Origin of the sequence: Pantoea sp. CFSAN033090 (assembly GCF_001264395.1) — a bacterium.
Taxonomy (GTDB): Bacteria; Pseudomonadota; Gammaproteobacteria; order Enterobacterales; family Enterobacteriaceae; genus Pantoea; species Pantoea agglomerans.
Map to the genome: position 1 here is coordinate 1 of NZ_LGYX01000030.1, position 115,343 is coordinate 115,343.

The window sequence follows — 115,343 nt, forward strand, 5'->3', positions numbered from 1 at the left end:
CACGACGTCAAAGCCGAAGGTACCGCGTGAGCGGCGCGAGGACGGCCCGGCAGCAGCAGAGGTGCTCAGGCCCGTACTGCGGCTCGCTCGCCCGGAAAATCAGAATGCAATATTGGCGCTGATACCGCCGATAAACGCATCTTTCACTTCACTGACTGCGCCAGGGGCAACCACATACTGCAGGTTAGGACGCAGTGACATCCAGTTAGTTACTTTAGCGTTGTAGTAAACCTCATAGTTGTACTCTGAACCTTCCTGAATCGGCAGATAGGTCGGGCTGTCAAAGCGGCTCTCGCCATTAGCCTGATTCTGCTGACGCAGTGAGCGGGTATAGTCGCTGTTCACATGAATACGTGACGCGCCCACGCCGATCTCATCCTGAGGACGGGCATCAAACGGTCCTGTCCAGGTAAACGCAATAGACTGATAGTTGTCGGTCTTTGAGGTCTTGTGATCGTTCATCACCGCCTGCACCCGCACGCCCAGACCGCGATTCACATCGCCATCCTGCGCGGTCAGCTGTTGCTGTAACAGCAGATAGCCGCCATAGGAATGGGCCTGATCCTGATAGCCGCCGTTTCGCCAGCTGCCATAAACATCGCCATCCACCGACGAATAGTAATAGCCGATGCGGTAGTTACCCGGTAATTTCTCCGGCCCGAAGGTCGGTTTCCAGCCCAGTTCGACCGGCACCAGATTTCCTTCTGAATTGCTGGTATCCAGACGGAAACCATCACCGCGATCGTAGTTAGCGCGGTTCTGGTTATAGAAACCGACCTGGAAGAAAACGTCCGGCGTGATATTGAATTTCACCCGGCCGCCCCACTGCGACACCGGCCAGTTGAACCAGCGATCGCCGCGCCAGTTACCCGCCTGCCCGCTGCCCAGCGCCAGGTTCTGGAACAGATTGCCATCGAAGTTATCGAAGTCTTCCCCCACCGTCACCCGCCCGGCTTTCACATCGACCACATCGTTAAACAATCCTTTGCGCAACCAGAACTGGGTCAGACGCCAGGTCTGGCCGCGACCGTAAACTTCCTGCACCGAGGAGAGCATACCGGTGCGTTGATCCGCGACCTGTTCAGAAAGATTCTGTCCGTTACGACTGGTCACGGTCATCTGGAACTCGGCATCCTGCCAGTCCAGCAGCTTCTGCAGATCGAAATTAGTGCCGAACGACCACTGATCGCTGTAGCGCATGGTGGTGTTGGTATCTGCCCCGCCGCCTAAATTCGCGGCGCTTTCCATGGTGTAGTTAACGTCAAACTTAATGCCGTCGTCCTGCAGCTGCGTTCGGTACCCGCCCCAGTCACCAAACATCCATTCGGAGTCCGGACTCAGGGCGTCAGCGGCCATTGCCTGCGCGGAAAACATGGCCAGGATCAGGGTGCCGGTTGCCACACGGCGCAGCGGGAAACGCTGCTCTGCTTTTTTGTTTTTCATCTTGCTTATTCTTATGTAAGTTACGGAAAATGACGCGCAGAGGATAGTGCTGGATAATCTCTGTTTTTTGTAAATACGTGCGCATAATTACCCGTAACATCCGTTTATTAACGCATTTGTGATCGGGATCGCTGATTGGTTATTCTCTGGGCGGGATGCCAATTTTTTGACAGGTGCAGCGTAAAAAGGGGCGCTATCGCCCCTTGTGTTTACTGGCTTGCCTGATTCAGTTGTTCAATCTGCGCCGGGGTCAGCGTCAGCTGCATCGCGCCAGTCAGATCGTCGAGCTGTTTCAGCGAGGTAGCACTGACAATCGGTGCGGTGATACCGGGACGGGCGATCAGCCAGGCCAGCGCCACCTGCGTCGGCGTCACCTGATGCGCTTCGCTGATAGCATCCAGTGCGTCGAGGATCCGCAAACCGCGCGGATTAAGGTATTTATCTACTACACCCTGACCGCGCGCGCTTTTACCCGCATCCGCCGCCTCGCGGTATTTGCCACTGAGAAAGCCGCTGGCGAGTGAATAGTAGTTAATAACGCCCAGACCCTGCGCCATCACCACCGGCTCCAGCTCCGACTCATAGGGCTGGCGGTCATAAAGGTTATATTCAGGTTGCAGGGTTTCATAGCGTGCAAGCCCCTGCGTTTCACTGATCTGCAATGCCTCCTGCAGCCGCGCCGCGCTGTAATTGGAGGCACCAATCGCCCGCACTTTGCCCTCTCTGATCAGGCTGTCAAAGGCGCTCAGCGTTTCCGCCAGCGGCGTATCCTGATCGTCGCGGTGCGCCTGGTAGAGATCGATATAGTCGGTCTGCAACCGGCGCAGGGAATCTTCGACTGCCTGACGGATATATTGCGGTTTGAGTCCGGTTTTCTCCGGCGACAATTCCATGCCAACCTTGGTTGCCAGCACGATCTGGTCGCGTTTGCCGCTTTTTTTCAGCCATTCACCCATAATGGTTTCCGATTCACCGCCTTTATTGCCCGGTGCCCAGCGGGAATAGACGTCGGCGGTATCGATAAACCACAGGCCTCGATCAACCAGCGCATCCAGCAGAGAAAAGGAGGTGGTTTGATCCACTGTCCAGCCAAACACGTTGCCGCCAAACGTCAGCAACGGCACCGCGATACCACTGTCACCCAACTGCCGGGTTTGATTCTGACTCATTTCCTGCTCCTTATTTGCCTGAAAAAACCGTCTGTCTTTCAGCATAGCAAAGTGATTTCACGGCTTTATGACGATTGTGATGCGATTAATGAAAGAACAGGCATAATTACCCCGCCCTGACAGATATCCTTATTTCCTTCAACTTCTGCCCGTCAGAGGCGGCTACACTCTGTCGTTTGCAGGCTACCCATTTGATGCCTGCGCCTGGGACTACGTCACTGCTGGAGAGCACCAACAATCATGAGCACCCGACATCCTGTTATGAAGAAAACCCTTATCGTGCTGGCCCTGATCGCCGTGGCCGCTGGCGGCTATTATGCCTGGCAGCGCCATGCCCAGCCGCAGAGCAGCAGTCAGAGTGACGCACCTGCGCCACGTGGCGGCAAAGGCGGCGGTGACGGTGCCCGTCGTCCCCTCGCGCCAGTTCAGGCCGCTACGGCCACCAGCCAGAGCGTGCCGCACTATCTGAGTGGACTGGGTACGGTGACCGCGGCTAACACGGCCACGGTGCGCAGCCGGGTCAATGGCGATCTGCTGGCAATCCACTTCACTGAAGGCCAGCAGGTGAAAGCGGGCGAGCTACTGGCAGAAGTCGACCCGCGGCCTTATCAGGTGGCGTTAACGCAGGCGCAGGGCCAATTGGCGAAAGATCAGGCGACGCTGGCTAACGCCCGTCGTGACCTGGCGCGCTTCGAGAAGCTGGCAAAAACCTCGCTGGTTTCGCAACAGGAGCTGGATACCCAGCGCTCACTGGTCAGTGAAACGCTCGGCACGCTGAAAGCGGATGAGGGAAGCGTCGCCAGTGCGCAGCTCAATCTTACCTACAGCCGGATCACCGCGCCGATTGCCGGCCGGGTCGGGCTGAAACAGGTTGACGTCGGCAACTACGTCACCAGCGGCGACACCACCGGTATCGTGGTGATCACCCAGACGCACCCGATTGATGTGGTTTTTACCCTGGCTGAGAACAGCATCAGTTCCATACTCAAGGCGCAGAAGAGCGGTGAGTCGCTGCTGGTGGAAGCCTGGGATCGCAGTAATCAGAATCTGATCGCCAATGGCAAACTGCTGAGCCTCGATAACCAGATTGATGTCACCACCGGTACCATCAAAATCAAAGCGCGTTTTGATAATCAGGACGACACGCTGTTCCCCAATCAGTTCGTGAATGTGCGGCTGAAGGTCAACACCCTGCAGGATGCGATTGTTATCCCACCTGCCGCGCTGCAGATGGGCAACGAAGGCAACTTTGTCTGGGTGGTTAACAGCGACAACAAGGTCAGCAAGAAAAGCGTGATTGCCGGCTTGCAGGATAGCGAGAAAGTGGTGGTCAGCGCCGGTCTGGAGGCGGGCGAACGCGTCGTGACCGATGGGCTGGATCGCCTGACGGAAGGCGCAAAAGTCGAGGTGGTCGCGCCGCAGAGCAACGCACCGCGCGCTACCCGCGCCACCCTGCCGTCAAAAGGAGAGCGTGAGTAATGCAGGTCATGCCTCCCGATCACAGTGGCGGACCGTCACGCCAGTTTATCCTGCGGCCGGTCGCCACCACGCTGTTGATGATTGCGATCCTGCTGGCCGGGGTGCTGGGCTACCGCTTCCTGCCGGTCTCGGCGCTGCCGGAAGTCGACTATCCGACGATCCAGGTCGTCACGCTCTATCCGGGTGCCAGCCCGGATGTGGTCACCTCCTCCATCACCGCGCCGCTTGAGCGCCAGTTTGGTCAGATGTCTGGCCTGAAACAGATGGCGTCGCAAAGCTCCGGCGGTGCCTCGGTGGTGACGCTGCAGTTCCAGCTGACGCTGCCGCTGGATGTGGCAGAGCAGGAGGTGCAGGCTGCCATTAACTCCGCCACTAACCTGCTGCCCAACGACCTGCCTAATCCGCCGGTCTACAGCAAAGTGAATCCTGCCGATCCACCGATCATGACGCTTGCCGTCACCACGCGCAGCATGCCGCTGACGCAGGTGCAGGACATGGTGGAAACGCGGGTAGCGCAGAAAATCTCTCAGGTCAGCGGCGTCGGACTGGTGACGCTATCGGGCGGTCAGCGTCCGGCGGTGCGGGTGAAAATGAATGCGCAGGCGCTGGCTGCGCTGGGTCTGACCAGCGAAACGGTGCGGACCGCCATCAGCAATGCCAACGTAAATTCGGCCAAAGGCAGCCTGGATGGTCCGACCCGCTCAGTTACCCTGTCAGCCAATGACCAGATGAAATCAGCGGAGGATTATCGCCAGCTGATTATCAGCTACAAAAACGGCGCACCGGTGCGTCTTGGCGACGTGGCGACCATAGAACAGGGAGCAGAAAACAGCTGGCTCGGCTCCTGGGCCAACCGCGATGCGGCGATTGTGCTCAACGTTCAGCGTCAGCCTGGTGCCAATATCATCGCCACAGCAGATAATATCCGTGCCATGTTGCCCGCCCTGACCGCAGCTCTGCCGAAGTCGGTGGAAGTTAAACTGCTCACCGACCGCACCACCAATATTCGTGCTTCGGTCAACGACACGCAGTATGAGCTGATGCTGGCGATGGCGCTGGTGGTGATGATCATCTATCTGTTTCTGCGCAACGTGCCCGCCACGCTGATCCCGGCGGTTGCGGTGCCTCTGTCGCTGATCGGCACCTTCGCGGCGATGTACTTCCTCGGCTTTTCAATTAACAACCTGACGCTGATGGCGCTGACCATCGCCACCGGCTTTGTGGTCGATGATGCCATCGTGGTGATTGAGAACATCTCACGCTATATCGAGAAAGGGGAAAAGCCGCTGACCGCCGCGCTGAAAGGTGCCGGCGAGATCGGCTTTACCATCATCTCCCTCACCTTCTCGCTGATTGCGGTCCTGATCCCGCTGCTGTTTATGGGCGACGTAATCGGCCGTCTGTTCCGCGAATTTGCCGTGACGCTGGCGGTGGCGATTCTGATTTCAGCGGTGGTCTCACTGACCCTGACGCCGATGATGTGCGCCAGGATGCTGAGCGCGGAGTCGCTGCGCAAACAGAACCGCTTTTCGCGGGCCAGCGAAGCGATGTTTGATCGTATCGTGGCCGCCTATGGCCGCGGCCTGAAACGGGTACTTAATCATCCCTGGCTCACGCTGTCGGTGGCGCTTGGCACCCTGGTGCTGACGCTGGTGCTGTGGATGATCATCCCGAAAGGCTTTTTCCCGCAGCAGGACAACAGTATTATTCAGGGCACGCTGCAGGCACCGCAGTCGGTCTCCTATGCCAGCATGGCGCAGCGCACCCGCGATGTCGCCTCCATCATTATGAAAGATCCGGCAGTGGAGAGCATGACTTCGTTTGTCGGCGTGGATGGCACCAATGCCTCGCTGAACAGCGCGCGTCTGCAGATCAACCTCAAACAGCTGGATCAACGCGACGACCGCATTCCTGCCATTCAGCAGCGCCTGCAACAGCAGGTCAGTGAGGTACCGGGCGTGCAGCTGTGGCTGCAGGCGGTGCAGGATCTCACCATCGATACCCAGGCGAGCCGCACGCCCTATCAGTTCACGCTGCAATCGGGTTCACTGTCTTCGCTCAGCACCTGGGTTCCGGCGCTGCTGACCCGGCTCAGCACCCTGCCACAGCTGCGCGATGTCAGCAGTGACTGGCAGGATCAGGGGCTGGAAGCCTATGTCAAAGTGGACCGCGACAGCGCCAGCCGCCTCGGCATCAGCATGGCGGATGTCGATAACGCGCTGTACAACGCCTTTGGTCAGCGGCTCATCTCCACCATTTATACCCAGGCGAACCAGTATCGGGTGGTGCTGGAGCAGGACAATAGTGCCACTCCAGGCATGGAGAGCCTGGAGGCGATTCGCCTTAACAGCAGCGACGGCGGCAGCGTACCACTGAGCGCCATTGCCCGCATTGAACAGCGCAACACGCCGCTCAGCATTAATCATCTCGACCAGTTCCCGTCGGCGACCTTCTCCTTCAACGTGGCTGACGGCTATTCGCTGGAAGATGCGGTGAAAGCGGTGTCGCAGGCTGAAGCCGAGCTTGGCATGCCCGCAGAGCTGATGACGCAGTTCCAGGGCAGCACGCTGGCCTTTGAAGCGGCGCTGAGCAGCACCGTCTGGCTGATTGTGGCGGCCATTGTGGCGATGTACATCGTGCTGGGCGTGCTTTATGAGAGCTTTATCCACCCCATCACGATTCTCTCAACGCTGCCCACGGCGGGTGTCGGCGCGCTGCTGGCGCTGATGCTCAGCGGCAATGAGCTGGATATCGTGGCGATAATCGGCATCATCCTGCTGATCGGCATCGTGAAAAAGAACGCCATCATGATGATCGACTTTGCGCTGGCGGCCGAACGTGAACAGGGTATGAAGCCTGTTGATGCCATCTATCAGGCCTGCCTGCTGCGCTTCCGCCCGATTCTGATGACCACGCTGGCCGCCCTGCTCGGCGCGCTGCCGCTGATGCTCAGCACCGGCGTCGGTGCCGAACTGCGTCATCCGCTGGGGATTGCCATGGTCGGCGGGCTGATTCTGAGCCAGGTGCTGACCCTGTTTACCACCCCGGTGATCTACCTGCTGTTTGATCGACTGGCGCACGCCACCCGCCGCCGCTTTGCCCGCACGGAGGCCGCAGAGTGAAGTTCTTTGCCCTGTTCATCAACCGGCCCGTCGCCACTACCCTGCTGACGCTGGCCATCGCACTGGCGGGGATGCTGGGTTTCCGGCTGCTGCCGGTGGCGCCGCTGCCGCAGGTTGATTTTCCGGTGATCGTTATCTCGGCTTCGCTGCCGGGTGCCGCACCGGAGATCATGGCGTCGTCGGTGGCCACGCCGCTGGAGCGCTCGCTGGGACGCATCGCGGGCGTCAGTGAAATGACCTCCACCAGTTCGCTGGGCAGCACCCGCATCATTCTGGTGTTTGATTTTGATCGCGACATCAACGGAGCCGCGCGCGATGTTCAGGCCGCGATTAACGCGGCGCAAAGCCTGCTGCCTACCGGGATGCCGTCGCGCCCGACCTATCGCAAAGTGAACCCTTCAGATGCGCCGATTATGATCATGACGCTGACCTCGGATACCTATAATCCGGGTCAGCTCTACGATTACGCCTCGACCCAGCTGGCGCAGAAACTGTCACAGATTGAGGGCGTGGGCGACGTCACCGTGGGTGGCAGCTCGCTGCCTGCGGTCCGCGTGGCCCTGAATCCACAGGCGCTGTTTAATCAGGGCGTCTCGCTGGATGCGGTGCGCACCGCCATTTCCAACGCCAATCAGCGACGGCCGCAGGGCGCACTGGATGATTCGCAGCAGCGCTGGCAGTTGCGTACCAATGATGCGCTGCAGACCGCCAGTGAGTATCAGCCGCTGATAGTGCATTACAACAACGGCGCGGCGGTCAGGCTGTCGGATGTGGCGACAGTCGAAGATTCAGTGCAGGACGTACGCAACGCCGGGATGTCGCGCGGTAAACCGGCGGTGCTGCTGCTGATCCGCAAAACGCCTGAAGCCAACGTCATCGATACGGTGGACCGCATCCGCGCCGAAATGCCGCTGCTGCATGAGGTGATCCCGGCCGCCATCGATCTGCAGATCGCTCAGGATCGCTCACCTACCATTCGCGCCTCGCTGCATGAGGTGGAGCAGTCGCTGGTGATCGCCGTGGCGCTGGTGATTCTGGTGGTGTTTGTTTTCCTGCGTTCGGGCCGCGCCACGCTGATCCCCGCCGTCGCAGTGCCGGTTTCGCTGATCGGCACCTTTGCCGCGATGTATCTGTGTGGCTTCAGCCTCAACAATCTGTCGCTGATGGCGCTGACCATCGCCACCGGCTTTGTGGTGGATGATGCGATTGTAGTGCTGGAGAACATTGCCCGACACGTAGAAGCGGGCATGAAGCCGCTGGCCGCCGCGCTGAAAGGGGTGCGTGAAGTCGGCTTTACCGTGTTGTCGATGAGCCTGTCACTGATTGCCGTGTTCCTGCCGCTGCTGATGATCGGCGGACTGATTGGCCGCTTCTTCTCAGAATTTGCCATTACGCTGTCGGTGGCTATCGTCATCTCGCTGTTTATCTCGGTCACCCTGACGCCGGTGATGTGCGCCTATCTGCTGAAGCCGCACGCGCCGCGCAGTCAGCCGCGTCAGCGCGGCGCGGGCCGGCTGCTGATGGCGGTCCAGCAGGGCTATGGCCGCTCGCTTAGCGTGGTACTGAACCATGCGCGCTGGGTGATGGTGCTGTTTTTCGCCACCATCGTCCTGACCGGCTGGCTGTTTGTTCATATTCCGAAAACCTTTATGCCGGAGCAGGATACCGGACGACTTTCCGGTTTTATCTCTGCCGACCAGAGCATCTCGTTTCAGGCGATGCGCAGTAAACTGCAGGATTTTATGGAGATTGTCGGGGCCGATCCGGCGGTAGAGAGCGTGGTGGGCTTCACCGGCGGGATGCGTACCAACAGCGGCTCTATGTTTATCTCGCTGAAGCCGCTGTCGGAGCGGAAAGAGAGTGCAGTGGAGATTATCGCCCGCCTGCGCAATAAGCTGGCGAAAGAACCCGGGGCGAGTCTCTATCTGAATGCGGTGCAGGATCTGCGCGTCGGCGGTCGGGAATCGAATGCCGGTTATCAATATTCCCTGCTGTCGGACGACCTCAACGCCCTGCGTGAGTGGGAGCCAAAAATCCGTCAGGCGTTCTCTGCCCTGCCGCAGCTGGCGGATGTGAACTCCGATCAGCAGGATAAAGGCAGCGAGATGGCGCTGACCTATGACCGGGAAAGCATGGCGCGGCTTGGCATCGATGTCTCTCAGGCCAATGCCCTGCTGAATAACGCCTTTGGTCAGCGTCAGATCTCCACCATTTATCAGCCGCTTAACCAGTACAAAGTGGTAATGGAGGTCGATCCGCGCTACACCCAGGATATCAGCGCCCTGTCGCAGATGTTCGTGATAAATAGCGAAGGTAAAGCGATTCCGCTGTCGTGGTTCGCCCACTGGCAGCCCGCGAATGCGCCGCTCTCGGTCAACCATGAAGGGCTGTCTGCCGCCTCGACCATCTCATTTAACCTGCCGGAAGGGGTGTCGCTGTCGCAGGCGTCGGAGGCAATTGAACGCACCATGACCGCGATTGGCGTGCCCTCCAGCGTGCGCGGCAGCTTTGCCGGTACGGCGCAGGTGTTTCAGCAGTCGCAAAGTAATCAGCTCTGGCTGATGCTGGCGGCGATTGCGGCAGTCTATATCGTGCTGGGGATCCTCTATGAGAGCTATGTCCATCCGCTGACGATCCTCTCTACCCTGCCCTCGGCGGGTGTCGGTGCACTGCTGGCGCTGGAGCTGTTCGATACGCCCTTCAGCCTGATTGCGCTGATCGGTATTCTGCTGCTGATCGGTATCGTGAAAAAGAACGCCATCATGATGGTCGATTTTGCGCTGGAGGCAGAGCGCAACGGCCAGCTCAGCGCGCGCGAGGCGATTTTCCAGGCGTGCCTGTTGCGCTTCCGGCCGATTATGATGACGACGCTGGCGGCGCTGTTTGGCGCGCTGCCGCTGGTGCTGACCAGCGGCGACGGCGCAGAGCTGCGTCAGCCGCTGGGGATTACCATTGCCGGCGGGCTGGTGATGAGCCAGTTGCTGACGCTCTACACCACGCCGGTGGTCTATTTAATGATGGATAAATTGCGCCGTAAAAAACGCCCGCTGGCCGCCGCGCAGCAGCCGTAACAGGTATGGCGGCAGCAGGCATCGGACGTGACGCCTTTATCGGGGGGGATCGATGAGTACGCAAAGCACTAACGTCCGCTGGCAACTGTGGATTGTTGCCATCGGCTTCTTTATGCAGACGCTGGATACCACCATCGTGAATACCGCGATCCCATCGATGGCGCACGATCTGGGTGTCAGCCCGCTGCACATGCACTCGGTCATCGTCTATTACGTGCTGACGGTCGCCGTCATGCTGCCGGTCAGCGGCTGGCTGGCCGATCGTTTTGGCGTGCGCAACATTTTCTTCTGCGCGATTGTACTGTTCAGCCTGGGATCACTGCTGTGCGCCCTCTCCGGCACCCTCGATCAGCTGGTGCTGTCGCGGGTGGTTCAGGGGATTGGCGGGGCCATGATGGTGCCGGTGGGTCGTCTGACGGTGATGAAAATCGTGCCGCGCGAGCAGTATATGTCCGCCATGACGTTTGTCACTCTGCCCGGCCAGATTGGCCCGCTGCTGGGTCCGGCGCTGGGCGGTGTGCTGGTGGAGTACGCCAGCTGGCACTGGATCTTTCTGATCAATATCCCGGTCGGCATTGCAGGCGCTATCGCCACCCTGATGCTGATGCCCAACTACAGCATGCAGACGCGGCGCTTTGATTTCGGCGGTTTTATCCTGCTGGCCGCCGGAATGGCAACCCTGACGCTGGCGCTGGATGGTCAGCGCAGCAGTGGCGGCTCTCCGCTGCTGCTGGGTGCCATGATCCTCATTGGTATGTTCTCTCTGCTGTTCTACCTGATGCATGCGCGCAGCAATGATAATGCGCTGTTCAGCCTGAAGCTGTTTGATAATCGCATCTACTCCATCGGCCTGCTTGGCAGTTTTACCGGCCGCATCGGCAGCGGCATGCTGCCCTTTATGACGCCTATCTTTCTGCAGCTCGGCATGGGTTACAGTCCGTTTCACGCCGGTCTGATGATGATTCCGATGGTGCTGGGAAATATGGGGATGAAACGCATTGTGGTGCGCATCGTCAATCTTTATGGCTACCGCAACGTGCTGGTGATGTCGACTGTGGCGCTGGCGCTGGTGGTCCTGCTGTTCCCGCTGGTGGCAATTCTGGGCTGGGTCTGGCTGCTGCCGCTGGTGCTGTTTCTGCAGGGCATGGTCAACGCCATTCGGTTCTCCTCAATGAATACCCTGACGCTGAAGGAGCTGCCCGATGAGCTGGCGTCCAGCGGCAACAGCCTGCTGTCGATGATAATGCAGCTTTCGATGAGTATCGGCGTTACCGTGGCCGGGCTGCTGCTGGGGGCATTTGCTCAGGAGAGCGCAGCGAACAGCACGGCGGAACATCAGATGTTTATTTATACCTACCTTTGCATGTCGCTGATTATCATCCTGCCCGCGCTGGTGTTCTGGCGCGTGCCGCCACAGGTGAGTACCAACGTTGATTTGCGACGCCGGAGAAATAAATGAGAGATAACCTGCGCCTGGGCATCGGGGCCAAACTGTTTATGGCGATTTTCGCCACCTGCATGCTGGTGCTGATTACCATGCACTGGGGGGTTCGCCTCAGTTTCGAGCATGGCTTTGTCGACTACATTAAGCGCGGCAACGAGCAGCGGTTAAATCTGCTCAGTGATGCCCTGGCCGATCAGTATGAGCAGCACGGCAACTGGGATTTTTTGCGCCACAACGACCGGCTGGTGTTCACCATGCTGCGTTCGCTGGAGCAGAATCCCGACAGTAACAGTCAGCTGCCGCCGCACGGCTGGCGCACCCAGTTCTGGATCCTCGATCAGCAATATAAAGTGCTGGCCGGGCCAAAATCGCCGGTGCCGCCCGAAGGCACGCGACGCAATATCACCACCAGCAATAATAAAGTGGTCGGCTGGGTCATCGGCTCGCCGCCGGAGCGGCTGACGCGCAGCACCGACATTAACTTTGATCAGCAGCAGCGGCGCACCAGCTGGATTATCGTCGGGCTGTCCACGCTGCTGGCGGCGCTGGCAACCTGGCTGATGGCGCGCGGTCTGCTGGCTCCGGTCAAACGACTGGTTGACGGCACCCATCATCTGGCGGCCGGTAATTTTGCCACCCGCGTTGAGGTCAGCAGCCGGGATGAGCTGGGCCAGCTGGCCAGGGACTTTAACCTCCTTGCCAGCTCGCTGGAGAAAAATGAGAGCATGCGCCGCGCCTTTATGGCCGATATCTCCCATGAATTACGCACACCACTGGCGATCCTGCGCGGTGAACTGGAAGCGATGCAGGATGGCGTGCGCAAACTGACGCCGGAAGCGATCGCCTCGCTACAAAGCGAAGTGGTGGTGCTGACCAAGCTGGTCGACGATCTGCATCAGCTGTCGCTGTCCGATGAGGGCGCCCTTGCCTACCGCAAACAGGCAACCGATCTGGTGCAGCTGCTGGAAGTGACGGCAGGCAGCTTTGCCGAACGCTATCGTGCACACGGGCTGACGCTGAAACTCAATCTGCCCGATAACGCCCCCTTCTTTGGCGATCCCGACCGCCTGATGCAGTTGTTCACTAATCTGCTGGAGAACAGCCTGCGCTACACCGACAGCGGGGGCCGGGTTGAAGTGACGCTGAACTATGAGGCACCCAACTGGCGCATCGAGTTTGATGACAGCGCACCGGGCGTGGATGGGGAACATCAGGCCCAGATTTTTGAGCGCTTCTTCCGCACCGAAGGCTCGCGCAATCGCGCCAGCGGTGGCTCGGGCCTGGGCCTGGCCATCTGTAAAAATATCGCTGACGCGCATGGCGGCGATATTCATGCGGCGCACTCTGATTTAGGTGGACTGAAAATCGCGCTACACTTGCGCTATGTTCCCCTTGTGTAGACGCTTATGAGCCTGGAAAACCACGACCCGCTGATTCTGGTGGTCGAAGATGAGCCGAAACTGGCGCAGCTGATGATCGATTATCTGCATGCCTCGAACTACCGTACCCATCACATCGCCGACGGTAACGCGGTGCTGGAGTATGTGCGCCAGACGCCACCCGACCTGATGCTGCTGGATTTGATGCTGCCAGGCACCGACGGTTTAACGCTGTGCCGTGAAATCCGTCGTCATTCCGAACTGCCGATTATTATGGTCACCGCCCGCACCGAGGAGATCGATCGGCTGCTGGGGCTGGAGCTGGGCGCGGATGACTACATCTGTAAACCCTTCAGCCCGCGTGAAGTAGTGGCGCGAGTTAAAACGATTCTGCGCCGGGTAAAACGGTCGGCGGAAGAGCCGCAAAGCGCCTCGTTACTTCGCGTCGATGAGAGCCGCTTCTTCGCCAGCTGGCGCGACAAGCCGCTGGATCTCACGCCGGCGGAGTTCCGTCTGCTGAAAACGCTGTCGCTGGAGCCGGGCAAGGTCTTTTCACGCGAACAGCTGCTTAACCATCTCTATGATGACTACCGCGTGGTCACGGACCGCACCATCGACAGCCATATCAAGAACCTGCGGCGCAAGCTGGAGACTCTCGACAGCGAGCAACCTTTTATCCGCGCCGTCTACGGCATGGGCTATCGCTGGGAAGCCGATGCCTGTCATTTGATCTAGTTTGATCCCGATCAATTTACTTCCCTTTTCTCACTGCCTACAATTCCGCACCTTTTGCAGGGCTTAACTGCCCTGCACCTGCCGCCTGAGGCGACATGCTGACCTGACATCAGTGAGAAAATCATGAAACCCGAACTGCTTTCCCCCGCTGGCACCCTGAAGAACATGCGTTACGCGTTTGCTTATGGTGCCGATGCCGTCTATGCCGGCCAGCCGCGCTACAGCCTGCGGGTGCGCAACAACGAATTCACCCACGAAAACCTCGCACTGGGCATCAGTGAAGCGCACGCGCTGGGTAAAAAATTCTACGTGGTGGTGAACATTGCGCCGCACAACGCCAAGCTGAAAACCTTTATTCGTGACTTAGCGCCGGTAGTGGCGATGCAGCCCGACGCGCTGATCATGTCCGATCCCGGCCTGATCATGCTGGTGCGCGACGCTTTCCCGACGATGCCGGTTCATCTGTCGGTGCAGGCCAATGCGGTCAACTGGGCCACGGTAAAATTCTGGCAGCAGATGGGGCTGAGCCGGGTGATTCTGTCACGTGAGCTGTCGCTGGAGGAGATCGCCGAGATCCGCCAGCAGGTCCCGGAGATGGAGCTGGAAGTCTTTGTCCATGGCGCGCTCTGCATGGCCTACTCCGGTCGCTGCCTGCTCTCCGGCTATATGAACAAACGCGACCCGAATCAGGGAACCTGCACCAACGCCTGCCGCTGGGAGTATAAAGTGGCGGAGGGTCAGCAGGATGAGGTGGGGAATATCGTTGGTATCCACACGCCTGTCGCCGTACAGGATGTGACGCCAACGCTGGGCGTTGGTCAGCCCACCGACAAGGTGTTTCTGCTGGAAGAGAAGATGAAGCCCGGCGAGGTGATGAGCGCGTTCGAAGATGAGCACGGCACCTACATCATGAACTCGCGGGATCTTCGCGCGGTCGCGCACGTGGAGCGGCTCAGCGAGATGGGCGTTCATTCGCTGAAGATCGAGGGACGCACCAAGTCCTACTACTACTGCGCCCGCACCGCTCAGGTTTATCGCCGGGCGATTGATGATGCCGCTGCCGGTAAGCCGTTTGATCCCTCACTGCTGTTAACCCTGGAAGGCCTGGCACATCGTGGCTATACCGAAGGTTTCCTGCGCCGCCACACTCACGACAGCTACCAGAATTATCAGCAGGGCTTTTCGGTGTCCGACCGCCAGCAGTTTGTCGGCGAATTCACCGGCGAACGCCGGAGCGAATGGGCTGAAGTGGCGGTGAAGAATAAGTTTATGCTGCACGACAGCGTTGAGATCATGACGCCTCAGGGGAACCTGAATTGCCAGCTGGACGCGCTGCAGAATGCGCGCGGCGAACCCACTGAAGTTGCCCCGGGCGATGGCCATCGCGTCTGGCTGCGGGTGCCAGAGGAGGTGGATCTGCGTTTTGCACTGCTGCTGCGCAACTTCGATCACGGTGAAGATACCCGGGACCCTCATAATCGTTTACCAACGGAAACATTTTGAGGAAATCAGAACAGGATCACAGACCCCTGCGCGGCGCTGCTTTATAGTCCCGCCTGCTGCTAACGAGTAACAATAAACGGCAGATTTACCAGGAACCACCTCATTTACCCGCCCGGCTCCCCCGTGCGGGTTTTCTTTTTTCTCTCTTTCGCCAATAATTTACTGCTGGCAGCTGTGTTATAAATCCCTTCTTACTCTGTAGATCTTCAAGGAACGCAAAATGGATAATAAACCGCTTACGCTGCTCATCCTGAACGGGAAAGGCGCGGGTAATGATGATCTGCGCGAAGCTATCTCGACCCTGCGTGAAGAAGGCTTCGACATTGCGGTGCGTGTCACATTTGAAAAAGGTGACGGCGATCGGTACGTCAAAGAGGCCATTGCGCTGCAGGCCGCGACCGTGGTGGCCGGTGGTGGCGATGGCACCATCAATGAAATTGCGACAGCGCTGGCTTCTTCTGAAGCGGATCATCGCCCGGTGCTGGGCATCCTGCCGCTGGGTACCGCCAACGATTTTGCCACCAGCGTCGGCATCCCGGAAGAGATGGAACCGGCACTGCGACTGGCGATTCAGGGCAAAGCCAGTGCCATCGATCTGGCCAGGGTAAACCAGAGCCACTACTTCATCAATATGGCGACCGGCGGGTTTGGCACCCGTATCACGACTGAAACCCCGGAAAAGCTGAAGTCGGCGCTGGGTGGCGTCTCCTACTTTATTCACGGCCTGATGCGCATGGATACGCTGAAACCGGATACCTGCGAGATCAGCGGCCCCGATTTCGCCTGGCAGGGTGATGCGCTGGTGATCGGTATCGGTAATGGTCGTCAGGCAGGCGGCGGTCAGCGGTTATGCCCTTCTGCCCTGATCAACGATGGCCGACTTGACGTCAGTGTTGTCACCGCGCAGGAGTTGCTGCCTACCCTGCTGCACTCGCTGACCGGCGACGATGACAATCCCGGCATCGTCACCACGCAACTGGAGTCACTGACGATCCGTTCGCCGCATGAGATGACCTTTAACCTCGATGGCGAGCCGCTTTCCGGGCGCGAATTCGTGATTGAGGTGATGGCGGGCGCGCTGAGCTGCCGCCTGCCGCCGCAGTGCGCGCTGCTTGCCTGAACCGACATCAGGGGCGAAAGCCCCTTTTTCTTCTGCTCCCATTAGCGCCCATTTTCTCCGTAACATCCCTCCTGCTGCCTCGCTTTATTACGCCTTAACGGGCGTTTTCAGGCAATGTAAACACTCTGTGATTCCGTTCACAACTCTGCCACCCCAACTTGTATGGTAGTATTAAAGAGCGTACTTTTTCATCATTGAACGCTGACTTAAGGCAACCAGGATGAAAATTGTTAAGGCAGAAGTATTTGTAACCTGCGCAGGCAGAAACTTTGTCACCGTAAAGATCACCACCGATCAGGGTCTGACCGGCATTGGCGACGCAACGCTGAATGGCCGTGAATTACCGGTCGCCTCCTACCTGAAAGATCACGTCTGCCCGCAGCTGATTGGCCGCGATGCGCATCAGATCGAAGACATCTGGCAATATTTCTACAAGGGCGCTTACTGGCGTCGTGGCCCGGTCACCATGTCCGCTATCTCGGCCGTCGATATGGCACTGTGGGATATCAAAGGCAAAGCCGCCAATATGCCGGTTTATCAGCTGCTGGGTGGCGCATCACGCACCGGCGTGATGGTCTATTGCCACACCACCGGCCACTCCATTGATGAAGTGATGGATGACTACGCGAAGCACAAAGAGCTGGGTTTCAAAGCGATTCGCGCGCAGTGCGGCGTTCCGGGCATGAAAACCACTTACGGCATGGCGAAAGGCAAAGGTCTGGCCTATGAGCCTGCAACCAAAGGTAACTGGCCCGAAGAGCAGCTCTGGTCAACCGAGAAATACCTCGATTTCACCCCGAAACTGTTCGCCGCCATCCGTGACAAGTTTGGTTTCGACGAGCACTTGCTGCATGACATGCACCATCGCCTGACGCCGATTGAAGCGGCGCGTTTTGGCAAGAGCGTGGAAGATTATCGCCTGTTCTGGATGGAAGATCCGACGCCTGCTGAGAATCAGGAGTGCTTCCGCCTGATCCGCCAGCATACCGTTACACCGATTGCCGTGGGTGAAGTGTTCAACAGCATCTGGGATTGTAAGCAGCTGATTGAAGAACAGCTGATCGACTACATCCGCACCACCATTACGCATGCGGGCGGCATTACCGGTATGCGGCGTATCGCTGATTTTGCCTCGCTCTATCAGGTGCGCACCGGCTCGCACGGTCCTTCTGATCTCTCCCCTGTCTGCATGGCGGCTGCACTGCACTTTGACCTCTGGGTGCCGAACTTCGGTGTGCAGGAGTACATGGGCTTCTCCGAACAGATGATGGAGCTGTTTGATGCTAACTGGACCTTTGACCAGGGCTACATGCATCCAGGCGACAAACCCGGTCTCGGCATTGAATTCAACGAGAAACTGGCGTCGAAATATCCCTATGAACCTGCCTATCTCCCGGTCGCCCGTCTTGAAGATGGCACCCTGTGGAACTGGTAAGGAGAAGCTGATGAAAAGCGTTGTTATTGAACAGCCAGGTGAACTGGTGGTGGCTGAACGTCCGCTGCCACAACCTGCGGCGGGCGAAGTCCGGGTCAAAGTGGCTTATGCCAGTATCTGCGGCTCTGATGTGCATATCTGGCACGGGCATAACCCGTTCGCGAAATATCCACGGGTAATTGGTCACGAATTTTTCGGCGTGATTGACGCGGTGGGCGACTGTGTTGATCCGGCCCGGCTGGGCGACCGCGTGGCGGTAGATCCGGTGGTGAGCTGCGGCAGCTGCTATCCCTGCTCGGTGGGCCGTCCCAATGTTTGTACCACACTGCAGGTGATTGGCGTGCACCGTGATGGCGGCTTCAGCGAGTTTGCGCTGGCTCCGGCAAAAAATGCCTTTTCCCTGCCGGACAGCATCCCCGATCGGCTCGCCAGTCTGGTTGAGCCTTTCACTATCGCCGCCAATATCACCGCGTTTCTCAAACCGCAGCCAGACGATGTGGCGCTGATTTACGGTGCCGGTCCGATGGGGCTCACTGCGATTCAGGTGCTGAAGGGCGTCTATAAGGTTAAAAAGGTGATGGTGGTGGATCGCCTGCCGGAAAGGCTGGCACTTGCAGAGCAGAGCGGTGCGGATCAACTGTTCGATAACAGCGAAATCCCGCTGGCGGCACAGCTTGAGGGCGTGCAGCCTACGCTGATTATCGACGCGGCCTGCCATCCCACCATTCTGGCTGAAGCAGCTGCCCTCGCCTCACCGGCCGCGCGCATTGGCCTGCTGGGTTTCTCCGGCGAGCCGTGCAGCATTACTCAGCAGAGCCTGACCAGCAAGGAGCTGTCGCTGTTTACCTCACGTCTTAACAGCAATCGTTTCCCCCAGGTGATCGAATGGATGGAAAAAGGGTTAATCCAGCCAGAGAAACTGGTCACGCACTACTTCCCGCTGCAGGAGATTGAGCGTGCGATGACCCTGTTTGAAAAAGATCCGCGCACCTGCTGCAAAGTCATACTTCAGATGGGTTAATTATCCGCTGAACACCAGGTCTCCTCAGCCGGTGCGTACCCGCCGGCATGACTATAAAGATAAAACAGATCACGGAGTTTGTATGTTCAAGAATCTGCGCTGGACCCTCGTTTTGCTGCTGTTCCTGGTTTACATGATTAACTACCTCGATCGTGTCGCCCTGTCGCTGACGGTGCCGCTGGTGGAAAAAGATCTGGCGATCAATGCTGAGCAGTTTGGCATGATCTTCGGCAGCTTTTTCTTTGGCTATGCCCTGTTTAACTTCCTTGGCGGCCTTGCCACTGACCGCTATGGCCCTAAAATCGTGCTGGCCGTGGCGGTAGGTGCCTGGTCCATTTTCTGCGGCATGACCGCACTGGCCACCGGCTTCTGGTCACTGCTGATCCTGCGTGTGCTGTTCGGCATGGCTGAAGGCCCGATCTGCTCCTCGGCCAACAAAGCGATTAACGGCTGGTTCCCGAAAAAACAGGCCGCGACGGCCATGGGCTTACTGAGTGCCGGATCACCTTTAGGTGGTGCGGTCGCTGGCCCGATCATTGGTTATCTGGCGCTCGCCTATGGCTGGCGTCCGGCGTTCGTGATTGTCTGCTGCATCGGTCTGGTGTGGATGGCGTTCTGGCTCTTCTTCGCCGCTGACAATCCGGCGAAGAGCAAGCGCGTCAGCGAAGAGGAACGTCTGCTGATTGATCGCCTGAAAGCAACGAACCCTAATGATGAGGTTGATCTGTCAGAAACGTCACATCCGTTTGGCTACTACCTGCGCCAGCCGATTATCCTGGTCACCGCTTTTGCCTTCTTCTGCTACAACTACATTCTGTTCTTCTTCCTGAGCTGGTTCCCGGCCTACCTGGTGCAGGCGCACGGCCTGGATATCAAATCAATGAGCATCACCACCATGATCCCGTGGATCGTCGGTTTCGTTGGCCTGGCGCTGGGTGGCTGGATCTCCGATAAGATCTTTAACATCACCGGCAAGCTGTTGTTGTCCCGCAAAATTGTGCTGGTGGTCTCACTGCTGGCCGCCGCAATTTGTGTGGCGCTGGCGGGTACGATAAAAGATGTGGTGCCTGCGGTAATTATGATGTCGGTGTCGATTTTCTTTCTCTATATCACCGGCGCAATCTACTGGGCGATTATTCAGGATGTGGTGCACAAGAGCCGTATCGGCAGCATCAGCGGCTTTATCCATCTGGTGGGTAGCCTCTCCGGCATCATCGGGCCCATCGTCACCGGGTTTATTGTTCATCACACCGGTAAATTCGATAGCGCCTTTATCCTGGCGGGCTGTGTTGCCGCGCTGGGTGCCTTCCTGGTGTTATTTGTGATTCGCAGTCCGAAAACTCAGGATAAACCGGTTTCGGTCTGAGTGTTGTTTCGCTAACAGATGTATGATTTCGGGGCGCTTTGCGCCCCGTTTGCCATAAGGATGGACTATGTTACAGATTGATCGCCTGCCCGCTGAGGTCAAGCGCCCCGCTTACGACCGCAGCCAGTTAAAAACCCGTATGGTACATATCGGTTTTGGTGCATTTCACCGCGCCCATCAGGCGCTCTGCAGCGATAAGCTGGCTGAACAGGGCAGCGACTGGGGTTATTGTGAAGTGAACCTCAACAGCGGCGCGTTGATTGAGGCCCTGCGAGAGCAGCAGCTGCTTTATACCCTCACCGAGATGGCCGATGATTCATTGCATACCCGGGTGATTGGCGTCATTACTCAGGCACTGCACGGCAAAAGTGACGGTATTGAGGCGGTGATCAATGCCATGAGCCAGCCTGAGGTGGCGATTATCTCCATGACCGTCACCGAGAAAGGCTATTGCCACCAGCCTGCCAGTGGAAATTTAAATCCCGATCACCCTGACATCGTGCATGACCTGCAGAATCCGCATTCGCCGCGTTCGCTGCCCGGTCTGATTCTGGCCGCGATTCGCCGCCGACGGGATCAGGGCTTACCCGCCTTTAGCGTGATGTCCTGTGACAACATGCCGGAAAATGGTCACGTGACACGCAACGTTGTTGTGCAACTGGCACAGCATCAGGATCCGGCACTGGCAGACTATATTCAGCAACACATTACCTTCCCCTCCACCATGGTCGATCGTATCGTTCCGGCCATGACCGATGCAGCGTTTGCGGCACTAGGCGCGCGTCTGGGTTCCGACGACCCGGTTGCGGTTGAAGCGGAGCCCTTCTTTCAGTGGGTGATTGAAGATAACTTCGTCAATGGCCGTCCGGCGTGGGAAAAAGCGGGCGCAGAACTGGTCAGTGACGTTCTGCCCTATGAAGAGATGAAACTGCGCATGCTGAATGGCAGCCACTCTTTTCTGGCCTATCTCGGCTTTCTGGCCGGTTATGAGTACATCAGTGACTGCGTGGCCGATCCCCATTTCCGCGCCGCCGCCCGTTCACTGATGATTGATGAGCAGGCGCCGACGCTGCGTACCCAGGGCGTGGATCTCAACGCCTACGCCGATTCGCTGATCGCCCGTTACGAAAACCGTGCCATTAAACATCGCACATATCAAATCGCCACTGACGGATCGCAAAAATTGCCACAACGCATGCTCGACAGTCTGCGCTGGCACCTGCAGCGCGGCAGCCGCTGCGACCTGCTGCTGCTGGGCGTGGCGGGCTGGATGCGCTATGTCGGCGGCATCGATGAACAGGGTCAACCGATTGAGATCCGCGATCCGCTGAAAGCCACGCTGTCAGAGACGGTTGCCGGTAGCGAAGAAGGCGAAGCGCGTGTCCGTGCGCTATTGGGTCTGCGCGACATCTTTGGCGAAGATTTAGCGCAGAACGCCGATCTGGTGGCCCGACTGACGACGTATTACCAGCAACTGACGACTCAGGGCGCGCGGGCGACGGTGCAACAGTGTATGAGTCAGGCATAACAGCCTGGTGACAAAGCGCTGGCGCAGATGCAGCGCGCTGATTAGACTGACACTTTCCCATCGCGCTGGCCCCTGCCAGCCGTAATATGGATATTGCTGCATGTCGATCGCCTATACCATTACTACCAGCGAACCGGTAAATCAGCAGATTTACCGGTATCTGCGCAAAGATATCGTCACCTGCGCAATTCAGCCGGGCTCGCTGCTCTCGGAAAAAGAGGTGTCCGCGCGCTTCAAAGTTTCACGCCAGCCGGTGCGTGAAGCGTTCATCAAGCTGGCCGAAGCCGGACTGGTACAGGTATTGCCGCAGCGTGGCACTTTCGTGCGCAAAATCTCCGCTAAGCGGGTGGCGGATGGCCGTTTTATCAGGGAGGCAGTCGAGGTGTCGGTGGTTCGCCGTGCGGCACTGGAGATTGATGATCCGGCCCTGATGGCGCTGGAGCATAACCTGCAGCTGCAGCGCATGGCCGCTGAACGGCATGACAGCCAGGCTTTTCTCACTCTGGACGATGAGTTTCATCGCCTGATTGCTGAAAGCATTGACTGTAAGCTGGCCTGGGAAACGGTGGAGAACATCAAAGCGGCCATGGACCGGGTGCGGTTTCTGACGCTGAGTGAAGTCTCTCCACCGGACAAGCTGATTGAGCAGCATGAAGAGATTTTTGCGGCGCTGAAGCGTCATGACGCCGATGCAGCCGAAGCGGCAATGCGTCGTCATCTGCAGGAGATGATCTTCTCTATCACCCCGATTGCCGAGCGTAACAGCGCCTGGTTTGAAGCACCCTGAACCTGAAACCGCCCGCACCACCTGATTACCAGGTCGATGCGGGCCTTCGTCGTTACCACCATTGATGAAAATGGTGAACCGGCCCGATGCCCTTCCCGACCTCCAGCGAATCTGCCTGCAGCAGCGCCTGCTGTAACCAGTTTTTGGCTTCCCCAATCGTCTCTGCCCAGTCAGCATGACGTGGTCGCAACGCGGCTAAGGCTGCCGACAGCGTACAGCCGGTGCCGTGCGTATGACGGGTATTCACGCGCGGCGTACTGAATCGCTGCTCTGCTGAGTGCGTGATCAGCCAGTCCGGGCTCTCCGCCGCAGCAAGGTGACCGCCCTTCATCAGCACGGCCTGACAGCCCAGTGCCAGCAATGCCCGTCCCTGCTCGCGCATCTCCTCTTCATCTGCCGCAATGGCGCAGTCCAGCAACGCCGCCGCTTCCGGCAGATTAGGCGTGATCAGCGAGACCTGTGGCAATAACAGCTCCCGTACACTGGCTACGGCGTCTGGCGAGAGCAGCGCATCACCACTTTTCGCGACCATGACCGTGTCCAGCACAACAAACGGGATTGCCGCATTGCTCAGCCGGGCCGCAACCTGCTCCACGATAGCCGTTTCTGACAGCATGCCAATTTTTGCGCTGTCGATGCGCACATCACTAAGCACCGAATCGAGCTGGGCGGCCACAAATTCAGGCGTAATGCGGTAAACCGACTGCACGCCGCAGGTGTTCTGTGCCACCAGTGCGGTGATGACGCTGGTGGCATAGGCTCCCAGAGCGGAGAAGGTCTTGAGATCGGCCTGAATCCCTGCGCCGCCGCTGGGATCGGTACCCGCAATCGTCAAAGCGTTAATACGCTTCATGATTACCCTCCAGCGTCCAGAGTGCATCAATAAACGCCGTGGCAAAGCTGCCGGGTCCGGCAGCCTGCGCCGCCGCCTTTTCACCCGCCAGCGCCATCACCTGACAGGCGGCCGCGACATTCATCAGCCGATCGCCATGCAGAGAGCTGAAACCCGCCACCACTGCCGAGAGGGCGCAGCCGGTCCCGACTACCCGTGTCATTAAGGGGCTTCCTCCGTGAACAGCAAGGAGTCGCTGACCATCGGTGGCGTAGTCCACTTCACCGGTGACGACCACCAGCGTGCTCCAGGTTTCCGCGAGCTTCTGGGCCGCATCGAGTGCTGCATCCGCCTGATGCAGCGTGTCGACACCGCGCCCGCCGCTGGCCTGTTGTGCCAGCGCCAGAATCTCTGACGCATTCCCCCGAATCACCGCCGGTTGCTGGCTTAACAACTGCTGGCAGAAGTCACTGCGCAGCGTCAGCGCGCCGACGGCAACCGGATCGAGTGTCCAGGGCGTGCCCGCCTGATTAGCCGCGGTGACGGCAGCCTGCATCGCCTGCTGGCGCTCGCGGGTTAAGGTGCCCACGTTAATCAGCAGTGCATCGGCCATGCTACTGAACTGGGCGGCCTCAGCGGCATCGATCACCATCGCCGGTGAGGCATGGAGTGCCAGCAACACGTTGGCGGTGAAGTTCTGGACCACGTCATTGGTCATACAGTGCACCAGCGGTGACTGGCGGCGGAAAGCGTGCAGAATGGGCGCGAAGTGCGCGGCAGAAAGGTGTTGAGATTGATGTGTCATCGTAGCTCCCAACCGGCGAACAAGAAGGCGAATGCGGTCAGGCATCAGACTTCCCTACGCTGGCATTATCCAGTTCAGGTCAGCGGGTTTTTCTCAGCCCTTTCCGTGTGGAAAGCGGCACCCCGAGTCGTATTACGGCTTGCAGCATAGGCAAGCCGCGCAGCGAAAGCAAGCGACTCCCGCCTGGGAAATAATCAGAGCTGAAACAATTCACATGATCCCGATCAACGCCTGAGGGTGCAAAAAAAGGCTTAATGCTGCGGGTTAACGAGATACCTCTTTATAGGTAGCCCCGCTTATTACCCGGATAGGTAATATTTCCCGCAGTGACTCTGGTTATCCCATAATAATTAACCTGCTTGCAGCATCATCGTAAAAAACACTTTATTTCATGGGGTTAGAAAACTCCTGAAGCGGAACTTCATACTATTCAGGATGTATGATGCGATTTTTAGCGCTTATTCCACACCGCCATCGATGGCAGGATATTAATATTGAACGCAGGGGTGCCGTGGCACCCAATGGCAGACAGTACCTCTCCACCTATATCTCCGCCCGTTGCACAGGCTGTGGCGAAATTATTCACCGGGTCTATTATCGCGACATCAGCGATCGGCAGGCGCGCCGCTGGTTAGGTTAGCGTCCCGGCAACGGTCATTCCGGACACAGTTCAGGTTAACAGTTAGTTAGCAATTTGTTAGTCTGGTAACTAATCATCGTCTGACCAGACTCTCTCTATGCCACTGCTGTTTGAAAGCTTAAGCCATCAAATTTACCTGTCAGCCCCGCTGTTTATCCTGATCCTGCTGGGGTACTGCCTGACGCGCCTCGGGAAATGGCCCGCCAGCATCAGCGAAGGGATGAACCGCTTTGTGTTTAACGTTGCCCTGCCCTGCATGCTGTTTCGGGTGATGAGCACCTTCTCGCAAAGTCCGCCGGTGGATGCGCGCCTGTTGCTGGCCTTTTTCGGCAGTTGCCTGCTGGTGTTTATCGTGGGACGACTGCTGGCAACAAGGCTGTTTAATCTGGATGGCGTAGCGGCGTCGGTTTTTGCGCTGGGCGGCATCTTTTCCAATAACGTCATGCTGGGGATCCCGGTGGCCACGGTGCTGCTGGGGCCAGAAGCCCTGCCCCCGGTGGCGCTGGTGCTGGTGTTTAACAGCCTGATCCTCTGGACCTTACTGACCGTTTCGGTCGAGTGGGCAAAACAGGGCAGCTTCTCGCTGGAAGGACTCTGGCGCACCCTGCTCGGCGTGCTGAAGAATCCGCTGATCATCGGTATTCTCAGCGGTACAGCCTGGAGCTTTCTGCAACGTCCCTTGCCGCTGCTGGCCGCTGAACCGCTAAAGATGCTGGCCTCACTGGCTGCACCTCTGTCGCTGGTGACGCTGGGCATGAGCCTGGCGCACTATCGGGTGCGGGATGGCTTAAAAGAGAGCTATACCATCTGCCTGCTGAAACTGGTGCTGCAACCGATGACGGTATGGGCTATCGCATGGCTGACCGATCTGCCGCCGCTGGAGAGTAAAGTGGTGGTGCTGCTGGGATCGATGGCAGTCGGGGTTAACGTCTATCTGATGTCGCAGAAGTTCAATGTCATTACCGGCCCGGCGGCGGCGAGCATGCTCTTTTCTACCGTGTTTGCGGCGGTGACAACGCCAATCTGGATGATGCTGATGACGCTGGCGGGCTATTAACAGCCTAAAAAAAAGCCCCTCAGCACGCGTGCTGAGGGGCTATTGTCTGGCTAACTAAATATTACTCAGCCGATTTGGTACGAATCAGATAGTCAAAAGCGCTCAGTGAGGCTTTAGCACCTTCGCCGCTGGCGATGATGATCTGCTTGTACGGTACGGTGGTGCAGTCGCCCGCGGCGAACACGCCTTTCAGGCTGGTTTCGCATTTACCATCGATGATGATTTCACCCATTTTGTTACGCTCAACCGCGCCTTCCAGCCATGGGGTATTCGGCAACAGACCAATCTGAACGAAGATACCGGAGAGCGGCAGCTCATGAGTGGTCTGCGTCGTGCGATCGATATAGTGCAGGCCGGTGACTTTGGTACCGTCGCCTTTCACTTCGGTGGTTTGCGCGTTCAGGATCACATCCACGTTCTTCAGGCTGCGCAGCTTATCCTGCAGCACCTGATCAGCGCGCATCTCACCGGCAAACTCCAGCAGCGTAACGTGTTCAACGATACCGGCCAGATCGATGGCCGCTTCCACGCCGGAGTTACCGCCGCCGATCACCGCCGTGCGTTTGCCTTTAAACAGCGGGCCATCGCAGTGTGGGCAGTAGGTCACGCCTTTGGTGCGATACTCTTCTTCACCCGGCACACCCATGTTACGCCAGCGTGCGCCGGTCGCCAGGATGATGCTGCGTGATTTCAATACTGCGCCGGAGGCGGTTTCGATGGCGTGCATTCCGCCCTCTTTCGCTGCCGGGATCAGTTTGATGGCGCTCTGGCTTTCAATGACGTCCACGTTGTAATCATCCACGTGTGCGCGCAGTGAACCGGCCAGTTTTGCCCCTTCGGTTTTCGGTACGGAGATATAGTTTTCGATATCGACCGTGTCCAGCACCTGGCCGCCAAAACGCTCACCCAGCAGGCCGGTACGGATACCTTTACGTGCTGAGTAGATGGCTGCCGCTGCGCCCGCCGGGCCGCTGCCGATAATCAGGACTTCATAGGCGTCACGCTTGTTCAGCTCTTCCGCCGCACGTTTGTCGGCATTGGTATCCACTTTGCTGACGATTTCCGCCAGGCTCATGCGACCCTGACCAAACTCTTTACCATTGAGGTAAACCGCTGGCACGCCCATCACGTTACGTTCCTGAATCTCGTTCTGGAACAGGCCACCGTCGATAGCGGTGTGGCTGATGCGCGGGTTAATCACCGCCATCAGGTTCAGCGCCTGTACGACGTCAGGGCAGTTATGGCATGAGAGTGAATAGTAGGTTTCGAAATGGAAGTCGCTGTCCAGCGCGGCAATCTGATCCAGCAGGCTTTGTGCTTCTTTCGACGGATGCCCACCGGTCTGTAACAGTGCCAGCACCAGTGAGGTAAATTCGTGACCCAGAGGTGAACCGGCAAAACGCGGGCCACTGTTCGAACCTGGGTTGGTGATCAGAAATGAGGGCTTACGCACCTGACGATCGTTCTCTTCGCGGAAGCTGACTTTGTCAGACAAACCGGCGATATCAACCAACAGTTCACGGATCTCGGTTGATTTTGCACCTTCGTCCAGCGTGGCAATCAACTCAACAGGTTTGGTTAATTTCTCAAGGTAAGCCTTGAGCTGGGTTTTCAGATTTGTGTCGAGCATAGTGATATCCTGGTCAAAAAATCGGGTGCCGCAGCACCCGATTGGAGAATGGTCGAAAGGCCGAAGCGGAATTAGATTTTGCCAACCAGGTCCAGAGACGGAGCCAGTGTTGCATCACCTTCTTTCCATTTAGCCGGGCACACTTCACCTGGGTGAGAAGCCACGTACTGAGCCGCTTTCACTTTGCGCAGCAGGTCAGAGGCGTCACGGCCAATGCCTTCAGCAGTGATTTCGATTGCCTGGATAACGCCTTCCGGGTCAACGATAAAGGTACCACGGTCAGCCAGACCTTCGTCTTCGCGCATGATTTCGAAGTTACGGGTCAGCGCGCCAGTCGGGTCACCGATCATCGTGTATTGGATTTTCGCGATGGTGTCAGAAGAACCGTGCCAGGCTTTGTGGGTAAAGTGGGTATCGGTAGAAACGGAGTAGATATCTACGCCCAGTTTCTGGAACTCTTCGTAGTGATCAGCCACGTCGCCCAGCTCGGTCGGGCAGACGAAGGTGAAGTCAGCTGGATAGAAGAAGAACACACTCCATTTACCTTCAACGTCTTTCTCGGTTACGTCGATGAATTCGCCGTTTTTGAATGCTGCGTTTTTGAACGGCTTGATTTTGGTATTGATAATAGACATCTGGTGGCCTCCGTTAAAATATGTGATGCAGGTTACATAATTTCCGGGCCAACATCTAATATGCAGTCGTTATCAATTTGATTAACGAAAGCTATCAAACGCTAAGAGCCTGATGCTCTCTGGCCCGGCAGGCAGTGTACAGCGATTTACGTGACATTTAACCCGCTTTATCTTTTCCGCCCCTCTCCGCAAATCGCTGCTAGTTTTGTTAGACCGGATTAAAAGGGAGCTGACTTGTGGAGATTCGTCCGTTTACTGAAGCCGATCGTCCTTTTCTGCGTACGCTGTTTCTGGCGGCGCGTCGGCATAACTGGCGCTGGCTGGACGGCAGCGAGTGGCAGCTGGAAGATTTTGATGGGGTAATCCTGGGTGAAACCGTGCTGGTCGCGGAAGCTGACGGACAGCGGGTGGGATTTGCCGGCCTGCTGGAGAACGATAATTTCCTGCACAGCCTCTATGTCGATCCTGACTGGCAGGGGCGCGGCGTGGGCAGCGCTTTGCTTAAGGCGGCAGAGGCGCGCTTTACCTCAACCGGTGCGCTGAAGTGCCTGCAGAAGAATAAAGCGGCGCAGGCCTTTTACCTGAAACATGGCTGGAAGATGATTTCACAGGGCGAAGGCGAACATGGCGGCTACGTGTTAATGCACTACCCGCTGGCCTCGCAATATGCCAGCGGGTCGGGTCGGGCTTAAAGCGCGCGGAACGCGATATCGCCGGGGATGACTTCGCCCTGCCAGTAAAGCTGGGCAGCAACGCGTCCGGCCAGCTGGCGATAAAGCGCAGTAAACTCGCTATCGGGCCGGCGAATCACCGTCGGCTGACCTTCATCGAGATCTTCGCGCAGGTCAATGTGCAGCGGCAGCTGGGCCAGCAGTTGCGTCTGGTAATCCTCTACCAGTTTTTGTGCGCCGCCGGTGCCGAAAATCGGCTCATGGAAGCCACACTGACTGCAGACATGCAGGCTCATGTTTTCCACCACACCAAGTACCGGCACATTGACCTTTTCAAACATCACCAGCCCTTTGCGGGCATCAATCAGGGCGATATCCTGCGGCGTGGTCACCACCAGCGCGCCGGTGACCGGCACGTTCTGCGCCAGTGTCAGCTGAATGTCACCGGTACCGGGTGGCATATCCAGCACCAGATAATCCAGCTCAGGCCACAGCGTCTCGTTCAGCAGCTGCATCAGCGCTTTGCTGGCCATCGGCCCGCGCCACACCATGGCATTGTCGTCCGTGACCAGATAACCAATAGAGTTGGTTGCCAGCCCGTGCGCCATGATCGGCGCCATGTGGGTGCCATCCGGCGAGGTAGGCCGTTGATCCTGGGTGCCAAGCATGTTCGGCACTGACGGGCCATAAATGTCGGCGTCAAGAATGCCGACCCGCGCCCCCTCTGCTGCCAGCGCCAGCGCCATGTTCACGGCGGTGCTGGATTTACCCACGCCGCCTTTGCCAGAGCTGACTGCAATAATATTTTTCACACCGTTGACGCCCGGCTGGTTTTTCACCCGTTTCAGGGTGGCAATGTCATGGCTGAGTCGCCAGTCGATGGCACCTGCACCGGTCTGACGCAGCAGTTCGGCGCTGACCTGCTCTTTCAGGACGTCGAACCCGCTGGCCCAGGCAAACGGCATCAGCAGCTCCACATGCAGCGTACCGTCAAGCTGTGCCACGTGATGTAACGCCTTAAGGGCGGTGAGATTCTGCTTAAGGGTCGGATGCTCAAAGCTTCTCAATACGCCAGCCACGATGGCGCGCAGGCCTTCTGGCGTCTGCGGTTCCCGGGATTGTGCTGTCATCCCCTACTCCTTATTTCTGCTGTGCTTACGCTGTGTTTCAGCGATGTATTGTCAATGATATCAGATGCTCGTGGATCTGCGGTGACTGCAGGGGGTGAATCCCTTGTGTTTACGCAGGAGAAGCCTTCAGTTACCATCTAAGCCCGTTTTTTCAATCAACAGAAAGCTACGCAAACTATGACTCAAGTCGCTAAAAAAATTCTGGTAACGTGCGCACTGCCTTACGCGAACGGATCAATCCATCTCGGCCATATGCTCGAGCATATCCAGGCCGACATTTGGGTGCGTTATCAGCGAATGCGTGGCAATCAGGTTTATTTCATCTGCGCCGATGATGCGCACGGTACGCCTATCATGCTGAAAGCTCAGCAGTTAGGGATTGCACCGGAGCAGATGATTGCAGAAATGAAAAGCGAGCATGAAGCCGACTTTGCCGGTTTCAACGTCAGCTATGACAACTATCACTCGACCCACGGCGACGAAAACCGTGAGCTTTCTGCGCTGATTTATGGCCGTCTGAAAGAGAACGGTTTCATTAAAAACCGCACCATCTCCCAGCTTTACGATCCGGAAAAAGGGATGTTCCTGCCGGACCGTTTTGTAAAAGGCACCTGCCCGAAATGTAAATCTGCCGATCAGTATGGCGATAACTGCGAAGTGTGTGGCGCGACCTACAGCCCGACCGAGCTGATCGAGCCAAAATCGGTGGTCTCTGGCGCGACGCCGGTTCTGCGCGACTCTGAACACTTCTTCTTTGATCTGCCATCCTTCAGCGCCATGCTGCAGGCCTGGACCCGCTCGGGTGCGCTGCAGGATCAGGTGGCGAACAAAATGCAGGAGTGGTTCGAATCGGGCCTGCAGCAGTGGGACATCTCCCGCGACGCGCCCTACTTCGGCTTTGAAATTCCTGACGCGCCAGGCAAATATTTTTATGTCTGGCTGGATGCGCCTATCGGCTACATGGGCTCGTTCAAGAACCTGTGCGACAAGCGCGGCGACATCGACTTCGACGAATTCTGGCGTAAAGACTCCACTACCGAGCTCTATCACTTCATCGGTAAAGATATCGTCTATTTCCACAGCCTGTTCTGGCCAGCGATGCTGGAAGGCAGCAACTTCCGCAAGCCGAACAACCTGTTTGTGCACGGCTATGTCACCGTCAACGGTGCCAAGATGTCGAAGTCGCGCGGCACCTTTATTAAAGCCAGCACCTGGCTGCAGCATCTGGATGCGGACAGCCTGCGTTACTACTACGCGGCGAAACTCTCTTCACGTATCGACGATATCGATCTGAATCTGGAAGATTTCGTCCAGCGCGTAAACGCCGACATCGTCAACAAAGTAGTTAACCTGGCGTCACGTAACGCGGGCTTTATCACTAAACGCTTTGACGGCAAACTGGCGGCTGAGCTGGCCGATCCGGCGCTCTATCAGACCTTTGTGGACGCGTCAGAGAAGATTGGTGAAGCCTGGGCCGGTCGTGAATACAGCCGTGCTATCCGTGAGATCATGGCGCTGGCCGACCTGGCGAACCGTTATGTCGATGAGCAGGCTCCGTGGGTGGTGGCGAAGCAGGAAGGCCGTGATGCCGATCTGCAGGCGATCTGCTCAATGGGCATTAACCTGTTCCGCATTCTGATGACCTGGCTGAAGCCGGTGCTGCCGTCACTGAGCGCCCGTGCAGAAGGCTTCCTGAACTGCGAACTGAGCTGGGATGCTATCGCGCAACCGCTGCTGGACCACCAGGTTGCGCCATTCAAAGCGCTCTACAGCCGCATTGAGATGGCAAAGGTTGAAGGACTGATTGAGGCCTCGAAAGAGGATGCCGCTGCCGCCAGTGCACCGGCCGCTAGCGGCCCGCTGGCAGATTCGCCGGTAGGTGACACCATCACCATCGACGATTTCGCCAAAGTTGATATGCGCGTGGCGCTGATTGAGCAGGCGGAACTGGTTGAGGGTTCGGACAAGCTGCTGCGCCTGCAGCTCGACCTTGGCGGTGAAAAGCGTCAGATCTTCTCGGGTATCCGCGCCGCCTATCCCGATCCCTCTGTGCTGGTCGGTAAAATGACCATTATCGTGGCCAACCTCGCGCCGCGTAAAATGCGTTTTGGGATCTCTGAAGGCATGGTGCTGTCAGCGGGTCCTGGCGGCAAAGATCTGTTTGTGCTGTCCGTCGACAGCGGTGCTGTACCGGGAATGCCCGTTAAGTAACACTCTGCATTCTGCGGCTTTAACCGCTTAGCGCAGTGCCGTTCTCAAACCCTTCGTGCCTCATCACGGGCGCGAAGGGTTATCACTCCTCGCTCTGAATGTGCACCGCTTCCATTCCACTCCCGCCCCTGAAAAACTGTATCTGCTGCGGCCACACCGCTGCATAAATGTGATCGCTAGCACGCTAAGCGGTTAATGCGTATGATGAAGCTCAGTGAAAACAGGAGCCTGCCATGCTCACCGTGCTGTCTGTCTGCGGGCGCTATCTTCGCGCCTTTATCATCATTTATCTCTGCTTATACGCCGGAATCGGCATCGCCTCGCTGCTGCCCATCAAACTGCCTGGCAGCATCCTTGGGATGTTAATTCTGTTTGCCCTGCTCGCCTCGCAGATCCTGCCTGTCAGTTGGGTTAAACCGGGCTGCCATCTGCTGATTCGCTATATGGCGCTGCTGTTTGTGCCGATCAGCGTCGGGGTAATGAGCTACACCGATATTCTGACCGCGCAGTTTGGCCCTATCGTGATCTCCTGCGTCGTCAGCACCTTCCTGGTTCTCTCTATTGTCGGCGTAAGCGCCCACCAGCTTCATAGTCGCCGTCCGGCCGGGGAGTCAGGCGATGAGTGAAATATGGTGGTCACTGCCACTGACGCTGGCGGCATTTTTTCTGGCGCGCAAACTGGCGATACGGCTGAAAATCTCGCTGCTTAATCCGCTGCTGGTGGCGATGGCGATTATTATCCCGATTCTGCTGTTGTTGCAGCTGCCCTATTCGCGCTATTTCGCGGGCAGTCAGATTCTTAATCAGCTGCTGCAACCGGCTGTTGTCGCGCTGGCACTGCCGCTGTATGAGCAGATGCACCAGATCCGAGCCCGCTGGAAATCGATTATTGGCGTCTGCTTTATCGGCAGTGTGACCGCCATGACCTCTGGCACCGCTATTGCTCTGTGGATGGGTGCCACGCCTGAAATCGCCGCTACCATCGTTCCTAAATCCGTTACCACGCCCATTGCGATGGCCGTCTCCGGTTCGCTGCACGGCATTCCCGCCATCAGCGCCATCTGCGTGCTGATAGCCGGGGTACTGGGTGCGGTGTTCGGACATACCGTACTGAATCTGCTTGGCGTGAAATCTAAGGCAGCGCGCGGGCTGGCGATAGGTAACGCGTCGCACGCCCTCGGCACAGCACGCGCCGCTGAACTCGACTATCAGGAAGGGGCATTCAGCTCACTGGCGCTGGTGATCTGCGGCATCATCACCTCACTCCTGGCGCCGTTTATTTTTCCGCTGCTGCTGCACTGGTTTGGCTGAAAGTTTGCGAGAGATCTCGCAAAGTTGAAACATGCAACACAGGTTACATTGTCAGAGCGATGTGGATCACATATAAACCGGTGACTGGCACATCGCCCTGCTGAATCTAATGAGGCTCACATGCAATCCCGTTTCCTCTCTGCCTTTGAGGCATTGCCGTCAACGCTGCAAACCGCACTCGCTCCGCTGCTGGACGATCCTGGCTTTCAGGCGGTGCTGAGCGCCGACCAGGTCGCCTCACTGCAGCAACAGACACAGATGGATGCCGATGCCCTGGCGCTGGCGCTGCTGCCCCTGGCGGCGGCCTGTGCCGTTGCTACCGTGTCGCATTTTAACGTCGGGGCTATCGCCCGTGGCGTCAGCGGCAACTGGTACTTCGGGGCCAACATGGAATTTACCGGTACGCCGTTGCAGCAGACGGTTCACGCCGAGCAGAGCGCCATTACCCATGCGTGGCTGCGTGGCGAAAGCCAGCTTGAGACGATCACCGTTAACTACACGCCGTGCGGTCACTGCCGTCAGTTTATGAACGAGCTGAACAGCGGCACGAACATTCGCATCAGCCTGCCACAACGCGCGATCAGCACCCTGGCCGATTATCTGCCGGATGCCTTTGGACCGCGCGATCTGGACATCACGACCTTCCTGATGGACAGCGTGGATCACGGCTATGTAGCCGAAGGCGATGAACTGGTGCAGGCCGCAGTTGCCGCTGCCAATGCCAGCCACGCGCCTTACAGCCAGTCACACGCCGGTGTTGCGCTGCTGACCGCAACCGGCACGATTGTCACCGGGCGCTATGCGGAAAATGCCGCCTTTAACCCGAGTTTCCCGCCCCTTCAGGCGGCGCTGGTCCTGCTGAACATGCAGGGTGGCGATGTTCGTCAGATAAAAAAAGCGGTATTAGCCGAAGTAGAAAATGCCACGCTAAGCCAGTTCGCCGCCACACAGGCGACGCTTGAGACATTTGGTTGCGGTGAGCTGCTGCAGGTGACGCTGTACAAAGCATAACCCGCTGTCAGAGAGACCACAGTTTTGTGAGCTTTTATGAACAAACGCTGTACTTCTGCGGGAAATTTCATAGGATCTGGCGCCAGAATTCACGTCATTACAAATTACTCTGAATAATTCAGGTTGCAGGATGGCAGCACGGTCGTGAATGTTTCTGCAGCGGTTACCCTGCCGCTGCCAGGCCTGCAGTCTGAGCTATAACGGGTAAGAAAACTGGCGCTACCTTTCCGGCGTGACGCCAGACAACACTGCAACCGGAGCATTACCGCATGGAACTCGACTACGAAAGTAAACGCCCGCTGTATATCCCTTATGCTGGCCCGATTTTGCTGGAATTTCCCCTGCTGAACAAAGGCAGCGCCTTTAGTATCGAAGAACGTAACGAATTCAACCTCAACGGTCTGCTGCCAGAAGCAGTGGAATCGATTGAAGAGCAGGCGCAGCGTGCCTGGCGTCAGTTCCAGGACTTCAAAAACAATAACGATAAGCATGTCTACCTGCGTAACATCCAGGACACCAACGAAACGCTGTTCTACCGCCTGCTGGATAACCATCTCGAAGAGATGATGCCCATCATCTACACCCCGACCGTCGGCGCAGCCTGTGAACACTTCTCTGAAATCTACCGTCGTGCGCGTGGCGTGTTCATCTCCTACCCTAACCGCGACCATATCGAAGATATGCTGCAAAACGCCACCAAGCAGAATGTGAAGGTGATTGTGGTGACTGATGGCGAGCGTATTCTGGGCCTCGGCGATCAGGGCATCGGTGGTATGGGTATCCCGATTGGTAAGCTTTCACTCTACACCGCCTGTGGCGGCATCAGTCCGGCTTACACCCTGCCGGTGGTGCTGGATGTTGGTACCAACAACCAGCAGTTGCTGAACGATCCGCTCTATATGGGCTGGCGTCATCCGCGCATCACTGGCGAAGAGTATGATGCGTTCGTGAACGATTTTATTCAGGCCGTTAAACGCCGCTGGCCGAAAGTGCTGTTGCAGTTTGAAGATTTCGCCCAGAAGAATGCCATGCCGCTGCTGAACCGCTATCGCGATGAAGTCTGCTGCTTTAATGATGATATTCAGGGCACTGCCGCCGTGACCGTGGGTACGCTGATTGCCGCCAGCCGCGCCGCCGGCAGCCGCCTGTGCGAGCAGAAAGTGGTGTTCCTGGGCGCCGGTTCCGCGGGTTGTGGTATCGCTGAACAGATCATCGCACAGATGAAATCCGAAGGTCTCAGTGACGAGGAAGCGCGTGGCCGGGTAATGATGGTGGATCGCTTTGGTCTGCTCACTGACAAGCTGCCTAACCTGCTCGATTTCCAGAGCAAGCTGGTGCAGAAGAGCGAAAATCTGCAGCAGTGGGATGTTACCAATGATTCCATCTCGCTGCTGGACGTGGTGCGCAATGCCAGGCCCGATATTCTGATTGGTGTCTCTGGCCAGCCGGGCCTGTTCACCGAAGAGATCATCCGCGAGATGCACAAGCACTGTAAGCGCCCTATTGTGATGCCACTGTCGAACCCGACATCACGTGTGGAAGCGACGCCAGCCGATATCATCGCCTGGACTGACGGTGCCGCGCTGGTCGCAACCGGCAGTCCGTTCTCGCCGGTGAGCTGGAACGGTAAAACCTATCCGATTGCGCAGTGCAACAACTCCTACATCTTCCCGGGCATTGGTCTGGGTGTGATTGCTTCGGGTGCCAGCCGCGTTACTGATACCATGCTGATGACCGCCAGCCGCGCGCTCGCTGACTGCTCTCCGCTGGTGAATGAAGGTGAAGGCCCGGTGCTGCCTGAGATTAAAGATATCCAGGGTGTATCGAAAATTATTGCGATGGAAGTGGGTAAAGCTGCTCAGCTGGCGGGTGTCGCCGTGGTGACCTCTGAAGATGTGTTGTCACAGGCTATCGCCAACAACTTCTGGCTGCCGCAGTACCGTCATTATCGTCGTACCTCGATTTAATCTTCAGACTGCCGGATTGCATCCGATCCGGCAGTGTTCAAAAAGAGCACAGCCAGCCGGCAGTAACTTGCTTCACAGTGACAGCTCAAGTAGCCTTGTCCCATCTCACTATTCTGACATCGAGTCTCCAGGCGCATGCTGAAACGCGTTTTCATTGGTCTGCTTTTCATCATTTTACTGATGATGGCAACGGCGCTCGGCCTTGATCGCTGGATCAGCTGGAAAACTGCGCCCTTTATCTACGAAAATGTCGCCTCTTTGCCACATCGTCAGGTCGGTGTGGTACTGGGTACGGCGAAATATTATCGCACCGGCGTCATCAATCAGTATTACCTCTATCGTATGCAGGGCGCGCTGAATGCCTACAACAGCGGCAAGGTCAATTATCTGCTGCTAAGCGGTGATAACGCGCTGCAAAGCTATAACGAGCCGATGACGATGCGCCGCGATCTCATCAAAGCCGGTGTCGATCCGGCCGATATCGTGCTGGACTATGCCGGTTTCCGCACACTGGATTCGATTGTGCGCACCCGCAAAGTGTTTGATACCAACGACTTCATTATTATCACGCAGCGTTTCCATTGTGAGCGTGCGCTGTTTATCGCCTTACAGCTGGGTATTCAGGCGCAGTGTTATGCGGTGCCCTCACCGAAGAACATGCTTAGCGTGCGCTTCCGTGAGGTAGGTGCCCGGCTGGGCGCGCTGGTGGACCTCTTCCTGCTTAAGCGCGAACCGCGCTTCCTGGGCCCACTGGTGCCGATCCCCGCCGTGCGCGATGTCCCTGAAGATGCGCAGAGTTACCCGGCAGTGACGCCGGAGCAGCTGCTGGAGCTGGAACAGAAGCTGCGGAAATAGCTCACGCGCTGCGGCTTATTTATGCTGGTTACTGCTGTGCCGAAGTCTGGCAGTAACGTGCAGGGCTCAGGGAGCTGACGGTAATATGCTGGCTCAGGGAGCATACGCGTTCCGCAAAGACGCAAGACCTCTATACCTGGCGGGCTCAGCTTGGGCGATTACGCACCTCATCCCTGAGGTGCGCCCGTAAACGGGCCAACGCGCTGCGTTGTTCAAAAACGCTCCCGGCGTTTTGTCCATAGCCTGCGATGCTTTACTACGGGCATATGCTCCCATCGTTTTAGCTTTTGTCGCCGTCTGATGGTGAAGACCGGTCTGCTGAGAAGTTGAAGCGGGCTACATATGAAAGCAATAAATCAGCTCAACGCGCAGGGAACAGGGAACAGGGTCAGAGGAGGAAAGCGTCCCACGCCAGGGATGGCGTGGGCCGAGCGTGTCATGGATGACGGCTGTTGCGACTTTCCGATCTGACCGTGTTCCCTACGCATACTCGATCTCACAGCAACGACCCCAGCACTCTCCGCTATAAAAAGCGTTCTGCGGAGGAATGACACAGGCAGATCATTTACTGGCCTTAGCGTCTTTCCGATCTGACCGTGTTCCCTTCGCATACTCGATCTCACAGCAACACCCACCACTTCCACATAATAAAAAAGCGACCCGAAGGTCGCTTTGTGAGCACTGAAGAAGACTTACTTCTTACGTGAATATTTCAGGGAATCCAGCGCCACGGCGAAGATAATGATGCCGCCTTTAATAATGTACTGCCAGTAAGGGTTGACGCCGATATAGGTCAGACCGTAGTTAATAACGGTGAAGATCAACACACCGGTCACTACGCCCGCCACGCTACCCACACCACCGGCGAAGGAGACACCGCCGACCACACAGGCCGCAATCGCATCCAGCTCATACATAAAGCCAAGGTTGTTGGTGGCCGAACCGATACGCCCCGCTTCCAGCATCCCGCCGAAGGCGTAGAACACACCTGACAGGGCATAAATCATGATCAGGTTCAGGTTGACGTTAACGCCTGAGACTTTCGCCGCTTCCGGGTTACCGCCGATAGCAAAAATGTTCTTGCCGAAGCGGGTTTTGTTCCACAGCACCCAGACGAAAATAATGGCAATCACGGCGTAGAAGGTGATGAACGAAAGCTTGAAATCACCAAAGCGTAAGAAGCCTTGGGTAAATTTCGAGAACCCTGTATCAAAACCGGCAATCGGTGATGCGCCAACAAAGTCGTAATAGAGTGAATTGATACCGTAAACGATGATCATGGTGCCCAGCGTGGTGATAAATGGCGTTACCTTGAGGTAAGCAATAATCACACCGTTGACCAGACCAATCACGCCGCCGATGATGCACACGGTCAGAATAACCAGTGGAATCGGCACCGTATCCAGCGTCGGGAAGACCTTGTTCGCGTTATCCATCGCCTGCAGCAGCGTCGCGGCAACCACCGCCGCCAGACCGACCTGACGTCCGGCTGACAGGTCAGTACCCTGCGTCACAATCAGACCCGCCACACCCAGTGCAATAATAATGCGCACCGAAGATTGGGTCAGAATATTACTCAGGTTCATTAAACTTAAAAATGAGGGGTCCTGGAAAATAATAATAGCCAGCAATACCAGCAGCACGACATAAATGCCGCCCTCTTTAAACCAGGTTAGCGCATTCTTTTTTGTAGTCGCTTTCATGTTAACAGCCCTTGCTTCATTAAAGGTGTAATGACGCTAAACGCAATATTTCGTTCTGCGTGGTCGTTTTGGTATCAACTATGCCTGCTACCAGACCATTACTCATTACCAGAATACGATCGGTAATGCCTAACAGCTCCGGCATTTCGGATGAGATAATAATGATGCCCTTTTCTCTTTTCGCCAGCTCCGCAATTAACTGGTAAATTTCGAATTTTGCACCAACATCAATACCGCGAGTGGGTTCATCAAGCATCAGGATTTCAGGCTGGGTCAATAACCAGCGGCCAATAATCACTTTTTGCTGGTTACCGCCCGAAAGCGAACCAATCTGAGTATGGTGGCCTGGCGTTTTTACACGCATAGAATCGATCACCCACTGGGTATCACTCTTCATGCGTTTATTATCCAGCAGTCCCATACTGTTTTTATATTTTTTGATATTGGAAATAAGCGAGTTAAAACCAATGTCGAGGAAAGCATAAATACCGGTTGAGCGACGCTCTTCAGTCACCAGCGCAAAACCGTGGTTAATGGCTTCATTGGCGCTGTGATTATTAATCGGTTTGCCATGCAGTTTAATGGTGCCGCCCGATTTTTCGCGAATGCCAAACAGCGTTTCGACGATATCGGTACGTTTGGCGCCCACCAGCCCGGCAATGCCGAGTATCTCCCCTTTACGCAAATCAAATGAGATGTCGCGAATCGATGGCTGACGCAGTGACGTCAGATGACGCACCTCAAGAATCGTCTCTCCTGGCACGTTGGTACGGTCAGGGAAACGCTGGTTCAGTGAACGGCCAACCATCATGGAGATGATCTTATCCATATCCAGCCCTTCCAGCGGCTGAGAGGTTATCCACTGACCATCACGCAGGATAGTGATCTCATCACACAGCTGGAAAATCTCTTCCATTTTGTGCGAAATATAAACAATGCCACAGCCGCGATCTTTCAGCTTACGAATAATCGTGAACAGGTGATTAACCTCTTTCTCGGTTAACGAGGAGGTCGGTTCATCCATAATCACAATTTTCGCGTCGTAGGAAAACGCTTTAGCAATTTCAATCATCTGCATCTGCGATACAGAAAGATTGGCAACTTTATCGCGCGGATCGATATCAATATCCAGCTCGTCAAAAATCGCTTTGGTATCCCGGTACATTTTATCCTGATCGACAAAGAAGCCTTTGCGCGGATAACGCCCAAGCCACATATTGTCCATCACGGTACGCTGCAGGACCAGGTTTAATTCCTGATGCACCATCGACACGCCATTTTCCAGCGCCTCTTTGGAACTTTTATAGTCGATCTCTTTACCCTGAAACAGGATACTGCCGGTATCTTTTTTATAAATACCAAACAGGCATTTTAATAAGGTAGATTTCCCGGCACCGTTCTCGCCCATTAATGCATGAACAGAGTGAGGCCGCACTTTTAAATTCACATTATCTAACGCTTTAACGCCGGGAAATGATTTTGAGACATCCGTCATTTCCAGCAGATATTCTCGCTGCGCGGTCGTATTATCACTGGCCATATTTTACCTGGCTAAAAAACGGTGGTGACATAAAAAAGGCGCGACAGCGGTCGCGCCCGTAATCGATCTTATTTCACGAACTGAGACAGATTTTCTTTATCAACCGGCACGTAAGGAACGCGGACGATCTTATCAATCATCTTGAAGTTTGTTCCGTCGGTGGCGGCTTTGCCGTTAGCCAGATTGTTGGCAATATCCAGCGTTGCTTTCGCCTGGTTTTCCGCATCGTTCAGCACGGTACCGGCCAGCGCACCGGATTTCACCAGCGCCAGCGCTTCTGGCAGTGCATCGACGCCGAAGACCGGGATTGAGGTCATGTTGTGCGCTTTCAGCGCTTCAACCGCACCCATCGCCATCGCATCGTTGTTGGCAATCACGACTTCGATTTTTTTGGCATTCGGGCCTGACAGCCACGCATCCATCTTATCTTTGGCCTGCGCGGTATCCCACATTGCAGTATCCATCGCTAACTGCTGGGTTTTCAGACCATCTTTGTTCAGGGTATCGATCACATATTTGGTACGGGCTTCTGCATCAGGATGGCCCGGCTCGCCTTTCAGCAGTACGAACTGAATCTGACCATCTTTGTTCAGATCCCACGCGGGTGTCGCTTTCCAGTGCTTCTCAATCAGCTGCCCCTGAATGATGCCTGACTCTTTAGAGTCGGTACCGACATAGTAAGCTTTGTCATAACCGGCCAGCACTTTGGCGTTAGGTTCTTTGTTGAAGAAGACCACCGGCACGTCGTTGGCACGCGCTTTGTCTACTACAACCGCAGCCGCAGCCGGGTCAACCAGGTTAATCGCCAGCGCTTTCACGCCTTTTGCCATCAGCACGTCAATCTGATCGTTCTGTTTGGACTGGTCATTCTGTGAATCATTCATCAGCAACTGCACGCCACCGATCGCTTTCGCTTCTTTCTCGATGTCTTTGCGCACCATTGACATGAAGTTGTCATCATATTTGTAAATAGTCACGCCGATACGGGTGTCAGCTGCGTGAGCGGTTGCACCAAACATCATGCTGGCAACCAGTGCTGTAAGCGTGAAAACCTTCTTATTCATGGTATCTCCGGTTTTATTATGCAGGGTCTTTTTAGCGCTACCGCGCCATACAGGCGGGAGAGCAATCGGTAAAACAGATCGGCGCGTCGGTTAACGTAATGAGAATGTTAAGCCATTGAACACCGTCTAAAACCTGACTTCCCTGTGACAGAATGCTTCCATGAAGAGGGTATAAACCCTTTAACCGGCTACTGAGACCACAACTGATGCCGTTACACTGGCGTTACATAATGTTTCAGTCCGGTAAGACGCTGCCATCATAGTGAGAGCAATGTTAATTAACTGTGAATGTAATCACAGATTGAAAACGGTTACATGGCTGAATCGCCTGAATTAGTGACGGACTCCACATTTTGCCGCTGCGCCACCGAATGACGCCGCACCAGCGTTGGCATAAAGATGTGCGTTGCCGTGTCATCCAGCAGTCCGGCTGCGCCCTGCAGCGCCAGTTCAGTGGCGATTTTTGCCATAGATACAATGGGATAGCGCACAGTAGTTAACTGTGGGTCGGTGTAACGGGAAATGGGGATGTCATCAAAGCCAATGACAGAAAAATGCTGTGGCACCTGGATGCCGTTGTCTTTCAGCGCAGTGAGTGCACCAGCCGCCATGCCGTCGTTATAGGCAAACACCGCACTGAGGTTGAGATTGCGTCCCAGCAGCTCCACCATCGCCGCTTCGCCGCCCTGCATATCGGGCTCTGCGCTGGCTATCCAGCTCTCCTGCGGCCGGATGCCCTGCTCTGCCATCGCCTGAATCCACCCTTCACGGCGCTGCGCCACATCTTCGATGGGATGGCTGGAACAGAGATAGCCAATGCGGCTATGCCCCTGCTGTAGCAGGGTTCGTGAAGCCATCAATGCACCCGTGACGTTATCCAGACTGACACTGCGGTGTTCAAATCCGGGCACGATGCGGTTAATCACCACCATGCCCGGAACGTGGCGCATAAAATCCGCCAGCTCAGCGTCAGGCAGTGTTTTCGCGTGTACCACCAGGGCGCTGCAACGCTGACGAATCAGCACTTCAATGGCATGACGCTCTTTCTCTTCCTGATGCCAGGAGTTGCTGATTAACACATGTTTGTGCACGCGCTGCGCCACGGTATCCACCGCTTTAACCAGTGCACCGAAGAAGGGATCCGAAACATCCATCACTACCACGCCAATGGTGTCACTGACCTGCGTCGCCAGCGCCTGCGCATTGGCGTTGGGGCGATAGCCCAGCGCTTCCACCGCCTGTAACACGGCGTCGCGGGTGTCAGAGGTGACGGCGCTGCTCTGATTGAGGACGCGCGACACGGTCGCTACCGACACGCCAGCCTGACGGGCAACATCACGAATTGTTATCATGCAGCAGTTCCACAAAGGAAAAATAAGGCATCACGCCGGGTTGAACACCGGCGCTATTTTGTCAGGGGCAGGAGGCGTACAGCGTGAATTGCGTCACATCAATGAAAACGGTTACATACAATTCTGTAACCTTTGTGATGGCGGTCATTATCTGGCGTTGTCAGTGATGCGCGATTTACCGGCTGAGATCAGCGTGAGCCGCCGCCACAGCCACTCGAGCGGACCCTGTGCGAAGAAATGTAACCAGATGAGTGAAAAGAGGATATTGATAAGCCAGACCGCAGGCACCATCAGCACCAGCTCCAGCCGGGTGAAGTGCATATAGAAGCCGAAGCGATAGAATAGCGTGGTGCAGATCAGCGACTGCAGCAGATAGTTGGTCAGCGCCATGCGGCCCACGCACTGAATGGCATAGCTGATGCGCCAGCGCGCTATCTGTGGCCAGTAAGCCAGACAGAGCGCGGCATAGCCCAGGCTAATCAGCGGGCTGGCGAGATCGCGCGGGGTTTGCAGATAAAAACCGGTCCAGCGAAATTCCCAATGTAACAACCATTGCGCTGCCACACCGGCCACCGCAATCAACAACCCCATCGTCAACAGCAGCGCCGCCGCCTGACGGTAATGTTGCGCTGGAAATTCGCCGAGCAGCCAGCCACTGCGTAGCAGTGCGCCACCGATCATCATCAGGCCCGCCAGCTGCCAGCCATACTGTGCTGCCAGCGCCATCAGTCCTGACGAGAGATGATCCAGCCGGTTCTGTATCGCTTCCCATCCGCCGGTCAGTTTCCAGTACTGTTCATATTGCAGATCGGCAGCACCTGGCAGCCAGGATCGGGTCGGTTCAGGATCGGAGATTGACCCAAACACCAGCAGAACGCCACAGCCCACCAGATAGAGCAGAATGCCGGTATTCATCAGGCTGCGGGTGGAAGGGACATCGCGCACCACCCGCCAGACCACCAGCCCGATAATGCCGTAGTCCAGCAGGATATCGCCCTCCCAGAGAAAGACGCCGTGCAGAAAACCGATCAGCACCAGCAGTGAGAGTCGGGCAGTCAGCCAGCGACTGCCGCGTGGCAGCTGCATTTGCAGACCTGCGCCAAACAGCAGCGCAAACAGGGTGAGGAATTTGAGCTGGGCAAAGGCGTCAGAGATCGCCCATGTCCAGACATCGGACAGGCTGACGCTGCCCTGCCAGGCCGGATTAAGGTAGGCGGCAGAAGGCAGGCCAAAGCCGACAATATTGAGCAGCAGAATGCCGAGAATGGCACATCCACGAATGAAATCCAGCGCGTGATAGCGTTGCATGCGGCACCTGCACCATTGAGGCGGGCAACGTTATGCGCCCGCCGTAGACTCAACTATGGCGCACCGCGCGCAAAAATTCCTGGCGGGTATTCTGGCTGGACTTGAACAGGCCGCCCAGAGAGGTCGTCGTGGTGGCGCTGGTGGCATCTTTTACGCCACGCGCTTTCACGCAGTAATGCACCGCATCAATAGAAACAGCCACATTGTTGGTGCCCAGCAGCGTCTGCAGTGCGACCAGAACCTGCTGCGTCAGACGCTCCTGCACCTGCGGGCGCTGGGCGAAGAACTGCACGATACGGTTGATTTTCGACAGGCCAATCACCTTTTCTTTGGGAATGTAGGCGACGGTCGCTTTGCCATCGATGATCACAAAGTGGTGTTCACAGGTGCTGGTCAGCGTGATATCACGCACGGTCACCATCTCATCAACCTTCATTTTATTCTCAATGACGGTGATTTTCGGGAAGTTGGCGTAGTCGAGACCGGAAAAGACTTCATCCACATACATTTTGGCGATGCGATGCGGCGTTTCCATCAGGCTGTCATCTTCAAGATCCAGATTCAGCAGCTGCATAATCTCGGTCATGTGCCCGGCAATCAGACTTTTACGTGTGTTGTCATCTATATCGCGCGTCGGTGCACGTAACGGCGTTTCCAGTCCACGCGCCAGCAGCGCTTCGTGAACCAGGGCAGCTTCCTGACTTAGGGTGCTCATCTTACTCTTCTCCGGCTGGTGTTGCGCCCGCCAGCTTTTGCCAGCGGGCCCTGTAATCAGGCGCGTATTGTGAAACTTTCTTTGCGGGGAATCCAGCAATCAATCAGATTGGTGATGAAAGCTTTTCACCCGGTTCGCCGCCAGACCAGCAGGCCGGCCCAGACCAGGCTAACCCCTGCAACCCACAGGGCAGGCTCCAGCCGATGTAACAGGGCTGTGGAGAGAAAAGAGAGCAGCGGGCCGACCAGCTGCCCGATAGCATAGCCGGTGGTCAGCAGGCCAGCCATGTAGCGCAGATGATTGGGTGCCAGTTCACGGGCGCAGAGCAGCGACAGCTGCACCACGCTGAGGAAACCGCCCCCCACCAGCAGCGCACCGGCCAGCAGACCGCTAAAGCCTGGCAGCAGCGCCGCGGCAAATACGCCCAGCGCCTGCGCCCACAGCACCAGAGCCAGGCGGACGTGGCTGTGCCCCCAGCGCCGGGTCAGGATCCCCAGCAGGATGCCGATCATCGCCGCGCCGCCAAAAATCGGCCAGACAAACTGCGCGAAGATGCCGTCAGGAAACCGCGTGGCGGCCATCTGCGACAAAAAGGTGGCGGGCAGAATGTAGCCAAAGCCCGCCAGACTGTAACTCAGTACCAGCCGTTTAAGGTTGCGATCCAGCACCAGCGGCTCGGGTGCCTGATCCGGGCGATGCAGTTCGCCCCGACGCGGCAGATTACGGGTAATCAGCGCAATCAGCAGCAGCGCCAGCGCACCATAAGCGGCCCAGGCCAGACCGGCAGAAACCTGCAATGTGTGCAGCGCTACCCCCAGCAGACCGCTGACAAAAATGCCGCAGCCTGGCCCGGCAAAAACGGCCGCTGACAGCCCTGCCCGGCCATGACGATGCAGCTGTTCATTGCTCCAGGCCGCCACCAGCACCATCGCCCAGCCGCTGGCCCAGCCAATCAGAAAGCGGATTGCGCCGTGCAGCCACGGTCCGCTGGCGAATGCTGACAGCAGGGTCAGGATCACCGCGCCCCATACGCCCGCCTGCAATCGCAGCTCAACCCGCCGGTGCGCGCGCATGGCATCAAATGAGCCACACAGATAGCCAAGATAGTTAAGTGCCGCGACCAGGCTGGCACTGGTGAGTGTCAGTTGGTGTGCCTGAATCATCAGCGGCACCTGGGGCGTAAAGGCAAACCGGCCAATGCCCATCGCGACAAATAAGGTTAAAAACGCGCTGAGCGCGACGCGTAACGCCATTGCTGAACTCCTGTTGCTCTGCCCTGAGATCTCTTCTGACTTGCTAACAGCATGCAGGATGATTAAACTCACGGAAAGTGAATAATTTTAACCAACTTGCTTACAGGAAGAGAAGATATGGATTTAGTTCAGCTGCGTATGTTCTGTTCCGTCGCCGAAACGGGTTCACTGGCGCGCGCAGCAGAACAGCTGCATCGCGTCCCCTCTAATCTCACCACGCGGCTGCGCCAGCTGGAAGAAGAATTAGGTGTGGATCTCTTTATTCGTGAGAAACAGCGCATTCGCCTGTCACCAATGGGCCATAATTTTCTGAATTATGCGCAGCGTATCCTGGCATTAAGTGAAGAAGCGATGAGCATGACCCGCACCGGTGAACCGGCGGGCAACTTTGCGCTGGGCTCAATGGAGAGCACCGCGGCGACGCGTCTGCCCGGCCTGCTCGCCGCCTATCACCAGCGCTTCCCCAAAGTGGCGCTGTCGCTGATTACCGGCACCTCGGGCGAAATCATCGATCGGGTGCGTGAAGGCACCCTGGCGGCCGCGCTGGTGGATGGCCCGGTGTCCCATGACGATCTCAATGGCTGCATCGCCTTTCGCGAAGAGATGATACTGATCACCGGCCTCGATCATGCACCAATCGCCACCGCGCGCGACGTGCAGGACGATACCCTGTTTGCCTTTCGCAACAGCTGCTCTTACCGGGTGAAGCTGGAGAGCTGGTATCGGGACAGCCAGACCGCGCCCAACAGTGTGATGGAGATTCAGTCCTATCACGCCATGCTGGCCTGCGTGGCAGGCGGTGCGGGCGTAGCGATGATCCCGGCCTCGGTGCTGAAGCAGATGGCGGATCGGTCACGGGTGCAGGCGCATACGTTACCTCCCGCTTATCGCGACACCGCCACCTGGCTGATGTGGCGACGCGACGCCTTTACGCCGAATGTTGAAGCACTGAAGTACCTGATTATTGAACAATTTGACGATCGTCCGCTCAACGATGAGCTGATTTACCCATTACAGGCGGCGGAATAAGCGTTCCACGCTATGTTTAAGAGCCTGACCCACCAGGCTTTGAATCATCACGACCACCCGGCGCCACTGCGCGTCACAATCTGACTGGAAGAGGGATTGCATGAATATGATCAAAACCCGTGCCGCTGTTGCCTGGGCTGCTGGCGAACCGCTGAAAATCGAAGAAGTTGATTTAATGCCACCGCAGAAAGGTGAAGTACTGGTGCGTATCGTTGCGACCGGCGTCTGTCATACCGACGCCTACACCCTGTCCGGCACCGACCCGGAAGGCGTTTTCCCGGCGATTCTTGGCCATGAAGGCGGCGGCATCGTCGAAGCCGTGGGCGAAGGCGTGACCAGCGTTGAAGTGGGTGACCACGTCATTCCACTCTACACGCCGGAGTGTGGCAAATGTAAATATTGTCTTTCAGGCAAAACTAACCTCTGCCAGGCGATCCGCACCACGCAGGGTAAAGGCCTGATGCCGGATGGCACCACCCGTTTCTTTAAAGATGGCAAACCCATTTTCCACTATATGGGCACCTCAACCTTCTCTGAGTACACGGTAATTCCGGAGATCTCGCTGGCGAAAATCAGTAAAGAAGCGCCGCTGGAAGAGGTTTGTCTGCTGGGCTGTGGCGTGACCACTGGCATGGGCGCGGTGATGAACACCGCCAAGGTGAAAGAAGGCGACACCGTGGCGATTTTCGGTCTCGGCGGCATTGGCCTCTCTGCGGTCATCGGCGCGAAGATGGCGAAAGCGGGCCGCATCATTGCCATCGACCTTAACACCAGCAAATTCGATCTGGCACGCAAACTGGGTGCCACCGATCTGATCAACCCGAAAGATTACGACAAGCCGATTCAGGATGTGATTGTCGAGCTGACCGACGGCGGCGTGGATTTCTCATTTGAATGTATCGGCAATGTCAACGTGATGCGTTCCGCGCTGGAGTGCTGCCACAAAGGCTGGGGCGAGTCCGTGATTATCGGCGTCGCCGGTGCCGGTGAAGAGATCTCCACTCGTCCGTTCCAGCTGGTCACCGGTCGCGTCTGGCGCGGTTCCGCGTTTGGCGGCGTCAAAGGCCGTTCGCAGCTGCCTGGCATTGTGCAGGATTACCTCGACGGTAAATTTGCGCTGAACGACTTCATCACCCACACCATGCCGCTGGAAGAGATCAACGACGCCTTTGATTTGATGCACGAAGGAAAATCGATTCGCTCGGTCGTGCACTTTAACAAGTAATCAGGAGGCGTTATGGCATCCACTCTGGAGCTACTGGAAGAACACCGTATTTTTGGCGGCTGGCAACAGCGCTGGCGTCATCAGTCTTTGCTGCTGAACTGCCCGATGACCTTCAGCATCTATCTGCCTGGGCCGCACGGTGATGCGCCGCCGCCGGTGGTCTGGTTTCTGGCCGGACTGACCTGCAACGATGAGAACTTCACCAGCAAAGCCGGTGCACAACGGGTTGCAGCGGAACTGGGTCTGGTGCTGATTATGCCGGATACCAGCCCGCGCGGCGAAGGGGTTGCGAATGATGAAGGATACGATCTGGGTCAGGGCGCGGGATTTTATCTCAATGCCACCCAACAGCCCTGGGCCAGCCATTTCCGCATGTTCGATTATCTGAGCAGCGAGTTACCCGCCCTGATTGCGGATAACTTCAAGGTCAGTGAACGTCAGTCGATTATGGGTCACTCCATGGGCGGACACGGTGCGCTGATGCTGGCGCTGCGTCTGGGTAACCGCTTTGCCTCGGCTTCCGCCTTTGCACCGATTGTGAATCCGATGCAGGTACCCTGGGGCCAGAAAGCGTTTCAGGCCTATCTGGGCGACGATCGTGCAACGTGGCGGGAATATGACAGCTGCCAGCTGATGGCGGAGGTGTCGCATCGGCTGCCAATACTGATCGATCAGGGCGACAGCGATCAGTTCCTGGCCGATCAGCTGCAACCGGAGCGCTTAGAAGACGTCGCGAATGAGGTGGGTTTCCCGCTGACGCTGCGCATTCAGCCAGGTTATGACCATAGCTACTTCTTTATAGCCAGCTTTGTGGAAGATCATCTGCGCTTCCATGCGCAGCATCTGCTGGCGTAAACAATCAGGGCCGCAATCGCGGCCCTGAACTTTTAGCTGGCTAACGCTCTGTCACAGAGCCAGCATACTGCCAGCCTGCCCTGTAAAAATTCCTTTCTCAGAACAGTGATGCTCAGCGCCCTACCGGACGCCTCCTCAATATCAGACCAGTGCCGGGCCGGTCAGCCCGTCGATCATCACCTGCGGGATACCACGCGAGCAGTGTTCGATACGACCATCGACGCCATACACCTTTGCCAGAGTGGCAGGCGTGATCACCTTATCCGGCTGCCCTTCCGCCACCAGCGCGCCCTGCTTCAGCATCAGCGCATGTTGCGCATGACGCAGTGCAATATTGATGTCATGCACCACTACCACCGTCACGATGTTACGCTGAGCGGTTTCGCGCCGCACCAGATCCATCACGTGAAACTGGTAGTTGAGATCCAGCGCGCTCAGCGGTTCATCCAGCAGCAGCAGCTTAGGGCGACGGATCAGTGACTGCGCCAGCCCGACCAGCTGTTTCTGTCCGCCGGAGAGCTGATCGAGATATCGCATCGCCAGATGGGCAATGCCCAGCTGTTCCAGCAGATGCATGATTTCCGCTTCGCTGCTGGCGCTGTGCAGACCACCGGAGGCACGCTGCGCCACGATGATCGACTCCAGCACATGCAGATGTACGCCCGCAGGCAGCGACTGCGGCAGATAAACCACGTTCTTCGCACGCCGGGCAAACGGCTGGGTCATGAGATCCTCACCGTTGAGCCACATCTCGCCCTGGCCTTTATTCAGACCGGCCAGTGCACGCAGCAGCGTCGATTTACCACAGCCATTCGGCCCCAGCAGCACGGTGATCTCGCCGCGCGGCAGCGGCGCGATATTAAGATTATCAATGACTTTATTTTTTGGGTACCCGGCACTGAAGCCACGTAACGTCAGACCCTGTTCCATCATACCGTCCCCCGATGACGCAGAATAATACTCAGGAAGAACGGCACGCCAATCAGTGAGGTGACAATGCCAACCGGGATGATTACACCAGGGAGCAGGTTTTTCGAGGCGACCGACGCCAGCGACAGCACCAGCGCGCCGACCAGCGCACTGGCGGGCAGATAGAAACGGTGATCTTCACCAAACATCATGCGGGCGATATGGGGAGCGACCAGCCCAATGAAACCGATCGGGCCGACAAACGCGACCGCCAGGGCAGAGAGGATACTGATGCGCAGTAACGTAGTCAGGCGCAGACGACGCACATCAATGCCAAAGCTTACCGCGCGGTCTTCGCCCAGACGCAGCGCCGTCAGCTTCCAGCTGCTCATCATTGAAAACGGTACCAGAATGGCCAGCGCCACGCTCAGCACGCCCAGCTTTTCCCAGGAGGCGCGCGCCAGGCTGCCCATGGTCCAGAACACCAGGCCCTGCAGGGTATCTTCGCTGGCGATGAACTGCATCATGGATACCAGAGCGTTAAAGGTGAAGACCAGCGCGATACCGAACAGCACCACGCCCGCCGAAGAGACCTGAGTCCAGCGGGTCACGGCATCCAGCATCAGCGCGGCAAACAGAGCAAAGACAAAGGCGTTGGCAGAAATTAACCACTGATCGGGAATGCCGGGAATACCCACGCCGAGGATGATGGCCAGCGCGGCACCAAACGCCGCCGCCGATGAGACACCGAGGGTAAACGGACTGGCCAGCGGGTTATTCAGGATGGTCTGCATTTCTGCGCCCGCCAGCCCCAGCGACAGGCCCACTACCAGCGCCATCAGCGCATAGGGCAGACGAATGTCCCAGACAATGACGCGCGTGCCGGCATCGACGCTCTCGGGGCTGAGCAGCGTATTCCACAGCGTTTCAAGTGAGAGTCCCGCCGGACCCAGCGTGAAGTCGAGGATCAGCGAGGCGAGTATCGCCAGCAACAGCACGCCAATCCAGATTAAGCGGCGGCGCAGCACCTGATGATAGTTTTGCATGGTGTGGTGAAGCGTCTCTTCCCCCGCCAGCAGCGAAGTTTCGGTAGTCATGTTTGAACCCTGTGTGGCTATCACGTCAGAAAACGCAGCCACAATAGTGCAGGTGATAATAATTATCAATTCGAGAACATAAGCGAGACGTGAAAAAACAGTAAAAAACGGTGTTGCAGGCGGGAGAATGGCTCAGGGAGCCTGCGCCTTTCGCAAAGACGCAGAACCCGCCATCCCTGGCGGGTTTTGTGCGGGCGATGACGCAGAGTTAATCTTTGTGAACCGGAAACTCCATTTCGCTGTACTTAACGAAACGGCTGCCGCGCGTCAGCTTGTAGCCGAACCAGATAATCAGGAACAGCGGAATGCCGATATAGGTTGCCGCCACGCCATACCAGTCGATGCTGTCGTTAAGGAATGCCTGGTAGTTCTGACCCAGCGTGATGATCAGGCAGAGCACAAAGGCGAAAATCGGACCCAGCGGGAAGAAGCCGGAACGGTAAGGCAGATCGTTCAGGTCACGTCCCTGGGCCACATAGCCCCGACGGAAGCGATAGTGACTGATGGCAATACCCAGCCAGGCAATAAACCCGGTCATGCCTGAGGTATTCAGCAGCCACAGATAGACTTCCTGATTACCAAATTTTGAGGTCAGGAAGCACAGTCCGGCCACCACGGTGGTGGCCCACAGGGCATTACGCGGCACGCCGCCCTTTGAGAGTTTCGCGAAAATCCGTGGCGCTTTACCTTCGCTGGCCAGGTTATAAAGCATACGCGTTGACGCATACATCCCGGAGTTACCCGCTGACAGCACAGCCGTCAGGATCACCGCATTCATGACGGCGGCGGCAGAGAGCAGACCGGCGTTCTGGAACACCAGGGTGAACGGGCTGACGCTGATATCGTCGATATCATTGTGCAGCAACTGCGGATCGGTGTATGGCAGGATCAGGCTGATAATCAGGATAGCGAACACATAGAACAGCAGAATACGCCAGAAAATCTGCCGCACAGCGCGCGGAATATTTTTCGCCGGATCTTCAGATTCGCCCGCCGCGATACCGATCAGTTCGGTGCCCTGGAAGGAGAATCCCACAATCATCGCCACCCCAATCATCGCCGCAAAGCCGCCCGCAAACGGCGCGTCGCCCACCTGCCAGTTCTGCCAGCCCGCATGTTCAGCACCGCGCATAATGCCGGTGATCATCAGCACGCCAACGATGATAAAGATAATCACGGTGGCCACTTTAATCAGCGAGAACCAGTATTCCGCCTCGCCAAAGCCTTTGACCGAAATGTAGTTGAGCAGGAACATCAGCCCCAGGAACAGCGCGCTCCAGATCCAGCCAGGCGTGTCGGGGAACCAGTAGTTCATCACCAGCTGGGACGCTACCAGGTCAACCGCGATGGTCACCGCCCAGTTGTACCAGTAGTTCCAGCCGAGTGCGAAACCAAAGCCCTCTTCGACATATTTCGCGCCGTAGGTGGCGAAGGAACCCGATACCGGCATGAACGCAGCCAGTTCGCCGAGGCTGGTCATCAGGAAGTAGACCATCAGGCCGATGAGGATATAGGAGAGCAGTGCTCCGCCCGGGCCAGCCTGAGCGATGGTGGCACCGGAGGCGACAAACAGGCCGGTACCAATGGAGCCGCCGATGGCGATCATCGTCAGGTGACGGGCTTTTAACGCACGTCGTAATGCAGGTTGTTGTGTTGTATTTGAGTCATTATGCATGTGTTAACGCTACGCTGGGTAAAAATGAGGCGCGATTGTAGCAGCCAGATCGCCTCTGTATAGCGAATGCCAACCTGTTATTAGTTAACTTCATGATCGCGCCGGAATTATTAGTAATTACTCGCGACAATAGGAAAAAAACCGCGTCAGTGCTTTGGAAATATGCTTCTGCCGGTGATGGATGCGATAGAGCGTGCGGATGAGACGCGGCAGCGGAATCGTCAGTTCAACCAGCGTGCCCGCCTCCAGCAGATCGGCAATCACCCGGCGCGAAAGACAGCTGATGCCCATGCCGTGCCGCACCGCATGTTTAATCGCCTCGGAATTGCCCAGCTCCATGCCCAGCTGAAAACTCGGCAGATGCGACAGCAGCAGATAATCGACAATTTCACGGGTGCCGGAGCCGCGTTCGCGCAGGATCCACGGGGCGTCAGCCAGGGTTTGCAGCGTCACCGGCTGTTGCAGAATCGCCGCATCTGGCGCGGCAAACACCACCAGCTCATCTTCGAGCCAGGGTTCACTGACCAGCTCGGTCATATGGCACGGCCCTTCAATCAATCCGACATCGACGCGGAAATCGGAAACCGCCTGAATCACATCCTGGCTGTTGCCTACACTCAGCTCCAGCGGCAGGCGGGGAAAATCGCGACGATAAGCGGCCATCATGCCTGGCAGCAGATAGTTACCGATGGTGCTGCTGGCAAAGATGCGGATCGCACCGTTATCCTCTTTAAACAGCTGCTCGATTTCGCCCGCCTGCTCCAGCAGCCCTACTGCACGGGGATAGAGCAGCCGTCCATGCTCATTCAGCACCAGCCGTTTGCCAACCCGGTCAAACAGTTGCACGCCGAGCTGACTCTCCAGATCGGCCAGCGCTGCACTCACTGCGGACTGCGACAGCGCCAGCAGTTGCGAAGCCTGAGTGGTGGAACCGCTCTTAAGCACTTCGGTAAAAACTTCAATTTGTCGCAGCGTAATGTGCATCGTTGCCTCTTAACTCAGTGACTGCCTGACCAGGTAAATGATTAATGCCAGCCAGATCAGCCCTATTGCCACCAGCCAGCCTGCAATTTTTTTGCCGCGCGAACGTTGAGACTGTGCCCGCTCGCTGCTGCTGATGCGCACCTCTCGCGGCAGTAAACGCAGCAGGACCATGACGCCCGTCGGAATAATCACCGCGTCATCCAGCAGACCGACAAAGGGGATGACATCAGGAATGAGATCGATCGGGCTGATGCCATAGGCGACCAGCCCCAGCATCCCCAGCTTGTTCCACCAGGGTGTGCGGGGATCGCGGAAGGCAAACCCCAGCACAAACACATCTCTTTTGATCAGCGTCGCCCAGCGGCGCAGACGCGAAACTATCATGATTACTGCCTTATCGTTTATTCTGGTTAATTATAAATATATTATCAATTTCACTTTTAAGCCAGTTGCCATCATGATCGGGTCTCAACCAGGAGGAGTGACCATCATGACTGAACTGAGCATCGCTAAACCGCATCATCCCGTTCCGCTCTGGATCCCGGGTCTGCTGCTGACCGCCGTGATTGCCGGGGCAGCCAGCTGGCTGGCGCAGCAACCGATGATTGCTGCCCTGGGGCTGGGTTCACTGACTCTGGCGATTATGCTGGGCATCCTGGTCGGTAACAGCATCTATTCGCCACTGGCGTCACGCTGCGATAACGGCGTGCTGCTGGCTAAGCAGAAACTGCTGCGGCTGGGGATCATCCTGTTTGGCTTTCGCATTACTTTACAACAAATTGCTGACGTCGGTTTCAGCGGCATTCTGATTGATGCGCTGACCCTGACCAGTACCTTCCTGATAACCTGCCTGCTGGGCATGCGGCTGCTGAAGCTGGATCGCGATACCGTCTGGCTGATTGGCGCGGGCAGCAGTATCTGCGGTGCTGCGGCGGTACTGGCGACCGAGCCGGTGGTGAAAGCCGCGCCGTCGAAGGTTGCGGTGGCTATCGCGACCGTGGTGCTGTTCGGCACGCTGGCGATCTTTATCTATCCACTGCTGTGGCCGCTGGCGCATGAACTGTTCCCGGATCTCAGTGCATCGCAGTTCGGGGTTTTTACCGGCTCAACCATCCATGAAGTGGCGCAGGTGGTGGCCGCCGGACACAGCATCAGCCCGGAAGCTGAGAACAGCGCGGTCATTGCCAAAATGCTGCGGGTAATGATGCTGGCTCCCTTTCTGCTCTGCCTGAGCGCCGTGATACGCGGCAAACGTCAAGGGAGCAACGCACGCCAGGCGGTGACGTTTCCCTGGTTCGCCCTGCTGTTTATTGCCGTCGCACTGTTTAACTCGCTGCAGCTGCTGCCTGCCGCGGTGGTGACCACGCTGAATCAGCTGGCGGGTCTGCTGCTGGCGATGGCGATGGCGGCGCTGGGATTGACCACCCGTTTTGGGGCATTGCGTGAGGCAGGCGTTAAACCGCTGCTGCTGGGTGCGATGGTGTTTGTCTGGTTAATCGCGGGCGGCGGTGCAATCAATCTGCTGGTGCAACATTTCATGGGCTAGCGGCATCGGGTATCATGCCGTTTCATCCGTGCACAGCCCCAGGAGAAAGGCATGAAATATATTGGCGCACACGTGAGTGCGGCAGGTGGCGTGGATCAGGCAGTGATCCGCGCCCATGAAATAGAAGCCACCGCCTTCGCGCTCTTTACTAAAAATCAACGTCAGTGGAAGGCAGCCCCGCTCTCGACTGAGGTGATTGATGCTTTTCGCGCCGCCTGCGAGACGTACAAATTCGGTCCGCAGCAAATCCTGCCGCACGACAGTTTCCTGATAAACCTGGGTCATCCGGTTGAAGAGGCGCTGGAGAAATCCCGCGCCGCTTTTATTGATGAGCTGCGACGTGCCGACCAGCTCGGCCTGACTTTGCTGAACTTCCATCCGGGCAGCCATCTGCATCAGATTGATGAGGAGGCCTGTCTGAAGCGGATTGCGGAGTCGATCAACATCGCTCTCGACCAGAGTCAGAACGTCACCGCCGTCATTGAGAATACCGCCGGTCAGGGCAGTAATCTGGGTTTCCGCTTCGAGCATCTCGCCACCATTATTGAGCATGTTGAAGATAAGTCGCGTGTCGGCGTCTGTATTGATACCTGCCATGCGTTTGCTGGTGGCTATGATCTGCGTACCGAAGCGGATTGCGAAGCGACCTTCGCCGAGTTTGAGCGCATTGTCGGCTTTAACTATCTGCGCGGCATGCACCTTAACGATGCCAAAAGCGCCTTCGACAGTCGCGTTGACCGCCATCACAGCCTGGGTGAAGGCAATATCGGCAAAACAGCGTTTAGCTGGCTGATGAAAGATCCGCGATTTGATGGCATCCCGTTGATTCTGGAGACCATCAATCCCGATATCTGGAAAGATGAAATTGCCTGGCTGAAAGCCGAACAGCAGGGATAGTAAAAGGGAGCCAGCTGGCTTAATGCTGGTCAGTTAAGATTAGATTTGTAAAGGCTGTCACGGTCAAACGTGGCCGCTTTTTTGTCAGTGCGAGCGAGCCGCAGTGCGGGCCAGAGCACCTCTGCTGCTGCCGGGCCGTCCTCGCGCCGCTCACGCGGTACCTTCGGTTTTGACGTCGTGCCGACGAACCGTTCGGGGATCGGCCCTCCCTGGCCGGCCCCGAACTGTCCACGCTTCCCGGCGTGGACTTCTGGCCCGCCGTCACGCCTCAGCGCTGCGGATAGCCCTTTCAGCAGCAGAGGCGCTCAGGCCTTCACTCTCGTGCCCTTTTTAACAATACGCACCAGAAGCTTCAGAGCAGGCCGGTGGCGATCAGGAGCAGGCAATCCGCAGCGCTGAACAGAATGAGTCTGCCAGGAGAGCCCGCAGGACGCGGGCGAAAGGCGGGGCGGCACAGGATGTGCCATCCCCGGCGGTCCGTCAGGCAGGCGAATGAAGTGAAGGAACCGCGCAGCGGCGCGAGGACCGCCAGCCCCTGAGCGGCACCAGACTGCGTTATCACCTGTCGCTTAACTGGCTGGCATGCTCCCTTTTCGTTTAGAGAGAACGCTGGCTCAGGGAGCATACGCCTTCCGTAAAGACGCAAAAAAACGCCATCCCTGGCAGGCGCAGCGCGGGCGATTACGCACCTCATCCCTGAGGTGCGCCCGCAGCCGGGCCAACGCGTTGCGTTGTTCAAAAACGCTCCCGGCTTTTTGTCCATGGCCCGCGATGCTTTACTCCAGGCGTATGCTCCCGTCGCTTTAACTTCGGGAACCGTCTGTAAAAGCAAACAGGGAGCCATCCGGCTCCCTGTTATTTTCACTTCAGCAGATTATGCACTTCAGCAAATCAGGCTTTCGCCAGCTGCTCTTCCGGACGTTTCAGTACCGCATAGCTCAGACCCGCAATCGCGGTGCCGATGATAATCGCCATCAGATAGCCGATAACCGGGGTAATCGCGCCAGGGATCAGCAGTACGAACAGTCCACCGTGCGGAGCCATCAGTTTTGCGCCAATTGCCATGGAGATCGCGCCGGTGGTTGCACCGCCAACGATACAGCAAGGCAGAACGCGCATCGGGTCACGGGCGGCAAACGGAATCGCACCTTCAGAGATAAAACAGAGACCCAGAACCAGTGCAGCTTTACCGCCTTCCTGCTGACCTTTATTGAATTTACGACGGGCAACCAGCGTCGCCAGCCCCATCGCCAGCGGTGGCACCATACCGGCTGCCATAATGGCTGCCATTGGCGCATAGGTCTGCGAACTCAGTAAGCCGACGCCAAACGCGTAAGCCACTTTGTTTACCGGACCGCCCATATCGGTACACATCATGCCGCCCAGAATGGCACCCAGCAGGACCGCATTCGCCGTACCCATGTTGGCAAGCCAGTGCGTCAGGCCGTTCATGATGCCAGCAACCGGTTTACCCACTACGTAGATCATCAGCAGACCGGTGATCAGACTGGCGAACAGGGGAATAATCAGTATCGGTTTCAGCGCTTCCATACTCTGCGGCAGTTTAACTTTGCCGCTGATCAGCTTCGCCGCATAACCGGCAATAAAGCCCGCGATAATTCCGCCTAAGAAACCTGCGTTAATACTGGTGGCGATCATACCGCCAATCAGACCCGGCGTAAGACCCGGACGATCAGCGATGGAGAAGGCGATAAAGCCCGCCAGCACCGGCACCATCAGGGCAAAGGCGCTGCCACCACCAATTTGCATCAGCGCCGCAGCCAGCGTGCCCTGCTCTTTAAACGCCGTGATACCAAAGGCAAACGACAGCGCGATGCTCAGACCACCTGCGACCACCATCGGCAGCATGTAAGAAACACCGGTCAGCAGGTGACGATAAGCCCCTGCTCCGCCTTTCTTCTCTTCTTCACTGCTATTGTTCTGTCCGCCAGCCGCCGCTTTATACGGCTTCGCTTCTGCTACCGCTTTATCCAGCTCCTGCGCGGTTTTCTTCAGCGCCAGACCGGTTGAGGTACGGTACATCGGCTTACCGGCAAATTTCGCCAGGTCGACTTCGATATCAGCTGCGACGATCACCAGATCGGCGGCAGCGACTTCTTCCGGAGTGATCGCATTACCGGCACCCACTGAACCACGGGTTTCAACTTTCACCCACCAGCCGCGACGGGTCGCTTCAGCCTGAATGGCCTCGGCAGCCATAAAGGTATGCGCCACGCCGGTCGGACAGGCGGTCACCGCGACGACGCGTTTCTGCGCGCCAGCCTGAGCCGGTGCAGCAGGTGCGCCTGCTGCAGGTGTTGCTACCGCAGCCGGTGCCTGCCAGGTTTTCGCTTCTGCTTTCGCGCGGTTCAGGAAGGTTTCTGGCTCACGTACTGCCAGCTGGATATCGCCCAGCCAGACCGCTTTGCCGTTCAGCGCCGCATCGTCCGGCACGTTTTTGCCCAGCACAATCGCCAGCTCAGCGTCGGCAGGATTATCAGTCAGGGTCAGGCCCGCCGCAGCGGCGGCAGCCGCCAGACGCTGTTGTGCCATATATGCGGAAGCCAGTCCCAGTGTAGGGTCTTTAATCAGCAGCGTTTTCATTATCGCTCTCCTGCTGTCAGTTAACGGGTTGTAAGTCGACGCGCGCCATCATTGCGGCCAACTGAGTACGATCGGAAACGCCAACATTGCTCTGGCTGACGGCCATCGCCGCCACGGCAGTCGCAAGACGCAGCGTGTGTTCGCTGGATTCGCGCATCAGCAGGCCATAAATCAGGCCACCAACCATTGAGTCGCCTGCACCCACGGTGCTGACCACTTCGCACACCGGCGGTTTAGCGATCCATTCGCCAGAAGCGTTGACCCACAGAGCGCCTTCTGCGCCCAGCGAAATCACCACATGGGCGATACCCTGCTCGCGCAGTTCGTGCGCAGCGCCAATCACATCCTGCAGGGTTGGCAGTTTGCGACCGGCCCAGATTTCCAGCTCACGGCGGTTAGGTTTAACCAGCCACGGTGCCGCCTTCAGTCCTGCCACCAGCGCCTCGCGGCTGCTGTCAAAGATGATGCATGGGCAGTGGGTGCGAAGTTCGGTCATCCAGCGGGTAAAGGCATCGTGGTCGACGCCCTCAGGCAGGCTACCGCTGACGCAGACCATATCGAACTGGCCCAGCCAGGTCAGAGAATCGGTAGTAAAACGATCCCAGTCCTGCGCCGTCACCTGAAAACCGGAGAAATTCAGATCGGTGACGTCACCGGTCTGTTCAGTGAGTTTAACGTTGATACGGGTACGGCCAGGCACGACATGGAAACGGTTGGCTATGCCCAGCTCACTGAACAACTGCTGGAAACCGTCCTGATTCTCTTTCCCCATGAAGCCACCGACGGTGACATCGATACCCAGATCCTTAAGTACTTTGGCTACGTTGATGCCCTTGCCCGCAGCATGCAGCCCGGTGGTTTTCACCAGGTTAACTTCGCCACGTTCAATTTCAGGGGTATATCCCACCAGGTCATACGCCGGATTCAGCGTAATGGTGGCGACGCGTCTGCTCATGATGCCCCCTCACCCAGACCACTGGTGATCGCTTCTTCAATCGCGTTCAGTGCCTGCTGTGCATCTTCACCGCTGGCGGTGAAGCGCAGGCGATGACCTTTCTTCACGCCCAGCGCAACCACTTTCATCAGGCTGCGGCCATTAGCGGGTTTGCCGCTGCCGTCGAGATTGGTCACGGTGATGTCGCTGTTGAACTGCTTGATCACGCTGACCAGCGCCGTGCCCGGACGGGCATGCAGGCCGTGTTCGTTGCGAATGGTAAATTCAGCCGTCAGCACGTCAGCCTGCTCATCGACTTCGCTGGTGAGCAGTGCGTAAACGCTTGCAGCATCCGCTTTCAACAGACGATCCGCTTTGCCCTGCTGCAGCAAGGCGCTGAGGTAACCCAGCATTTCCAGCGGACGTTCATCGGTCGCCGAAACGCTGATTAACATCGCAGCCGATTCGCCCTGATGGTCGAAGGCATGTTCAGCGCGGCTGATAGCCACGCCGCTCCGCAGGTTGCCGAGGCTGCTGTCGCTGAGCCAGATGCCCTGACCCAGATTCAGCGGAGGCGTTGAAACCACGTCTGCGACGTAGCTGGCATCCACTACACCAGCGGACTGCAGCCGACCGGCGTTCATCGCCTGTAAGGTGATCAGATCGCTGGCAGCCACGTTGAGCGTGATTAATGAGGTGTCGAAGCTGAATTCAGCGGCTTGTTTCTCGCCCATCAGCAACGCACGAAGATCTTCAGCAGAGGCGGTTTTTAGCTGTTCTGCAATGGTGTCATCGCTCAGCACATGGGTCAGCTGACGCAGCAGCGCCAGATGTTCATCCGACTTAGCGGCAATCCCGATGGCAACATAGGCTGTCTGATCGTCACCCCAGGCAATGCCCTGCGGAAACTGGAATACCTGAACACCGGTTTTCAGCACCAGATCGCGGGTATCGGTGGTGCCATGAGGGATTGCGATGCCGTTGCCAAGAAAGGTTGAGGTCTGCTGTTCGCGCGCCAGCATCCCGTTGACGTACCCTTCAGTCACATTGCCCGCCGCGGTTAACGCGGCAGCAACCTGACGAATGGCCTCTTCTTTGTTCTGGGCGCTGGCTCCGATATGGATGGCCTGCAATTCGAGCTGGAACATAATTCTCCTCGCTTGCTGAGATTGAATCGTTTCAGCTAGTGGGAAAGTTTTTACGCCATGCTGAGGAAAACAGATGGCGCAGTCACCGCTGAAACGTTTCAGGGATTGTGGTACAGCCGCTTTCACCAGGCAAGAAAATGCGCAAACGGCGTAGCAGATTTTTGACGTTACGCACATTTCGGGCAGGTTTAAGGGATTAGCGGGCGAACAGGCTGACGCTGCTGCTGTAAGGTGAGAATGGGTGGACCGAAAAACTTCAGCAGCGTCAGCGCCTCAGGGCGCGGTATCCGCTTCGGTTTACAGCAGATACGTTTGCAATTGGTGGATGCATTCTGCGCACGTTTTGATGCTGTGCTTTCATGGGATCGCGCAGCGGTAGATGCAACCACTGAAATTAAAGCGGCGCTGGCTGCTGCCGGAACGCCCATTGGTCCCAACGACACCGCGATTGCCGGGCATGCCATTGCGGCCAGGGCTATTCTGGTGACCAATAACACACGCGAGTTTGAACGGGTACCCGGATTGCAGCTGGAAGAGTGGGTCAGCTAACCGCTGACGCTGGATTGAATCTAAGCAGTGGGAGGGTTCTCAGGCACGTGTGCTGGCTTCAAGCTCAATCAGGTAGGTCATGGCTGAGGTACGGTCTGTAAGACACATATCAACTGAAGGTTGCAGACTTCCACATACTTTCGGCCTTAAATCTGAACCGAAAATCATGCACAAATTTTCATCCGATAACTGAATGCATCGGACATTCGCGGGTTTACCCTGCGGCATTCCGGGGATGGGGCTGGAGATTGACGGCGCGATGCAGCAGGCTCCACAATCAATACGACACTGCATTAACACCTCTTACGCGACCTTCAGGATACAACAGACAGTAACAGAACCTCAGAGGGAGCGACACCACACCCTTCAGCTCTTAACTTCCTGCTTAAATCGTTCACTGTCACCCATGCCAGAAATCGGTGAAGATATAGATGACGCTGTGCAACAGGCACCGCCCTGGCTACGGCATTGCATGCTGTGCTCCGGCAGAGAAAGTCGCGGCGACAATAGCAGTCCGGGGCGGCAATTGCCATGAAAGCCGCGGCCTGAGACAAAATTTCACGCCGGTGATATTGCCAGTTTTCATCGGCGCGAGTAACGTTGCGCGCACTTCACTCTCAAGATAGCGAGAACAGCAATGCCAAAAGCCAATGAAATCAAAAAAGGGATGGCCGTCACGCACAACGGTAAACTGCTGCTGGTTAAAGATATTGATGTCCAGAGCCCTAGCGCACGCGGTGCCGCCACCCTGTATAAAATGCGCTTTACCGATGTTCGCACCGGTTTAAAAGTGGAAGAGCGCTTTAAAGGCGACGAGATTATTGATGCAATTTCGCTCAGCCGTCGCAGCGTGACCTTCTCTTATATAGATGGTGACGAATATATTTTTATGGATGATGAGGATTACACCCCCTACTCCTTTAAACAGGAGCAGATTGAAGAAGAGCTGCTGTTTATCCCTGAAGGCGGTATCCCTGGCATTCACGTGCTGACGATGGAAGGTCAGGTGCTGGCGCTGGAACTGCCACAAACCGTGGATATGGAGATTGTTGATACCTCACCAGGCATTAAAGGTGCTTCCGCCAGCGCCCGCACCAAACCCGCCGGTATGAGTACAGGCCTTTCGATCCAGGTACCGGAATACCTCAGCAACGGTGACCGCATCCGCATCCACATTGCTGAACGCCGCTATATGGGCCGTGCAGACTAAATCAGAAGCCTGCTGCCGATCGTGATAGTGTTATATTATTACATTATCACGTTATTCCCCGGCAGGAGTCACTCCCATGACACGCGTTAATCTGATTACCGGTTTTTTGGGCAGCGGCAAAACCACGCTGCTCTGCCATCTGCTGGCTGCCAGGCCGTCCGGGGAAAACTGGGCGGTGCTGGTTAATGAATTTGGCGAGATCGGGATCGACGGCACCCTGCTGGCCGATCGCGGTGCCACGCTGAAAGAGATCCCCGGCGGCTGCCTGTGCTGTGTGAATGGCCTGCCGATGCAGGTCGGGCTGAATATGCTGCTGAAGAGCAAACCCGATCGGCTGCTGATCGAGCCAACCGGCCTGGGCCATCCTCGTCAGGTGCTGGAGATGTTGAGTGCGCCCGTCTATCAGTCGTGGCTGCAACTGAATGCCACACTAACGCTGCTGGATGCGCGTCAGCTGGCCAATCCTCGTATCGTTGCCAATGAAAACTTCCGCGATCAGCTGGCTGCCGCCGACCTTATTATCGCTAATAAGCGCGACTGCTGGGATCAGGCGGATCGTCAGCGCCTGGCTGACTGGCAGCAGCAGATGCAGCCTGCGCGCCCTCTGATAGAGACAGAATTTGGTCAGATCCCCCTTTCTCTGCTGGATACCCCCCGGCAGCCGCGCGAACTTCCCGTGCCACAGCACCATCATTCGTCGGGTCCCACCAGCGGTCTGGCGGCGTTGCGACTGAATGGCGAGGCGCGCTGGCGTCGGGCGCTGAACCACGGCCAGGGCTATAGCGCCTGCGGCTGGCTGTTTGATGGTGATACGCTGTTCGACAGCGGCACGCTGCTGGAATGGGTTCGGCAGGCGCCGGTAGATCGCGTTAAAGGAGTGATGCGCACGACAGAAGGCGCTCTGCGTATCAATCGCCAGGCAAATGAGCTGCAGAGTGAAACACTCCCCTCACCGCCATCCGATAGCCGCATTGAGATCATTCATTCTCAACAGGCTGACTGGAATCGTCTACAATCGGCATTGTTGAAGTGCCGTTTACGCTGACAGAGGTATTGTCGGCGGTTATTTTTAATAATAATGAGTTTAACTATGCGCGTAACTCGCCTTATTACTATCCTGCTGCTTAATGCACTGGGCGTGGTGCTATTTCTGTCATGGTATCTGCCCCCGGAACATGGCTTCTGGTTCGGCGTCGATAAATCTATTTTCTTTGGCTTCAATAGCCAGATGGTGACCCATCCGCTGTTCGCGCTGATCGTCGCTATCACGAATTACCGTGGTTTTGATGCGGTGTCATTGCTGGCGATGGGTCTGCTTTACCTGTCGATCTGGCGGCGCGAAACGCCACAGGCGCAGCGCCGGATGCTGGCAATCGGCATCACCATGCTGCTGACCGCCGTCGTTCTCAATCAGCTGGGCCATTTATTGCCGGTTAAACACTCCAGTCCGACACTGTTCTTCGAAAACGTGCATCGCGTCAGTGAACTGACCGGTATTCCCGCTAAAGATGCTTCAAAAGATAGCTTCCCCGGCGACCACGGTATGATGCTGATCATTTTCGCCTGCTTTATCTGGCGTTATTTTGGTTTCAGCCGCTTTTTAATTGCCACGGCTATTGTGGTGATATTTTCACTGCCACGCATCATGGCCGGTGCGCACTGGTTTACCGATGTTGCCGTCGGTACAATGTCGGTGGTATTAGTGGGTCTGAGCTGGTGGCTATTAACGCCAGCCAGTGACGTATTGGTTAACTGGTTTTATCGCAAATTGCCGGGTAAATATAAGCCCGTGACGTAAATGTTAAGCGCGGACGATTTAAACCCCTGGTTTGAACCGCCCGCGCTTATAAAAAACACCTCATCACTATTAGCCTGCTAATTAAATTCACGAAAAGAAAAGGTTATGACCCTGCTGGCAGGTCAAATAGTCGCCAATATCCTCTGTCAATAAAGAAAACTCTAAAAATAGCGGCTATGCCCCGAATTAGCCCCCCTTTAACTCCCTGTTCTCACCATCATTTGACCACAATTGTAGCTAAAGTAGTCAGTGTGTTACGGTTTGATTTCACATCAAAAAAACCTATATGAAATTGATTAAAAGCACTCGCCACGGCGTCTGTAATCAGTTAACCTCAGTCGCAGTGAGGCAAAAGCGGCAGAAAATTCGGATTTTTTACCGTTAAAATGTGTCCATTAACACATTTTAGTAATTAAGGATTTGTCTTAGTCTGTTTCGCTTATTAATCTCCCTGTTTTGTCATCTGGCTGGCGACAATCTTGTCGTAAGGAAATCGAAGGAAAACCCGAATAATGGTCAAGTCTCAACCAATACTGAGATATATCTTGCGGATCGTGCCCGCAGTGGCGCTGGCAACACTCCTCTCAGCTTGTAGCAGTACCCATAGCAGTCAAAACGCGAATAACGAGAATCATGAAGTTAACAACCACAATGGTTTTTTACTTCAGGCGTCTCAGGATGAGTTTGAAGAAATGGTGCGTAATGTCGACGTTAAGTCGCGCATCATGGAACAATACGCCGTCTGGAAAGGTGTGCGCTATCGCCTCGGTGGCGATACTAAACGCGGGATCGATTGTTCCGCCTTTGTACAACGCACCTTCCGCGATCAGTTTGGCTTAGAATTACCGCGTTCTACCTCTCAGCAGCAGGACACCGGTAAAGAGATTACCCGCAGTAAACTGCGTCCCGGCGATCTGGTGATGTTCCGTGCAGGCTCTACGGGCCGTCACGTTGGCATCTATCTTGGCAACGATAACTTCGTTCATGCCTCGACCAGCAGTGGCGTGATGATCTCCAGTCTGAATGATGATTACTGGAAAAAGCGCTACCGTGAAGGACGCCGTGTATTAAGTCGTAACCCGACCTGATAACCACTTTCGATCTTCTCTCAGCCAGAGAACATGAAACGCTGCTTATGCAGCGTTTTTTTTCGCCTTTAATCATTTTTACCAGCAGTTATATAAGATAAAAGCATTCTGATTCAGATTAATAGCAAGACATTTCCCGCCGTCTCGTTATATTCTCGGTCGCTTAAACCGAAGCCGTCGTGCGCAATAACATAATAATAATTTGATTAGGGGAAGCTCCTCATGCCACTGTCGGGGGCGCTACGGCGCCATGCCACCTATCCTCGCCGTATCGCATGGAGTAGTGCGATGGCTGGCGGCCTATTCTTTCTGTTATTTGCTGCACTCTCGCTTCACCAGACCTGGCAGAAGCGCGAACGACAGCATCAGCAACTGCTGGAGAACAGCCGCACGGCATTGCAGCAAACGCTCTCCAGCCTGATTAACAGTACTCTCAGTCCCCTGATTCCGTTTACCCACACTGCCTGCAATACCATCAATCGTGAACTCACCTCACGCGCCGCCTTTGCCGGAAATCTTCGTGCCATCCTGCTGGTTAAAGAAGGTAATGCCTTTTGCTCCTCGGCCACCGGCAGTTTTAATCTGCCGCTCAATGTGATTGCGCCCCTGAGTGATATTTCGCGTGATATCGATCTGCAGCTGATGCCGGGCACGCCGTTGCAGCCCAATAAACCGGCGCTGGCGTTGTGGATCAAAAATCCCGGCAGCGTGCAGTCAGGCGTTTTCGCGACGCTGAATATTACACTGGCACCCTATCAGCTGCTGGCGTCCGGGCATCCGGAAATTACCGGTATAGCACTGGTGGCACAACGCAGCGCCTTAACCAGCTGGCAATCCGTCGTCATGCAGAATAAAAACCTGCCGACGCCGCTGCACCGGCAGGCGCTGACAGGCTATCCGCTGCAGTTTGTGTTGTACGGTTCCACTCTGGCGTTCAGCGATTATCAGAATATCCTGCTGAGCGGCCTGCTACTGTCGCTGCTGGTTTCAGGCGCTTGCTGGCTGCTGTTGTCGGTTTATCAGCGCCCTGGTAAAGAGCTGATTCGGGGCATGAAGCGCGGTGAATTTCACGTCGAATATCAGCCGCTGGTCACCTCCCATGATGGTCAGCCGTATGGGATGGAAGCGTTACTGCGCTGGACCCACCCGACGAAAGGCCCGATTCCGCCCGATGTGTTTATTCACTATGCCGAGGCGCAGAACCTGATTATTCCCCTGACCCGACATCTGTTTCAGCTGGTTTCCCGTGATGCCCACCTGCTGTGTCATACCATTCCCCGTCATGCCTGCCTCAGCCTCAACATTTCGCCCCTGCATCTGGCTGACAGCGGTTTCCGTCAGGATGTGCTGCGCTGGCTTGATACTATGCCTGCGGACCACTTTACTTACGTGTTTGAGATCACCGAGCGAGCCATGGTGCGCGACGAAAACGTTGGAGAACTGTTTGACTGGCTGCATCAGCAGCAGATCCATATCGCCATTGATGATTTCGGTACCGGTCACAGCGCGCTGATCTATCTGGAACGTTATGACTTTGATTATCTGAAAATCGATCGCGGCTTTGTTCAGAGCATCGGTACGGATAGCCTGACCTCGCCGGTACTCGATACCGTGCTGCAGCTGGCGAAGAAGCTGAACCTGAAAAGTGTGGCCGAAGGGGTAGAAACCGGCGAGCAGGCTGCCTGGCTGATTAACCGCGGTGTGACCCATCTGCAGGGTTACATCTTTAGCCGTCCGCTGCGACCGGAAACGCTGATAGACTATTTCCGGCGTCATAACGCCTGACACTACCTGGCCCGAATCGCGCCAGACATCTGACAGGAGAGTGCATGCTGTTTCGTTCCGGACTTCTGCTGCTGTGCAGCCTGCTCAGCGCCCCGCTGCTGGCGGCCTCTGTCCAGCAAAGCTACGCGTTCACCCAGGCCGGTGAAGCGAAATATCCGCCCGGCTTCAGCCATTACGACTACGCCGATCCCCGCGCACCCAAAGGCGGCAGCATCACCATGGCGGTAGTGGGCACTTACGACAACTTCAACCGCTACGCTTCTCGCGGTAATCCGGGCATTAACACCGGCACGCTTTATGATGGGCTTTACACCAGCTCAGACGATGAACCTGGCAGTTATTATCCGCTGATTGCCGAGTCAGCGCGCTACGCCAGCGATTTTACATGGATTGAGATCCGCCTTAATCCCCGCGCCCGTTTTCAGAATGGCACACCCATCACCGCCCGCGACGTGGCGTTCACCTATCAGAAATTCATGGCCGAGGGCGTGCCTCAATTTCGCGTCGCCTACCGTGGCGTGACCGTTAAAGCGCTGAACGATCTCACTGTACGCATCGAGGCACAGAAGCCGGATAAAGATCTGCTGCTTGGCTTACTGACGCTGCCGGTTATCGCAGAGTCGTTCTGGCGCGATAAGAAGTTTAATGAGCCGTTAAGCGAGCCACCCTTGTCGAGCGGACCCTATCGCATCACCCGCTGGAAGCTGGGACAGTTTATTGAGTTCAGCCGGGTAAAAGATTACTGGGCCGCTGATCTGCCGGTCAATCGCGGACGCTTTAATTTTGATCGAATGCGCTATGACTACTATCTGGATGACAATGTGGCATTTGAAGCCTTCAAGGCGGGTGCTTACGATCTGCGTGAAGAGACATCGGCAAAGAAATGGGCTACCCAGTATCGCGGCCGCAATTTTGACGATGGCAGCATCGTTAAAGAGACCACGCCTAACGATGCCGCTATCGATACCCGCTGGCTGGCATTCAACAATGAAAAACCGCTGTTCCGGGATCGCCGCGTGCGTCAGGCGCTGTCACTGATGTTCGATTTCGAGTGGATGAACAAAGCGCTCTATTACGGTGCCTGGCAGCGCGCCAGCAGCTATTTCCAGAACACGGCGTATGCGGCCAGCGGCGTGCCGGATGCACAGCAGCAGGCCCTGCTTGAACCCTGGCGCGCGCAACTGCCACCTGAGCTGTTCAGCCAGCCTTATCAGCCACACAAAACCGACGGCAGCGGCTATGACCGCGCCAGCCTGTTAAAAGCGTCTGACCTGCTGAAACAGGCGGGCTGGCAGATAAAAAATCGCCGTCTGGTCAATGATAAAACCGGTCAGCCGTTTACCATTGAACTCCTGCTGCGCGGTGGCACCAATACCGACTGGGCGTTACCATTCCAGCACAATCTTTCCCGGCTTGGCATTACGCTGAACCTGCGGCAGATCGACAACTCACAGTATCTGCGGCGCTGGCGCGAAGGCGACTATGACATGATTGCCACGGTCTATGGGGCGATGCCGATCCCGACCTCCAGTCTGCAGATCCTGTGGCAGTCTGACTTTATCGCCTCGTCGTGGAATACCGCCCGGGTCAAAGAGCCTGTAGTCGATCATTTCGTGAAACAGATTGTGGCGCATCAGGGTGATCCCGCCGCGCTGCGGCCGCTGGCCCAAGCGCTGGACCGGGTGCTGCTGTGGAATGCGTATATGATCCCGATGTGGTACAACGCAGAGCAGCGGCTGGCGTACTGGGATAAGTTTTCTCACCCTGCCCGCAAGCCAGCCTACAGCGTCGGACTGGAAAACTGGTGGTACGACACAAACAAAGCCGGACGCCTGCCGGCCAGCAAACGCTAAGGAGATCACCGTTGGCCGCTTACTTTCTGCGCAGATTGCTGCTGATCATCCCGACGTTATGGGCGATCATCACGCTTAATTTTTTTATCGTGCAAATCGCGCCCGGCGGACCGGTCGATCAGGCGCTGGCTAACATTCAGTTTGGTCAGACAACCGGTCTGCCCGGCAGTGGCGCAGACAGCGCCGGTTCACGCGCCAGCGTCAGTCATCTCAATCCTGCCGATAATCAGTATCGTGGCGCACGCGGGCTGGATCCCGAAGTGATTGCTGAGATTAAACAGCGTTATGGTTTCGATAAACCTCTCTGGCAGCGTTACGGCGAGATGCTGTGGAATTACCTGCGTCTGGATTTTGGCGACAGCCTGTTTCGCAGTGCCTCGGTGATCGGGCTGATCAAAGAGAGCCTGCCGGTTTCGATCAGTCTGGGATTATGGAGCACACTGATTATCTACCTTGTGTCGATCCCGCTGGGGATCCGCAAAGCGGTGCGCAATGGCAGCGCTTTCGATGTCTGGAGCAGCGCTTTTATTATCATTGGCTACTCCATCCCGGCTTTTCTGTTCGGCATCATGTTAATCGTGCTATTTGCCGGTGGCAGCTATCTGGACTGGTTTCCGCTGCGCGGGCTCACCTCTGCGCAGCACGACACACTGCCCTGGTATGGCAAAGTGCTGGACTACTTCTGGCATATCGCCCTGCCGGTGCTGGCGACGGTGATCGGCGGCTTCGCCACGCTGACCATGCTGACGAAAAACGCGTTTCTGGATGAGATCCGCAAGCTCTATGTGGTGACTGCGCGCGCCAAAGGGGTGCCGGAGCGCCGTATTCTCTATCACCATGTGTTTCGCAATGCGATGCTGCTGGTGATCGCCAGCTTCCCCGCCACCTTCATCAGCATGTTCTTTACCAGTTCAGTGCTGATCGAGGTCATGTTCTCGCTCAACGGGCTTGGACTACTCGGCTATGATGCGACTCTGCAACGCGACTATCCGGTGATGTTTGGCACGCTCTATATTTTTACGCTGATAGGTTTGCTGATGAATATTCTCAGTGATCTCACCTATACGCTGGTCGATCCGCGCATCGATTTCGGGAGCCGCTCATGAGGCTCTCTCCGCTGAATCAACAGCGCTGGCAGCGCTTTCGTCATAACCGGCGCGGCTACTGGTCGCTGTGGATCTTTCTGATCATCTTTCTGCTGTCGATGGGTGCCGAACTGATTGCCAATGACAAGCCACTGCTGGTGCATTACCAGCAGCGCTGGACATTACCGCTGCTGTTTGACTACAGCGAGACCGACTATGGCGGCGCACTGGCGACAGCGGCGGATTATCAGGATCCCTGGCTGCGGCAGCGCATTGAGCAGAATGGCTGGGCAATATGGGCACCGATTCGTTTCAGCGACAGCACCATCAATTTTGCTACCGAGGTGCCCTTCCCCTCTCCGCCCTCTGCGCAGAACTGGCTCGGCACGGATGCCAACGGCGGCGACGTGATGGCACGCCTGCTCTATGGCACGCGCATTTCTCTGCTGTTCGGACTGATGCTGACGCTCTTCTCCAGTGTCATCGGAATTGTGGTCGGCGCGCTGCAGGGCTATTTCGGCGGCAGGATTGACCTGATTGGGCAGCGGCTGATTGAAGTCTGGTCCGGCATGCCTGCGCTGTTTCTGCTGATTCTCCTCTCCAGCGTGATCCAGCCGGGTTTCTGGTGGCTGCTGCTGGTCACCGTGGCTTTCGGCTGGATGAGCCTGGTCAGCGTGGTCCGGGCCGAGTTTCTGCGTACCCGAAACTTTGATTACATCCGTGCGGCGCAGGCGCTGGGGGTCAGCGACAGCCGGATTATGCTGCGCCACATGCTGCCAAACGCCATGGTCGCCACCCTGACCTTTCTGCCATTTATTCTGTGCGGATCGATTACCACGCTGACCTCACTCGACTTTCTCGGCTTTGGCCTGCCGCTGGGTTCGCCCTCGCTGGGCGAGTTACTGCTGCAGGGCAAAAATAACCTGCAGGCACCCTGGTTAGGCCTGGCGGGCTTTTTCACCCTGGCGATCCTGCTTTCGCTGCTGATTTTTATTGGCGAAGCGGTACGCGACGCTTTTGATCCGGGCAAAGGAGCCTGAATGAACACGCCATTGCTTGCCATCAATCATCTCTCAGTCGCCTTTCGTCAGGGCGAGACGCTTCGCCAGGTGGTGAATGACGTTTCACTGCGCATCGACGCGGGCGAAACGCTGGCGCTGGTGGGCGAGTCGGGTTCCGGCAAGAGCGTTACGGCACTGTCGGTGATGCGACTGCTGCATGAGGCTGCGGTGGCTTATCCCAGCGGGGAGATTCTGTTTAACGGTGAAGATCTGCTGCGCGCGCGCGAGCAGCGCCTGCGCGGGATTCGCGGCAACCAGATCGCGATGATTTTTCAGGAGCCGATGGTATCGCTTAATCCGCTGCACACCGTGGAGAAGCAGCTGTATGAAGTGCTGTCGCTGCATCGCGGCCTGCGTCGTCCGGCGGCACGCGGTGAAATTCTCAGCGTGCTTGATCGGGTCGGGATACGGCAGCCCGCCACCCGGCTCAATGATTTCCCCCACCAGCTCTCGGGTGGGGAACGTCAGCGGGTGATGATCGCCATGGCGCTGCTGACCGAGCCTCAGCTGCTGATTGCCGATGAGCCAACCACCGCGCTGGATGTGACGGTGCAGGCGCAAATCCTGACGCTGCTTCGTGAACTGCAGCATGAGCTGAATATGGGCATGCTGTTTATCACCCATAACCTGAATATCGTGCGTCAGCTGGCGGATAACGTCAGCGTGATGCGCAATGGTCACATCGTCGAACAGAACCGCTGCCAGACCCTGCTGAATCAGCCGCAACACCCTTACAGCCAGCAGTTGCTGGCCGCCGAACCGGAAGGAAAAGCGCTGCCGCTGCCCACAGACGCGCCGGTCATTCTTCGGGTCGATAATCTTCAGGTCAGCTTTCCGCTGCGGCGCGGGCTGTTCCGCCGGCAGAGTGGTGAGAAACAGGTGCTCTCCGGGCTGAGCTTCAGCCTGCGGCGCGGCGAAAGTCTGGGGCTGGTCGGCGAGTCCGGATCAGGTAAAAGCACTACAGGGCTGGCACTGCTGCGGCTGATTGCCTCGCGCGGCGAAGTCTGGTTTGACGGCCAGCCGCTGCATCAGCTGTCACGTCGTCAGTTATTGCCGCTGCGTCAGCGCATTCAGGTGGTGTTTCAGGATCCTAACTCTTCACTGAATCCGCGTATGACAGTGCAGCAGATCATTGCGGAAGGGCTTGCGGTACATCAGCCCGAACTTAGCCATGCGCAACAGGAGCAGCGGGTCATCGCGGTGATGGCGGAGGTGGGGCTTGAAGCGGAAAGTCGCCATCGTTATCCGGCCGAATTTTCGGGCGGTCAGCGACAGCGTATTGCCATTGCGCGTGCACTGATTCTGGAACCGGAGTTGCTGGTGCTGGATGAACCGACCTCATCGCTGGATCGCACGGTGCAGAAGCAGATTCTGACGCTGTTACGCCGCTTACAGCAGCAGCGGCAGCTCAGCTATCTGTTTATCAGTCACGATCTGGATGTGGTGCGCGCCCTTTGCCATCAGCTTATTGTGCTGCGTCAGGGAGAAGTGGTGGAACAGGGAGAGTGTGAAAGGTTGTTTGCTTCACCCGCGGCCGGGTATACCCGCGAGCTGCTGCAGTCGGCGCAACTCAACCTGCAATAAAGGTTTCGGCAATCGCTACGCCCTGATTTTTCAGGCAGCAGTTGGTGGCGCTTTCGTCACGACGCTGAATGAACAGGCAGGGCTGTCCTTCGCACTCGGCCACTTTACAATCGACCTGAATATCCGCCAGAACCTCTTTTAGCTGCTGAAGGATCTCCCACGCCGGAATGCCGTCATGGCTGATCAATCGCAGCGCAACGAAATCCTGCTCGTCCAGCGTGGTGTCATCGGATTCGATAGCACTGTGGTGATCGCTGGCCCAGCGAAAATGCTGTGGCAGACGATGCACAATCGAAAGTTGCAGCATAGTTTACTCTCCCCGGATGAGTTTATGTCGCAACACAAAGCAGCCCAGCTGGAAGCGGCCTGATAACCGCTGAGTCCGGACAGGGTTTAATGGCCCGTCCGTGTGGATTGCAGAAGCGCATTTTTTGCGACTCACATCGCACTTCAGCCTATATGTACCGCGTTCACACGCCGTTAACAATCATTTTAGCTGCATTGTGATTACTTTTTTAACTAAATATTTTCACAATATCGAAACAAAGTCAGGAGGCGTGCAAGTCGGCACGTCATTGCAGAGGGAAATCACTGCGCCCGATTACCGGGACGCAGTGCGGGGACGTGAAGCGTAGAAAAAGAGCAGCAGAGAGATTGTCGCGCACAGTGCAATCGTGCCGACCATTGGCCAGGCGCTGTTGAAACTCACCAGCGACAGCAGTGCGCCAACAAATGCCCCGACGCCAAAACGCAGGGTGCCCGCCAGCGACGATGCCGTACCCGCCATATGTGGAAACTCATCCAGAATCACCGCCATCGCATTCGATGAGACCATCGATACGCAACCGATAAACATCGCGATCCCCATCACCAGCGGCAAAAAGCCGAGGCTGAAGGCGCTGACCAGCAGCAGCCAGATCCCCATACAGAACTGTATCAGCAGTCCCATCCGGAACATCGCCACCGGGCCAAAGCGGCGCACGGCGCGGCTGTTAATCAGCGTCAGGACAAACAGAAACACCACATTGAGGCCAAAGTAGTAGCCAAAGTTTTGCGGTGAAACGTGATTCAGTTCGATGTAAACAAAGGGACCGGCATTGAGAAAGGTAAACAGCCCGGCAAAGGAGAAACCGCTCGACAGCATGTAACTGAACGCGCGCTTGTGGCGAAACAGCGTTACGAAATTGCCGAGCGTAGTACGCAGATGAAAGCGCTGTCGCTGCTCCGGCTTCAGGGTTTCACGGATCTGCGTGGTCACCAGCACGGTCGTCACTAACGCCGCGCCCGCCAGCGCCCAGAAGATGGCGTGCCAGCTCCAGAGCACCAGCAGCCAGCCGCCGATGATCGGCGCCAGCAGCGGCGCAATGGTGGTAATCAGCATCACAAAGGACATCATGCGGGAGAAGTCCTCTTTCGAGTAACTGTCACGCATTAACGCATTGATCACCACACTGGCTGCGGCAGCCGACAGCCCATGCAGAAAGCGCATCGTAATCAGCTGATCGATGGTTTGCGACAGCGCACAGGCCGCGGCGGCGCAGGCAAAGATCAGGGTGCCGAGCGCAATCACCGGCTTACGCCCATAGCTGTCTGCCAGCGGCCCATAGATCAGCTGCCCAATCGCGAAGCCAAGAATGTAGAGGTTGAGCGACATCTGCACGCTACCGGCTGAAACGCCGAACTCACGTGCAATCTGCGGCATGGCGGGCAGATACATGTCGATCGACAACGGCATCAGCATGGCTAACAGACCGAGGATGACCACCAGTCCTGTTGGCGAATTCTTTTCCTTACGCACACCCTCTCCTGCCCTTATGGTCGTGATGCGGGCCGCCGGGCCCGTCCGGTTATTTTGTCTGCAGCTCTTTCGGCAGACCGATGCTGGCGATCTCTTCTTCTGTCAGCGCACGATATTCGCCCGGTTCCAGATCGGCGTCCAGTACGATGTCACCGATGCGCTCGCGATGCAGCTCAAGAACCCGATTGCCTACTGCCGCAAACATCCGTTTTACCTGATGATAACGGCCTTCGCTCAGTGTCAGCCGGACGTCTGTCGGGGTGATCACCTCCAGCTGTGCCGGTTTAGTCAGGCTTTTCTCATTGTGCAACTGCACGCCCGCCGTAAACTGCGCGGCGGTATCGTCACTGACCGGTGATTCCAGGGTCACACGGTAGGTTTTCTCGCAGTGATGACGTGGCGAGGTAATACGGTGTGACCACTGGCCATCATCTGTCAGCAGCACCAGTCCGGTGGTGTCGATATCAAGACGCCCCGCCGCGTGCAGTTTGAATGACATCGGTTCTTCAATGAAATAGATGATGGTGGGATGATCGGGATCGTCGGTTGAGCAGACGTAACCCTGCGGTTTGTTCAGCATAAAGTAGCGTGGACCGGTCTGCATCTGCAGTACGTTGCCGTCATAGACGACTTCGTGGTCGGGCAGCAGTTTAAACGCGGTATCGCGTACGATTTCCCCGTTAACGGTGACACGCTGGCCACGGATCTCGCGATGGGCGATGGCGCGGCTGATTTCCAGTTGCTGAGAGATGAATTTGTCGAGTCGCATGAATTCGTTTTGCCTGTTACTGCGGAGGGAATCTGAAACGGCCTGGTTAACCGTTGAAAATGTGCGGGAAGTATAACGTGATCCGCGCCAGCCTGACAGCGCGTTTACCGCACTTTCATGGCATAATTACCCCCAGTTTTGCAAAAGTGAGCATCATGTCTTTTACCTTACGCCCCTATCAACAGGATGCGGTGAATGCCACCGTGGCGCATTTCCGTCGTCATCAACAGCCTGCAGTCATTGTGCTGCCGACCGGTGCCGGAAAGAGCCTGGTCATTGCCGAGCTGGCACGGCTGGCGCGTGGCCGGGTGCTGGTGCTGGCGCACGTCAAAGAGCTGGTAGCGCAGAACCACAGTAAATATCAGGCTTACGGGCTGGAGGCGGATATCTTTGCCGCCGGACTTCAGCGTAAAGAGAGCCAGCGCAAAGTGGTGTTTGGCAGCGTGCAGTCAGTGGCGCGTAACCTCGACCAGTTCGACAGCGCCTTTTCACTGGTGATTGTCGATGAGTGCCACCGTATCGGTGATGATAAAGAGAGTCAGTATCAGCAGATCTTCAATCATCTGCGTCAGCATAATCCGCAACTGCGCTTACTGGGCCTGACCGCCACCCCTTTCCGGCTGGGTAAAGGCTGGATTTATCAGTTCCACTATCACGGCATGGTGCGTGGCGACGAAAAATCGCTGTTTCGCGACTGTATCTATGAACTGCCGCTGCGCTACATGATCAAACATCAGTTTCTGGTGCCGCCGGAGCGACTGGATATGCCGGTGGTGCAGTATGACTTCAGCCGCCTGACGGCACAAAGCAGCGGCTTGTTCAGCGAAGCCGATCTTAATCGTGAACTGAAACAGCAGCAGCGCGTGACGCCCCATATTATCCGTCAGATCGTGGAGTTCGCTGAAGATCGGCTGGGGGTGATGATTTTTGCCTCAACGGTGGAGCATGCGCATGAAATTTTGCGGCTGCTGCCCGCTAACAGCGCGCTGGTGTCAGCCGAAACGCCTGCCAGAGAGCGCGATGCTCTGATTCTGGCCTTTAAGGCGCAGCAGCTGAAATTCCTGGTTAACGTGGCGGTGCTGACCACCGGGTTTGATGCCCCGCACGTTGATCTGATTGCGATTCTGCGCCCGACCGAGTCGGTCAGCCTCTATCAGCAAATTGTCGGACGCGGCCTGCGACTCTCGCCCGGCAAAACCGACTGTCTGATTCTCGATTATGCCGGTAATCCGCACGATCTCTTTACGCCCGAGGTCGGCGCGCCCAAAGGAGCCAGCGACAATCAGCCGGTACAGGTTTTTTGTCCCGCCTGCGGTTTCGCCAACACCTTCTGGGGCAAGGCGACCGAAGATGGCATGGTTATCGAACATTTTGGCCGACGCTGTCAGGGCGTGCTGGAAGATGATGAGGGCGAGCGCGAACAGTGTGACTTCCGCTTCCGCTTTAAAAGCTGCCCCGACTGCGGCGCAGAGAATGATATTGCCGCACGGCGCTGTCACCAGTGCGACAAAATTCTGGTCGATCCTGACGATATGCTCAAAGCGGCGCTGAAGCTTAAAGATGCGCTGGTGCTGCGCTGTGGCGGCATGACGCTGGAACAGGGCCGTGATGCCAAAGGTGAATGGCTCAAGGCGACCTATTATGACGAGGAGGGCACCAGCGTCAGCGAACGGTTTCGTCTGCAGACACCGGCCCAGCGCAAAGCGTTTGAACAGCTCTTTATGCGCCCGCATCAGCGCGCGCCCGGCGTGCCGCTGGGCTGGCAGAGCGCCGCTGACGTGCTGGCGCTGCAGCCGCTGCTGCGTCATCCCGACTTTGTGGTGGCGCGGGCCAAAGGTCAGTTCTGGCAGATCCGCGAAAAAATGTTCGATTATCAGGGTCGCTATCGCCGTGCCAATGAGCTGCGCTAATGAGCGCTATCGGGTCCGGCTAACCGGATGCCGAGCCCGGCTGGCGGGTATATCGTTTGCTACCACCCGGCATAACGGCTATACTGCCGCCCGCTTTTGCATGTGCATCAGCGGTATTGAATAACCAGCCTGTTACTGGGTCGCCTGTAGCAGGAATTAAATAAAGAGATATATTAATGCTCACTATCAATGCAGTAGAACGTAAAGAGCAGGGTAAGGGTGCGAGCCGCCGCCTGCGTACAGCAAACCGTTTCCCGGCCATCATCTACGGTGGTTCTGAAGCGGCTGTTGCCATCGACCTGGATCACGACTCCGTAATGAACCTGCAATCTAAGCCAGGTTTCTACGACGAAGTGCTGACCCTGTCAGTTGACGGTAAAGAAACTAAAGTGAAAGTTCAGGCTGTTCAGCGTCACCCGTTCAAGCCAAAACTGTTCCACATCGACTTCGTTCGCGCTTAATCGCGAACTTCGTTGAAAGCAGAAGGGCCGGTTGCGAAACCGGCCCTTTTCTTTTGGCGCTGCCCGGTGAAATGATCGCCGCGTGCAGGGAATGAAAGCCGGGCTAAGCCCGGCTTTTTTATTTGCTGCTGGTACGGCGCTGCAGCTGATCGCGCAGATTGGGTGGTGTGCCCTTAATCGTCAGGGTGTCCGTTGCCGGATCCCAGAAAATGCGTTCGCCCAGCAACATCGCATCGAAGTTCAGGGTCAGGCCCCCGCCGCTTCCGGCAAACTTCGTCAGCTGGCGCAGAGTACTGCGATCCGCCGGGAAGCTCTCTTCCAGTTCATACCCCTGCTCCTGGGTAAAGGCCTGGAACGTTTTTTCACCCAGTGGTGGCAGTTCGCTCGACAACTCTTCCAGCGCAATCTCCTCGCCCGCCTGCAGCTGCTCGTTGCAGTAGCTGTAGACCTGCTGGCGATAGTTCTGCCGCTCCTGCTTATCCAGTTCCGATTCGTTGCAGTAGTCATCTACCGCCTGCAACAGACCGCGGTTCTGCGCCTTGGTGTCTAATCCCACTTCGGCACCCAGGAAATCCATAAAGAAGTCAGCCACTTTACGTCCGACGCGGCCACGCAGGAAAGTCAGATAACGGGTCGATTCCGGGTTAGTTTCCCACTCGGTTAAATCGATGCGTGCCACGATATCGGCATGATTGATGTCAAGATAGTGGGTGCTGCTGATATCCATCTGCTCGTTGACGCGCATGCTGGACTGGCTGTTCAGCACCGCAATCAGCAGGTATTCCACCGCCAGATAGCGGTAGTGAATAAACAACACCACGCCGCCTTCAGCGAAGGGGTATTTTGCAAGCTCATCGCGCAGACGACCGGTCGCGGCACGGCTAAAAGCGAGAAAATCATCGTTGCCCTTACGACAATTACGCAGCGCTTCTGCCAGTTCACTCTCTGCATTGAACAGGCCATAGGCTTTGCTTTTTGCGCTATAAACCCGGTGTAACTCCTCCACCATCGCGTTGACCGTGTTGGTGGCAGGCAGCAGCGAATCGCGCAGCGCCAGTTCAAGCTGGTTTTCATCGCGTTTGATTAACTGATGCAGGGCAATCTGGTCGATATCCAGACTCATGGTAGACTCTCCTTTTAGCACAGGCGCGTATTCAAACACCGCCAGCATCGGCTTTCAACTCCATGCGTATAGCGAACACGCTGCTTTCGATAAAATTGCGGTAAAAAGTGCGCTGTTCCGGTAATATATCGCCTTTTGAAATGAGCTTAGACGACGATATGGCACAATCATCCCGTTACAGTGACGAACGCGTGGAACAACTCCTCGCGGAAATGGCCCAAATCCTGCACAAGGACAAGGCCCCCACCGATCTCTCCCTGATGGTTCTGGGAAATATGGTGACCAACTTAATTAACAGCGATGTCGCTCCGGCGCAACGTCGTTCACTGGCACGATCTTTCGCCGATGCCCTTCAGGCGTCTGTGCGTGACGATAACGCCCATTAATTGGCTGATTTGACTTCATAATATGGTAACCAACCGGCAGCGCTACCGCGAAAAAGTTTCCCAGATGATCAGTTGGGGTCACTGGTTTGCTCTGTTTAACATCTTATTCGCGCTGATTTTAGGCAGTCGCTACCTGTTGGTCGCCGACTGGCCTTCTTCGCTGGCGGGGCGCATCTACGCCTATACCAGCTGGGTTGGCCACTTCAGTTTTGTTGTTTTTGCCGCCTATCTGCTGATTATCTTCCCGCTGACTTTTGTGGTGATGTCGCAACGGCTGATGCGGGTGTTGTCCGCGGTAGTCGCTACCGCCGGGCTGACGCTGGTGATGGTCGACAGTGCGGTGTTCAGCCGCTTCCACCTGCACCTGAATCCGGTGGTGTGGGAGCTGGTCATTAACCCTGATCAGAGCGAGATGGCGCGCGACTGGCAGCTGATGTTTATCAGCGTGCCGCTGATTTTCCTGGTTGAGATGCTGTTTGCGACCTGGAGCTGGCAAAAGCTTCGCAGCCTGAATCGCCGTTCGTTTGGTAAGCCTGTCGCCGCCCTGTTTATCAGCGCCTTCTTTGCCAGCCACCTGATGTATATCTGGGCCGATGCGAATTTCTATCGCCCGATTACCATGCAGCGTGCCAACCTGCCGCTCTCCTACCCGATGACTGCCCGCCGCTTCCTTGAGCGTCATGGTCTGCTGGATGCCCAGGAGTATCAGCGTCGGCTGATTCAGCAGGGCGACCCGGAAGCAGTGGCGGTGGAATATCCGCTGAGCGAGATTACTTTCCGTGATGCCGGCACACGCAACAACCTGCTGGTTCTGACGGTCGATGGTCTGAACAACGCCACGCTGGCCAAAGCGCTGCCGGAGCTTAATCAGTTCGCCAGCGAGAACGTGCGTTTTACCCAGCACTACAGCGCGGGTGATACGCCGGAGAAAGGGTTGTTTGGCCTGTTCTATGGGATCTCATCCAGCTACATGAACGGTATTCTGGCATCCCGAACGCCGTCGGCGCTGCTGGGCGCGCTTAGCACCCAGGGTTACCAGTTTGGCCTCTTCTCCTCGGAAGGCTTTAATCCGCCGCTCTACCGACAGGCGTTGCTGACTGATTATTCACTGCCTGCAACGACCAGCCAGCCCAACGCCAGTACTGTGGCGCAATGGCAGAACTGGCTGGAGAAACAGAACGGTTCACAGGCGCCGTGGTTTTCATGGATTGCCCTGAACGGCCCGGACGTCACCGGCGACAGTGCAAAAGCGCGTCAGCGCAGCTATCTGCGCCAGGCTCCTGCCGTTGATGAGCAGATCCACGCGGTGCTCAGCAGCCTGCAGGCGCGTGATTTACTGAAGAACACGGTGGTGGTGATTACGGCGCAGCGTGGACTGGCACTGGATGGCAATCCTGACAGCGCCGGAAACCGCCAGACGCTGCAGGTGCCGTTAGTGATTCACTGGCCTGATACGCCCGCGCAGACCGTTGATCGCCTTTCTGATCATCAGGATGTGATGTCGACGCTGATGCAGCGACTGCTGCATGTGCGGACCAATCCGGTGAACTACTCTCAGGGTGAAGATCTGTTTGCTGCGCGCCGTCGCCATGACTGGGTCGTCAGCAGCGAAGAGAATAAGCTGGTGATTACCACGCCGCAGGTGACGCTGGTACTCAACAATAACGGCAGCTATCGCGCTTATGATGCGCAGGGCAACGCCCTGAAAGATCACAAGCCAGAACTGGCGCTGCTGTTGCAGGTATTAACTGAAGAGAAGCGGTTTATCGCTAACTGATTAATAATCAGGCAAATAGCCGGCAGGTATCTTGCATTAATGGTGATAACCAGTAGACTAATCCTCCAGTGTTCGGCACGTAGCGCAGCCTGGTAGCGCACGGTCATGGGGTGTCCGGGGTCGGAGGTTCAAATCCTCTCGTGCCGACCAAATTCCCTGAATAGCAGCCTTAAAGGCTAATGCTGGTCAGTTAAGATTAGATTTGTAAAGGCTGTCACGGTCAAACGTGGCAGCTTTTTTGCTGGGCGTGCGGGCCTGAGCACCGCTGCTGCTGCCCTTTTTAACAATACACACTGAAGTTTCAGAGCAGGCCGGCACCAGACTGCGTGATCACCTGTCGCTTAACTGACTGGCATTAGGCTTATCAGCCCCCTCTTAATTGATCTCTTTTCAGATAACCGACAAACTGCCCTTGCTTCATCAGCGCCACTTTACCGCTCTTATAGATGATCACATTAAACAACCCTTGCTGATAGGTTGTCGCTTTCTCTGTGACTTCATCCGGGGCTGCTGGTTTCCCATCAACAGTGACAATCCCTGAGCTGTCTCTTTTAACAGTGACACCGTACCCTTTCCACTGCGATACCTTTCCCAATTGTTCAGTATGGCTATTTCCAGAAACTGCAAAAGAGACATTAACCATCGATAGAGAGATAGCCATAACCAAAAAAAATAACTTCATCGCTTACTCATTAGTGGAAATGTGAATGACCGCCGAAACCCTCAGAACTGCTGTTATCATGGCCGTAACCATGTCCGCCGAAAGCGTGTGAGTGTGCATTGTCACTACCTCTTCCATCATGCCCGGATAGAGAGGCATGGCCTGATTTATCCTCCGTACCACCTTTAATAGTTGTACGCCGGAAAGCGGCAACGTGTGGCACCGCAACCTGAATAGATGGGTCAATAGCAGCGATAGCACCAGCAGTAGTAGTTGTGGTAACTCCATCCACAGTTACATTAACCGGCGTTGAAAATTTCAAGCTACTTACAGATACGTTTATTTTATTGGTATTGTCCACGCTTACAGCATTGATTGATTCAGTAGGTAAGGACGCCTGTAACTGTGTGACGTAAGCACGGTAAGAGGCACCGGTAATCTGAGGTTGTTTAGATGATACGGCTTGCGGGGTTAGCTGTTGCTTAACCGCAGGAACGCTGTAAGTAGGCGTTAATTGTTTTGTTGATGCAATTTGTGGCGTCAGTTGAGCTTTAACAGTCGGAACGCTATAGGAAGGCGTTAACTGTGCTGTAGGAGCAGTCACACTGTAAGATGGAGTACGCTGAATAGTTGGCACTCTTTGAGGTGTCTGAATTGTTGGTGTTGTTTGTGGCGTCTTCTGAGGCGTAGCCATAGGTGCAGATTGAATAGCCGCATGTGGAACAGCCATTTTATTCAATCCCTTTTCTGCTTTAGGCGATACACCCGCATGAACATCATCAGGCGAAGTAAATCCACCGTTCGCACTCTGACCAGCATAGTTACCCGCAAAAGCAGACACTGAAGAAACAGCGCTCACGAATAAAGCTATCATCCGGAATTTCATTATTTTTAGTCTCTGTAAAGAAAGTTAAAGTTCTTTTGTGATAAAAATTAACGGGCGAACTTTAAACTTAATCTGAGAGACAATTTTTGATTAAAATTAATAAAACACCAGAAACAAAAAAGCTTCTTTATAGTGACCACGGCTCTCATTTGACAATGCATGTCACTACTATCGCTGGCCTGGAGCTTGATTTTTAGCCTTACCGGCTTTCCACTCATGGAGCCAGACCTTAAGCCATACAGCACCCTTTCAGTACTCACTCTCTGTGATATTCAGAGGGTGCAATAAATATTTTTGGCCAGGATTCGACTTGCTCCACCAGGCATTCACACATCACGACTGATCTGCTCCCTGTCATCAAACCTTAACGTTCCTCGCACCTTCCACAATCCGTTCTATACTTAACTGCGTGTGGGTAACAAGAGGAGAGTTCATGACATATATTGAAAAAGACTATCCAACAGAAGCACCCGAGTCAGGCGATAAGCAACCTTCCCCGCCAGACCAGAAGTAACCCACGGGGCCGCGTCTGACGCGGCCTTTCTATCTCAGCTTACCTCTCCGTTTAACATTCAGAATAGTCCCGTGTGGTAGTTAACATTCCTCTTACAATCAGCAGGTTAACAGTTGCATTATAATCTGATCTGCTTCACAAAATCGGCTACCGGCTGCGCTTATTCATCAAACTGAAACAAAAATGTCACATAAAATGCCTACCCTGAAATCCCCAGAAATTGACGGATAATTTTTATGGCGATCAAAGCGAAAAGCCTGAAAGATGCAGAAGCGTTGCTGCATTCAGGCATTAGCAAAGTGGAACTGGCGTATGACATTGGCAGCGACGATTTCTTTCGTCTGGCAAGCCACTGGTGCGACCGAGGTGCACGCATCAGCAGGGGTCACCACCATTTCGTTGTTTCTCTGAAGAGTTTTGCCATTCCTCCCAACGACTGATTCCGGCGGGCTGCTTGCCCTGATCCATCGCGCCTGATTTAATGCCTTTTTGGTTTTGATGATGGTCCCGCATGCGCTATCCCGACCTGCCGCTGCCGCCTGTTGCAGGCGGCTTTATCCTTTCCCGGCACCTTAACCGCAGCGATCCTTTGCTGGCGGTGAGTCACTTCGATCCGCAAAAGTATCATGACGGGCTGGCTGTCGAATGGGATATTCCGCTGCCCGCCCGACTGCAGCAGGCTGTCAGTAAACGGCGTGCTGAATACCTCGCCAGCCGTCTGCTGGTCCGGTCAGTGATGGCAGAACTGGGTATTGCTGATTTCATTCTGACCAATGCAGCCGATCGATCCCCCTGCTGGCCCGCTGGCATTCAGGCGTCACTGTCGCACAGTGCAGGCATCGTTGTGGTAGCGGCAACCCGTCAGCCCTGCGCTGTTGGGGTGGATGTCGAGCAGTTCATGTCGGAGACGACGGCGCATGAAACGGCTGAGTTGCTGATGAACGAGCAGGAACAACACCTGTTACGGACGCTGCCCGTCTCTTTTCGCGCTGCCGCTACCCTGCTCTTCTCCCTCAAAGAGAGCGTTTATAAAGCCATCTGGCCGCAACTGCTTCAGCCGATGGACTTTCCGGATGCGGAACTGGTGTCGGTAGATTTCGCGCAGCAGCGGGCGACGTTGCGACTGACTCAGCACTTTAGCGGGTGTTTTGCGATGGGAACGTTACTGGAGGCAAGCTTTGTGTGGCGGGATACTCAGGTAATCACGCTAATCACACATCGGCTTTAAAAAAACCGGCTAAACAATACGCGTTAAAACTTTGCGGTTTAGCCGGGGGTAACACAGACGAAAGAAAAGGTTCAGAATGGCAGAAACCGGAGTTTCTGCTGATCGCTAACGTAGCCTGGTTCAGGCGAAGCATGCCACTACGCTTTTTTGCTAAGCTTTGCCAGCTGCCGTTAAAGCCCGGTGTCGGTGCGTTTTACCGAGTCGAGCGTGGCAAGATCGCGCTCATTACCGGTCAGCTCCGTCAACTTGCCTTCACGCATCTCCAGCAGCCGATCGGCATGAATGAAGTAGTGATCGTCATGGCTGATAGCAAACACCGTTTTACCCGCCTGCTGTAGCCACGGCAGCAGCTCGCGATAGAAGATACGTCGGAAGTGAGGGTCCTGATCCGCCGCCCACTCATCCAGTAGCAGCACATCGCGCTCTTCTGCCACCGCCAGCAGCAGTGCCAGTCGCTTACTCTGTCCTTTAGAAAGCTGCAGATTCAGCACTTTGTTGCCTTCAATCTTCAGCTTATCCTGCATCTTCAGTCTCTCCAGCCAGAGCTGAACCAGCGCCGGATTGGCCGCAATCCCCTCCCGCCCCATTAACCGGTCAAACAGGTGTAAGTCGGTAAAGACCGCCGAGAACTGACTGCGCCACACATCAAGCTCATCCGCCGTTATCGGCTTGCCATCCAGCAGCAGCGTGCCGGACTGAGGCTGATAAAGACCAGTCAGCAGCATCGCCAGCGTCGATTTCCCGCTGCCGTTGCCGCCAATCAGAAAGACCAGTTCGCCCCGGCGCAGCGTCAGGTTAACCGGCCCGACCTGGAAGCCGTTATCACCATAGTGAAAAGAGACGTCGCGCAACTCCAGCGTTTGCCAGTCTGAGGACGTGGAGGCGGAGTGGAATCCTGACTGATAAGGAGCGAGGTCAAAGGCATTGAGCTTACGGAATGCGACCTGGGCACTGAGCAACGTCGGTAACGCGCCCACCGCGGAGAGCAGCGGTGTGCGTAAAAACAGCAGCGTCAGGGAAAAGGTAGCGGCGACGGCGGTATTGGCCCAGCCCAGGCTGTTGGCCATAAAAAAGACCATGCCGATAGCGCCTAACGTCATGATATTTGACCAGTTGACCGCACTGAGATGATAAGTATCGGCGCGGACAATGTGGTGTCGCCAGGCGCGGGCATCTTCCTGATAAACCGTGTCGTAAACCTGCTGAGCGCGTGAGCGGTTAAGCTGTAGCTCTTTGCGCCCTTCAATCACCGTCTGATAATCACGATAGAGGTTATCTTCGATTTCCCGCAGCTTTGCCATGTGCTGGTAAACCCGCGAGACCAGCAGCCAGCCGCCAACCAGCGTGACACCCAGCCAGACACTGGTTACCAGCAGCATTTTAGGCGACAGCCACGCAAGATAGATCGCCGAGCCAAGCGTAATAATCACACCCTGAAAGAGCTCCGGCAGGCGCACAAAGGCCAGAGTAATGGCCCGCACGTCGCTGGTCAGGCCCGCCAGCAGCTGCGCACTGCCGAGTTGCTCGATGCGTTCAATGCGGGTATCGAGGATACGCTTGATAAATTCGCCGCGCAGTCGCCAGACAAACTGATGGCCAAGCATGGTCAGCGCCAGCTGCGAGGCCAGCGTCACCGCCATCAGCACCACCAGCTGCAACAGAAACTGCGGCAGTACCGCGAATGAGGTGTTGATGGCGACAATCATTTCGCGATTGATAAAGGCGATCATGCCGATACCCAGCACGGCGCTTAACAATGTGAGCGCAATTACCCCGATAAAAGGCCAGCGGAACTGGCGAAAAACAACGCTTAGCAACGTCATGCAGGCAATCCAGCAGTCAAAAAACAGCCTGCAGTGTAATGGGATGCAAAATGATAGCAATAGTTATTCGTACCACGCCGTAACCGGCATGGTGGGTCAGAAAGCGCGTCGAAACGTCAGGTTATAACGCCAGGCACCCACCAGCGGATGAACGCCTGGCTTAAGTGGCAGGATGCCGTGGTAACGCAGGCGCGACGGCCCGCCCCACACCACAATGTCGCCATGCTCCAGCAGCACACGCTGGGTACTATCACCCCGTTCGAAACCGCCAAACTGAAAGACCGCCGGTAAACCCAGCGACACCGAAACGATAGGCTGACGCAGATCTTTCTCATCTTTATCCTGATGCAGCGTCAGCTTCGCGCCCGGCTCATAGCGATTAAGCAGGCAGGCATCCGGATTAAAGCCAGGGAACCCCGCCTCAGACGCCGCCTGCTGCGCCAGAGTACGAAACAGCGGCGGCATAGCCGGCCATTTACGCCCGTTCAGGTTGTCCTGCTGCTGATACTGGTAGCCGCGAGAATCCACCGACCAGCCGAAATCGCCACAGTTGGTCATCGCCACCGACATGCGATGGCCACCGGGCGTAATGCGATGGGCAAACGGATTCTGCTCCGCAATTGCCATTATTTGCTGATAAAGCGCCTCTGCATCCTCACGTGCGCGACGCCGCAGGATCACCGCGCCCTCAGCCAGCGTCTCCTGCCAGGGTTGTTCTTCACTAAACAGATCTAACATCAGGGTTCTCCGGATTCAGCGGGGATCAGGAAAGCAGCGAACTGCGGCGACATCCAGCTGACAAATTTATCGCCCTGCTTGCTGATCAGATAGACCGCCAGATGCTGTTCGATCGCCAGCGCCTGGGCTTTTTCCGTGCCAAGTACCATCAGTCCGGTATCCCAGCCATCGGCTTCCAGCGCCGTGGTGGCGATCACCGTGGCGGAAACCAGTTTATGCTCAATTGGCCGTCCGGTAACGGGATCGATAACATGAGAAATGCGTTTGCCGTCCAGTTCATAATAGTTGCGATAGCTGCCGGAGGTACTGATGCCGTGTCCCTGCAGATTAACGCGCGCCTGAACCGCATTCTCACGATCGGTCGGTTTCTGAATCGCCACCCGCCACGGCTGCTGCTGCGCATTAAGGCCACGGCTCAGCACGGCGCCGCCCACAGACACCAGATAGTTATTGATGCCGAGCTGCTCCATCAGTCGCGCCAGATGATCGGTGGCGAAGCCCTCGCCCACCGTCGAGAGATCGACATAGAGACCTGGCAGATCTTTCTGCAGCCACTGTCCGTCTGCGCCCTGCACCACCCGCAGATGCTGCAATCCGGTCTGCGCCCGGGCGGCGGCGATTTGTGCCGCATCCGGCGTATGGCCGGGCTGCTTCGTCGGGCCAAAGCCCCATAAGTTGACCAGTGGCCCGATGGTAATATCCATCGCCCCGCCGGTTTTACGGCCAATCCGCAGTGAGGTCGTGACAATATCTGCCATGTTTTCACTCACCGGCTGCGGTGACAGGTCACGGCTTTGGTTAAAGCGCGATAAGGCGGAGTCTGGCTTCCAGGTAGAGAGTTCCGCATCGTCCGCATCCAGCTGCTGCTGAATCCGCTGTTGCAGTTCCGCTCTGCGCTCACTCGCCACACCGGCCAGGCTTACCCGCCAGACGGTTCCCATGGTTTTTCCTTCCAGCACCAGCGCGGATGTGGTCGCTGGCTTATCACAGGCCGTTAACATCAATGCTAACATCGCTATAAACAGCAGATTAATCTGAGAACGCATCTTTCCTCACTTGTAACACTTTATTCAGCTCTGCTACAAAGCATAAACTTCGGGTAAAGACGCTTAAAGAGAGTTGAATATTTCTCTGAAACCTATCAGTATTCACCGGTCATCTACCCTGTATCCGCCTTTTATCAGGCGACTAACGTTAATCAAAGTAAGGAGCGGCAGATGATCTATCTGATTCTCGTCATTGCCCTGGGGCTGTTTATCTTCAGTAGCTATAAAGTCTTGCATCAGCGTCGTCATCGTCACATGACACCCTCACGCCCGCGCCAATAACAGGCTTAACTGCACCTGATTGGGGCAAGATCGCCCTGACGCGCGCGGCAAGTGTACCAAAGTGCGCGCGAGGTCTGTGGCTATGAGAGCGGTAAAGCTGGCATGAATTCTGCACTGTTGAAACAGTGTTTATCTCTGAGAGGTGCAGAATGAAAAATTCACAGAAGTGGCAGTCAGCATGGCATCACTGGCTGAGCTTTTCAGCCTTCACCCTGGCAGGCGTGGCATTTGAAGGCGCGCGATTCGGCAGCGTGGTGTCGTCAGTGACAACCGCGCCGGAAGCCACCAAGTGGCGAAAGGCTGAAGCGCTCAGCCCGAAAGGTGACGCAGGAGCGCAGCGGTAACTGCGCTCCCGTACAACTCAGAACTGGTAAACCAGACCCAGTGCCACCACGTCGTCGGTATTGATACCGGCTGCGTCGGTGAAAGCGTTGTCGTCCAGCAGGTTGATCTGGTAATCAACATAGGTGGACATGTTTTTGTTGAAGTAGTAGGTCGCGCCAACGTCGATATATTTTTTCAGATTCTGTTTACCCCAGTTCTGAACATCGGTGCCGCGTGAGGTGACGTACGCCAGGGATGGACGCAGGCCAAAGTCAAACTGATACTGCGCAACCAGTTCCCAGTTGTCCGCTTTATCCGCATAGCCATAAGCTGAAGAGTCGTTGGTGCTGTCGCCGAAGCGGGTCGCATTGTACGAGCGTGAGTACATAGCCGCCAGATAGACGTTGTTCGCGTCATATTTCAGACCGCCAGTATAGACTTCCGCTTTATCGCCACTCCCGAGGATGCCTGATGTTGCGCTGTTCTGGTCGTTGGTACGGTCAGACTGGAAAGCAGCCGCACCAATGCCGAAACCTGAACCCAGATCATAAGTGGTGCTCAGACCCCAGCCGTCGCCATTCTGACCCAGTACGTCACGGCCATTCGGAGACTCGGTGCTGTTGCCATTCTTGCCCTGATACTGGACTGCAAAGTTCCAGCCATCCACCAGACCGAAGAAGTTATTGTTACGGTAGGTCGCCATGCCGTTACCGCGCTGATACATAAAGTTATCTGCGCCGTAGGTGTCGCCGCCGAACTCTGGCAGCACGTCGGTCCATGCGCCGATGTCGTAAGCTACGCCGTAGTTACGACCATAGTCGAACGAACCTGCATCACCAAATTTCACACCGGCAAAGCCAACACGGGTGAAGCTGTCAGCCGTACCTTCAGACTCGGCGTTGTTCAGCGCCGCCTGGTATTCCCACTGGCCGTAACCGGTCAGCTCATTGCTGATTTCGGTTTCGCCCTTAAAGCCGAAGCGAACGTAAGACTGATCGCCATCAGAACCATCGTTATCAGAGAAGTAGTGCAGACCGTCAACTTTACCAAAGAGATCTAATTTGTTGCCGTCTTTGTTATAGATTTCAGCTGCGTTTGCTGATCCTGCTGCAACCAGCAACGCAGGGATCATCAGGGAGAGAACGCGACGTTTCATTTTATTACCCTCTGTTATGTGCCTTTATTATTTGCCACTGCTAACTGAATGATTAAAAATTCAGCCGGCAGGCCATTGTTGTTTTATAACGGGCAATAATCCACCAGGAAAATGCTACTAAATTTCCAAAAGTGTTTCATACGTCGAAACAGTTATTTCATAATGTAAATAACGGGGAACTAATAACCAGCACGGATCGATAAAAAATGGCGCACAAATCGATAAACCGATTCAGAGAGCTATGTTATCAACAGGTTACATCAGAGTATTCCGAAGCACTGAATGATAAAACTTATACGGCATCTGGTAATAGAATAGACCCCGCTATCATCATTTATTCCATTATTACCTTCATTCTCCCCGAATGAGATGTACAACTTATTATTTCCCGCCGGACAAGTTGTCCGGCATTTTTTTGCCTGCTGTTTGCCGTTGCGTTATATCTTCGTAAACTTTCTTAACCGGGTTAAATTAACTACGGCCTGTTTCCGCACATATTGTTAAAATACGCACACTTTGCGCCCTGACTGCCCAAATATCCGCCATGTTAATTTATCACCGTAATTAAGCAGGCGGATATTTTAGCTGGTGCGGATTTTCAGCGCTCGCGCATCGATTCTTTGACTTTATTCAGGGGCTTAATCAGATAATCCATAACCGATTTCTGACCGGTTTTAATCTCTACATTGGCCACCATACCGGGCACGATCGGGAATTTTCGTCCGGCACGGTTAGTCAGCTCGGCTTTCTGGGTACGAACATAAACACGATAGTAATATTGATCACGTTTTACCTCATCCTGCAGGGTATCTGGCGAGACCGTTTCAACTTCGCCGTGCAGATCGCCATAGATGGAGGAGTCATAGGCGGTCACTTTGACGGTAGCCGCCAGACCGGGCCGGATATAAGCGATATCGCGTGGATTGATGCGCGTCTCAATCAGCAGTTGATCCTCAAGCGGAACGATTTCCATCAGTTTACCGCCAGGCTCCAGTACCCCACCGACCGTGGTGACCTGAATATCTTTAACAATGCCGCGCACCGGTGAATAGAGCGTGGCACGCGTCAGCTGATCCTCTTTGCCTGCAGCAACCTGCAGTTGCGCATCCAGTTCGGCATTATTTTTCACCTGCTCTTCGTGGGCGCGCACCAGATAGTCATTGCGCGCCTCATCGATTTTGCCGCGCAGATCGCTGACCTGACGACGCAGTCGAATCACCTCGACCTGCCCTGCTGCGCCTTTGGCAACCAGCGGTTCCGTCAGGCGCAGTTCATCCTGCACCAGTCGCAGCGACTGCTGCAGATTACTGATGGTTTCGGTGAGATTGCGGCGTCGCGACTCGTAGAGCTGCCGTTCGCGCGTCACCAGGTTCGGCTCCTTCAGCGTTTCGGCGCTGAATGTCAGCGGCGTGCCCGACAGCTCCGCCTCCAGCCGCTCGGACGAGGCGCGCAGGGTGCGCACTTTGGCCTGCGCCTCGCCGAAGTTCGACTGGAAGCGTGTCGGATCGAGGGTCGCCAGCACCTGCCCTTTTTCGACAATGTCGCCCTCATGCACGTTAAGCTGTTTGACGATGCCGCCATCCAGGCTGTCGATCACCTGCGCGCGGCTGGAAGGGGTGACTTTACCGGTGCCGACCGTGACCTCATCCAGAATGGCAAAGTGCGCCCAGATGAGAAAAATCGCCAGCGCGGCGGTGCAGAGCCAGATAATCGCCGATGTCCGGCGCTCATGACGGGCAAGATCTTTATCAACAATAACCAGACTCATGCGGTGTCTCCTTTACCTGGCGACGGTGCCGACGCGGGTGTCGTCGCACGGCGCAGGATCTCGTCGCGCGGGCCATCGGCCACAATCCGGCCGTTATCCATCACCACTATACGATCGACCATCTTCAGCAGCGCCGGACGGTGCGTCACCAGCACCAGCGTCCGGCCGCTGATCCAGCCCTGTAGCTGACGGATCACATGTTCCTCCAGCTGTTCATCCATCGCCGCGGTGGGTTCATCCAGCAACACCACCTGCGGCTGACGCAGGATTAACCGGCTCAGCATCACCATCTGACGCTGGCCGCCCGAAAGTCCGCGCCCGCCTTCATTGATAATGCGGTCCAGGCTGGCGGCATCCTGCTGGACCAGCGACAGCGCGCCACTGATGCGCAGCGCCTGCAGCATCTCCTGTTCGCTGGCATGGGGATTGCCCAGCATCAGATTCTGCCGCAGCGTGCCAAAAAAGAGGCGGGAGTCGTGCGACAGCCAGCCGAGCTGACGACGTAAATCGGTGGGATCGATACGCTCAATATCGACGCCATCGACAATCACTTTGCCCTGCGTAGCCAGCGCCTGACCGGCGAGGATCTTCAGCAGCGTCGATTTCCCTGCTCCGACTTTGCCCAGTATGGCAATCTTCTCGCCGGGCTTAATCTGCAGCTGCTGAACGTTGAGCACATTCTTTTCATTCTCTTCGTCATAGCTGTAGTGCACATTGCGCAGATCGTACTGGCCGGTGAGCGTCGGGCAGTGTGCCAGCGTGGTCGCTTCAGGCTGATCAAGCGGCTTTTTCAGCAACTCATCCAGCCCTTTCATCGCCATTTTGGCGTGCTGCCAGCGCGAGAAAACCATGGTCAGCTGCATCAGCGGGGCGATGGTGCGTGATGAGAGCAGGCTGCAGGCAACCAGCGTACCGGTAGTGATTTGCGAATCGAGTACCAGATAGACACCAAATACCAGCATGCCCGCATAGGTGAGCTGCTGCACAGTCGACGCCCAGCCGGTGAGACGCGCGCCCCACAACCGCTGCTGATTACTGATTGAGGCGCTGACTTCGTGCGTCTGCTCCCACTGACGCTGAAAATAGGGTTCCGCCTGCAGCGCCTTGATATCCTCAATCCCTTCAATGGTCTCTACCAGCACCGCATTGCGCAGCGCGCCCTCGCGCAGACCCTCTTTGGCCAGCCGCGCCATCGGGATCTGCACCAGCAGACCGGGAATGACGATCAGCGGGATCGCCGCCAGCGGAATCAGCACCAGCCAGCCGCCAACAAACGACATGATAAACAGGAACAGGATGACAAACGGCAGATCGGCCGCTGCGCCTACCGTGGTTGAGGTGAGCAGCTCACGCACCTGGTCGATCTCACGCAGCTGCGAGATAAACGAACCGGTCGATTTCGGACGCGCCTCATTACGTATGCTCATCGCCCGGGCAAACAGCATGGCCGAGACTTTCAGGTCGATGCGTTTGCCCATTAAGTCTGACACCTGGGTCCGCATCAGCCGGATCAGATACTCAATGGCTGCAGCGATCAGCACGCCGACAAACAGTACCCACAGCGTGGACTGCGACTGGGCCGGAATGACCCGATCGTAGACCTGCATCGAAAAGAGAATACCGGCCAGTGCCAGCACATTACTGATCACCGAGGCCAGCGAAATTTCCGTGATACGGCGGCCCATACCGCGAAAATTTTTCCAGAACCAGTGTGGTTCATAAGGCTGAACGAATTCGTCGATGCGCGCATCACGGCCACGCGCCGCTACGCCAATCACGCCGACATCGCCCTGGGCGCGTGCCAGCAGTTCTGATAACGCGCTTTCACGCACCACATCGCCGCCTTCACTGAGCCAGTAGCGCGCGCTGTTGTCTGAATCGATGCTCTCCAGCACCGCCACGCTGGCATTCTCCAGCACCAGCACCACCGGGGTGATCTCCTGACGCCAGCGCAGTTTGTTCTGCGGCACCATGGTCAGATGCAGTCCCAGCAGGCCGGAGAGTCGTTCCAGCTGCTGTGACACCGGCAGATGTTCAAACCAGCGCATCTGCTGACGCAGGGTTTTGCCATCGGCAGGTTTACCGAATCGCGCGGCTACGCGCAGCATGGCGGCAATCCAGTTATCGGTATTCAGGGTTGATGTACTCATTATTAATGCCTTATCGCTATTGCAGCGAAGGAAGGAGATCGCCGCTGCTTTGCTGGCGATCGATACCCATGATATCGAGCAGATTGTCTACCGCGGCGGCATAACGCACGGTGGCGTCCCAGCCATCGTAAAGCGCGGTGATACGTGAGCTGTCAGCCTGAAACACATCCTGTTCCACGCTAAGCAGATCGTTCAGGCTGCGCTTACTCAGGCGATATTCATCGGCGTAGACATTACGGGTATGGTCGGCGCTGGCCAGCTGCACTTCCCCGGCAGCCTGCCGCTGCTGCGCGCCAATCATGTCGGCATAGGCGGTAGAGGCGTTTTGATTGATGGCGAGCTTAGCCTGCTGAATAGCGGCCTGCGCCGCTTCACGATCGCCCTCTGCTGACTGGGTTTTCGCATTCACCAGGCCGCCCTGATAAAGCGGTGCTTCCACCTGCAGCTGCACTTCATCATCCCAGTAAGATTGACGATCGTTTTCATAGCGGGTCCGGCCCGCCTGCACTTTAATCGTCGGCCAGTGACCGGACTCTGCCTGGCGCACCCGTTCACGAGCGGCTTCCTGCTTCGACTGCGCACTGCGCACCGCCGCGCTGCTTTCATAGGCGATTTTGTCGAGGGTGATCTGCTGCTTAAGCAGCGCCTGGGGCAGTTCAGGCAGCGTGGCGGGAACCACGCCGGTCAGCACGGTCAGTTGCGCGGTGGCGGAACGATGCTGGGCACGATATTGCTCCAGCGTGGCCTGCATCGCGGCGATGCGGGTTTCTGCCTGCAGCACGTCGGACTGGGAATTGAGGCCGGCATCGGCGCGCAGTTTCGCGATATCCCGCACGCGCTTCAGCGAGGCAATATTGGTATGCGCCGTTTCTGCCAGCGCCTGGTAACGTTTGACTTCGAGGTAGGCCTGCAGCGTATCTTCCGCCACGGTGGTCATCGAGTCGAACAGGCTGTAACGATAAGCATCCGACAGCGCGTGCTGCTCATCGATGGCGCTGCCGGTGCGGCCAAAGTCGTAGAGCAGCTGGCTGAGTGTGATACCGCCGGAGCCGTTATTGTTCAGGCTCCCGGCGGAGTCGGTCTGATGAGAGCGTCCCGCCGCGCCCTGCAGTGAGATCTGCGGATACCAGGCGCTGCGGGCGGCATCAAGATCCCCCTCACCGATGTGGATCTGTGCCGCCGCTTCCGAGATTTTCGGATTGCGGGCGAAGGCCCGAAGAATGGCGTCGCGCAGCGTTAAGCTGGCAATCTGCTCTTCGGTGGGCGCGGCGCGCCAGTTAAATTCGGCTTTAGGTAACGGTGCGGCAAAGGCCGCGTGCACTGCAACGCCACTCAGGGCGCACAACAAAAAAGTTAATCGCGCTTTGTTCATTATCCATACCAACAGGGGTTCTTATCATCATGGTGTTTTTCCTGGTGAACAAAGCGAGCAAAAAGGGGTGCTACTCAGCGTCTGACAGATTTACTGCGTTATTTTATTTATGGTTCGCAAGCGAGACGCTAAACGACCTTTAACATTATTAGATCAGATCCCGCGCTTATTCCTGCTAAAAACAGATGAAATCGTTAATATTTCTGCTGAACGAACGAAAAGCAACCACTGAGCGAGCTCGCGCCAATCCAGACAGGCTTAACAGACCTGTCCGGAAGGCAGTGCGTTTACTAATGTGTCAGCGTCAGACCAGGGGGTGTGCCGCAGGATGCTGCAGCAGGTGGTCGGCGAGCGTATAAGGAATATCAGAGAACAGATGACTTTCCTGCGGTGCGGCGGCGGCAGAAGATGCCTGCGCCACGTGCGCCGTCTCCGCCTGCTGGGTCAGGCTGACCGTCTCCAGCAGCTGGTCCACCGTCTGACCCTCCAGCGGGTTGGCACTTTCAGTATGTGATGCCACCTGCACCGTCTGGCTGGCACTGGCCAGATTACCGGCGCTGTCTTTGCCGCTGACTGTCATCTGGTATTCACCATCGTCCAGCGGTGCCAGCTGCCCGGCCAGAATAGTCAGCGCCCAGCCGCCATCGGCTTTTACACTGGCGCTGTAGTGCTGATCGCCCAGCGTTAATTCCACCAGGCTGCCCGGTTGCAGATGACTGGAGCTGCCCTGAATCAGATGCCAGCTGTTGACATCGGCAGCATCAATTTTGTTATCACCAAAAGCCGTGTCCAGGGTCAGCGTTGGCCGCTGGTGCACGGCTACGGTAAAGAGTTTATCGCTGGTCTGGGTGTCGCTGTTGCCATATTCATCCCAGCGGTGAAAGGTGGCGGCGACCGGGCCATCCGGCAGCGCCAGCAGCTCGCTGGAGGTCAGTGTTACCATACCTTTGGCATCGGGCTGGTAGGTTTTACCGTTGATCTCCAGGGTGTTGGCGCCTTCAACGTAGAAGCTCAGATCGTGCTGCGCCTCCTGATAGTTGAGCGTCATGTCACCGCCGATATCCATTTCGGTGTAGATCGGAATAAAGCCGGTGTGGATATTCAGCTCATGCGTGACGTCAATGTAGTTTTTGGCCCCGTCGATCGACCAGGCGCGGATTTCCCCAACGTTGATAAAGGCGTGCACATCCGCTGCCGGGATCACCACCTGCCAGTGTCCATCATCGCCTATGGTGGCGGCATAATCTTTCTGGTTGGCACCCGTGATCACCAGGCGATGGCCCGGCATGACGGTGGAGAGCGTGCCGCTCAGTAGCAGATCCTGCTGGCTTTCTGCCAGGTTTATCACATCGTCCGCAGTGACCTTATCAAAGGTAATTTTTGGCAGGCTACTCAGATGGGTGATCAGCGTCAGATCGTGATATTCGGTGGCGGTTTTTCCATTGGGATCGGTCGCCGTGACTTTCAGGCTGTAGACCCCGTCTTTCAGCGCCTGCATATCGCTTTCATGAAATGTGCCATACCACTTACCGTCATTTCCCATGCTGGCGGTGGTGGTTTGCGTACCCAGCGTCAGTTTCAGCACCGACCCCACCGGCAGATGCGTTGCGCTGCCGCTGATCTCAACGCCATAAATGCTCTCAGCAATACTCACCGCGTTATCACCACTGACCGTGTCCACGGTCAGCGTAGGTTTGATCGTGCGGTCGGTATAGAGACCAAAATCAACGGTGGTTGCCGTGCTTTGCCCTGCTTTATCGGTAATGGTCAGCGTCAGCGTGTGATTGCCATCCGCTACGCCTTTCAGCGCATCAGCCGGCATTGAGGCGTTCCAGTAGCCCCACTTATTGACGGTGCTGTGCCAGCTTTGATCGTTGAAGGTCAGCGTTACGATGGATCCCGCTTCTCCTTCCGCACGGCCGCGCAGATGCACCGGCTTTTGCGCTTCCCAGCCGGCGATCACGCCATCACTGGCGATCGGTTCATAGGGTCGCAGCATAGCGGGCGGCGAACTTTTGACCGCGCTGACAGCCAGTGTGCTGTCGTTGAGCGGGCTGCTAGGCGGTGACTCCGTGTAGAGCGTGGTGATCGGCAGGCTCTGGCTCTGCGTGGCGAAAGGAAGGCTCAGACTTTGCGTGGTGACCGGCGCAATGGCTGGCACTGCGCTATCGGCGACGGCAAAGTCGCTTACCGCCGTCTGAAAAATGGATTCAAGCCGGGTAGTACGAAGCGTATCGCGTGATGACATAGGTAACCTCAGTTCAGAACAGAAACGCAGACAAAAACCATCGGATAAACCGATCGTTTAGTCTGACGACATGGTAGTGGGACAGCTGAAGCTGCCCGTTTCCGCTGGTCGGAACCGGTTACCCGCAGGTAACAAGGATTGATAAACAGGACGCTAATAAAAGCGCCAAATAGAGTCAGAATGCTGATTTTACGGCGTGACGCCGTTTGTTGCGCCTACCCTAATCTTTCATTCTGCTAATGAATAGTGGCTATAATCTGGAAAATGCAATTATCACGTGACTAAAACAAAAAAAGCAGGTGCTTTCGCACCCGCTCTGTTCATCAACTGAACTGACCTTTCAGTCACTACACAACATGAACCTGCAGGTTCTGCTGCACCAGCACATCGCCCAGAGTGTTATCACTGGTCAGCGCCGAGTTGTGGTAGATCTCAAAGACTCTGCCCTCAACGGTACGCTCGCCCGTCACTTCCCAGATTCCGCCGTTGCTGTTAGCCAGTGTCACCTGGCTGCCATCTGCGCCTTTGATCAGCAAATCGTCACTCTGCTTATCCGTGATATTGAGTGCTTCATTGAGATCGAGCTTCACGGAGTTGGTTCCGGTTTTACCCAAATCGAGCACCTCAATGTGTTCGACCTTCAGGCCCAGCGCGGTGAGATCCAGACTGAGATGCTCACCATTCAGCACCAGGGTATCGGTGCCTGCGCCGCCATCAATATGGGTAAAGTTAAGGTCACTGACCGTCACGATATCCGCCCCGCTGCTGCCGGTCACTGTCGCCCCCTCAATGGTGCTGCCATCGGCCAGCGTAATCACGACGCCGCCGATGGTGTACCCCGCCTCCTCTGCCGGTGCCGCTGCCACCGCGGCGTCATTTGCCGCCGCGTTTTCACTGCTGCCGACGGGTGTCACGGTATCCGCTTCGGTGATCAGCGTGGAAGCCACCGCCACATGGGCGCTGCTCTCGTCGCTGCTGGTGCTGCTGTTATGCTGCGTCTCCGCGCTGGCGACAGTAGCGCTGTCATCCGCCACCGAGAACAGCGCAACCGATTCGTTTGCCGCCAGCGTCACCGGTAGCACGGCACCCAGTAACAGGGTATTGGTGGTCGAGTAGCTGTTACCGGCCGCGTCGGTAATCGTGACTTTCGCCAGCGTTCCCAGCGACAGCAGCAGGCCACCCACCGACAGCAGTGAAGGTGAGAAGTTAACCGCGTAACGCCCCAGCGCATCGGTCGTGGTGTTCAGCGTCGGGCCGTTGTTGCCGTTGGAGAGCAGCAGCGTAACGTTCACTTTCGAGCCCTGCGCGGCATTCAGCGATCCCCCCTGCACCACCAGACCCGCCAGTAAGGAACCGACGATGCTCAGCACCGGATCGACCCCGACCAGCGGCTGATTGTGCGACAGCGCGGTAAAGCTGCTGGTGCTGGTTGCGGTGTTGCCGCCAATATCCGCCACCGTGACGGTGAGAGGATGGCTGCCATCGGCGATCCCTTTCAGCGTCGCTGACGGCACGCTGATGCTCCAGGCGCCATTCGCACCAATGGTCGTGGTAAGGATATTACCCGCCACGTTCACCGTCACCGTGCCGCCCGCCGCGTTGGTGCTGGTTCCTCTGATGGTTTCAGTACTGTTGGCTTCCGCAATATTGAGGTAGCCATCGCCGCCAAAGAAGCTGTTGACGCTGACCGTTGGCGTAGTGTGACTGACCACACCCAGCGACGCCGAGGTGTTGCCAATGCTGCCCGCACCGTTGGTCACGCTGGCGGTGACGGTCTGCAGACCGTCAGTAATGGCAGCAAGGTTAGCCGCCGGAACAGAGAGACTCCAGTTGCCATTGCTGCTCACCGTCGTGCTGTAAGTCTGGCCACCCAGCGTGACACGCACGACCGATCCCTCGGCGTTGCTGGCGGTGCCGCTGATGGTCTGCGCCGTTTTCACATCCACCGCGCTCAGCGCACTGTCACCAAACAGCGAGGTAATGGCGACCACCGGCGTCGACTGACTGATGACACTCAGCGTTCCGCTGCTGTTTGCCACGTTACCGTAGGCATCGGTGCCGGTGACCGTGACGGTTTTACTGCCGTCAGTGATAGCAACCAGATCCGCTTTCGGGACGGTAATACTCCAGTTGCCGCCGCTGACCACTTTGGTGGTGTAGGTCAGGCCATTCAGCGTGGCGCTGACGGTTGAACCGGCAGAGAGGCTGGACGTCCCGCTCAGGGTCTGGTTAGAGGCCAGATCCGCGGCGCTCAGCACGCCATCGCCAAACACCGTATTCACCGACAGGGTCGGCTGGAACAGTCCCAGTGACACGCCCGCGCTGGTGCTACTGACGTTTCCGACCGGATCGGTAACGGCCGCGCTGACGGTGAAGTTACCGTTCAGCAGCGTTGACAGAATCGCTGGCGAGACGGCGGTTGAGAAACTGCCATCCGCGTTGACCTGCGCGTCGACGATAGTGTTGCCAATTGCCAGCCTGACGCTGCTACCCGCAGCCAGCCCGGAGACCGTGCCGCTGATGGTCTGAGTCACCAGTGACTCCGCCAGGTTCAGCACGCCGTCGCCAAACAGCGGATTGAGGGTGACTTTCGGCAGGTTGTGAATACCGACCAGTGCCCCGGCCGTGGTGCTGTTGGTGTTACCCGCGCTGTCGGTGACGCTGATGCCCACGGTCAGATTGCCATCTGCAATCCCCTGCAACAGCGCTGGCGTCAGCGAGACGTTAAAGTTGCCATTGGCATCGCTCGCCGTCACCAACTGCTGTGAACCTACCGACACCACCACGCGCGATCCCGCTTCCGCGCCGCCAATCACCCCACCGATCACCTGGGTGACCAGCGAATCCGCCACGTTCAGCAAACCGTCGCCAAACAGCGGATTCACGGTGATGGTCGGCAGCAGCGTATCGACCCGGATACCGGCGCTGGTGCTGGCGGTATTGCCCGCCGCATCCGTTACCGATGCGCCCACCGTCAGGTTGCCCTGCGCCAGCGTGCCCAGAATATCTGGCGTCACCGTGGCGCTGAACGCCCCGCCCGCACCCACGGTGGCGGTCACCTGGCTGTTGCCAACCGAGAGCGTCACCACACTGCCCTGCGCGACGTTGTTCACCACCCCGCTGATCACCTGTCCGGTGGCGATATCGGCCAGGTTCAGCACCCCATCACCAAACAGTGAGGTCAGCGAGATTGATGGCGTCTGAGTAAAGATGCCGATGGATGCGCTGCTGGAGGCGACGTTACCCGCGACGTCTCTGACGCTGACGCCCAGCGTCAGATTGCCATCCAGCAGAGAGGTCAGATCGCTGCCCGGCAGGTTAACGCTCCACACTCCACCCGCCTGCACCGTCGTGCTGTAACTTTTGCTGCCAAAGGTGACCGTTACCTGGGAACCCGCAGCCGCATTTTCTATCACGCCACTGACCAGCTGTCCGGCAGCGGCTTCCGCAATGTTCAGCAGGTTATCACCGCCAAACAGCCCGGTGAGCGCGCCAACCACCGGCACCGCATCGACAATCGCGGTGACGGTTTCACCGACGGTGCGGGTGTTGCCCGCGGCATCGGTCAGGGTGACGTCAAGCGCAAGATTGCCATCGCTTAACAGGCCCAGCACCGAAGGCGGCACCACGATGGCCCATTTACCATCCTGGCCCACTGACGCAGAGAGCGTTGTGCCGCCCAGCACCACCGATACCGTGGCACCCACGCCCGCCGAGGTCGCAACCCCGGAGATAGTCTGCGCCACCGTGGTATCCAGCGCGCTGAGCGTGCCGTCGCCAAACACCGAATCGACCACCAGCGTCAGCGCACTGTTGACCACTTTGTTGACCGTCAGCGTGGCGTCGGTCTGGTTGCCCGCACCGTCATTGACCCGCACGCCAAACACCAGCGCACCGTCAGTGAGACTCGACAGGACATCCGGCGCGAGATCGATGCTCCAGCGTCCGTCAGCACCCACCGTCGCGGTGGCGATTGGCGCGGCATCGCCCAGATAGAGCCCGATGGTCTGGCCTTCTGCTCCCTGCGCGCTGCCGGTCAGCACCTGGCTTAGCACCAGGTCAGCGGCGTTGATCACGTTGTCGCCGAGGAACGCGTCGACCTGGACCAGCGGCGCGGCGGTATCCACCGTCACCGTCTGGGTGGTCGTCGTTACGTTACCAGCCGCATCCGCCAGCTGCGCGGTGATCACCGGCGAGCTGCCATCGGGAAGAGCCTGCATCGCGCTGGCAGGAACCGTCGTGGACCAGGTGCCGTTGCTCTGCACCACGGCGTTGTAGGTCTGATTATTGAAGGTCACCACCACCGTGCGACCCACTTCGCTGAGATCGGCGGTGCCACTGATGGCCTGGCTGGTGGCACTTTCATTGCCATTGACCTGGTTGTCACCGGTAAACGGATTGAGAGTCAGTGCCGGTGGCGTAAGGTCGATCAGCACGTTACCGCTGGTGGTCACAGGGGTAGTGCCATCGGTAGCATTCACCGTGATAGCGACGCTGCCGTCCGCATTGCCAAAGGCGCTGACCGGCAATGCCGCCGTTGACCAGTTGCCCGACCCATCCAGCGTAGTCGCGTACTCCTGACCATTGATCGACACCGTCACTACCCCACCCGCACCGAGGTTAGCGGAGGTGCCACTCACTACCACACCACCCGCCACGTCCTGAGTGCTGATGATGTTGTCACCCGAGACTGTGCCCAGCGTGACCAGCGGCCCTGGCGGTGGGGTAAGATCTACCGTCAGCGCAACCGTGCCGTTGGCGGTATTGCCTGCCAGATCGGTCACTGCCAGCGCCAGGGTCGTCGATGGACCAAAGGTGGCCATCTGTTCTGGCGTCAGCGTTACACTCCAGTTGCCGTTGGCTGTCACTATCGCGGTGCCAAGCAGCGTGTCATTCAGCGAGATCGAAACCACTGATCCCGGCTCGGCTCCCGCTGCGGTGCCGCTGAGACTCTGCGGCTGAATGCTCTCGGCGTAGTTCAGCGCATTGTCACCGGTAAAGGCGGCAACATTAAGCACCGGTGGTGTGGTGTCGAGCACCAGCGAACTGTTAATGGTGGTGCTGTTGCCTGCCGCATCGGTTGCCGTCACGGTAACCGGATAGGTGGCATCCGGCAGCTGTGAAAGCTCCGCCGTTGTCAGTGGCACCGTCCAGTTCCCATTGGCATCCACTGTCGCAGAATAGGTTGTGCCGCCAAGCGTAAGCTGCACAGTCTGATTCGCACCCGCCTCACCGGTGGTTCCGCTCAGCGTCACTCCCGCGGCCACATCGCCGCCATTCACATAACTGCCAAGGAATTCCGGATTGACCGCAGGCTGCGGCGCGCTGAGATCCGCGGTGAACGGCAGCTGCGCCGACGCGCTGTTGCCCGCCGCATCCACGACGTTAACCGTCAGTGATTGCGCACCGTCACCCAGTGAACTCAGGGCGTTGGCAGGAATGTTAACAGTCCAGTTACCGTTGCTCGCCACGGTGCCAGAATAGAGGCTGCCGTTGACATCCACGGTAATGCTGACCGCCTGGTTCGCCCCGACACTGCCGGTGGTGCCGGTCAGGGTCACCCCTGCCGCGGCTTCACTGATGTTCAGCAGGTTGTCGCCGCCAAATGCGCCTGGGTTGAAGGTCGGCACAGGCAGCGCCACCTCTGTCACCACGTTCTGCGCCGTCGCGTCGCTGTTACCCGCGATATCGGTCGCCGTCACGGTAATGGTGTGGGTGCCGCTGGTGAAGGTGGCTAACTGCGCTGGCGACAGGGCCAGAGACCAGCTGCCATCGGTCTGCACCGTGGCTGCCAGCGGCTGACCGTTGTTAAAGCCGGAGATGAGCACCGTTACCGTCTGTCCGGCACCGGTAATGCCGGTTGTGCCACTGAGGATCTGTTCACCGGCCGCTTCTGCTGCATTCAGCGCACCGTCGCCAAACGGCAGGTTCAGGGTGACATCCGGCAGCGCGTTAACGGCGACCAGTATCGTGCCGCTGGTGCTGCCGACGTTGCCGTTCGCATCGGTAACCGTCACGCTCACCGGCCAGTTGCCATCCGGCAATGACTGCAATACAGAAGGCGGCAGATCCAGCGACCAGCGCGAACCACCCTCAGTCAGCGTCGCAGAATAGAGGGTACCATTAACGGTCACCGTGACCGACGCGGCGTTATTAATATTCACCGCACCGGTCAGTGATCCGCCTGCGGCGGCCTCCTCAGCATTGATACGGCCATCAATAAATGGCGTATCCAGCGTTGGATTAGCAATCGGCGTAATCGCAGCGACGAACGTTTTGGTCGTTTCAATGCTGTTACCGGCCCGATCGGTGGTAATCAGGGTCAGCGTGTGTTCACCGGTTCCCAGGCTGGCAATGAACTCTGGGGGCAGGCTGGCAGTCCAGTTGCCATTGGCATCGACCGTCACCGACAGCGGGATATTGTCATCGCCTACCGTGACGCTCAGGGTCTGGCCCGGCACGACGGTGGAGGTGCCGGTGACCAGCTGAACGGAGCCTGCTTCGCTGATATTAATGATGTTATCGCCGAACAGTGTCGTGTCGAAGGCGGCTGAAACAGGATCACTCTGCAGGATCTCAACGCCTGCGGTAACCTGTGCCGGATTACCGGCACCATCCGCGGCGCTGACCACCACCTGGGTCAGTCCATCGGCCAGGCCCGTCAGCGCGCCCGGTGCCAGGTTCAGCGTCCAGTTGCCGCTGGCATCCGTGGTGGTGCTGAAGTTCTGCCCGCCTACAGAGATGTTCACCACGCTGCCTTCCGGCAGATTGGTACTGTCACCACTCAGCGTTAACGCCCCTTCCGCATCTGCCGCACTGATCAGCGCATCGCCAAACGGCGTATTCAGCGTCAGCGCTGGCAGGGTATTAAACGCTACGTCCAGTGTCGTGGTGCTATCCGTGGTGATATTGCCCGCCGCGTCGGTGACCGAAACGGTAATCGCGTTGGGGCCGTCCGCCAGCTGCTGCAGGTCGGCGGTCGGAATGGTAAGTGACCAGTTACCGTCGGCATCTGCCGTGGTGGTATAGCTGACGTTATTCAGCGTCACCGTCACCGGCAATGCGCCCGTGGTGCTGCCGCTGATGGTGAGATCCTGCTGCGACTCCGCCAGGTTAAGGGTATCACCCGCATCGACCGTGATATTCGTCAGTGCAGGCGGTGTGGTAATGAAACTGACCTCCTGAGTGGCGGTCGCCGGATTGCCTGCGACATCAGTGGCGGTCACGGTAAAGATTTGCGTGCTGCCCGGAGCCACACTGGTAAAGGCAGCAGACGGCACATTCACCGTCCAGTTGCCGTCAGCGTCGAGCGTGGTGCTGTAGTCAGTGCCGTTAAACGACACCGTCACCAGCGTACCCGCTGCCAGCAGGGTGCTGCTGCCGCTGACCGCGACATCCGCTGTAGCCTCGGTGGCGTTAATCACATCATCGCCGGCTACCACGTTCATGGTCAGCGTCGGCTGAACCTGCGCGCTGGCCAGCACGACCAGGCTGGTGCTGGCGCTGGCCGGATTGCCAGACGTATCCGCTGAGACCACGACCAGCAGCTGATCGCCATCCGGCAGATTACCCAGATCGGCGGCCGGAACGGTCACCGTCCAGCTGCCATCGGCTGCCACCGTGCCGCTGTACTGAATGTTATTCAGCGTCACCGTCACCAGCTGGCCTTCCACCAGGTTGTTACTGGTGCCGCCGATGTTCAGATCCTGTAGCGACTCCGCCTGGTTAAGGAAGTTATCATCACTGATGGTCCCGATGGTCAGGGTTGGCAGGTTCAGAGTGTCAGCATCACGCGTCAGGGTCTGGGTGGCCGTGGCCGGGTTCCCCGCCGCATCGGTCATCGAGACAGCAACGGTGTAGCTGCCGTCAGCCAGCCCCTGCACGACGCTGGCTGGCAGTGTCACCTCCCAGGTGCCGTCAGAGAGCACCTGAGTGGTGTAATCGACGTTCTGGAAGCTGACGGTGACCGTCTGTCCGGCATCCGCTACCGACGCACTGCCGCTGATGGCGACCGCTTCCAGCACCTCTACCGAATTGATGATGTTGTCGCCGCCGATGGCATTGACGGTCAGCACTGGCGGCGTGAGATCGACCGTAACGGCGCTGGTCAGCGAACCACTGTTACCGGCGGCATCGCTGGCATTGACCACCAGCGTAGTGACTCCCTCACCCAGCGTCTGCACCTGATCCGCTGTTAAGGTCAGCGTCCAGTTACCCTGCGCATCCACCGTGGCGGAATAATCGTTCCCGCCCAGCGTCACGCTGACGGTCTGGCCGTTGCCCGCTACACCGGTGCTGCCGGTCAGCGTCTGACCGACCCCCTGTTCCGCCAGGTTCAGATAACCATCACCAAACGGGGTGTCTATGCTGACGGCCAGCGACGCCGTTGCCACGGTGATTTCACGGGTTTCGGTTACCGGGTTACCCGCCGCATCGCTGACCGTCACGGTCAGAATGTACGCCCCGGCCGGAATACCGGCCAGCGAACCCGCAGGCAGCGTCAGATTCCACTCGCCGTTCTGGTCAACCGTGGTGGTCCAGGTCTGGTTGTTCAGGGTAATGGTGACCTGCTGTCCGGCTTCGGCATTGCTGTTGCCGCTGAGAACAATCGGCGCGGTGCTTTCGGCAATATTGATACTGTTATCGCCCGCAACCGTATTCAGTGTCAGGGTCGGTGGCGTCAGATCCACCGTCACGCTGCCCTGGCTGCTGCCGGTGTTACCCGCTGCATCCTGGACTGTGACGGTGTAGTTCAGAAGATCTTCCGGCAGACCGGCCAGCGCGGAAGCCGGCACGCTGATCTGCCAGTTGCCATTGCCGTCGACGGTGCCGTTGTAGGTTGCGCCATTCAGCAGCACGCTCACCGTCTGGCCGTCACCGGTTATGCCGGTGGTGCCGCTCAGGGTTTGTGCTGTGGCGATCTCGCTGCTGTTGAGCAGACCATCGCCAAAGGCCGAGACGATCTGCGGTGCTGGCAGCGTCGCCAGCACGCTGAGCGCTGCCTCGCTGCTCAGGGTCGCCCCGCCGCTGTCCGTTGCGGTGACCGTCAGGGTGTAAGGTCCATCGGCGAGCGCCGTCAGTGCCTCAGCCGGAACGATCACTGTCCAGCGGCCGCTGGCCGAGACCTGCGCGGTGTAGCTGATGTTGTTAAACAGCAACGTGACCGTGCTGCCCTCTGTCACGTTCACCGACGTACCGGTGACGATCAGGGCCTGACCCAGCTCCTGCGCATTCAGGTAGTTGTCTTCGCTGATGGCATCCATCGCCAGGCCAGAGGCATTGCTGTTGACGTCAAAGGTGAGATTGCTGGTGGTGGTGTTGCCCGCCACATCGCTGACCGCCACGGTAAAACTGGCGCTGCCATCATTAATCGCGGCCAGCGCACCGGCTGGCACGATCAGGCTCCATGCCCCGCTCGCCTGCACGGCGGCGCTGTAGACTGTGCCGTCAACGGTGACGGTGACCAGCTGACCCGCTTCAACGTTAGTGGTGGTGCCGGAGAGACGTTGATCGGTGAGGCGCTCAGCGCCATCGACCACGTTGTTACCGGCAAAGGCATCCAGCGTCAGGGTCGGCAGTGTGCCTGGCTCCACTTTCAGCGCCATGTCGCGGCTGGTGGTGGTGGCATTTCCTGCCGCATCGCTGGCAGTCACGGTCAGCGGATAGCTGCCGTTGCCCAGCCCGGTGTAAACCGTGGCGGGCAGCTCCAGCGACCAGACGCCGTTGACGTCTGCGGTGGTGCTCAGGGTGGTGCCGTTGAAGCTGGCCACAATCAGGGCGTTAGCTTCGCTGCTGCCGGTCAGCGTCAGCGGCTGCTGACTTTCAGCGGCGTTAATGATGCCATCGGATGGCGTAATGAAGTTCAGCACCGGAGGCAGTGTATCCACCACCAGGTTGCCATCCGCCTGGCTGTTGTTGCCCGCCACATCACTGACGACCACGGTGTAGCCACTATTGCCCTGCGGCAATGCAGACAAGACATCGGCCGGAACGGCGACCTGCCAGTTGCCTGCAGCATCGACCGTGCCGCTGTAGTTGTTGCCGCCCAGCGTCACGACGACGGTCTGGCCGTCGCCGGTCACGCCAGTGTTACCGGTGATCGTACCACCGGCAGCGGCTTCCTCTCCGTTCAGAATGCCATCATCAAAGGCCACGCCCGGGGTCGCCACCGGCAATGCAGTGGCGATCACCGTCAGGGTAGCGTCGCTGGTCGCCAGCGGCTGTCCGTTAGCGTCGCTGGCGGTGGCGGTGATGGTCTGCGGGCCATCTGCCGTTCCGGTAAAGGTGCCTGCCGGTAAGGTCAGGCTCCAGCTTCCATCTGCCGTCACGGTGGTGCTGACCGTGGTGCCGTTGGCCAGCACGGTGACAATGCTGCCGTCAGGCAGACCGCTGGTGCTGCCGCTGACTACAACGGCGCCACCCAATTCCTGCGCATTGAGGTAGTTGTCGTCACTGACGGGTGCCAGCGCGATCGACGGCAGAGTGTTGTCCACACTGAAGTCAAGCGGGCTGCTGGCGGTGTTACCCACGGCGTTGATGACGCTGACGTTCAGCGTCTGGTTGCCTTCTCCCAGTTCAGCCAGGGCGCCCGCAGGCAGAATAATGCTCCAGTTGCCGCTGGCCTCGACCACACCGCTGTATTCGATCCCATTCAGGGAGATGATCACCTGCTGGCCCGGTTCGACATTCGTGCTGCTGCCGCGCACCGTTATCGGCTGCAGCTGCTCCGCTGCCGTAACGATGCCGTCACCGGCGAAGGTGCTGCTGTCGATGGTCAGTACAGGCTGCACGTCCGGCGCGGTTGCCACATTCAGATCAACCACCTGGCTGCTCTGATTCCCGTTAGCACTGGTTTCCGTCACCGTCACCAGATTACTGCCAGGAGGCAGTGCCGCCAGCGCTTCAGGGGCGATCTGCAGCGTCCACTGGCCGTTAACGCCAACGGTGGTGCTGTAGAGCTGGTCATTGAGCTGCACCGTGACCACGTCGCCATTCTGACCACTGCCACTCACCACCAGCGGCTCTGCCAGTTCCCCGACGTTCAGCGCGTTATCACCGCTGACCGGCGCGACGACCAGCGGAGGCGGCGTAGTCGCAACCGTCAGGGCACTGTTCTGGCTGCTGCTGTTACCGGCTGCGTCGGTGACGGTGACCACCACCGGATAGCTGCTGCCATTGGTCAGACCGGCAAGCGCCGCTGGCGGAACAGCCAGCGCCCAGTTTCCGTCACCATCAACGGTGCCGGTGTAGGTCACGCCATTCAGCGTCACACTGACGCGGTCGCCTTCACTGCCTGCGCCGCTGAAACTGAACCCTGCCGCCTGCTCAGCGATATTCAGCACGCCATCACCCGCGGGCGCAGCGATACTGAAGTCTGGTGCCGTGGTATCCACGGTAACCGGGAATGGCGTGGTAGCCACGTTGCCACTGACGGTGGTGACGGTCACGTTGAGATCGTAACGGCCATCTGGCAACTGTTGCAGATTCGCAGCAGGCACGGTGGCGGTCCAGCTGCCATCGGCGGCAACCACTGCGTCATAGGTCTGGCCATTCAGCGCAAGGCTGACGCTGCTGCCTGGCGTAACGGTGCCGCTGAGGGTCAGATCGGTGGCGGTTTCAGCCTCATTAATCGTGCCATCGGTAGCAATCGGGTTAACGGTCAGCGCCGGTACGCCGGTATCAACAATCAGCGGCTCGCTGATGCTGGTGCTGTTACCCGCTTCATCACTCACCGTCACGGTAATCGGATTGCTGCCCTGCGCAAGTGCCTGCAGTCTGTCTGCGGGTATCGTCACGCTCCATTCACCATTCGCGTCTACAGTGGCCGGATAGCTGGTACCGCCCAGGGTCACGCTGACGGCCTGGCCTGGCAGCACTGTGCCGGTCAGCGTCTGCGCCGCGCTGGCTTCATCGGTATTGAGTATGCCGTCAGTGAATGGCGTGTTGATTTGCGGGTCTGCCAGCGGCGCGGTCGCCACCAGCAGCGGCAGGCTGTTCTGCACATCACCCGAAGAGACGGTAACGGTGGTCGTGCCCTGCGGCAGCGTCGCCAGATCGGCAGCCGGCACGGTCAGGGTCCACGCACCGGTTTCATCGGTTGTGGTGGTGTAGACGGTGCCGCCAGTCACCAGCGTCACGCTGATCGGGCTGTTAGCCGGCAGGTTCGCTGAACCGCCGCTGAGGATAAGATCGCTCTGCGCCTCCAGGGCATTCAGCGCATTGTCGTCACTGATTGGGGCAATCGACAGCGACGGTACGGGTGAAGTAACCACGCTCAACTGCCCTTCAGCAGGCAGCGCCGGGTTACCGGCCACATCGGTAATCGCCACGGTGAAGGTTTTATCGCCTGCACCGCCCAGCGATCCGGCTGGCAGCGACACACTCCAGCTACCGTTCGCCTGTACTACGCCATCGTAAGACTGGCCATTGATGGTCAGCAATACCGGCTGACCTGCCGGTACGCCGGTGACGTTACCGGTGACCAGAATGTCGGTGAGCTGTTCAGCGCTGTCGACCTGATTATCGCCGGTCACGGGATTAATGGTCAGCGCCGGCGACGTTGCCGCCAGCACAGTGACGCTGGTCGGTACGGTGCTGCTGTTACCATATGCATCGCTGAGTACCACATCCACCGGATAGGTTGCGTCACCCAGTTGGCTGATAATCGCGGCGGGCACCGTAACACTCCACGCGCCATCGGTATCCACGGTGGCGGTGTAGGTCTCGCCATTGAAACTCACCGTGACGGTGTCGCCCTGGGCCCCCCCGCGTCCGTCGAGTGTGAGATCCTGAGTGTGTTCAGCGATATTGATATAACCATCACTGCCCGGCGTGGAGACTTCCAGCAACGGCGGTGTGGTGGCGAAAATCAGCGAACTGCTGGCTGGCGTGGTATTACCATCGGCGTCTGTCGCCACTACCGATACCGGTTGGGTACCGTTGGGCACATTTACCAGGTCGGATGCCGGAACGGTGACACTCCAGCTGCCACCCTGCGCCACCACGGCGCTGTAGGCCACGTTATTCAACGTGACGCGGATGATGTCGCCTTCGTCGCCGGTTCCGCTGACGATTAGCGGCTGCTGCGCGTCGCTGACGTTGATCACGCCATCATCGCTGAGATCGTTGAGCGTCAGAGCGGGCACCGCGGTAGCCACCCGCAGTTCCGTATTCTGAGTGCTGATGTTACCGGCCGGATCGGTCACGGTGACGGTCACCGGATAGGTCTGATTGGTCAGCGTGCCGAGATCGGCCACCGGGACGGATGCACTCCAGTTACTGTTTTCGTCAACAATGGCGGTGTAGGACTTACCGTTTAATTCCACCGTCACGCTGTCGCCCGGGGTGCCGGTTCCGCTGATTTGCAGCGGCGTAGTGAGTTCGTTGTTGGTCAGGACGCCATCACCGCCCGGTGCGGTAACGGTTGCAACCGGAGGCTGCGTGCTGACCGCCAGGGGCTGCGTCTGCGTGGTGGTGTTACCGCTGGCATCAGTCAGCGTAACTACCAGCGTATAGCTGCTGCCATCTGACAGGGCCTGCAGCGCCGCTGGCGGCAGATCCACCGTCCAGTTGCCCTGCCCATCTACGGTGGCGCTGTAACTCTCGTTATTCAGCGAGACAGACACCACTTCGCCCGGCAACGCACCTGAACCGCTGACCGGCAGACCGGCAGCCACTTCGCTGCTGTTGAGAATGCCATCGCCGCCTGCGACCTCTGCCACAATCAGATTCGGTGGCAGCGTGTCGACGCTGAAGTTGAGCGTCTCATCCACGCGGTTGCCTGCTTCATCAATCGCGGTAATGATCAGGCTGTTGGCGCCCTGTGGCAGTAAGGCGAGATCGGCGGCCGGCAGCGCCAGGCTCCAGCTGCCGTCTGCATTGACCGTGGTGCTGTAGGTTTTACCGTTAAGTTCCAGTTCAACCTGCTGGCCCGGCACGGCTTTGCCAGTGCTGCCGCCGATCAGCAGATCGCTGCCCGCTTCCACCCGGTTGAGAAGGCCATCGGTGATTGCGCTCTCCTCCAGCGTGATTTGCGGCAGCGTGGCTGCGACTACATTCAGTTGAGCGGAGTCGGTCAGCAGTGCGCCGGTGGCGTCGGTGGTGGTGACCGAAATCAGTTTTACGCCGTCGGTGATAGTGGTGAGATCGCCTGCCGGAACAGTGACGCTCCAGAAGCCATTGCTGTTCACTACCGCGCTGTAATTATTGCCATTAAAGTTAACCTGCACCGCCTGGCCCGGGTTAACGCCTACCGCAGAGCCGCTGATGATCAGATCGCTGCTCAGCTCCTGCTGGTTAAGGAAGCCATCCACGCTGACCGGTTCACTAATGGAGACCACGCCAGGTTCGCCTGCCGCCGGGGCGACGTTAATATCGCGGGTGTCGGTAGCTGAGGCGCCTGCCGCCGTTGTGACGCTGACCGCGATGGTGCTGCTGCCCGCCGCCAGTGCGCTGAGCGCCGCAGAGGGGATCTGCGTGCTCCAGCTGCCATCCGCGTTGACCAGCGCAGTGTAATTTTGGCCGCCCAGGGTAATGGTGACCGTCTGGCCCGCCTCCACGTTGCTGGTGCTGCCGGACAGCGTCTGGTCCAGCGCTTTTTCGCTGTTATCCAGCAGATCGTCACCGGCAAACAGGGCGATCGTCACCGTCGGCGTACCCGGTTCCGCTGGCGCTTCCACCGCAATCACCCGATCTTCGCTGACTGTTACGCCCGCCTGATTGGTGACTGTGGCCGCGATAGTCGCGTTGCCCGCCGTCAGTGCCGCCAGCGCGCTGGCCGGGACGCTCAGGCTCCAGCTGCCATCCGCGCCGACCGTGGCGCTGTAAGTCTGGTCGCCCAGCGTAACGGTCACGACCTGACCCGCCTCGACATTGGTTGAGCTGCCGCTCAGCAGCTGATCGCTGGTTTTCTCATCGTTGCTCAGCACGTCATCCACGGCGAACTGATCGAGCGTGATAGTGGGCTGGCCCGGCCCGGTAACCGGCGGCTCAACCGTGATCGGCAAGGTGTCGCTGACGGTAGTACCTGCCGCGTTGCTGACCGTGACCACCAGCGAGGCAGAACCTGCTGCCAGTGCACCGAGTTCATCGGCCGGAATGGCAATGTTCCAGCTGCCGTCGGCGCCAACCGTTCCGCTGTAGTTCTGGCCGCCCAGCGTCACCGTGACAATCTGGCCCGCCTCGACGTTGGTGGTGCTGCCGGAGACCGCCTGCGCTTCCAGCTTCTCATCGTTGCTCAGGATGTTGTCGTCAGCAAAGGCATTGAGAGTTAGCGTCGGGGTGCCTGGCCCGGTGCCCGAGGACTCCACCAGGAAGTCGCGGGTTTCAGTGATCTGAGTACCAGACTGATCTGTCACCGTCACATTCAGGGCTGCGCTACCGGCTGTCAGCGCCGCCAGCGAACTGGCAGGAATCGACACGCTCCAGCTGCCATCCGCGCCGACCGTGGCGGTAAAAGTCTCTCCGTTCAGAGTGACAGTGACCTGCTGGCCTTCACCGATATTGGTGGTGGTGCCGCTCAGCAGCTGATCGCTGGCTTTCTCGCTGTTGCTGAGGATGTCATCCCCGGCAAAGGCGTCGATAGTTACGGTGGCTTCACCCGGCTGCGTTACCGGGGCTTCGACAGTGACTGGCTGCGTTGAAGTGACTGTGTCGCCCGCTGCATTACTGACCGAGACGGTCAGTGTGGTGGTGCCTGCTGCCAGCGCGTTCAGCGCGGCTGACGGCACGGCGACGCTCCAGCTGCCATCACTCTGCACGCTGGCACTGTAGGTCTGACCGCCCAGGGTGACCGTCACGATCTGCCCGGTTTCGATATTACTGGTGCTACCGCTGACAAGCTGATCGACCGCTTTTTCGTCGTTGCTCAGAAGGTTATCGCCGGCGAAATCATTCAGGATCAGAGACGGCACGCCCGGTTCCGTTACTGGCGTCTCAACTGCGATATCGCGGATTTCGGTAGTGCTCACGCCATCGGCATTGCTGACGGTAACGCTGATGGTATTAGCTCCCGCAGGCAGATTACCCAGCGCGGCTGCCGGAACAATTACACTCCAGTTACCACTGCCATCGACGGTGCCGAGGTAAGTCTGGCCACCGAAGGTGACTGTCACCGTCTGGCCCGCTTCGATGTTGGTGGTGGAGCCGGAGAGCGTCTGGGCCGTCCCTTTTTCATCGTTGCTGAGGATATCATCCCCGGCAAACTGACCAATGGTGACGGTGGGTTCGCCCGGCAGTGTGACAGGCGCTTCCACGGTGATGGGCAGCGTGCCGGTCACGGTATCACCGGCCACATTGCTGACTGAAACCGTCAGCGTCGTTTCACCTGCCGCCAGGGCGCTCAGGGCCGCCGATGGCAAAGTAACGCTCCAGTTGCCCTGCGCATCAACGCTGCCGCTGTAAGTCTGGCCGCCCAGGGTGACTGTTACCAGCTGACCGGGTTCAACATTGCTGGTGCTGCCGGTGAGTGTCTGATCGGTGGCTTTCTCCCCATTACTCAGCACGTTGTCCCCGGCAAAATCATCCAGCGTGACGGATGGCGGGCCCGGAACGACCGGCGTATCAATGCTGATCGCGCGGTTTTCACTGGCTTCAATGCCAGCCTGGCTGGTGACGACCGCGGAAATCGCCACCGAACCGGCTGCCAGCGCATTCAGTGCCGCAGGCGAGAGCGTGACGCTCCAGTTGCCCTGCGCATCCACTACTGCGCTGTAGGTCTGATCGCCCAGCGTGATGGTGACAATCTGGCCCGCTTCCACATTGGTGGTGGTGCCGCTAAGAACCTGATCGCTGCTTTTCTCGGCATTGCTGAGAATGTCATCACCGGCAAACTGATCGATGGTGATAACGGGCGTACCCGGCTGAGTCAGTGGTGGCTCTACGTTTACGGTCAGACTACCGCTGGCGGCGGTTCCTGCCTGGTTAGCAACGGTGGCAGTCACCGTGGTGGTGCCGGATGCCAGTGCGGTCAGCGCATCAGCAGGCACGGTAATGCTCCAGCTACCGTCGCCTGCCACGCTGCCGCTGTAGCTCTGGCCGCCCAGGGTAACCGTGACGATCTGCCCGGCTTCGACGTTGGTGGTGCTGCCGCTAAGAGTCTGATCGCTGGTTTTTTCTGCGTTGCTCAGCACGTCGTCGCCGGTAAACGGGGCGATCGTCAGGGCTGGCACGCCAGGGGTGGTGTCAGGTGCCTGCACCTGGATACCCAGGCTGGCGGCAGCCGCCGTGCCCGCGGCGCTGGTCACACTGACCGAAATGGTGCTGCTGCCTGCAGCCAGCGCCGAGAGTGCGGCAGCCGGAATTGAGACGCTCCAGCTGCCATCCGCCCCCACAGTGGCGTTATAGCTCTGTCCGCCCAATGTCACACTGACCTGCTGGCCCGCTTCGACATTGCTGGTGCTGCCGGACAACGTTTGTGGCGTGGTTTTTTCGCTGTTATCCAGCAGGTTATCGCCCGCAAACGGGTTCAGGCTAATGGACGGCGCAGCCGGTGTGCCGGGATCGGCGGCCGCGACGGTAATGGGCAGGCTGCCGGTGGTCGTCGTGCCCGCCGCGTTAGTGACGCTGACGTCGATGGTGGTGGTGCCTGCGGCGAGTCCCGCCAGCGCGGCAGCAGGAATAGTGACGCTCCAGCTGCCGTCAGCACCGACGGTGGCGTTGTAGGTCTGGCCGCCCAGCGTGACAGTGACAATCTGACCCGCTTCGACATTACTGGTG

Annotated in this window: 80 protein-coding genes, 1 tRNA gene, 3 pseudogenes and 1 riboswitch (1 of these 85 running past the window's edge); of the genes and pseudogenes, 46 read left to right on the forward strand and 38 right to left on the reverse strand. The window is 57.2% G+C overall.

Annotated elements, in window-relative coordinates:
* Window positions 1–99 precede the first annotated feature (99 nt).
* Window positions 100–1,443 carry a carbohydrate porin gene (locus AFL22_RS20430; protein ID WP_052272078.1) on the reverse strand — a complete coding sequence of 448 codons (1,344 nt, stop codon included), beginning with the start codon at window positions 1,441–1,443 and terminating at the stop codon, window positions 100–102.
* Between the two features lie 209 nt (window positions 1,444–1,652).
* Entirely contained in the window at window positions 1,653–2,612 is a 960-nt protein-coding gene (locus AFL22_RS20435) for an aldo/keto reductase (RefSeq protein WP_052272079.1), read from the reverse strand.
* A 240-nt stretch (window positions 2,613–2,852) separates the two neighbouring features.
* On the opposite strand from AFL22_RS20435, the gene AFL22_RS20440 reads away from it, so the two are divergent.
* The 13 genes from AFL22_RS20440 to AFL22_RS20500 all read left to right on the forward strand — a co-directional run bounded on the left by AFL22_RS20440 (window position 2,853) and on the right by AFL22_RS20500 (window position 22,602).
* Window positions 2,853–4,091, forward strand: a complete 1,239-nt coding sequence (locus AFL22_RS20440) for an MdtA/MuxA family multidrug efflux RND transporter periplasmic adaptor subunit (RefSeq protein ID WP_010670986.1) — start codon at window positions 2,853–2,855, stop codon at window positions 4,089–4,091.
* Window positions 4,091–7,213, forward strand: a complete 3,123-nt coding sequence (locus AFL22_RS20445) for an MdtB/MuxB family multidrug efflux RND transporter permease subunit (protein ID WP_052272080.1) — start codon at window positions 4,091–4,093, stop codon at window positions 7,211–7,213. Before AFL22_RS20440 ends, AFL22_RS20445 begins: the two co-directional genes overlap by 1 nt.
* The gene (gene mdtC / locus AFL22_RS20450) at window positions 7,210–10,284 is read left to right on the forward strand and encodes a multidrug efflux RND transporter permease subunit MdtC (RefSeq protein ID WP_033778769.1); all 3,075 of its coding nucleotides are present in this window, start codon (window positions 7,210–7,212) and stop codon (window positions 10,282–10,284) included. Before AFL22_RS20445 ends, mdtC begins: the two co-directional genes overlap by 4 nt.
* 52 nt (window positions 10,285–10,336) lie before the next feature.
* Window positions 10,337–11,743, forward strand: coding sequence for an MFS transporter (locus AFL22_RS20455; protein ID WP_052272081.1), 1,407 nt, complete (start codon window positions 10,337–10,339; stop codon window positions 11,741–11,743).
* The gene (gene baeS, locus AFL22_RS20460; RefSeq protein ID WP_010670989.1) at window positions 11,740–13,128 is read left to right on the forward strand and encodes a two-component system sensor histidine kinase BaeS; all 1,389 of its coding nucleotides are present in this window, start codon (window positions 11,740–11,742) and stop codon (window positions 13,126–13,128) included. The genes AFL22_RS20455 and baeS overlap by 4 nt, the downstream gene beginning before the upstream one ends.
* 6 nt (window positions 13,129–13,134) lie before the next feature.
* Window positions 13,135–13,842, forward strand: coding sequence for a two-component system response regulator BaeR (baeR, locus tag AFL22_RS20465; protein ID WP_010248188.1), 708 nt, complete (start codon window positions 13,135–13,137; stop codon window positions 13,840–13,842).
* A 120-nt stretch (window positions 13,843–13,962) separates the two neighbouring features.
* Window positions 13,963–15,345 carry a tRNA 5-hydroxyuridine modification protein YegQ gene (yegQ, locus tag AFL22_RS20470; protein WP_052272082.1) on the forward strand — a complete coding sequence of 461 codons (1,383 nt, stop codon included), beginning with the start codon at window positions 13,963–13,965 and terminating at the stop codon, window positions 15,343–15,345.
* A 220-nt stretch (window positions 15,346–15,565) separates the two neighbouring features.
* Entirely contained in the window at window positions 15,566–16,465 is a 900-nt protein-coding gene (gene yegS / locus AFL22_RS20475; protein ID WP_010248192.1) for a lipid kinase YegS, read from the forward strand.
* 220 nt (window positions 16,466–16,685) lie between these two features.
* Window positions 16,686–17,900 carry a D-mannonate dehydratase ManD gene (manD, locus tag AFL22_RS20480; RefSeq protein ID WP_010670990.1) on the forward strand — a complete coding sequence of 405 codons (1,215 nt, stop codon included), beginning with the start codon at window positions 16,686–16,688 and terminating at the stop codon, window positions 17,898–17,900.
* 10 nt (window positions 17,901–17,910) lie between these two features.
* A complete protein-coding gene (locus AFL22_RS20485; protein WP_052272083.1) occupies window positions 17,911–18,921 on the forward strand; it encodes a Zn-dependent oxidoreductase in 1,011 nt (336 codons plus the stop codon).
* An 82-nt stretch (window positions 18,922–19,003) separates the two neighbouring features.
* A complete protein-coding gene (locus AFL22_RS20490; protein ID WP_010248200.1) occupies window positions 19,004–20,287 on the forward strand; it encodes an MFS transporter in 1,284 nt (427 codons plus the stop codon).
* Between the two features lie 67 nt (window positions 20,288–20,354).
* Complete coding sequence (locus AFL22_RS20495; protein WP_033758422.1) at window positions 20,355–21,815, forward strand: mannitol dehydrogenase family protein; 1,461 nt, start codon at window positions 20,355–20,357, stop codon at window positions 21,813–21,815.
* A gap of 100 nt (window positions 21,816–21,915) precedes the next feature.
* The gene (locus AFL22_RS20500) at window positions 21,916–22,602 is read left to right on the forward strand and encodes a GntR family transcriptional regulator (RefSeq protein ID WP_052272084.1); all 687 of its coding nucleotides are present in this window, start codon (window positions 21,916–21,918) and stop codon (window positions 22,600–22,602) included.
* Window positions 22,603–22,654: 52 nt separating this feature from the next.
* On the opposite strand, the gene thiD is transcribed toward AFL22_RS20500, so the two are convergent.
* Together thiD and thiM are read right to left on the reverse strand one after the other, a co-directional pair.
* On the reverse strand, window positions 22,655–23,455 hold the full coding sequence (gene thiD / locus AFL22_RS20505; RefSeq protein WP_052272085.1) for a bifunctional hydroxymethylpyrimidine kinase/phosphomethylpyrimidine kinase: 801 nt from the start codon (window positions 23,453–23,455) through the stop codon (window positions 22,655–22,657).
* Window positions 23,442–24,239, reverse strand: a complete 798-nt coding sequence (thiM, locus tag AFL22_RS20510; RefSeq protein ID WP_082239238.1) for a hydroxyethylthiazole kinase — start codon at window positions 24,237–24,239, stop codon at window positions 23,442–23,444. Before thiM ends, thiD begins: the two co-directional genes overlap by 14 nt.
* 34 nt (window positions 24,240–24,273) lie before the next feature.
* Window positions 24,274–24,374, reverse strand: a riboswitch (TPP riboswitch).
* 307 nt (window positions 24,375–24,681) lie between these two features.
* Between thiM and AFL22_RS20520 the strand changes: the two genes are divergently transcribed.
* Both AFL22_RS20520 and AFL22_RS20525 read left to right on the forward strand, forming a co-directional pair.
* Window positions 24,682–24,879 (forward strand): hypothetical protein, encoded by a 198-nt coding sequence (locus tag AFL22_RS20520; RefSeq protein ID WP_010670995.1) that lies wholly within the window; start codon window positions 24,682–24,684, stop codon window positions 24,877–24,879.
* Between the two features lie 97 nt (window positions 24,880–24,976).
* Entirely contained in the window at window positions 24,977–25,936 is a 960-nt protein-coding gene (locus AFL22_RS20525; protein WP_022625034.1) for an AEC family transporter, read from the forward strand.
* A gap of 61 nt (window positions 25,937–25,997) precedes the next feature.
* Here AFL22_RS20525 and ahpF read toward each other — a convergent pair whose 3' ends face one another.
* Both ahpF and ahpC read right to left on the reverse strand, forming a co-directional pair.
* Window positions 25,998–27,566 carry an alkyl hydroperoxide reductase subunit F gene (gene ahpF, locus AFL22_RS20530; protein ID WP_010248223.1) on the reverse strand — a complete coding sequence of 523 codons (1,569 nt, stop codon included), beginning with the start codon at window positions 27,564–27,566 and terminating at the stop codon, window positions 25,998–26,000.
* A gap of 71 nt (window positions 27,567–27,637) precedes the next feature.
* Window positions 27,638–28,201 carry an alkyl hydroperoxide reductase subunit C gene (gene ahpC / locus AFL22_RS20535; RefSeq protein WP_010248225.1) on the reverse strand — a complete coding sequence of 188 codons (564 nt, stop codon included), beginning with the start codon at window positions 28,199–28,201 and terminating at the stop codon, window positions 27,638–27,640.
* A gap of 236 nt (window positions 28,202–28,437) precedes the next feature.
* Here ahpC and AFL22_RS20540 point away from each other — a divergent pair, with 236 nt between their 5' ends.
* Window positions 28,438–28,893 carry a GNAT family N-acetyltransferase gene (locus AFL22_RS20540; protein ID WP_010670997.1) on the forward strand — a complete coding sequence of 152 codons (456 nt, stop codon included), beginning with the start codon at window positions 28,438–28,440 and terminating at the stop codon, window positions 28,891–28,893.
* Here the strand turns inward: AFL22_RS20540 and apbC are convergent.
* Window positions 28,890–30,002, reverse strand: a complete 1,113-nt coding sequence (gene apbC / locus AFL22_RS20545) for an iron-sulfur cluster carrier protein ApbC (protein WP_010248231.1) — start codon at window positions 30,000–30,002, stop codon at window positions 28,890–28,892. The two genes, AFL22_RS20540 and apbC, sit on opposite strands and share 4 nt — an antisense overlap.
* A gap of 177 nt (window positions 30,003–30,179) precedes the next feature.
* Between apbC and metG the strand changes: the two genes are divergently transcribed.
* The 6 genes from metG to sanA all read left to right on the forward strand — a co-directional run bounded on the left by metG (window position 30,180) and on the right by sanA (window position 37,357).
* Window positions 30,180–32,213, forward strand: a complete 2,034-nt coding sequence (gene metG, locus AFL22_RS20550) for a methionine--tRNA ligase (protein WP_033767846.1) — start codon at window positions 30,180–30,182, stop codon at window positions 32,211–32,213.
* 233 nt (window positions 32,214–32,446) lie between these two features.
* Window positions 32,447–32,839: a CidA/LrgA family protein gene (locus tag AFL22_RS20555; RefSeq protein ID WP_010248237.1), complete on the forward strand. Its 393-nt coding sequence runs from the start codon at window positions 32,447–32,449 to the stop codon at window positions 32,837–32,839.
* Window positions 32,832–33,524 (forward strand): CidB/LrgB family autolysis modulator, encoded by a 693-nt coding sequence (locus tag AFL22_RS20560; protein WP_010248240.1) that lies wholly within the window; start codon window positions 32,832–32,834, stop codon window positions 33,522–33,524. The genes AFL22_RS20555 and AFL22_RS20560 overlap by 8 nt, the downstream gene beginning before the upstream one ends.
* 120 nt (window positions 33,525–33,644) lie before the next feature.
* Window positions 33,645–34,535 (forward strand): cytidine deaminase, encoded by an 891-nt coding sequence (gene cdd / locus AFL22_RS20565; protein WP_052272087.1) that lies wholly within the window; start codon window positions 33,645–33,647, stop codon window positions 34,533–34,535.
* Between the two features lie 269 nt (window positions 34,536–34,804).
* A complete protein-coding gene (locus AFL22_RS20570) occupies window positions 34,805–36,502 on the forward strand; it encodes an NAD-dependent malic enzyme (RefSeq protein ID WP_031592077.1) in 1,698 nt (565 codons plus the stop codon).
* A gap of 135 nt (window positions 36,503–36,637) precedes the next feature.
* Window positions 36,638–37,357 (forward strand): outer membrane permeability protein SanA, encoded by a 720-nt coding sequence (gene sanA, locus AFL22_RS20575; protein WP_010248246.1) that lies wholly within the window; start codon window positions 36,638–36,640, stop codon window positions 37,355–37,357.
* A 692-nt stretch (window positions 37,358–38,049) separates the two neighbouring features.
* On the opposite strand, the gene mglC is transcribed toward sanA, so the two are convergent.
* From mglC to AFL22_RS20610, 7 genes are all read right to left on the reverse strand, one after another.
* The gene (mglC, locus tag AFL22_RS20580; RefSeq protein WP_052272088.1) at window positions 38,050–39,060 is read right to left on the reverse strand and encodes a galactose/methyl galactoside ABC transporter permease MglC; all 1,011 of its coding nucleotides are present in this window, start codon (window positions 39,058–39,060) and stop codon (window positions 38,050–38,052) included.
* Between the two features lie 19 nt (window positions 39,061–39,079).
* Window positions 39,080–40,600 (reverse strand): galactose/methyl galactoside ABC transporter ATP-binding protein MglA, encoded by a 1,521-nt coding sequence (gene mglA / locus AFL22_RS20585; RefSeq protein ID WP_010248250.1) that lies wholly within the window; start codon window positions 40,598–40,600, stop codon window positions 39,080–39,082.
* 68 nt (window positions 40,601–40,668) lie between these two features.
* On the reverse strand, window positions 40,669–41,664 hold the full coding sequence (gene mglB / locus AFL22_RS20590) for a galactose/glucose ABC transporter substrate-binding protein MglB (protein WP_052272089.1): 996 nt from the start codon (window positions 41,662–41,664) through the stop codon (window positions 40,669–40,671).
* 311 nt (window positions 41,665–41,975) lie between these two features.
* Window positions 41,976–43,016 (reverse strand): HTH-type transcriptional regulator GalS, encoded by a 1,041-nt coding sequence (galS, locus tag AFL22_RS20595; RefSeq protein ID WP_022625039.1) that lies wholly within the window; start codon window positions 43,014–43,016, stop codon window positions 41,976–41,978.
* Window positions 43,017–43,163: 147 nt separating this feature from the next.
* Entirely contained in the window at window positions 43,164–44,324 is a 1,161-nt protein-coding gene (yeiB, locus tag AFL22_RS20600) for a DUF418 domain-containing protein YeiB (protein ID WP_052272090.1), read from the reverse strand.
* Window positions 44,325–44,373: 49 nt separating this feature from the next.
* Window positions 44,374–45,039 carry a GTP cyclohydrolase I FolE gene (folE, locus tag AFL22_RS20605; RefSeq protein ID WP_010248259.1) on the reverse strand — a complete coding sequence of 222 codons (666 nt, stop codon included), beginning with the start codon at window positions 45,037–45,039 and terminating at the stop codon, window positions 44,374–44,376.
* A 125-nt stretch (window positions 45,040–45,164) separates the two neighbouring features.
* The gene (locus tag AFL22_RS20610) at window positions 45,165–46,292 is read right to left on the reverse strand and encodes a YbfB/YjiJ family MFS transporter (RefSeq protein ID WP_010671002.1); all 1,128 of its coding nucleotides are present in this window, start codon (window positions 46,290–46,292) and stop codon (window positions 45,165–45,167) included.
* A 117-nt stretch (window positions 46,293–46,409) separates the two neighbouring features.
* Here AFL22_RS20610 and AFL22_RS20615 point away from each other — a divergent pair, with 117 nt between their 5' ends.
* From AFL22_RS20615 to fghA, 3 genes are all read left to right on the forward strand, one after another.
* The gene (locus AFL22_RS20615) at window positions 46,410–47,321 is read left to right on the forward strand and encodes a LysR family transcriptional regulator (protein ID WP_010248266.1); all 912 of its coding nucleotides are present in this window, start codon (window positions 46,410–46,412) and stop codon (window positions 47,319–47,321) included.
* A 100-nt stretch (window positions 47,322–47,421) separates the two neighbouring features.
* Window positions 47,422–48,546 carry an S-(hydroxymethyl)glutathione dehydrogenase/class III alcohol dehydrogenase gene (locus AFL22_RS20620; protein ID WP_010248270.1) on the forward strand — a complete coding sequence of 375 codons (1,125 nt, stop codon included), beginning with the start codon at window positions 47,422–47,424 and terminating at the stop codon, window positions 48,544–48,546.
* A gap of 12 nt (window positions 48,547–48,558) precedes the next feature.
* Entirely contained in the window at window positions 48,559–49,401 is an 843-nt protein-coding gene (gene fghA / locus AFL22_RS20625) for an S-formylglutathione hydrolase (protein ID WP_052272091.1), read from the forward strand.
* 141 nt (window positions 49,402–49,542) lie between these two features.
* Here fghA and AFL22_RS20630 read toward each other — a convergent pair whose 3' ends face one another.
* From AFL22_RS20630 to AFL22_RS20650, 5 genes are all read right to left on the reverse strand, one after another.
* On the reverse strand, window positions 49,543–50,331 hold the full coding sequence (locus tag AFL22_RS20630) for an ABC transporter ATP-binding protein (protein ID WP_010248276.1): 789 nt from the start codon (window positions 50,329–50,331) through the stop codon (window positions 49,543–49,545).
* On the reverse strand, window positions 50,331–51,407 hold the full coding sequence (locus AFL22_RS20635) for an iron ABC transporter permease (RefSeq protein WP_010248280.1): 1,077 nt from the start codon (window positions 51,405–51,407) through the stop codon (window positions 50,331–50,333). Before AFL22_RS20635 ends, AFL22_RS20630 begins: the two co-directional genes overlap by 1 nt.
* Window positions 51,408–51,615: 208 nt before the next feature.
* Window positions 51,616–53,082 carry an amino acid permease gene (locus AFL22_RS20640; protein WP_022625044.1) on the reverse strand — a complete coding sequence of 489 codons (1,467 nt, stop codon included), beginning with the start codon at window positions 53,080–53,082 and terminating at the stop codon, window positions 51,616–51,618.
* Between the two features lie 117 nt (window positions 53,083–53,199).
* Window positions 53,200–54,066, reverse strand: coding sequence for a DNA-binding transcriptional regulator YeiE (yieE, locus tag AFL22_RS20645; protein WP_010248285.1), 867 nt, complete (start codon window positions 54,064–54,066; stop codon window positions 53,200–53,202).
* A gap of 9 nt (window positions 54,067–54,075) precedes the next feature.
* Window positions 54,076–54,450 (reverse strand): YkvA family protein, encoded by a 375-nt coding sequence (locus AFL22_RS20650; RefSeq protein WP_031592072.1) that lies wholly within the window; start codon window positions 54,448–54,450, stop codon window positions 54,076–54,078.
* A gap of 106 nt (window positions 54,451–54,556) precedes the next feature.
* Here AFL22_RS20650 and AFL22_RS20655 point away from each other — a divergent pair, with 106 nt between their 5' ends.
* Both AFL22_RS20655 and nfo read left to right on the forward strand, forming a co-directional pair.
* On the forward strand, window positions 54,557–55,612 hold the full coding sequence (locus AFL22_RS20655) for a YeiH family putative sulfate export transporter (protein ID WP_052272103.1): 1,056 nt from the start codon (window positions 54,557–54,559) through the stop codon (window positions 55,610–55,612).
* A 51-nt stretch (window positions 55,613–55,663) separates the two neighbouring features.
* Window positions 55,664–56,509, forward strand: coding sequence for a deoxyribonuclease IV (gene nfo, locus AFL22_RS20660; RefSeq protein WP_010671008.1), 846 nt, complete (start codon window positions 55,664–55,666; stop codon window positions 56,507–56,509).
* Between the two features lie 891 nt (window positions 56,510–57,400).
* Here the strand turns inward: nfo and fruA are convergent.
* From fruA to fruB, 3 genes are read right to left on the reverse strand one after another with little or no spacing between them, the layout of a single operon-like run.
* The gene (gene fruA / locus AFL22_RS20670) at window positions 57,401–59,113 is read right to left on the reverse strand and encodes a PTS fructose transporter subunit IIBC (RefSeq protein WP_045140638.1); all 1,713 of its coding nucleotides are present in this window, start codon (window positions 59,111–59,113) and stop codon (window positions 57,401–57,403) included.
* A gap of 16 nt (window positions 59,114–59,129) precedes the next feature.
* Window positions 59,130–60,068, reverse strand: coding sequence for a 1-phosphofructokinase (gene fruK, locus AFL22_RS20675; protein WP_010248301.1), 939 nt, complete (start codon window positions 60,066–60,068; stop codon window positions 59,130–59,132).
* Window positions 60,065–61,195, reverse strand: a complete 1,131-nt coding sequence (gene fruB / locus AFL22_RS20680) for a fused PTS fructose transporter subunit IIA/HPr protein (RefSeq protein WP_052272093.1) — start codon at window positions 61,193–61,195, stop codon at window positions 60,065–60,067. Before fruB ends, fruK begins: the two co-directional genes overlap by 4 nt.
* Window positions 61,196–61,507: 312 nt before the next feature.
* On the opposite strand from fruB, the pseudogene AFL22_RS20685 reads away from it, so the two are divergent.
* A pseudogene (locus AFL22_RS20685) lies at window positions 61,508–61,744 on the forward strand (type II toxin-antitoxin system VapC family toxin); the annotation flags it as partial.
* Window positions 61,745–61,849: 105 nt separating this feature from the next.
* Here the strand turns inward: AFL22_RS20685 and AFL22_RS23640 are convergent.
* A pseudogene (locus AFL22_RS23640) lies at window positions 61,850–62,038 on the reverse strand (YkgJ family cysteine cluster protein); the annotation flags it as partial.
* 343 nt (window positions 62,039–62,381) lie between these two features.
* On the opposite strand from AFL22_RS23640, the gene yeiP reads away from it, so the two are divergent.
* The 9 genes from yeiP to yejF all read left to right on the forward strand — a co-directional run bounded on the left by yeiP (window position 62,382) and on the right by yejF (window position 73,208).
* A complete protein-coding gene (gene yeiP / locus AFL22_RS20690; RefSeq protein WP_003854146.1) occupies window positions 62,382–62,954 on the forward strand; it encodes an elongation factor P-like protein YeiP in 573 nt (190 codons plus the stop codon).
* Between the two features lie 76 nt (window positions 62,955–63,030).
* A complete protein-coding gene (locus AFL22_RS20695; protein ID WP_052272094.1) occupies window positions 63,031–63,999 on the forward strand; it encodes a GTP-binding protein in 969 nt (322 codons plus the stop codon).
* A 45-nt stretch (window positions 64,000–64,044) separates the two neighbouring features.
* Window positions 64,045–64,752 (forward strand): phosphatase PAP2 family protein, encoded by a 708-nt coding sequence (locus AFL22_RS20700; protein ID WP_052272095.1) that lies wholly within the window; start codon window positions 64,045–64,047, stop codon window positions 64,750–64,752.
* A gap of 512 nt (window positions 64,753–65,264) precedes the next feature.
* Window positions 65,265–65,840 carry a bifunctional murein DD-endopeptidase/murein LD-carboxypeptidase gene (gene mepS, locus AFL22_RS20705; RefSeq protein ID WP_010248316.1) on the forward strand — a complete coding sequence of 192 codons (576 nt, stop codon included), beginning with the start codon at window positions 65,265–65,267 and terminating at the stop codon, window positions 65,838–65,840.
* Between the two features lie 222 nt (window positions 65,841–66,062).
* Window positions 66,063–67,625, forward strand: a complete 1,563-nt coding sequence (locus AFL22_RS20710; protein ID WP_052272096.1) for a cyclic di-GMP phosphodiesterase — start codon at window positions 66,063–66,065, stop codon at window positions 67,623–67,625.
* Window positions 67,626–67,669: 44 nt separating this feature from the next.
* Window positions 67,670–69,478: an extracellular solute-binding protein gene (locus tag AFL22_RS20715; protein WP_052272097.1), complete on the forward strand. Its 1,809-nt coding sequence runs from the start codon at window positions 67,670–67,672 to the stop codon at window positions 69,476–69,478.
* Window positions 69,479–69,489: 11 nt separating this feature from the next.
* The gene (locus AFL22_RS20720; protein WP_010248326.1) at window positions 69,490–70,584 is read left to right on the forward strand and encodes a microcin C ABC transporter permease YejB; all 1,095 of its coding nucleotides are present in this window, start codon (window positions 69,490–69,492) and stop codon (window positions 70,582–70,584) included.
* Entirely contained in the window at window positions 70,581–71,603 is a 1,023-nt protein-coding gene (locus AFL22_RS20725) for a microcin C ABC transporter permease (RefSeq protein WP_052272098.1), read from the forward strand. Before AFL22_RS20720 ends, AFL22_RS20725 begins: the two co-directional genes overlap by 4 nt.
* Window positions 71,604–73,208, forward strand: a complete 1,605-nt coding sequence (yejF, locus tag AFL22_RS20730; RefSeq protein WP_052272099.1) for a microcin C ABC transporter ATP-binding protein YejF — start codon at window positions 71,604–71,606, stop codon at window positions 73,206–73,208.
* On the opposite strand, the gene AFL22_RS20735 is transcribed toward yejF, so the two are convergent.
* The 3 genes from AFL22_RS20735 to rsuA form a co-directional block, all read right to left on the reverse strand.
* Window positions 73,195–73,515 carry a hypothetical protein gene (locus AFL22_RS20735; protein ID WP_010248336.1) on the reverse strand — a complete coding sequence of 107 codons (321 nt, stop codon included), beginning with the start codon at window positions 73,513–73,515 and terminating at the stop codon, window positions 73,195–73,197. The genes yejF and AFL22_RS20735 overlap by 14 nt on opposite strands.
* 294 nt (window positions 73,516–73,809) lie before the next feature.
* On the reverse strand, window positions 73,810–75,006 hold the full coding sequence (locus tag AFL22_RS20740; protein ID WP_010248339.1) for a Bcr/CflA family multidrug efflux MFS transporter: 1,197 nt from the start codon (window positions 75,004–75,006) through the stop codon (window positions 73,810–73,812).
* 49 nt (window positions 75,007–75,055) lie between these two features.
* Window positions 75,056–75,775 (reverse strand): 16S rRNA pseudouridine(516) synthase RsuA, encoded by a 720-nt coding sequence (rsuA, locus tag AFL22_RS20745; RefSeq protein ID WP_010248342.1) that lies wholly within the window; start codon window positions 75,773–75,775, stop codon window positions 75,056–75,058.
* A 155-nt stretch (window positions 75,776–75,930) separates the two neighbouring features.
* On the opposite strand from rsuA, the gene AFL22_RS20750 reads away from it, so the two are divergent.
* Together AFL22_RS20750 and rplY are read left to right on the forward strand one after the other, a co-directional pair.
* Window positions 75,931–77,685, forward strand: coding sequence for a DEAD/DEAH box helicase family protein (locus tag AFL22_RS20750; RefSeq protein ID WP_010248344.1), 1,755 nt, complete (start codon window positions 75,931–75,933; stop codon window positions 77,683–77,685).
* Window positions 77,686–77,861: 176 nt separating this feature from the next.
* Window positions 77,862–78,146 (forward strand): 50S ribosomal protein L25, encoded by a 285-nt coding sequence (gene rplY / locus AFL22_RS20755; protein WP_003854168.1) that lies wholly within the window; start codon window positions 77,862–77,864, stop codon window positions 78,144–78,146.
* 118 nt (window positions 78,147–78,264) lie between these two features.
* On the opposite strand, the gene yejK is transcribed toward rplY, so the two are convergent.
* Complete coding sequence (gene yejK, locus AFL22_RS20760; RefSeq protein ID WP_010248346.1) at window positions 78,265–79,269, reverse strand: nucleoid-associated protein YejK; 1,005 nt, start codon at window positions 79,267–79,269, stop codon at window positions 78,265–78,267.
* Window positions 79,270–79,427: 158 nt separating this feature from the next.
* On the opposite strand from yejK, the gene AFL22_RS20765 reads away from it, so the two are divergent.
* The 3 genes from AFL22_RS20765 to AFL22_RS20775 all read left to right on the forward strand — a co-directional run bounded on the left by AFL22_RS20765 (window position 79,428) and on the right by AFL22_RS20775 (window position 81,582).
* The gene (locus tag AFL22_RS20765; protein ID WP_010248348.1) at window positions 79,428–79,655 is read left to right on the forward strand and encodes a YejL family protein; all 228 of its coding nucleotides are present in this window, start codon (window positions 79,428–79,430) and stop codon (window positions 79,653–79,655) included.
* 22 nt (window positions 79,656–79,677) lie between these two features.
* Window positions 79,678–81,432, forward strand: coding sequence for an LPS biosynthesis-modulating metalloenzyme YejM (gene yejM / locus AFL22_RS20770; RefSeq protein ID WP_022625056.1), 1,755 nt, complete (start codon window positions 79,678–79,680; stop codon window positions 81,430–81,432).
* 73 nt (window positions 81,433–81,505) lie between these two features.
* Window positions 81,506–81,582 (forward strand) — tRNA-Pro (locus tag AFL22_RS20775).
* A gap of 214 nt (window positions 81,583–81,796) precedes the next feature.
* Here the strand turns inward: AFL22_RS20775 and AFL22_RS24585 are convergent.
* Both AFL22_RS24585 and AFL22_RS24150 read right to left on the reverse strand, forming a co-directional pair.
* Window positions 81,797–81,940, reverse strand: a pseudogene (locus AFL22_RS24585) (hypothetical protein); the annotation flags it as partial.
* Window positions 81,941–82,124: 184 nt separating this feature from the next.
* Window positions 82,125–82,967 carry a hypothetical protein gene (locus AFL22_RS24150; protein WP_156311613.1) on the reverse strand — a complete coding sequence of 281 codons (843 nt, stop codon included), beginning with the start codon at window positions 82,965–82,967 and terminating at the stop codon, window positions 82,125–82,127.
* 762 nt (window positions 82,968–83,729) lie between these two features.
* Here AFL22_RS24150 and AFL22_RS20785 point away from each other — a divergent pair.
* Both AFL22_RS20785 and AFL22_RS20790 read left to right on the forward strand, forming a co-directional pair.
* On the forward strand, window positions 83,730–83,933 hold the full coding sequence (locus AFL22_RS20785; RefSeq protein WP_003854174.1) for a hypothetical protein: 204 nt from the start codon (window positions 83,730–83,732) through the stop codon (window positions 83,931–83,933).
* Between the two features lie 71 nt (window positions 83,934–84,004).
* Entirely contained in the window at window positions 84,005–84,721 is a 717-nt protein-coding gene (locus tag AFL22_RS20790) for a 4'-phosphopantetheinyl transferase superfamily protein (protein WP_033767435.1), read from the forward strand.
* Between the two features lie 170 nt (window positions 84,722–84,891).
* On the opposite strand, the gene AFL22_RS20795 is transcribed toward AFL22_RS20790, so the two are convergent.
* The 3 genes from AFL22_RS20795 to apbE all read right to left on the reverse strand — a co-directional run bounded on the left by AFL22_RS20795 (window position 84,892) and on the right by apbE (window position 88,328).
* Window positions 84,892–86,544, reverse strand: coding sequence for a multidrug ABC transporter permease/ATP-binding protein (locus AFL22_RS20795; protein ID WP_033788221.1), 1,653 nt, complete (start codon window positions 86,542–86,544; stop codon window positions 84,892–84,894).
* Between the two features lie 96 nt (window positions 86,545–86,640).
* Window positions 86,641–87,282 carry a DNA oxidative demethylase AlkB gene (gene alkB, locus AFL22_RS20800; RefSeq protein WP_033767444.1) on the reverse strand — a complete coding sequence of 214 codons (642 nt, stop codon included), beginning with the start codon at window positions 87,280–87,282 and terminating at the stop codon, window positions 86,641–86,643.
* The gene (gene apbE / locus AFL22_RS20805) at window positions 87,282–88,328 is read right to left on the reverse strand and encodes an FAD:protein FMN transferase ApbE (RefSeq protein ID WP_033788219.1); all 1,047 of its coding nucleotides are present in this window, start codon (window positions 88,326–88,328) and stop codon (window positions 87,282–87,284) included. Before apbE ends, alkB begins: the two co-directional genes overlap by 1 nt.
* Before the next feature lie 171 nt (window positions 88,329–88,499).
* Here apbE and AFL22_RS24315 point away from each other — a divergent pair, with 171 nt between their 5' ends.
* On the forward strand, window positions 88,500–88,610 hold the full coding sequence (locus AFL22_RS24315; protein ID WP_010248361.1) for a hypothetical protein: 111 nt from the start codon (window positions 88,500–88,502) through the stop codon (window positions 88,608–88,610).
* Window positions 88,611–88,759: 149 nt separating this feature from the next.
* A complete protein-coding gene (locus tag AFL22_RS20810) occupies window positions 88,760–88,954 on the forward strand; it encodes a hypothetical protein (RefSeq protein ID WP_010248364.1) in 195 nt (64 codons plus the stop codon).
* Window positions 88,955–88,971: 17 nt separating this feature from the next.
* Here the strand turns inward: AFL22_RS20810 and ompC are convergent, their stop codons facing one another.
* The 6 genes from ompC to AFL22_RS20840 all read right to left on the reverse strand — a co-directional run.
* Complete coding sequence (gene ompC / locus AFL22_RS20815) at window positions 88,972–90,090, reverse strand: porin OmpC (RefSeq protein ID WP_031292696.1); 1,119 nt, start codon at window positions 90,088–90,090, stop codon at window positions 88,972–88,974.
* A 598-nt stretch (window positions 90,091–90,688) separates the two neighbouring features.
* Window positions 90,689–91,858, reverse strand: a complete 1,170-nt coding sequence (locus AFL22_RS20820) for an HlyD family efflux transporter periplasmic adaptor subunit (protein WP_010248368.1) — start codon at window positions 91,856–91,858, stop codon at window positions 90,689–90,691.
* Window positions 91,855–94,008: a type I secretion system permease/ATPase gene (locus tag AFL22_RS20825; protein ID WP_010248371.1), complete on the reverse strand. Its 2,154-nt coding sequence runs from the start codon at window positions 94,006–94,008 to the stop codon at window positions 91,855–91,857. The genes AFL22_RS20820 and AFL22_RS20825 overlap by 4 nt, the downstream gene beginning before the upstream one ends.
* A gap of 16 nt (window positions 94,009–94,024) precedes the next feature.
* Window positions 94,025–95,380, reverse strand: a complete 1,356-nt coding sequence (locus AFL22_RS20830; RefSeq protein WP_010248373.1) for a TolC family outer membrane protein — start codon at window positions 95,378–95,380, stop codon at window positions 94,025–94,027.
* A 304-nt stretch (window positions 95,381–95,684) separates the two neighbouring features.
* Entirely contained in the window at window positions 95,685–97,628 is a 1,944-nt protein-coding gene (locus AFL22_RS20835; RefSeq protein ID WP_052272101.1) for an Ig-like domain-containing protein, read from the reverse strand.
* A 347-nt stretch (window positions 97,629–97,975) separates the two neighbouring features.
* Window positions 97,976–115,343: part of an Ig-like domain-containing protein coding region (locus tag AFL22_RS20840; protein ID WP_052272102.1), annotated on the reverse strand (this coding region is incomplete at its 5' end). The annotated region continues 148 nt past the right edge of the window; the window shows 17,368 of its 17,516 annotated nt.

Excerpts from the sequence above, each read along its gene's own strand:
- AFL22_RS20500 (WP_052272084.1), top strand. The coding sequence starts at position 21,916 with ATGTCGATCGCCTATACCATTACTACCAGCGAACCGGTAAATCAGCAG.
- AFL22_RS20620 (WP_010248270.1), top strand. The coding sequence starts at position 47,422 with ATGAATATGATCAAAACCCGTGCCGCTGTTGCCTGGGCTGCTGGCGAA.
- AFL22_RS20640 (WP_022625044.1), bottom strand. The coding sequence starts at position 53,082 with ATGCATAATGACTCAAATACAACACAACAACCTGCATTACGACGTGCG.
- AFL22_RS20445 (WP_052272080.1), top strand. The coding sequence starts at position 4,091 with ATGCAGGTCATGCCTCCCGATCACAGTGGCGGACCGTCACGCCAGTTT.
- AFL22_RS20520 (WP_010670995.1), top strand. The coding sequence starts at position 24,682 with ATGCGATTTTTAGCGCTTATTCCACACCGCCATCGATGGCAGGATATT.
- manD (WP_010670990.1), top strand. The coding sequence starts at position 16,686 with ATGAAAATTGTTAAGGCAGAAGTATTTGTAACCTGCGCAGGCAGAAAC.
- AFL22_RS20785 (WP_003854174.1), top strand. The coding sequence starts at position 83,730 with ATGGCGATCAAAGCGAAAAGCCTGAAAGATGCAGAAGCGTTGCTGCAT.
- rsuA (WP_010248342.1), bottom strand. The coding sequence starts at position 75,775 with ATGCGACTCGACAAATTCATCTCTCAGCAACTGGAAATCAGCCGCGCC.
- baeR (WP_010248188.1), top strand. The coding sequence starts at position 13,135 with ATGAGCCTGGAAAACCACGACCCGCTGATTCTGGTGGTCGAAGATGAG.
- AFL22_RS20700 (WP_052272095.1), top strand. The coding sequence starts at position 64,045 with ATGCGCGTAACTCGCCTTATTACTATCCTGCTGCTTAATGCACTGGGC.
- AFL22_RS20635 (WP_010248280.1), bottom strand. The coding sequence starts at position 51,407 with ATGACTACCGAAACTTCGCTGCTGGCGGGGGAAGAGACGCTTCACCAC.
- fruK (WP_010248301.1), bottom strand. The coding sequence starts at position 60,068 with ATGAGCAGACGCGTCGCCACCATTACGCTGAATCCGGCGTATGACCTG.
- rplY (WP_003854168.1), top strand. The coding sequence starts at position 77,862 with ATGCTCACTATCAATGCAGTAGAACGTAAAGAGCAGGGTAAGGGTGCG.
- AFL22_RS20560 (WP_010248240.1), top strand. The coding sequence starts at position 32,832 with ATGAGTGAAATATGGTGGTCACTGCCACTGACGCTGGCGGCATTTTTT.
- AFL22_RS20430 (WP_052272078.1), bottom strand. The coding sequence starts at position 1,443 with ATGAAAAACAAAAAAGCAGAGCAGCGTTTCCCGCTGCGCCGTGTGGCA.
- AFL22_RS20830 (WP_010248373.1), bottom strand. The coding sequence starts at position 95,380 with ATGAACAAAGCGCGATTAACTTTTTTGTTGTGCGCCCTGAGTGGCGTT.
- AFL22_RS20790 (WP_033767435.1), top strand. The coding sequence starts at position 84,005 with ATGCGCTATCCCGACCTGCCGCTGCCGCCTGTTGCAGGCGGCTTTATC.
- AFL22_RS20810 (WP_010248364.1), top strand. The coding sequence starts at position 88,760 with ATGAAAAATTCACAGAAGTGGCAGTCAGCATGGCATCACTGGCTGAGC.
- AFL22_RS20490 (WP_010248200.1), top strand. The coding sequence starts at position 19,004 with ATGTTCAAGAATCTGCGCTGGACCCTCGTTTTGCTGCTGTTCCTGGTT.
- AFL22_RS20735 (WP_010248336.1), bottom strand. The coding sequence starts at position 73,515 with ATGCTGCAACTTTCGATTGTGCATCGTCTGCCACAGCATTTTCGCTGG.
- AFL22_RS20610 (WP_010671002.1), bottom strand. The coding sequence starts at position 46,292 with ATGGCGTTACGCGTCGCGCTCAGCGCGTTTTTAACCTTATTTGTCGCG.
- AFL22_RS20570 (WP_031592077.1), top strand. The coding sequence starts at position 34,805 with ATGGAACTCGACTACGAAAGTAAACGCCCGCTGTATATCCCTTATGCT.
- AFL22_RS20650 (WP_031592072.1), bottom strand. The coding sequence starts at position 54,450 with ATGATAGTTTCGCGTCTGCGCCGCTGGGCGACGCTGATCAAAAGAGAT.
- AFL22_RS20695 (WP_052272094.1), top strand. The coding sequence starts at position 63,031 with ATGACACGCGTTAATCTGATTACCGGTTTTTTGGGCAGCGGCAAAACC.
- thiD (WP_052272085.1), bottom strand. The coding sequence starts at position 23,455 with ATGAAGCGTATTAACGCTTTGACGATTGCGGGTACCGATCCCAGCGGC.
- AFL22_RS20750 (WP_010248344.1), top strand. The coding sequence starts at position 75,931 with ATGTCTTTTACCTTACGCCCCTATCAACAGGATGCGGTGAATGCCACC.
- yieE (WP_010248285.1), bottom strand. The coding sequence starts at position 54,066 with ATGCACATTACGCTGCGACAAATTGAAGTTTTTACCGAAGTGCTTAAG.
- yejF (WP_052272099.1), top strand. The coding sequence starts at position 71,604 with ATGAACACGCCATTGCTTGCCATCAATCATCTCTCAGTCGCCTTTCGT.
- mglC (WP_052272088.1), bottom strand. The coding sequence starts at position 39,060 with ATGAAAGCGACTACAAAAAAGAATGCGCTAACCTGGTTTAAAGAGGGC.
- folE (WP_010248259.1), bottom strand. The coding sequence starts at position 45,039 with ATGAGCACCCTAAGTCAGGAAGCTGCCCTGGTTCACGAAGCGCTGCTG.
- AFL22_RS20455 (WP_052272081.1), top strand. The coding sequence starts at position 10,337 with ATGAGTACGCAAAGCACTAACGTCCGCTGGCAACTGTGGATTGTTGCC.
- AFL22_RS20710 (WP_052272096.1), top strand. The coding sequence starts at position 66,063 with ATGCCACTGTCGGGGGCGCTACGGCGCCATGCCACCTATCCTCGCCGT.
- baeS (WP_010670989.1), top strand. The coding sequence starts at position 11,740 with ATGAGAGATAACCTGCGCCTGGGCATCGGGGCCAAACTGTTTATGGCG.
- sanA (WP_010248246.1), top strand. The coding sequence starts at position 36,638 with ATGCTGAAACGCGTTTTCATTGGTCTGCTTTTCATCATTTTACTGATG.
- AFL22_RS20615 (WP_010248266.1), top strand. The coding sequence starts at position 46,410 with ATGGATTTAGTTCAGCTGCGTATGTTCTGTTCCGTCGCCGAAACGGGT.
- fghA (WP_052272091.1), top strand. The coding sequence starts at position 48,559 with ATGGCATCCACTCTGGAGCTACTGGAAGAACACCGTATTTTTGGCGGC.
- AFL22_RS20765 (WP_010248348.1), top strand. The coding sequence starts at position 79,428 with ATGGCACAATCATCCCGTTACAGTGACGAACGCGTGGAACAACTCCTC.
- yejK (WP_010248346.1), bottom strand. The coding sequence starts at position 79,269 with ATGAGTCTGGATATCGACCAGATTGCCCTGCATCAGTTAATCAAACGC.
- metG (WP_033767846.1), top strand. The coding sequence starts at position 30,180 with ATGACTCAAGTCGCTAAAAAAATTCTGGTAACGTGCGCACTGCCTTAC.
- AFL22_RS20525 (WP_022625034.1), top strand. The coding sequence starts at position 24,977 with ATGCCACTGCTGTTTGAAAGCTTAAGCCATCAAATTTACCTGTCAGCC.
- AFL22_RS20630 (WP_010248276.1), bottom strand. The coding sequence starts at position 50,331 with ATGGAACAGGGTCTGACGTTACGTGGCTTCAGTGCCGGGTACCCAAAA.
- cdd (WP_052272087.1), top strand. The coding sequence starts at position 33,645 with ATGCAATCCCGTTTCCTCTCTGCCTTTGAGGCATTGCCGTCAACGCTG.
- mepS (WP_010248316.1), top strand. The coding sequence starts at position 65,265 with ATGGTCAAGTCTCAACCAATACTGAGATATATCTTGCGGATCGTGCCC.
- AFL22_RS20555 (WP_010248237.1), top strand. The coding sequence starts at position 32,447 with ATGCTCACCGTGCTGTCTGTCTGCGGGCGCTATCTTCGCGCCTTTATC.
- AFL22_RS20725 (WP_052272098.1), top strand. The coding sequence starts at position 70,581 with ATGAGGCTCTCTCCGCTGAATCAACAGCGCTGGCAGCGCTTTCGTCAT.
- yeiB (WP_052272090.1), bottom strand. The coding sequence starts at position 44,324 with ATGCAACGCTATCACGCGCTGGATTTCATTCGTGGATGTGCCATTCTC.
- AFL22_RS20825 (WP_010248371.1), bottom strand. The coding sequence starts at position 94,008 with ATGAGTACATCAACCCTGAATACCGATAACTGGATTGCCGCCATGCTG.
- AFL22_RS20835 (WP_052272101.1), bottom strand. The coding sequence starts at position 97,628 with ATGTCATCACGCGATACGCTTCGTACTACCCGGCTTGAATCCATTTTT.
- mglA (WP_010248250.1), bottom strand. The coding sequence starts at position 40,600 with ATGGCCAGTGATAATACGACCGCGCAGCGAGAATATCTGCTGGAAATG.
- nfo (WP_010671008.1), top strand. The coding sequence starts at position 55,664 with ATGAAATATATTGGCGCACACGTGAGTGCGGCAGGTGGCGTGGATCAG.
- fruB (WP_052272093.1), bottom strand. The coding sequence starts at position 61,195 with ATGTTCCAGCTCGAATTGCAGGCCATCCATATCGGAGCCAGCGCCCAG.
- mglB (WP_052272089.1), bottom strand. The coding sequence starts at position 41,664 with ATGAATAAGAAGGTTTTCACGCTTACAGCACTGGTTGCCAGCATGATG.
- yejM (WP_022625056.1), top strand. The coding sequence starts at position 79,678 with ATGGTAACCAACCGGCAGCGCTACCGCGAAAAAGTTTCCCAGATGATC.
- AFL22_RS24315 (WP_010248361.1), top strand. The coding sequence starts at position 88,500 with ATGATCTATCTGATTCTCGTCATTGCCCTGGGGCTGTTTATCTTCAGT.
- AFL22_RS24150 (WP_156311613.1), bottom strand. The coding sequence starts at position 82,967 with ATGATAGCTTTATTCGTGAGCGCTGTTTCTTCAGTGTCTGCTTTTGCG.
- AFL22_RS20715 (WP_052272097.1), top strand. The coding sequence starts at position 67,670 with ATGCTGTTTCGTTCCGGACTTCTGCTGCTGTGCAGCCTGCTCAGCGCC.
- AFL22_RS20495 (WP_033758422.1), top strand. The coding sequence starts at position 20,355 with ATGTTACAGATTGATCGCCTGCCCGCTGAGGTCAAGCGCCCCGCTTAC.
- ahpC (WP_010248225.1), bottom strand. The coding sequence starts at position 28,201 with ATGTCTATTATCAATACCAAAATCAAGCCGTTCAAAAACGCAGCATTC.
- AFL22_RS20820 (WP_010248368.1), bottom strand. The coding sequence starts at position 91,858 with ATGAGTCTGGTTATTGTTGATAAAGATCTTGCCCGTCATGAGCGCCGG.
- apbC (WP_010248231.1), bottom strand. The coding sequence starts at position 30,002 with ATGACAGCACAATCCCGGGAACCGCAGACGCCAGAAGGCCTGCGCGCC.
- apbE (WP_033788219.1), bottom strand. The coding sequence starts at position 88,328 with ATGCGTTCTCAGATTAATCTGCTGTTTATAGCGATGTTAGCATTGATG.
- thiM (WP_082239238.1), bottom strand. The coding sequence starts at position 24,239 with ATGACACATCAATCTCAACACCTTTCTGCCGCGCACTTCGCGCCCATT.
- yegS (WP_010248192.1), top strand. The coding sequence starts at position 15,566 with ATGGATAATAAACCGCTTACGCTGCTCATCCTGAACGGGAAAGGCGCG.
- AFL22_RS20485 (WP_052272083.1), top strand. The coding sequence starts at position 17,911 with ATGAAAAGCGTTGTTATTGAACAGCCAGGTGAACTGGTGGTGGCTGAA.
- AFL22_RS20655 (WP_052272103.1), top strand. The coding sequence starts at position 54,557 with ATGACTGAACTGAGCATCGCTAAACCGCATCATCCCGTTCCGCTCTGG.
- AFL22_RS20440 (WP_010670986.1), top strand. The coding sequence starts at position 2,853 with ATGAGCACCCGACATCCTGTTATGAAGAAAACCCTTATCGTGCTGGCC.
- yeiP (WP_003854146.1), top strand. The coding sequence starts at position 62,382 with ATGCCAAAAGCCAATGAAATCAAAAAAGGGATGGCCGTCACGCACAAC.
- fruA (WP_045140638.1), bottom strand. The coding sequence starts at position 59,113 with ATGAAAACGCTGCTGATTAAAGACCCTACACTGGGACTGGCTTCCGCA.
- AFL22_RS20435 (WP_052272079.1), bottom strand. The coding sequence starts at position 2,612 with ATGAGTCAGAATCAAACCCGGCAGTTGGGTGACAGTGGTATCGCGGTG.
- alkB (WP_033767444.1), bottom strand. The coding sequence starts at position 87,282 with ATGTTAGATCTGTTTAGTGAAGAACAACCCTGGCAGGAGACGCTGGCT.
- ompC (WP_031292696.1), bottom strand. The coding sequence starts at position 90,090 with ATGAAACGTCGCGTTCTCTCCCTGATGATCCCTGCGTTGCTGGTTGCA.
- AFL22_RS20795 (WP_033788221.1), bottom strand. The coding sequence starts at position 86,544 with ATGACGTTGCTAAGCGTTGTTTTTCGCCAGTTCCGCTGGCCTTTTATC.
- ahpF (WP_010248223.1), bottom strand. The coding sequence starts at position 27,566 with ATGCTCGACACAAATCTGAAAACCCAGCTCAAGGCTTACCTTGAGAAA.
- galS (WP_022625039.1), bottom strand. The coding sequence starts at position 43,016 with ATGATAACAATTCGTGATGTTGCCCGTCAGGCTGGCGTGTCGGTAGCG.